Genomic DNA, 114,843 nt, shown 5'->3' with positions numbered 1-114,843 from the left:
CGTGGCAGGCCGAGATGGAGGACGCGTTCGGTTTCACCGAGACCGTCGACCAGCTCACCGCGATCACCGAGGTCAAGGCCGACATGGAAAAGCCGGTGCCGATGGACCGGGTGATCTGCGGCGACGTCGGCTATGGCAAGACGGAGATCGCGGTGCGGGCGGCGTTCAAGGCGGTTCAGGACGGCAAACAGGTCGCCGTGCTGGTGCCCACCACGCTGCTGGCCGACCAGCATCTGCAGACGTTCGGCGAGCGGATGGCCGGGTTCCCGGTGGTCGTCAAGGGCCTGTCCCGGTTCACCGACGCCGCCGAGTCCCGCGTCGTCATCGACGGCCTGGCCGACGGGTCGGTGGACATCGTGATCGGCACGCATCGGCTGCTGCAGACCGGGGTGCGCTGGAAGGACCTGGGCCTGGTCGTGGTCGACGAGGAGCAGCGGTTCGGCGTCGAGCACAAGGAGCACATCAAGTCGTTGCGCACCCACGTCGATGTGCTGACCATGAGCGCCACCCCGATCCCGCGCACCCTGGAGATGAGTCTGGCCGGGATTCGTGAGATGTCGACGATCCTGACGCCGCCCGAAGAGCGCTACCCCGTGCTGACCTACGTCGGCCCGCACGACGACAAGCAGATCGCGGCCGCCTTAAGGCGCGAGCTATTGCGCGACGGGCAGGCGTTCTACGTGCACAACCGGGTTAGCTCCATCGACCGGGCGGCCGCCAGGGTGCGGGGCCTGGTGCCGGAGGCGCGGGTGGTCGTCGCCCACGGACAGATGCCTGAGGACCTGCTGGAACGGACCGTCCAAGGGTTCTGGAACCGTGAATACGACATTCTGGTGTGCACCACGATCGTGGAGACCGGGTTGGACATCTCCAACGCCAACACGCTGGTCGTCGAGCGCGCCGACACCTTCGGGCTGTCCCAGCTGCACCAGCTGCGCGGACGGGTCGGCCGCAGCCGCGAGCGCGGCTACGCCTACTTCCTGTATCCACCGCGCACGCCGCTGACCGAGACGGCCTACGACCGGTTGGCGACCATCGCGCAAAACAACGAGCTGGGCGCCGGCATGGCGGTTGCGCTGAAGGACCTGGAGATCCGCGGTGCCGGCAATGTGCTCGGTGTTGAGCAGTCCGGGCACGTCGCCGGCGTCGGATTCGACCTGTACGTGCGGTTGGTGGGCGAGGCGGTCGAGGCCTACCGAGCCGCCGCTGACGGCAACACGGTGACCACAGCCGAGGAGGCCAAGGACGTGCGGATCGATCTGCCGGTCGACGCGCACCTGCCTCCGGATTACATCTCCAGCGACCGGCTCCGCTTGGAGGCCTACCGGCGGTTGGCCGCGGCCGGCGACGACGCCGCGGTGGCCGCCGTTGTGGAGGAGCTGACCGACCGCTACGGCACGCTGCCCGAACCGGCTCGCCGGCTGATGGCGGTGGCCCGATTGCGGTTGCTGTGCCGAGGCGCTGGCATCACCGAGGTGACGGTGGCGTCGGCGGCGACGGTGCGGCTGTCGCCGCTGACGCTGCCGGATTCGGCTCAGGTGCGCCTGGCGCGGATGTATCCGGGCGCGCGCTACCGCGCCACGACGAACACGGTCCAGGTACCGATTCCGCGAGCCGGCGGGATCGGCGCGCCACGCCTCCGTGACGTCGAGTTGGTCCAGATGGTGGCCGACGTGGTGACGGCGCTGGCAGGCAAACCGCAGCACGATATTGGTATAACCGGTTCGGTACCCGCGACACCTGCAACGACGTCGAGTGAGGAGCGGCAAGCGTGATGATCCGCGCCGGCGACGATGCAGTGGGGGCGCCTCCCCCTCGCGGGGGAGAGCGGCGCTTATGATCGTCGTCCTGGTCGACCCTCGTCGTCCGTCGCTGGTGCCTGTCGAAGCCATCGGGTTGTTGAGCGGCGAGGTGCAATACACCGAGGAGATGCCCGTCGCGGTGCCCTGGACGCTGCCGGCGGCGCATCCGGTGCACACCGGGGACGACGCGCCGGTGTTGCTGTCGTCCGACCCCAACCACCCCGCCGTGGTGGCACGATTGGCCGCCGGCGCCCGGCTGATTTCGGCACCAGACGCCCCGCGTGGGGAACGGTTGGTTGACGCCGTGGCGATGATGGACAAACTGCGCACCGCCGGACCGTGGGAAAGCGAGCAGACCCACGACTCGTTGCGCAGGTATCTGCTGGAGGAAACATACGAGCTGCTGGACGCGGTCCACAGCGGCAACGTCGACCAGCTGCGCGAAGAACTCGGCGATCTGCTGCTGCAGATACTCTTCCACGCCCGCATCGCCGAGGACGCTTCGCAGCTTCCCTTCACCATCGACGATGTCGCCGAGACGCTGATGCGCAAACTGGGTAATCGGGTGCCGGGAGTTCTTGCGGGCGAGACTATTTCGCTCGAAGATCAGTTGGCGCAGTGGGAGGAAGCCAAGGCTGCCGAGAAGTCCCGGAACTCGTTGCTTTGCGACGTGCATACTGGTCAGCCGGCATTAGCGTTGGCGCAGAAGGTGATTCATCGTGTCGACAAAGCTGGGCTGCCGGCCGACCTGATTCCCCCCGAAATCACCTCGATTTCGGTCTCGGCTGATGTCGATGCGGAAAATAAGCTGCGCACAGCGGTTCTGGATTTCGTGAACACCGTTCGCAGTGTCGAGAAGGCAGTTGCCGCCGCGCGCCGTGGAAACAACGTCGCCGCGGAGCTTGACGTAACTCCGCTTGGCGTGATCACCGAGGAGGAGTGGCGCGCGCATTGGCCTTCGGCTGTGTCGACCGCCGAGGCCGAGGAGGAGCCGCAGGACGCTCCGAAAGCCTCGGGCTCCAAACGGCGCAAGGGCCGCCGATAGTGGTTTTGGCCTGCGGCGATGGGGGTTGGCCCCAGACCCATGGGACGATGATCGTGGCCCGCAAGTAAAGGGGCAGGCATGCAGGGGAGTTTTTGTGTCGCCGAGGCGTTGGTTGCGCGCGGTCGCCGTCATAGGTGCGACCTCGATGCTGATGGCGTCCAGCTGCACCTGGCAGCTCAGCCTCTTCATCCCCGAAGGCGTGCCGCCGCCCGCCGGGGATCCGGTACCGCCGGTCGACACGCACGCCAGCGGTCGGCCCGCTGATCAGTTGCGTGACTGGGCGGAGCGGCGCGCCCCGGCGCTGGAAATGCCGGTCATCGCGCTGGAGGCCTACGCCTACGCGGCCCGCGTCGCCGAGGTCGAGAATCCGAAGTGCCATCTGGCATGGACCACGCTTGCGGGCATCGGGCAGGTGGAGAGTCATAACGGTACCTATCGCGGCGCGACGATAGCGCCCAACGGGGATGTGACTCCCCCGATCAGGGGCGTTCGCCTCGACGGCACCGGCGGCACCCTGCGCATCGTGGACAGCGACGCGGGCGGTCTGGACGGTGACGCCGGGGTAGAGCGTGCGATGGGACCGATGCAGTTCATATCCGAGACCTGGCGCCTATACGGGGTCGATGCCAACAACGACGGCATCGTGAGCCCGGACAATATCGACGATGCCGCGCTCTCGGCGGCGGGTTACTTGTGCTGGCGCGGAAAGGATCTCGCGACGCCCAGAGGATGGATGACCGCACTGCGGGCCTACAACAACTCCGGCGTTTACGCCCGGGCCGTCCGGGACTGGGCGACCGCCTACGCGGCGGGTCACCCCTTGTAGCAGGATGGATCGCTGACTGAAGGCTTTACGCTAAAGGGCGGTCCGGGGCACTGTTCAGTTGGCTGCGACGCAAAAGGAGAATCCGGTGCCGATTATCGAGCAGGTTGGGGCCCGCGAGATCCTCGATTCCCGGGGTAACCCGACGGTAGAGGTCGAGGTGGCACTGATCGACGGGACATTCGCCCGCGCTGCCGTGCCGTCCGGCGCGTCCACCGGAGAGCACGAGGCCGTCGAGCTGCGTGACGGCGACGAGCGTTACGGCGGCAAGGGCGTGAAAAAGGCCGTGCGAGCCGTCCTCGATGAGATCGGCCCGGCGGTGATCGGCCTCAACGCCGACGATCAGCGATTGATCGACCAGGCACTGGTCGATCTCGACGGCACTCCCGACAAGTCCCGGCTGGGCGGCAACGCGATCCTGGGTGTCTCGCTGGCCGTGGCCAAGGCGGCCGCCGATTCCGCGGAGCTGCCGCTGTTCCGCTACCTCGGCGGGCCGAACGCGCACATCCTGCCGGTGCCGATGATGAACATCCTCAACGGCGGCGCGCACGCCGACACCGCGGTCGACATCCAGGAGTTCATGGTGGCTCCGATCGGCGCCCCCAGCTTCGTCGAGGCGCTGCGCTGGGGCGCCGAGGTCTACCACGCGCTCAAATCGGTCCTGAAGAAGCATGGGCTGTCCACCGGATTGGGTGACGAGGGCGGCTTCGCCCCGGACGTGGCCGGCACTACCGCCGCGCTGGATCTGATCAGCCGGGCCATCGAGTCGGCGGGGTTGAAGCCCGGCGCCGACGTGGCGTTGGCCCTCGACGCGGCGGCCACCGAGTTCTACACGAATGGCACCGGGTACAGGTTCGAAGGTTCGACCCGCACCGCCGAGCAGATGACCGAGTTCTACGCCGAACTGCTCGGCGCCTATCCGCTGGTGTCCATCGAAGACCCTCTGTCCGAAGACGATTGGGACGGTTGGGCGGCGCTGACGGCGGCGATCGGCGATCGGGTGCAGATCGTCGGCGACGACATCTTCGTCACCAATCCCGAACGCCTCGACGAGGGCATCGAACGAGGCGTCGCAAACGCGTTGCTGGTCAAGGTGAACCAGATCGGCACGCTGACCGAAACGCTGGACGCCGTCGCGCTGGCGCACCACAGCGGATACCGCACGATGATGAGCCACCGCAGCGGGGAGACGGAGGACACCACGATCGCCGATCTGGCCGTGGCCGTCGGCAGCGGGCAGATCAAGACGGGCGCGCCGGCCCGCAGCGAGCGAGTCGCCAAATACAATCAGCTGCTGCGGATCGAGGAGGCGCTCGGCGACGCCGCGCGCTACGCCGGCGACCTGGCATTTCCCCGATACGCGTACGAGGCGAAATAGGTTGACGGCCAAGCCCGATCCGAAGCGCCGTTCCCCGGCATCGCGCCCGGGGAAAGCCGGGGACTCGGCTCGGGGCCGCCGGATTGCCAAACCTTCTGCTGCGCCGCACGCGAACCGCGACAACGCGCGCACGCTGCGCGAGCATGTCGTCGAACCCATCAAACGCTCGATCAGCGAGTCGATCGAGCTGCGGTCCGACCAGCGGCTGGGCTTCACCGCGCGACGGGCGGCGGTGCTGGCCGCGGTTGTCTGCGTGCTGACGCTGACCATCACCGGGCCGGTACGCACCTACTTCGCGCAGCGCACCGAGATGGCGCAGCTGGCCGCGACGGAAGCCGCGCTGCGCCGACAGATCGCCGACCTCGAGCAACAGAAGGGCAGGCTCGCCGACCCGGCGTACATCGCGGCGCAGGCGCGCGAACGCCTCGGTTTCGTGATGCCGGGCGACATTCCGTTTCAGGTCCAGCTTCCGCCGACGGCGACGGCATCCCCGCCACCCGGGTCTGACGCGGCGAAACCGGCCCGAAGCGAGCCCTGGTACACGTCGCTGTGGCACACGATCGCCGACAAACCACACCGACCACCAGCCGCGGGTCCGGCGGCATCGGCGCCCGAGCCGGCACCACCTGGTCCGATGCCGCCCGCCTCGCCGAATCTCACATCGCCCGGTGGTTGATCGTGCCGACCTGGAAGCGGTCGCGCGCCAGCTCGGTCGCGAGCCGCGAGGCGTGCTCGAGATCGCCTACAGATGCCCCAACGGTGAACCCGGCGTGGTGAAGACGGCGCCGAAACTTCCCGACGGGACGCCGTTTCCGACCCTGTATTACCTGACGCATCCCACGCTCACGGCGGCCGCAAGCAGGCTGGAGACCGCCGGACTGATGCGTGAGATGACCGAGCGGCTGCGGCGGGACGCCGAACTGGCCGCCGCGTACCGGCGGGCGCACGAGTCGTATCTGGCCGAGCGTGACGCGATCGAGCCGCTGGGGACCACGGTTTCCGCCGGAGGCATGCCCGACCGGGTCAAGTGTCTGCACGTGCTGATCGCGCATTCGCTGGCCAAGGGCCCCGGGGTGAACCCGCTCGGTGACGAGGCGCTCGCGCGGTTGGCCGCCGAGCCGGCGATGGCTCCAGTGTTGGTCGGTGAGCTGTGGCGTTGACGGCGGCCGGTGTCGACTGTGGTACCAATTCGATTCGCTTGCTGATCGCCGACGTAGCGGGCGACGGCGGGCTTCGCGACGTGCATCGCGAGACGCGCATCGTCCGGCTGGGTCAAGGAGTCGACGCGACGGGTCAGTTTGCGCCGGACGCGATCGCGCGCACCCGGGCCGCACTGGCGGACTATGCCGAACTGCTGAGGATGCACGGCGTCGAGCGAGTTCGAATGGTCGCCACATCGGCGGTCCGCGATGTCGCGAATCGCGATGTGTTCTTTGCGATGACGGCCGACGTGCTGGGCGCGGTGTTGCCGGGAGCGGTTGCCGAGGTGATCAGCGGCACCGAGGAGGCCGAATTGTCTTTCCGCGGCGTCGTCAGCGAATTAGATAGCGCCCGTGGACCTTTCGTTGTTGTCGACTTGGGCGGGGGCTCGACCGAGATAGTGTTGGGTGACGGTGGGGTAGCAGCCAGCTACTCGGCCGACATTGGCTGTGTACGGCTGACCGAACGTTGTTTGCATTCAGACCCGCCGACACCGGAGGAAGTGGCGGCAGCGCGCCGGGTCGTCGTCGAAGGGCTCGATGCCGCGCTGCGTGTGGTTCCCGTCGAAAGCGCCCGGACCTGGATCGGGCTGGCCGGGACGATGATCACGCTGTCCGCACTGGCCCAGAACATGACGACGTATGATGCTGCGGCCATTCATCTTTCGCGGATCGCCAGCAGCGATCTGCTGGCTGTCTGCGACCGGCTGATCGGCATGACACGTGCCCAGCGTGCCGCGCTGCCACCGATGCACGTGGGCAGGGCCGACGTGATCGGCGGTGGTGCGATCGTGGCCGAGGAGTTGGCGCGCGAATTGCGCGCCCGGGCGGGCATCGACGAGCTGATCGTCAGCGAACGCGACATCCTCGACGGCATCGTGCTGTCGATCGCCGGGTGAGTACCACCTGCCACACGCGTCACTGGCTCAGGCGACACCCGTTTTGCCCACCTCACAGCGACAACTCCGGTCGATGTCATACCCGCATGCCACTGTTGGGCCATGAAAAACTCGTTGTGCCTTCACGGAATTGAGGTTCGGTACGTGCTCACAATGCACCTGTCCCAACACGGACCAGCGACTATCGCCGAAATGATCGATGCGCTGCGCTGGCATGGCTTTTGCGTCCGCGGCAGGGCGTCTAAGGCCATATCGGATGCATTGCGTTGGGAGATCGAACGAGGCAGGGTTTACCGGCTCGGGCGAGGTCGATACCGATCGGCGGATATCCCGCGTGCCACCGAATATCGGATCCGCCAGCGAGTGCTGGCTTTGCGTGCTGCGGCCAAGCTGTCGCGATGAGCCGGGCAAAAAGAGTGTCGTCCGAGCCAGTCACGCGTGTGGCAGATGGTGGTTCACGCCTCGAAGCGATAGCCCATACCGGATTCGGTCAACAGGTGTTTGGGATGCGACGGGTCGTCTTCGAGTTTGCGGCGCAGCTGCGCCAAATACACCCGCAGGTAATGGGTTTCGGTCGCATACGCCGGTCCCCATACCTCCTTGAGGAGTTCCTCGCGGCCGACCAACTTGCCCCGATTGCGCACGAGCACCTCGAGCATGCCCCATTCGGTCGGGGTGAGATGCACCTCGACACCGTCCTTGGTGACCTTCTTCGCCGCTAGGTTGACGGTGAAGGCGCCCGTTTCGATGACCGGCTGGTCCGTGTCGGACGCCGCGGCGCTGCGGCGAACCGCGGCGCGCAACCGAGCCAGAAATTCGTCCATCCCAAACGGTTTCGTGACGTAGTCGTCGGCGCCGGCGTCCAGGGCCTCGACTTTGTCCGAGGAATCGGTCCGTGCCGACAAGACGATCACCGGTGCCTTGAGCCAGCCGCGCAGGCCGCCCAGCACCTCGATGCCCGAAATGTCGGGCAGGCCGAGATCGAGGATCACCACGTCGGGCGGGTGCTCGGCGGCGGCGCGCAGGGCGCCGGCACCGGTGGATGCGGTGACGACCTCGTAGCCGCGCACGGACAGGTTGATACGTAACGCGCGCAGGATCTGCGGCTCGTCGTCGATGACCAACACGCGGGTCATACGCAGGCCTCCGGTGCGGCCAGATCCACCACGACGGTGAGTCCGCCTCCAGGCGTATCGCCGGCCGTAATGGTGCCGCCCATCGCCTCGACGAAGCCGCGCGCCACCGACATCCCCAGACCGACACCGGTGGTGTTGTCATGGTCCCCCAGTCGCTGGAAGGGTTCGAAGAGCTGTTCCTCGGTCCCGCGCGGAATACCGGGGCCTTCGTCGATGACGTTGATCAGGACCCGATCGCCGACTTGTCCCGCGTTGACCCGGACCACGCAGTTGGGCGCGTATCGCAGCGCGTTGTCGATCAAATTGGCCAGCACCCGCTCGAGCAGCCCGGCATCGGCCATTGCCACGGCGTCACCGACGTCAACCTTGACGCGGTCGATGGCCGATCGGTAGAACCCGGTGGCGCCCTTGCCGATGCTGACCAGTGCGTGTTGCACCGTCTCCTCCAGATACACCCGGCGCAGGTCCGGGCGAACCACGCCGGCGGCCAGCCGCGACGAGTCGAGCAGGTTACCGACCAGGGCGGTGAGCTGGTCGATCGATTCCTCGATGGTGGCCAGCAATTCGGCGGTGTCCTCCGGGGAGAAGGCGACGTCTTCGGCCCGCAAGCTAGACACCGCGACCTTGGCCGCCGCCAGCGGCGTGCGCAGGTCGTGGCTGACCGCCGAGAGCAGGGAGCGCCGCAGCTCGTCGGCCCGCACGATGGCCTCGGTCCGGCTGGCTTCGTCGGCCAGCTCGCGCTGCCGCACCAGGCCCGCGGCTTGCTTGGCCACCGCGGTCAGCACGCGGCGGTCACGCGCGGCCAGCTTGCGGCCCGCCAGCAGCATCCAGAACTCCGAGAACTCTTGGCCGCCGACCTCGATCGCGGTGTCGGCGGATTCGACGGTGGCACAGGGATCTTTGCCGACCGATGCGATGACATACCCGCTGCCGGCATGTTCTCGCAGCATGCTGACGGCACGCTGTGAGTAGGTCTCCCGCACCCGCTCGAGCAGCATCTCGAGGTCAGCACCGCGCAACACCGATCCGGCGAAAAGCGTTAGCAGTTCCGCCTCTTGCGAGGCGATTCGGGCTTCCCGCGCGCGATTGGCCGCACCGTCGACGAGGACCGCGACCGCGACGGCGACCAGTAGCAGGACCACCTCGGTGACCGCGGCGTCGGGTTCCGCGATGGTGAATGTGTGCCGGGGAGCCGTCAGAAAGTAGTTCAGCAACAGGCTGGACAGCACCGCCGAAAGCACGGCCGGGGCAACGCCTCCGAGGAGGGCCACCACGAGCACCCCGACGAAGAACAATGCGCTTGCGCCGGCGGTGTCGAGATATCGGTCCAGCACCATAACCGTGGCCGCACAGATGAGCGAGGGAATGACGAACGCCGCGAGCCAGGATGCCACCCGTCGTTCGCGGGGCGACATCCGCGTAGCTCGAAGGCCCCGCTTGGATTCCTCATGGGTGACCAGATGTACGTCGATCTTGCCCGACCGCTCCACGATCGTCGGGCCGATACCCTCATCGAAGAGGCGCGCCCACCGAGGCCGGCGCGACGTCCCGATCACCAGCTGGGTCGCGTTCATCTCGCGCGCGAAATCGAGTAACGCGTTGGGCACGTCATCGCCGACCACCGTGTGCAGGGAGGCATCGAGGCTGTTCGCCAGCTCGCGAATCTTGCTCATGCGGGCCTCCGACAGGCCGGCCAGGCCGTCGCCGCGCAGGACGTGCACCACCATGAGTTCCGCGCTGGACTTCGACGCGATCCGCGATGCTCGCCTCACCAAAGTCCCGGATTCCGGACCGCCGGTTACCGCCACGACGACGCGCTCACGGGCCTCCCACACGTCGGTGATCTTGTGCTCCGCGCGGTATTTGGCCAGTGCGGTGTCGACCTGATCGGCCAACCACAGCAACGCCAATTCCCTTAGCGCGGTGAGATTTCCACGGCGGAAGTAGTTGGACAGCGCCGCGTCGATCCTTTCCGGAGCGTAGACATTGCCGTGAGACAACCTGCGGCGCAATGCCTCTGGTGTGATGTCGATGAGCTCGACTTGCGACGCCTCGCGCACGATCGAGTCCGGTAACGTCTCTTTTTGTTCGATGCCGGTGATCTGGGCGACGACGTCGTTGAGGCTCTCGAGATGCTGGATGTTGACGGTCGAGATCACCGTGATTCCGGCCTCGAGTAGTTCCTCGACATCCTGCCACCGTTTTTCGTTCTTGCTGCCCGGCGTATTGGTATGGGCGAGCTCGTCGACCAGGACCACCTGCGGATGCCGGGCGAGCACCGCGGGCACGTCGAGTTCGGCGAAGCTAACGCCGCGATATTCGATGTGGCGCGGCGGAACAACCTCGATGCCGTCAAGCAGCTCAGCGGTTTTCGCGCGTCCGTGGGTCTCGACCACCGCCGCCACGACGTCGGTGCCGCGTCCCAGGCGCCGGTGTGCCTCTCCAAGCATCGCGTACGTCTTGCCGACACCCGGAGCCGCGCCGAGGTAGATGCGAAGCTCTCCCCGCTTGGGATGGTGGTCGGCGATGCTCACGTGATCCATCATCCCCCTTGGTTGCTAGTTCGCGACCGGATACCTGTGGTCCAGGTTCAGGTTGACTTGCAGCACATTCACCCGTGTCTCACCCAAAAACCCAAGGGCGCGGTCGCTTCGGTGCTGCCGCACAACCTGGCGTATCTGGTCCGGTGTGACATGCCGGGCCCTGGCCACCCGGGCCACCTGGATCTCGGCGTAGGCCGGTGAGATATCCGGGTCCAGGCCGCTGGCACTGGCAGTGACTGCGTCGGCGGGGACCTGCGGATCGCTGCGAGCGGCGCCACGGATGGGCACGATCTGGCCGCTGGAGTAGTCCTGGCCGAACGTTGCGCACTCGACCCGAACGCCCTCGTAGAAGTCCAGGAACGGCCGTGGTGTCGTCGAGCATGCCTCGTTGACACTGACCACCCTGGTCGGGTGGACGACATAGCCGCGCGCGTCGCGCGGGCCCATCACCGACAGCACCGACCCGACGCCGCCGCCGGTGCAGAACGGGCGTGATCCGTCGACACCTTCCAGGCTGGCGACGGCCGCGCTGCGCGAACACACCAGGGTCAGCAGGCTTGCCTTGAAACCGGCGTCGGCCGGACTGGAACCGCCAGCCAGCTTGGCCGGATCGGCCGGGGTGTCGACGACGCTTTCGGGTCCCAGGTTGCTGCCGCCGCTCGACGTGGGGTCGTATCCGTTGCCGGCGGCCGACGGCCGGCTCTGGAAGTACTGTGGCAGCGGGTTGCCCGAGGCGTCGGTGAACAGCTGGCCGATGAGCACGCTGGCGACCGGTTTGCCGCCCGCCGTGATGATCGAGCCCTCCGCGTTGTCGTGTAAGCCGGGGACCAGCGCGACCAGCCAGATGAGCAGCGGGTAGCCAATGCCGAGGATCACGGTGAAGACGAGCAGCGCGCGCAGCGCGGCCCAGTGTTGGCGAATGATGTTCCCGAAGTCCATCTCAGCCCATCCCGGGGAGTAGTTGAACCAGCAGGTCGATGAGCTTGATCCCGACGAATGGGGCGACGAGACCACCCACCCCGTACCGGTAAAGGTTGCGGTTGAGCAGTTTCGACGCTCGGCTCGGCGTATATCGAACACCGCGCAGCGCCAACGGAATCAGAGCGACGATGACAACCGCGTTGAAGATCACGGCCGAAAGAATCGCCGATTCCGGGGAGTGCAGCCGCATGACGTTGAGGACGTCCAGGCCGGGGAACAGGGCCACGAACATCGCGGGAATGATCGCGAAGTACTTAGCGATGTCGTTGGCAATGGAGAACGTCGTCAACGCGCCACGGGTGATCAACAGTTGCTTACCGATTTCCACGATCTCGATGAGCTTGGTGGGATCGGAATCCAGGTCGACCATGTTGCCGGCTTCCTTCGCCGCCGCGGTGCCCGTGTTCATCGCCACCCCGACATTGGCCTGGGCCAGCGCCGGGGCATCGTTGGTGCCGTCACCGGTCATCGCCACCAGCCGACCGCCCTGCTGCTCACGCTTGATCAGCATCATCTTGTCCTCGGGAGTGGCCTCGGCGAGGAATTCGTCGACCCCGGCCTCCTCCGCGATCGCCCTGGCGGTCAACGGGTTGTCGCCGGTGATCATTACCGTCCGGATGCCCATCAGGCGCATCGCGTCGAAACGGTCGCGAATGCCGTGCTTGACCACGTCTTTGAGGTGAATGACGCCGAGCGCTTGCGCAGCGCCGGCGGTCCGCTGCCCGACGACGAGCGGGGTTCCGCCGGCCGCAGAGATGCCGTCGACGATCTGGCCAAGTTCGGCGGGAAGGGTGCCCCCGTGACGAAGCACCCAGTCGGCCACCGCGGTAGCCGCGCCCTTGCGCAACTGGCGTCCGTCGAGGTCGACACCCGACATTCGGGTCGTCGCGCTGAATTCGACCCAGGAAGCGTTGGCGAGCTCTCCCGGTGTGCGCGCGCGCAGCCCGTAGGCCTCTTTGGCGTAGACGACGACGGAACGGCCCTCGGGGGTTTCGTCGGCGAGGCTGGACAGCTGAGCGGCGTCAGCCAGCTCTGCGTCGGTCACCCCGTGGACTGGGATGAATTCCGCGGCCACCCGATTGCCCAGCGTGATCGTTCCGGTCTTGTCCAGCAGCAGGGTGTTGACGTCGCCGGCCGCCTCGACCGCGCGGCCGGACATGGCCAGCACGTTGCGTTGGACCAGCCGGTCCATGCCCGCGATGCCGATCGCCGACAGCAGCGCGCCGATGGTGGTGGGGATCAGGCACACCAGCAGCGCCACCAGGACGACGCCGCTGATGCCGTCGGCGTCGAGGGCTTGGGTGTCTGGCACACCGGGGTTGTTGGCCTTGGAGTAGATCGCCAGCGGCTGCAGCGTTGCCACCGCGAACACGAAGATGATTGTCAGCGCCGCCAACAGGATGTTGAGCGCTATCTCGTTGGGGGTCTTCTGCCGGTTCGCGCCCTCGACGAGTGCGATCATCCGGTCCACAAAGCTCTCGCCGGGCCTCTGGGTGATCTTGACCACGATGCGATCCGAGAGCACCGTCGTCCCGCCGGTCACCGCCGAGCGGTCACCGCCGGATTCCCGGATGACCGGTGCCGATTCGCCGGTGATGGCCGATTCATCAACTGATGCAATGCCTTCCACGACGTCACCGTCGCCGGGGATGACCTCGCCCGCCGCGACCACCACGATGTCACCCTGCTGCAGGAGCGGCGCCGGTATGTCCTCGGGTGTGCCGGCGGCGCCCGGTGACCAATCCGTCAAGCGGTGCGCAATGGTGTCGGCTTTCGACCTACGCAGGGTATCGGCCTGTGCCTTGCCGCGCCCTTCGGCGACGGCCTCGGCCAGGTTGGCGAAAACCACTGTCAGCCACAGCCAGAACACGGTGAGCCAGCTGAACCAGGTACCGTCGCCGAATGCGAGCACCGTCGACCACAGCGCGCCGATCTCCACGATGAACATGACCGGGTTGCGCCACAGGGTGCGCGGATCGAGTTTGCGTAGCGCGTCCGGCAGTGACTTCAGCAGCAAGGCGGGGTCGAGCAAGCCATTGCGCGACCGTTTGCCGGGATCTGTTGTGCGCGACACTTTTCAGTGAATCCCTTCGGCGAGGGGCCCGAGCGCCAGCGCGGGCAAGAAGGTGAGGGCCACCAGGATCACCGTCACACCCACCACCAGGACGACGAACTGGGGCCGGTGGGTGGGCAGGGTGCCGCTCGACGCGGGCGTGCTGCCCTGCCGGGCCAGCGAACCGGCCAGCGCGAGCACCAAAATCATCGGCAGGAATCGCCCGAAGATCATCGCCAGGCCCAAAGCGGTGTTGTACCAGACCGTGTTGGCCGAGAGTCCGGCGAAGGCGGAGCCGTTGTTGTTGGCCGCGGAGGTGAATGCGTAGAGCACCTCCGACAAGCCGTGCGGCCCGGTGTTGGTCATGCCGGCGCGCTCGCCCGGCAACGCCATCGCGACCGCGGTGCCGAGCAGCACGATGAGCGGCGTGATAAGGAAATAGCCTGAGGCGAGCTTCATCTCGCGCGGTGTGATCTTCTTGCCGAGGTACTCTGGCGTCCGGCCGACCATCAACCCGGCGACGAACACGGTGATGACTGCCAGGATCAAGATGCCGTAGAGACCCGAGCCGGTGCCGCCCGGCGCGACCTCTCCGAGCTGCATGTTGACCATCGTCATCATGCCGCCCAGGCTGGTGTAGGAATCGTGCACCGAGTCGACCGCGCCGGTGGAGGTCAGCGTCGTCGCATCGGCCCAGACGGCCGAGTCCGCCACCCCGAACCGCTGCTCGGTCCCTTCGGTCGCCGCACCCACCGCCGTCGGGACGGTGCCGTGATGCTGCAACTGGAACAGCATCGTGAAGCTGACGCTGATGGCGGCCATGACCCCGACGATCGCGGCGATCGCATAGCCCTGTTTCTTGCTGTCCACCATGCGGCCAAAGGTGCGGGGTAGCGAAAAACCGATGACCAGGATCAGGAAGATCTCGAACCAGTTGGTCCACGCGGTCGGGTTCTCGAACGGATGTGAGGAGTTGGCGTTGTAGAAGCCACCGCCGTTGGTCCCCAGCTCCTTGATCGCCTCCTGGCTGGCGACCGGACCACCGGGGATGGTCTGCCGGGTACCGGCCAGTGTGGTGACGACCTGATCGTTGAGGTGGAAGTTCTGGATGGCACCACCGGCGATGAGGACGATCGCGCCGACGATGGAGATCGGCAGCAGGATACGCAGCGTACCGCGTGTCAGGTCCACCCAGAAGTTGCCGAGTTCGCCCGTGCGGGTGCGGGCGAACCCGCGGACCAGGGCGACGGCCACCGCCATGCCGACCGCCGCGGACACGAAGTTCTGCACCGCCAGACCGGCCATCTGCACCAGATGGCCCTGGGTCGATTCGCCAGAATAGGCCTGCCAGTTGGTGTTCGTGACGAAGCTGACGGCGGTGTTCCACGCCAACGCCGGGGTCATCCTTGTCGACGGATCGTGCAGATGTAACGGCAGCCGGCCCTGAACGAGTTGCACGACGAACAGGAATATGACGCTGACCGCCGAAAACGCCAGCACGCTACGGGCATACGCTTTCCAGGTCTGGTCGGCCTCCGGGTTGGCGCCGATCAAGCGATAGATGAATCGCTCGGTGCGCGAATGCTTTCGGGAGCTGTAGACCCGGTACATATAGTCGCCCAGCGGCACGTGCACGACCGCCAATGCGAGGACCAGGAGTGCGAGGAACACGAGAACCGGCGCGGCGCCGTTCACTAGAACCGTTCCGGAAAGATCAGGGCGGCCCCAAGCAACAGTGCAATGAGGACGGACAGCGTTAGGCCCACGACGTTAGCGGTGCTCACGATCCCCACCGCAGGGTCAAATCGAGGGCAGCGAATACGGCAATAGTCAGCAGGAGGTATACCACGATGGACATATCTGTCTTTCGTTCACGACGACCTGACCAAGGCTAAGCGCGGTCGCGCCCTCGCGGGCTTTCCTTAACGGATTCTTAGCAGCTGGACCGGCACCGTCGCGCTAAGCGGTCTTGATGGTCGGCTGCTCGATCATCGGCAGCCGCACCCGAAAGACCGTCCGCCCGTCCGCGGATTCGGCGCTGACCGAGCCATGATGCGCCTTGACGATCGAGTTGACGATGGCCAGACCCAATCCGGTGCCCGACTCGCTGGACCGCGACTTGTTGGCGCGGACGAATCGCTCGAAGAGGTGCGGGAGCATGTCGGGATCGATGCCGGGCCCGTCGTCGGCAACCGTTAACTCGACGCACGGTGCATCGGGGCCGCTGCGGTGGCAGGTGATCCCAATGGTCACCGTCACGTCGGCCGGAGTATGCACCCAGGCGTTGGTGAGTAGATTGCTGACGAGTTGGTGCAGCCGGGCGTTGTCCCCGTTGACCCATACCGGGCCCTCGGGCAGGTTCTTGACCCAACGGTGGCTCGGCGCCGCCACCGCGGCGTCGTTCACCGCATTGATGACGAGGTCGGTCAGGTCGAGGTCTTCGGTTTCTAGGTCTTCGCCCTCGCCCAGGCGAGAGAGCAGCAAGAGCTCGTCGACAAGCGACGCCATGCGTCGCGCTTCCGACTCGATGCGGGCCAGCGCGTATTCGGTGGTCGGCGGCAGGTCCGAACTGTCCTGACGGGTGAGTTCGGCGTAGCCCTGGATCGCCGCGAGCGGAGTCCGCAACTCGTGGCTCGCGTCGGTGATGAATTGGCGCATCCGCAGGTCGGAATCGACGCGATGGGCCAGTGCGCTGTCGACGTTGTCCAGCAACAGGTTCAGCGTGTGCCCGACGATTCCGACCTCGTTGCCCGGATCGGTGTCCTGCGCAGGAACTCGCAGACTGATTCTGTGGTCGCCGTCGATGAGCGGCAGCGCCGCGACTTCCGCCGCGGTCGCGGCGACCCGCCGCAGCGGGCGAAGGGCGTACCCGACTACCCAAATCGTGAGCCCCGCCGTGACCACCAACGCGGCCGAGACCAGCGCCGTGGTGGTGATGTACTTGCGGGCGATGATCTGGTTGGCGAGGCTCAACGACACCCCGACCAGCAGGCGGTCGGACCCTTCGGCGTGGCTGGCGACCCGAAAGGAGCCCAGGCTGCCCAGTTTCTCGGTACGTGGCGGGCCGTCGGTCCACGACCGCGCCTCGATGGCGCGGATGACGTCGTCGGGCGCGGGTCGGGGTTCGTCTTCGGAGAAGACCGCCGAGCCGATGACGACACCATCGCGAAGCACCGCGATGAGGTTCCCCGGGGTCTGTCCGGTGAATTCCAGGAGCGCTTGCGACACCGGCGTAGAGCCGGCATGTGCCGAGGTGTGTTCGCCCTCGCGGTATCTCGCGTACGAGTGGCTCAACGCACGCATGGATTCGGCGGCTTCCGCGTTGTTCATCGAGGCGACATAGCCGCGCAGGCTCAGCACCGAGACGGCGCCGACGGCGACCAAGACCAGGCTGACAACCCCCAACACGCCCAGGAGCAACTGCCAGCGCAAGGAACGAGGGAACCACTTCGGAATGTTCCTGGATGGCGCGTGTCGGTGCCCTGTCATTGCAGGGTCATTCCGGTGGTCGCAGCATGTATCCAATCCCGCGAACCGTGTGGATCATCGGCTCCCTGTCGGAGTCGATCTTCTTCCTGAGATAAGAGATGTACAAGTCGACGATGCTCGTGCGCCCCGCGAAGTCGTAGTTCCAGACCCGGTCGAGGATCTCGGTGCGGCTCAGCGCGCGGCGCGGATTGCGCATCAGGAACCGGAGTAGTTCGAACTCGGTGGACGACAGCGACATCGGCGTGCCGCCACGGCTCACTTCACGACTGGCGCCGTCCAGCGTGAGGTCACCGACCTTGAGATATTCGTCGGCCGGCGGCGACAGATGGCTAGACCGGCGCAGCAAGCCACGCAGCCGGGCGACCAGCTCCTCGAGGCTGAACGGCTTTGTCATGTAGTCGTCGGCGCCCGCGGTCAGGCCCGTGACCCGGTCCATCACCGAATCCCGTGCCGTGAGGAACAGGGTCGGCGTGTACGTGTCGGATTCGCGGACCCGCTGCAGGATCTGTAGCCCGTCGACGTCGGGCAGCATGATGTCGAGAACCAGGACGTCGGGGCCGATCTTGTCGAACTTGGCGATGGCCTCGCGCCCGTTGTGCGCGATGTCGACTTTCCAGCCCTCGTAGTGCAGCGCCATCTTGACCAGGTTGGTCAGGGCGGGTTCGTCATCGACCAGCAACACTCGGATCGGCGATCCATCGGCCCGATGAATCCGGGGCAGCTGCCCGAGAATGGCCTGACGTGGGCGTTGAGTACGTACAGATCCTGACATTGCCGTCATGGTGCCCCCATTCTCGCAAGCACATATGGGGTTGTCACGGAGTTCATAGAGATCTCAAATGCAAAGGATCGGTCAGTTTTCACTCCGGTGTGCCCAAATCCGTGTTTGCAAGCGCGCTCCGCACGGCCACTAGATGCGGATCAGACTCCGAAAATATTGTGATGCATAGGCGTTGGTTGGACGGGCCATCGGCGCCGACAGACTGGTCTCGTCAAATTCACCGGCTATATTGCGCAATTTCGGCCAATTGCAAGGCGCGCGGCTTGTTCGGGTTTGAGAAGTTGCGAAATATCAAGCGTGGCCGCACACCTCGCGGTGTGCGGCCACGCGTTAGGCCACGGTTAAAGGCGCGGTGTCAGGCCCAGCTGGAGCCGACGGCGCTGTCGGTGCTGGCCATGTTGCTGCCGGCGGCTTGCACCTTCTGGCCGTGGGCGTTGGCCTGCTCGTAGATCACCTGGAAGTTACGGCCCAACTGGGTGATGAACTCCTGGCACGCCACCGAACCGGCGCCGCCCCAAAAGTCCCCGGCGGCCAACACATCGCGAACGATCGCCTGGTGCTCGGCCTCGAGTGACGCGGCCTGCGCCCGGATGGTGGCGCCGTGCGCGTCCACGTCCCCGAACTGGTAATTGATGGTCATAGGTTTGTCCTCCTGATTCGAGTCTGGTGGGCAGTGGCGGCTTACGGCGTTAGCTGCTGAGGATCTGCTGCGAGGCTTGCTCTTGCTGTTCGTAGTTGTTGGCGTCGCGGATCAGCCCGTCGCGCACCCCGTGCAGCATGTTCACGATGTTGCGGAACGCCTGATTCATCTGGCTCATGGTGTCCAGCGACGTCGCCTCCGCCTGGCCGCTCCAGCCCGCACCCGAGATGTTCTGCGCGGACGCCCACATCCGACGGGCCTCGTCCTCGACCGTCTGGGCGTGCGTTTCAAAGCGACCCGCCATGGCCCGCATTTCGTGCGGGTCGGTCATAAAACGTGAGGTCATTCTCCCTGTCTCCCTAGTGTCTCGAAGTCTTCGATTGATCGCGCAAAGATTACGGCGCGGTGGTTAACGGCTGGCCTCAAACGAGTGACATGTCCCCCTTTTTTTCCGGCATCAGACGACGACCTGTTTCGGCATAACGACGGGCTTGAAGCCGTACCGCGGCCCGGCGTAGGCACCGGCGCCCTTGGCGGCTGCTGCCATTCCCGGCATCCCGGCCATGCCTGCCATCGGCGCGGCTTCCTCCGGGACGGTCCAGCCGCTGCCCTCCAGCGCCGAGGCGCCGACGGTCATCGCTGGGGCGGCCGAGGACCAACTCGCCGGCACCGACAGGCTGCCGACCAAGGACGCCTCGCCCAAGCCGGCGACCGCGCCGCCGGCCGACGACACCTCGCCGGCGAGCCCCGCTGCCACCCCTTCGGCCGCGGCGGCCACACCGGCCGCACCCTCGGCAATGCCCTCGGCTGCGGCGGCCGGCGCGGAGCTGGCGAGGGTGTTGGACAGGAATATCGCGTTGGGAATGGCGGCGAAGACGAACCACGACGCCGTGACGCCTACCTGCTGGATGCCATTGAAAATGAGCGGTGTCCCGAGGAAGCCGTCAAGCGCGGTCAGCAGGTTCTGCACATTGGCGGGCAAAAGGTCCCAGAGACCGGTACCAATGGACGACGTGCCGAGGCTGAGGTTGGCCAGCTCGCTCTGCAGGCCGGAGATGATACCGCCCAGCCCGTCGATGGGCGTGGAGGCTGCGGCCTGGGCGACGGCGGCGGCCTGCAGGCCCGGGCCCGCCGGGTTCGTGGTCTGCGTCGCCGGCGTCAGCGGTTGAAGGACCGCGGCGGCCGCCGAGGAGGCCTGGTAGGTGTACATCGCGATGGCGTCCTGGACCCACATCTCCATGTACTGGGCCTCGGTGGCCATGATCGCGGGCGTGTTGATCCCCAGGAAGTTCGTGGCGACCAGCGCGGCCAGCGTAGCCCGGTTGGCAGCGATCACCGGCGGGGGAACCGTCGCCGCAAACGCCGCCTCATAGGCGGCCGCCGACGCCGTGGCCTGGTCGCCCGCCTGCTCGGCCGCCGCCGCGGTGGTGGTGAGCCAGGCGACGTAAGGCTGGGCTGCGGCTGCTGCCGCCGCCGACCCCGCGCCGGTCCACTGCTCGGTGGTCAGCGCCGTGATGATCGACTCGTACTGGGCGGCGGTGGTGCTGAGCTCGGCGGCCAGGTTGTTCCACGCCGTCGCGGCAGCCATGAGCGGTCCTGCGCCCGCACCGGTGTACATGAGCCCGGAGTTGATCTCAGGGGGTAATGCTGCGAAATCCATTTCGTTCCTACCTTTTTGGCTTACTTACGCTTGATCGACCGCTTTGACGCCGGTGCCTATACGCTGACCGGCTTCGGCATGACGATGGGCTTGACGCCATAGCGCGGCGCGCCGAAGCCGGCGCTGTTGCGCGCGGCCGAGGCCAACCCCGGCATGCCGGGATAGAGCATCCCTGGTGCGGCTTGCGGCGCCGCGGCCGTCCAGCCCGCGCCGTGGAGCGCGCCCGTGGTGGTGCTCGACACCAGCGTCGCCGGCCCGGCCCAGCTGGGCGGCACCGACAAAGCGCCGATCGCGGATGCCTCGCCCAGGCCCGCTAGTGGAGCCCCGCCGAGCGCTGCCTCTGCGCCGAGGACCCCCTCTGCCGCCTCAATCTCTCCCAAGGCGGCTTCCCCGCCAAGCGCCGAGGCCTCCGCGGCGGCCTCTTCGGCGGGGAGGAGGCCGCCGCCGGTCAAACCGAGCAGGTTCGACGACGCGGAGGCCCAGTTGCCAAACTCGTAGCTCATGACGTTGGCCGTGTTGCCCGACAGGCTGAACGGTTGGCCCCCGAAGCTCGTGACGGGTCCGCCGAGCAGCGTGCTCACCGTGTTGATGAGGTCGGGCACACCGCCGGAAGTTAGCGACGCCGCAGTCGCGTTGGACGCCTCGGTGGACGCATAGGTACCGCTGCTCAGCCCCAGGGTGGTCACAAACTGCTCCTGCATCGCCTGAGCTTCGGCGGCGATCTGCTGGTAGAGAGCGCCGTACGCCGTAAAGATTCCGGACTGCAGGATCGATACCTGGTCGGCGGCCGCGGGAGCGATGGCGGTGGTCGGGGCCGCGGCGCCCGCGTTCTGCGCGGTGAGCGCATTGCCGATCGCCCCCAGTTGCGCCGCCGCGGCGGCCAACTCTTCGGGGACTGCTGTCAGAAACGACATCTATTGCCTCCTCGTGTTCGAAACGTGCCGACCTGGAACGGAAGCCCGTTCCTGTGTGTTCACGTACGACCCCCTGTGTGTTGGCGTAAATGTAGCCAGCCACGCCTCCACAGTCCTGATCGAAAGGCGTAGCGTGACTGTCGTTTACGGCTTCTTAACGTCGACGCGGGCAGTTTTAACAAGGTCTTGGCGGTCGACATGGCGGTGTCACTTGACCCCGACGGCAACACGGCTTTGAGGCGCGCGGCGCGCGCATACTACGCGGAAACGGGCCCACGCGCACGTCCGCGTTTCGGGCGGACGGGGGTGTCCCGGGGCCGGCGTTCGCGCTACATTCCAGTACCTGGACGGAGTAGGCGGGTCGGTTGAGGGATTCCGCCCCTTCATCGGGTTCCCGCAGCTCAACCGTGTCTATGAATCGGCCCGGCTGTGGCCGTTCTTCGACCTCCGGGTGATGGACCGCAAGCGACCGGACTATCCCCAATACGTGCGCTGGCTTGGGCTCACAGTCGAGCCCTCCCGGCTCGACATACTCAGCCGCAGCTGCGGAGAGCGAAAGGGCGACAGCGTGTTGCTCGCCGAGTCACCCGCCGTCGCCTCAGATGCGGCCGGTGAAACAAGCGGCTGCGGGACCAGCGTTGGAGATGACCTGCGGGTCTGTGCTCTAGTCGAATGGCCCCGGCCTCGCACCTTGCTTTGAGGCCGGGGTCTCACGAGTTGACGAACCGATTGGGTAGCCCGCTTCCTCTCGATATAGCTGCTTCCTGCGGTGAACCGGCTTCGGAGTGTTCGTGACCCGGCGATTTCGACGTGGTGGCCTGTTGAGTGGCGTCAGGCCGGCGAACCATCCTCGGCGGCGAGGCCGAGGTCGTATGGGGAGTCAGCCCAGTGCTGATCACCCCCTCGTCGTCGCAGACGCTGCACCACCATCGGATCGGCGCGGACGCCTCGGCGCACACGATGGCGATGGTCATCCGCCCGGGGCAGCGTCGATGGGCCGGCCGGCGCCGACACGGCAATGCGGACACCCACGGATCACCGACCTCGCCGGCGGTGCCCGCCCGGATAATGTCGCCCAAGTGCTGCGCGAGGCGCCGCGCGGGCTCCGAAGCGTCGTGCGGCATGTCGAGGAAGTGATGCAGATCAGCAACCAACACGTCGCCACACTGTAGCGGCGCCAAGCCACGGCGTTCTTGCATACCGATCATCGGTGGCTCTGCCTACGATCATGACTCGTGATGCTGCGATGCACCGCCAAGGTGTTGGCGCCGCTGCGGGTGTCTCAGCCGGCCATCGCCGAAGCCAGCCAGCAGGACTGGTATGCCCACCTGATCAGGATCGACCGGCGCAAATGCCTGCTGGTGACCCACGCCAGAACCTTGTTCTCGGTGTTCATGCCGAACGTCACCGCCGCCGGGTTGCGCCCGATCGGCCCGCCCGTCGTCTCGGCGATCCAGGACGCGCTGCAAGCCGAAGGCCTGCCCGTCGATACGCTCGGCGATCTTGATCCCTGCCAGGTGGCCGTGGCCAAGACCGCCGACCGCCGCATCCTGGGCACCATCAACGATTTGGCGTTCACCACCGTACACGTCATCGCCACCGCTGGCGGCCTGGCCCGCTGCGACATCGACGCGCTCCACCACGGCCTGCATCGCACCATCAACAGCATCACCGGCTACATCCCACCGATCGACCTGGTCACGGTAAGCCGTCAAGACCAGCGGTAAGAACTGTCCTCCTGGGGCCGCTTGCATCAACAGTTGGGCGCCCAGGCGGGCAGCTTCTTCGAGGGTCTCCGGCAGCAATTGCTCGGGAAAGTCTTCGATACTCGCGAACGTGCGCGAGGCCGAGTGTCCGGTTGACTTCAAGCTCTCTGGTCACGAGTGGCGAAGCCTGGCAAGCAAATCCGCTGTGGACGAGGACGCGTCTGCATCGCGTCTTCAAGCCGTGGCCCCGAAGCCCCAAGCAAGTCCCGTTGGGGTTGGTGGAGTTCTGTGAAGCTCACGTTTCCTCAAACCCCGACTGGTCGAACTTCAGCGTCTGAGCGTTCTCGGACACGGTGCGGATCTCGCCTTCGCTGAAGCCGGCGGCGTCGGTTGCTTCGATTTCGATCTTCACAACGAGTTTGGCACCGGTGTCTCGGAGATGGGCGATGATCTCCTCGGCGACGTTCTTGAAGTCGAAAGCGATCCTGTCGGCGCTGAGCGTCTTGACTCCGTAGAAGCGGGTCTTCGGTGGGGGGAACGCGATGTCAACCGGTGGCTTTGGCGGCGTGCCCGGGCCGACGACCGGCGTGCCCGTGCCATCGGGGCCCGGCGTGGGTGGGGGAGGTACTTCGGTTTCGCGTTGCTTGACGGCGACGTCGGGCCGCACCAGCAGCAGGGAGTCGGTTGCGGCCGGCGCGGCGCCCTTGTCGTCGGGGGTCCATAGCCCGATGTAGCGGCCGGCCGCCTCGTCGAAACCCGTTGCCAGGGCGAAGGCGTCGGTCTGCCAGATCATCGGCATGTCGACGATGCCCTCATCGAGCACCCGCCGGTCGCGCAGCCTGGGCATGTAGGGGTACTGGCTGTAGAGCCGCCACAGCGCACCCAGCGACACGTGCCCGTCCTTCCAGATCTGCGGCACCTTGCCGATCGCCAGCCGAATCGTCGCGGCGGCTTGGCGGGTCGACAGGTCGCCGTCGCTGCCGAGTCGGCGCGAAACCCGTTCGGCCAGCGAGGTGGACTGGCCCTCGACCTTGGTCTCGCGGATGACGAATGGCGCGCCGGGATTGGGTTGCGTCGGAACGAGTGCCCAGGTGAATGTCTGCAGCAGCCGGGACGTGACGGTCTGGTCGGCCTGGGTCTGGCGCTGCGTCGCCTGGTTCTTCTGGTTCTGCGTCAGGTCCAGGTCTGCCTCGCTGGCCAGGACGTGGGTCCAGCCGAGGTAATCACGTGTGGCGTTGTCGAGTTCTTCAAGCCGGGCGTCGTCGGCGGCCAGGTAGACGAGCATGTTGCGGTTGGTGCGGTTGGCGCTACCACGGTGTTCGGTGGCCTTGTGCGCGAACTCTTTTGCGGGGGAGTCGGCTCCGCGCCTGTGGGCGACTTTCGGGTGCAGGATGACGAGTCGGGCCTCGTCGGTGTCGGGAATGTCGGCGTTGGATTCGGGGCAGATGTGCACGCCGGCGAAGTCGCCCCTGGTTTTGGCTTGGCCCTGCAGCCGGCGGACGATCTCGGCCCATACGTCCTCCTTGTGCAGCCGTTCGGCCTGGTCCTTGGCGGTGCGAGTGATGTTGGCCTGCAGGTCATACCAGTACTTGCCCGAGCCGGAGTAGAAGTAGGTGGCCCGATCGCCGAGCTGGGTGAGTGCCGCGTGGAAGTTGCCCGGCACGTCGCCCGGCACGGCGGTGCCCAAAAACACTCGCTGAGTCTCCAACCCCTTGTGGGCGGAGCCGATGGTCGGCACCGCGCCGAAGAACACCGTGCGGGCCAGACGCTTGGTCAATGATCGCTGCCCGAACAGCGGCTTGGCCTTGTCGATGCGGGCGGGCTCGGAGTTCGCGCCGTCGACGTCGGCGTCGATGATCGCCTTCCACGAATCCTGAAGGTACTGCGTGAGTTCGGCGTTCACACTCGCGGTCGCCAGCGGGATCGAGCCGGGCATGATCAGCGGCGAGGCGTCCTCACCCGCCCACAACGCGTGGATGACGGTGCTCATCAGCCGCAGCACCCCACGGGTGCGCTGGAAGCGCTCCAGCGACGACCATTCCTCGTAGAGCCGGTCGAACAGCTCGGGGTGGATGGGGTAGGTGCGCTTGACCCGATCCTCGTATGCCGTGTCTCGGGACTCTCGGGGAAAGTCGTCGCTGTACTTGCGGTACATATCGACGTAGGCGCGGGCGGTGGCGCCGATCGACGCCAGCGCGGCGGCGTCGGGCTGCTTGAACAGGCGCTGCTTGACGATCTGATACGCCTCGGCCGACGACGCCGGACGCCACTGGTCGGCGACGCGGCGGACGACGTTCTGCAGGCGCTTGAGTGCCTCCAAGCCGTGCGCGCCGCCGACCTCCTCGGCGTTGCCGGCCACGACCTTGTCGGCGTCGTCGCCGCTTTCCGAGGCGGGGATCGAAATCACCAGCAGCACACCGGAGGTGCCCTTGGCGGCCTCGGTGAGCGTCTGCGCGAAGGTGAACTGGTCGTCGAACGTGCCGCCGGCCAGGTCATCACGGCCGACCAGGGAGCGGGCGTAAGCGACCCACTCGTCGATCAGGATGACCGCCGGGGCGTAGGTGGCCAGCAGCTCGTGCAGCGCCTTGCCCGGGTGGGTGCGATCGGCATCGGCCTTGGCCACCAACGCATATCCCTTCGCTCCGCCGAGCTGCCAGGCAAGCTCACCCCACATGGTGTTGACGTGCGTGCCGTCGTCGTGTGTCACGCCGGAGGGGCTGAAGTGGTTGCCGACAATCGCGACCCGGTTGACCGTTGCTCCGGTGTACCCGTTGGCGGTCAGCAGATCCTGGGTCTCCTGCGGGAACTGCCCGACGGGAAGACCCGACGCGACATGCCACAGCGCGAGCAGGGAGTGGGTCTTGCCGCCACCAAAGTTGGTCTGCAGGTTGATCACCGGCGGCGCGTTGTCGTCACCGGACAGCCTGCGCACCGCGCGTCCGATGAGATCGCTGAGGCCTTCGGTCAGGTAGGTCCGGTTGAAGAACTCGACCGCGTCGGCGTAGCCGGCGTCCTGCTCGCCGCCGAAGGCGACCTTGTAGAGATCGGCGGCGAACTCCGACGCGGCGAAGTTGCCGGTGGCGACGTCGTCGTGCGGTTGAAGCACTTCGCGCCACGGCTTCAGGCCGTTGCCTTCGGGGTTGTCGACGGCGGCCTTGAGGACCTTCCTGTCGTCCTTGTCCGCGGTGACCCGGCGCAGGTTGAGCCGAATGTTGCGGACGTCGTCTGCCTCTTGTGCCGCGCCGATGAGCCGCAGCAGCCGCTCGCCGGTGTCGAGGGCACGGTAGGCGTCGTCGTCGGTGAAGGTTCCGTTGTGCGCCCAGGTGTTGCGCACCTCCCTCAGCTCGATGGCGAACGACTCTCCCGCTTTGCCCAAGGCCTGATTGAACGGGTACCAGCCGGGCTTGCAGGCCGCGGTGATGTTGCTCTCGGTCAGCATCCGGAATTGGACCTGCGGGTCGAGCGGATCATACGTCTTACCTGCTGGCGCGCCCTTCTTCAGATCCTTGCCCTGGACCAACTTGGTCCACTCCGCTCCGAGCGCCGGGTTCGCCTGTCCGACAACCGAGGCGATGAAGTCGTCCAGCGCGGGTGCCATCGCCTGGAACATCCGGTCGATACGATCCCTGTTGCTTACTGCCATGTCCGTCGTCCTCCCAATGTGGACAGGTAATGACGCTAGTCGAAGGCGGCGACAATTAAGCGAGGTCGCACCGCTCTTCGTGGCGAAGGCTCCCGCCGACTCACGTGATCAGGGTATGCTGGCATACATGAAGCGGACGACGATCAAGATCTCGGATGCTCTCGACGCCCGTTTGCGGCATGAGGCCAAGCGGCGAAATCTGACCATCTCCGAGATCAGCCGCGCCGCGCTTGAGGCTTACTTTGATCAATCCAGCGGCCGTCGCCGGCTTCACGCTGCGGGAGCCGGCCGCAGCGGCCGCGCCGATGTCTCCGAGCGCATCGAGGAAATTCTCGCCACGGAGGTCGGGCGATAGCCGCGATCGTCGTCGATGCCGGCCCGCTGTATGCCTATGTCGACGCGGACGACGCTCACCATGTTTCGTCGCTGGCGCTGCTCGAAACGCATCCCGGACCGCTGATAGTGCCGACGCTCGTCATCACCGAGGTGGTCTACCTGCTGGGTACCCGCCTCGGCGCGGAACCGGAGGTGCGCTTCCTCGGTGACCTCGCAGACGGCGCATTCAGTGTCGAGCCGGTGGCCGCCTCCGACTGGATTCGAATCGCCGAGCTGGTCGCGCGGTATCGGGACCTGCCGCTGGGCAGTGTCGACGCATCCGTGGTGACCACCGCGGAGCGTTTAGCCATCGGGGAGATTGCGACCTTCGACCGTCGCCACTTCAGCGTCGTACGTCCGCGCCATGCCGACGCCTTCACCCTGCTTCCTTGACGGTGCCGCAATTTGTGGCACTGGCGCTCTGGGACCGCATCAGTCGTCCTGGTCGACGAAGTCGAAGGAGCCTTGTGGTGCCGCCGACACGTTCTCGGCGCGGGCGGCGTCGACGATCTCGGGCCAGCTCGTCACCAGGTTGTTGAAGCTCAGCGCGTCCTTGGTCCACCCGTTGGACTCGGCGATCCTGAACAGGAGGTGAGCCAGCTCCTTGACCAGGTCGGCGTCTACGGCACCATCGGGACGGCTGAGTGCGGCATTCAGAAAGTCACCTGCCGCTGGGATTCCGTCGCGTTCAAGGACTTTGATGAGATGGTGTAGGGCTTCCCAGTTGCTCGTGTGCAAGTCGCGGACGACGTCGTACTGCAAACTCAGATCGGCAGGTTTGATTAGCTGGACGTTCCCCGCGCGTGACGTGACGATGCCGTCGCGGTCCATCGCATCGACGCTGGTGTTCCGGGCGCGGGCAAGATTGTCGGCGTCGCCGAATTTGCCTACGCCGTAGCTATGTTGGCGGTACCAAGCGATAGCGAAGCGACTCGTCGCGTCGAAATCGCCCTCTTGCTCATTGAGCACCTGGTCGAGGATTTCGTTGATGCGAGCCAAAGCTGAGCGGACAGTCATTCTTGAGCCGTCGGTTTCGAGGATGGCGCTGTACCGGCTGAACACCGCCATGCCAGGCCCGATCGCCGCTTGCGGAAGGTCAACGGGCGCAACCTGTCCATGTTGGAGTTGCCGCAATGCGTCCGGAAGTTCGGCCTCCAGCACCGCGATAAACCCACGTCGGTCGGTCGTGGGAGCACTATTATTCCTTGGTCGGAGCGAAAGAACGATCGATGACGCGAGCGCATTTGTGCCCACGCTGATCATTCGGCCACCGCGTTCACTCCGAAGCGGCCAGGTGGACGTGATCTCCCAGCCGGATTGGATCATGCCTTCCAGCAGGGTTTCCCACCCGGTAGACGTCCGGCCGCTCTCGTCTGTCTCACTCTGCTTGAATGCGTAGTAAACGGTGATCGGGTAGTCCTTCGAAGCACCGGTTCGTGCATGGTGGAAGACGCTTTGGAATCCCTCCTCGAAGAAGTCCTCTGCCGCGTCCTTTCCGCCGTGCCGATAGGGGTTCGCGACCAACTCCTCGGCCTTCGGTAGCTGTCAAGGTGTTTGAGACAGCGTCTCACTATGTGGACACTATTTTCGGTTGTGGGGTCGGTGGGTTGATCCATGCCGCGGTCGGTAGTTTCGGGGGCTGTGGTGGGCTGCTAAACCGGTTGGGGTTGGCGGCGTAGGCATCGGCCATGACCCGGGCTCGTTTGGCCTGGATGTCGGCGGCGGTGCCGAAGTACACCGACGCCGGTGTGTGCAGGCCGAGCGCGGAATGGCGGTGCTCGTGGCGCAGGTAGTCGAAGAAGTCTTTGCACCAGGTGCGGGCGTGCTCGATCGAGTCGAACCGTTCGGGAAAATCGTTGCGGTACTTCAGCGTTTTGAACTGGGATTCGCTGAACGGGTTGTCGTTTGACACCCGTGGGCGCGAGTGGCTGCGCGCCACGCCGAGGTCGATTAGCAGCTGGGCGACGTTCTTCGACGTCATCGCCGAACCCCGGTCGGCGTGGATCGCGCCGGGCCGCCCGTGTAGCGCGGTCAGCTCGGCCATCCAGTCCTGGCGATGTCGGCGTCCTCGTGGTACTCGACGCGCCAGCCGACGGGGTAGCGGCTGAAGATGTCCAGCATCACGTAGAGCTGGTAGAACTCGCCGCGCACCGGTCCCGCCAATTTGGTGATGTCCCAGGACCACACGTCGTTGGGTTGGTGGGCGACCAGCTCGGGTTTGACCCGCGGCGGGTGTGTGGCTACCCGCCGCCGTTCGCGGGTCATGTTGTGCGTGCGCAGGATCCGGTACATCGTGGACTGCGAGCACAGGTAGACGCCCTCGTCGAGCAGCTCGGCCCACACTTGGGCGACCGCCTTGTCGGCGAAGCGCGGCTGGCACAACACCGTAAGGATCTGCGTGCGCTCGGCCGCGTCGAGCGCATTGGGCGGCGGTCCGCTCGGCCCGGGTTTGCGGCGTGGACCGGCAGGGCGGTTGCGCTGCCGATACAGGCTCGCGCGCGGCTTGCCCAGCAGCGCGCACGCCTTCGCGGTCGAGGTCAGCCGCTCCACCTCGGGCAGCAACTGTGCGATCACTTCTTCGACCCGGGCCGCGTGCCCGTGCTCTCGGAGAGCGTCTCCAAGAGCGCGTGTGCTTTTCCCACCAGATCCAACGCGGCCCTCGTGCGTTCAAGCTCGGCCTCGGCCCGTTCGGCCCGCTTCCGTAGCCGTTCGATCTCGGCCTGGTCGCGGTCCTTACCACGACCGCCTGACCGGGCCAGCCGTCCAACGCGCCCGCGTCGCGCGCTCGGCGCCACTCCACGATGTGCGATGAGTACAGGCCCTCACGCCGAAGCAGCGCACCCCGCGCACCCGGCTCGGTCAACGCGTCGTACTCGGCCACAATGGCCGCCTTGTACTCCGGGGTGAAGTTGCGCCGCCGGGGACGATCCGCCCGCGGACCCTGGGCCGAATCGGTTCCCACGCCTTCATCATCGGCGCTACCCTTCCGGACCTCAGCCAAAGTCGCCGTCATTGTTCGTTGCAATCCTTACTTGCCCTCAATACCTGGTCAGATATTTTCGAACCCTGCTGTCTCAACTAACCCTGCCAGAGAGGGCTTCGGCACAAGCATCGTTGAGAGCAGTTCGGGATAGACGCGTCGAAGGCTTCTTCGCAGCCATACGTAGAAGTAGTCCGAGAGGTCGGAGTATCCGATGTTGTCGTAGTACGGGGGGTCGGTCGAGATCACGGCGGATCGCTTGACCGCTTCAGAGGCATCCTGTTGGGCGACATCTCCGCTCTTCCCTACCACGAGCGCTTCGAGGACTCGGGTGATCCCGCGGAGCATGAAGCCAAGATTCCCGGAGGCATCACTAAAGGGATTGGCTTCGGCGAAGTCCCATGTCATGGGAATTGCTTGACGAGCAAACGTGTTTCGGATGCCCTCATTCTTCGGGTCAGGCATCCATGTCGAGATCGTCGACCCGTAGTCGGCGAGGCGACTGACTGCAAGACCGAGGTACGTGGCCACGGCGTCCGCGTATTCGACGGAGCCGCCGTCAGACCGAATACGGTCGCGCGCTTCGGCGACCAAGTCGCTGAGCGTCGTGAGTGCCACGAGCTGCCGATTGGTGAAGAGGTCGGCCCACTTGGTCATGCCGTAATTGGGTGTCTTGAAATCTCTCGGATTCTTAGGCAATTCGCCCATCGGGACGTCCCCGGGGCGATCGACATCGCTGGCAGCCTCATGTGTAACGCTCGGCTCGATGTAGACTCGTTGGCGATTGCCCTCCGCGACTATCGCCATCAATTGTGTGTTCATCCGACCGGCTTGCCCCTCGGCACGTATGTAGTTGAGGGGAACCGGGAATTTGCATGCGACGCAATGCGCTCCCGTGCGGCCGACTGTTCCATCGTCGGTCGCAGGCGCCCGCTTCGCGTCGTGCCCGATCTCGAATCGGACCCGCTGACCAGAAGGGTGCGACGAATCGACGACGCTTGGCACGACGTACGCTTCTTTTCCCTTCCTCTTGCCCAACCACCAACTCCTCACAAGCGGCATCTCGATGCCGCAGGCAGGGTTGGGGCATGTCACTGTCCGCGCCCAAATCCACGCGATAACAGTGGCTTTCGATCCATCGGGCAGTGTCGCCTTCGGGTACAGATGCCCGATCCGCTTCTCGGCCTCGTCGCGCATCCACGCCCCGTACGCGCGAACGTCGGCCGCCAACCCCTCGGCGCCCTTCCAGGACCGAATCTCCGACTCCGCCAAGCCCGGGAATACCGGTGGCTGGTCGCGGAACTTGGGTGGAATCTCGATGAGTGCCTTGTTGATCAGCACTGCAACGGGATTCAGGTCCGACGCATGGGCTTCGAGCCCGAGGCGTTGTGCCTCCAGCGGGATCGTGCCGCCGCCCGCGAACGGATCGAGGATGGGCGGCGGTTTGCCGTCCGTCGATTTGAGGATCTCGGCGCGCGCCTCGGCCAGCAGCTTCTCGTCGCGCACGTTCTCCCAGACCACAAGTCGTTCGATGAGTTTATGCAGCCGGTCGCGTTCCTTGCGTTGCAGCTCCTCGGTGGGGAACTCCTCGGGCCGCGCCGACGGGTCGTCGACAAGCTGCGCGAACAGCACCGCACGGGCCGCAGCGAGCGGACGGCGCGCCCACCACAGGTGCAACGTCGACGGGTGACCGTGCCGAATCGACTTCTCCCGCGCCGACTCCCGGTTGATCGCCTCCAGTGGCAGCGCGACCTCGATCAGCTTGCGCTTGTACGGTGGGGTCATCAGAAGGGTTCCGTGCCTTTCCTCCACATCCTGTCCCAGTCGCCGCGGATGCCGGTGGCCTCGAAGCCGCCGAGATCCGTGGCGGCAAATGGGTTATCGAGGTAGCGGACCTCGTCGTGCTGCGCCCCGCGGGGATCGACCCGGACGAGCGCAAGCCGGTAGCGCGGCACGGCGTTCTTGCCGACCATCACCTCGTTGTGGGTGACGAAGAAGTCCTTCGCCCCGTCCAGGCGGGCCTTCACCTCGATGCGGTAGGTGTCGCCATTCGGTGCGGTCGACAGGACGTCGAAACCCTTGTTGGTGAACGCCTGCTCCACCGGTTTGCGGCCGAGCTCGCGCTCGCGCGCCAGCACCAGCTCGACCCCGCGGCGTTCCACCGCCTTGGTTTCCGTCGCATGGATCGGCGCCGCGGCAGGCAGGTCGCCTTCCACCATGGCCACCGGCAGGACCAGAGCCGCGGTGAGGATGCGCGGCGGCTTGGTCGACATCAGCGCCTGCTGGGCGAGCAACTCCAACCGCCTGCGCAACCTGACGTCGAGATCGACCGCCTTGCGGTTGAGGCTTTCCGCGGACTCCTTGGGCTTTTCGCCCGCTTGCTCTTTCTCAGCGGCGACAGCGGCGTCAAGAAAGAGTCGATCCCGTTCGCGTTCAAGCCTTTTGGTCACCAGCTCGCGGGTCTTCGCGAGTTCCGCGGATCGTCGTGGCCGCACCTCGGCGAGGTACTCGGGCAGTCGATTCGCGATGATCCAGCTGGTCGCCTTGTCCTCCGCCTCGGCCAGCCAGGGCAGCTGCCGGGCCGCCGTCACCGGCGGCACGTCCGGGGCAGCCACACAATCCAGGTAGGGCGCCGGCCCGGCCGCAGTGACGGTGCCGAAGCTGTCGACGTAGGCGTAGCCGAAGCGTCGGGAAACCGTCGCGCCGGTGGCATCAGCCACCTCTTCGACCACGCCGACCAGCAAATGCGGCTCCTCCAACGTCGACGACACCAACACCGTGCCACTGTTGAGCACACCGCCGTGCCGGCGGATGGCCTCGGCCATGACCGCGTCGTGCAGCGGGTGACCCGGCGCGAGCAGATCGGCACGGGCCAGCCCGTCCGGCTGAACGTGATTGAGGTCGAAGGTCACTCGGTCATACTTGGTCGCAATCGGCCCGTGCTTGCCGGCACGGACATGTGCTGGCACGTTGGCGATCTCGTATCGTCCCTGCTCGCGCTTGGCGATGCGGCCACCGAGCTGGGTGAACGCCGCCTTGAAAGCCAGCTCGATGTAGTGGGGCTGCAAGCGGCGGGCTCGGGCCTCGTCCATCGCGGCCCGGAGGGCAGCGAGATCGGCCTCGGCAAGGTGCTCGGCCGCCAGCGAGCGCTCTTCGAGTAGCTCCTTGAGCCCGATCGACACCCGGCTATCGATGACCTGGTGCATCTTGGCCTTGACCTCGGGCAGATCCCCATACCGGATCGCCTCCAGCAGCAGATCCCGCAGCGGTGTCTCGGCGAACGCCTCGCCGAGCACGTCAAACACTTTGCCGCCATAGGCTTTACGCTGCTCTTCAACCTTGATCAGCAGCCGGACAAACACCTCGCCCTCACGGGTGTTACTAGCGACGACGTTCCACAGCCGACAGACCTCTTCCTGGCCGATGCGGTGGATACGACCGAACCGCTGCTCGATGCGGTTGGGGTTCCACGGCAGGTCGTAGTTGACCATCAGATGCGCGGCCTGCAGGTTGAGCCCCTCGCCGGCGGCGTCGGTGGCCAGCAGGATTTGGCAATCGCGGTTCTTGGTGAATTCCTCGGTGATCATGCGGCGGTCGCCGCGGCGGACGCCGCCGTGGATGGCCTGCACGGCGTCGGGTCGCCCCAGTAGTGAGCGGATTCTGGCGGTGAGGTAGTCGAGGGTGTCGCGGTGCTCGGTGAAGATGATGAACTTGCGCGGCCGACCGTCCTTGTCGGTGGTCAGCGCGTGGTCCTGCAGGATCGTGCTGAGCTCGGTCCACTTGCGGTCGGTCCCCGAATCGCGCACCCGCTTGGCCACCGTGGTGAGCGCGGCGAGTTCGCGAAGCTCGGCGTCGAGTTCCTCGACGGTCTGGGCCGCGGTGGCGGCGTCGAGCAGTTCCTCCTCGATCTGTTCGATCTCCTCGGCGTTGTACTCGTCGGCGTCCAGGCTCTCCAGGTCGATGCTCGGCTCCTTCTCGACGTACGTGCCGTTGAGGATCTCCTGCTTCTTGCGTTCCAGGCGCTCGGAGCGGCGCACGAGGCTTTTGTAGATCGCCTCGGGACTGGACGCCAGGCGTCGCTGCAGCACGGTCAGCGCGAAGCCGACGGTGTTCTTACGCTTGCCCCCAACACGATCCGCGCGGTTCATGCCCTCCCGCACATAGGCGGTGACTTGCTCGTAGAGGTCGTACTCCAGCTCGGTGAGCTCGTAGGGCACCGTCTCGGCGATCCGCTCCGGAAACAGCCTCCTGCCCTCGAAGGTCAGCAGGTCCTCCTTGACCATGCGCCGCATGATGCCGGTGGTGTCGGCGGACTTCTTGCGCTTGCCCTCGAAGCGGTCACGATCCAGCAGGGTGAGGAACAGTTGAAAGTCCTCCTCCTTGCCCGAGTGTGGCGTCGCCGTCATCAACAGCAGATGCCGGGTGATCTTGCCGAGCAGCTCGCCGAGCAGGAAGCGCTTGGTCTTCTCGAGCTTCGCCCCGAAGTAGTGGGCGCCCATCCGGTGCGCCTCGTCGACGACGACCAGGTCCCACTCGGTCTCCCTGAGCTGGGCTTGCAGCTCGTCGTTGCGCGACAGTTGGTCCATGCGGGCAATGAGCAGCGGGTTGGTCTGAAAGACGTTGAGGTTCACCATGGCGTCGATCAGCTGATTGGTCAGCAGGTCGAAGCGCAGCCCGAACTTAAAGAACAGCTCATCCTGCCACTGCTCGACCAGCCCACCCGGCGCGACGACCAGACACTGCTTCACGTCGTCGCGAAGGATCAGCTCCTTGATATACAGGCCGGCCATGATCGTCTTGCCGGCGCCCGGGTCATCGGCGAGCAGGTAGCGCAGCGGGGTGCGCGGGAGCAGTTCGCCATAGACCGCGCGGATCTGGTGGGGGAGCGGGCGCACGTCGCTGGTGGCCACGGCGAGCATTGGGTCGAACAGGCCCGCGAGGGTGATGCGCTGGGCCTCGGCCACCAGCTTGAAGTCTGCGGCGGGGGCGTCGAACGGGCGGCTGCCGGAGGCGGCGACGTTGAGGCCGTCTTGATCCTTGCGGAAGACGACCTGCTGACCGAGATGACCGGCGGTGGTCTTGTACGTCAGCTCAAGGGCGTCGGTGCCATGCCACTGCGCCGCAATGACGGTCACCGCCTCGGCGGGGATCAGCCCGTCGACACGCAGTCCCGGTTTGAGCTCCTCCAGCAGCACGTTCGCCTCCCGGTTGCTAGCCAAACAACGCTAGTCGAAGGGTCCGACAGGGCGAAGCCCCCGCCGAGCTTGGAGTCGACTCATTCGACTCGATGCTAGAAACTCGATACACTTTCATGTCATGGGTACCGCCACGGCGATGAGTCCGGGAATGGCCCTGGCTAAAGTGCCGCCCGGCAGATTCGTGCATGTAAACGATCTGCCAGGTACGCCTGCTGCGAAAAGCTCAGCAGTATCGCGTGCTCACAAAGCGGGCGATCTCCTGCCCATCCGCAAGGGCCTCTACTACAAGGGCGCCAAGACGCGTTATGGGATGACCCGACCGTCCTCGGAAGAGATCGCTGCCGAGGTGCTTGGCGCCATCGGTGTCGGCCCCTGCGGGTATAGCGCCGCTCGGGCTCTCGGTTTAACTACCCAGGTACCGAGTCAGCCCACACTGACGGTCGCAGGTCCGGTTCCTACATCGGTGCCTGGCGTGAAGGTCTCTAGGCGCAACAATATGCGTCGGCGCAAGCTTCGCTACACGGAGATCGCACTGCTTGAGCTTCTCCGTGGCGATTGGGAAGCAACGGTTGACGATGGTTGGCCGGCGCTCGTATCCGCCTACGACAACGCCGTTCGGGCTCGCAAGATCCGGCCTGCAGCAGTGAGTGATGCGATCGCTTGTGAACGCTCGCCCACCGCGCGAAAGAATTTTGCCAAGCTTATGGGCGAAACGGTGGACAGCGCAGTCGGTCGCGCTTGATGTCCCTGCTACGCGAGCATCGCGACGACCTCAGAGCGCTCGTCGGCCTCACCGCAGATGCACTGGGTATCGGGGCGGTTTTCGTCGAGAAGGATTTCTGGGTTACAGAAGTCCTGCGAGCAGCCACTTCGCCGGTTGAACTCGAGGCCAGGGACGGTTCCCGCCATTTGGTGACCACGATCTTTAAGGGTGGAACCAGTCTCAGCAGGGTACATGGGCTGATCCAACGATTCTCTGAAGACGTCGACCTACTTGTGGGCTTCCCGCCTGTCGACGCAAGTGCCGGCGCAAAAGATCGCGTACTCAAAGGTATTCGCGACGCGGTTACCGTTCACTTGGCGCTCGACGCCGCTAACGTGACGACCGAGGGAGCGCCGACGACGGGCGTGAAACGCAACACTCGTTACACGTACCCGGCAATCGGGTATGAGGCCGCGGGAGTTGTCAGCCCCGGTGTCCTGTTGGAGATGGGCTGTCGCGGCGGAACTTTCCCGAGGGCCACGCACATGCTTCGTTCCATGGTCGCCGACCACGCGGTCGAGGTGCTCGGAGAATCCGCCGACGCCAGGGACGAGTTCGCGCCCGTCCATGGAGGTCCTTGCTCCCGAACGGACTCTGCTGGAAAAGCTCGCGTTGTTGCACGATTCTGCAGCGCGCTCGCACGACGAAAAGGCCCTCGAACGGTTAGTTCGTGGCGGGCGACACCTTTATGACATTCAGCGGCTGCTGAACTCCGAGCAAGTGATCGCGGCGCTTGACGAAATCGGTGCGGAAGGAATCGCGAGGTTGTCCGCCGATATTGACAAACACAGCGCAGATGCTGGGTTCAGCCACACGCCAAGGCCTGTCGGCGGATACGGCGAAAGCCCACTGCTGGATCCTTTGTCGTCGTGTCGCCCCGCATTGGTCAGGGGATACGCGCAAGCAATGGCACTGGTGTACGGCTACCGGCCAAGTTTCGACGAGTGCATCGAAACGATCCGCGCCCATAGCGAGCGGCTCTGAGCATGCTCACGCGCCTTATCAAAGCGCTCTTCGACGACCTCAAGCACACCTTGTTTGAGTACCGGTGGCTGGAGGCATTGCGTGATGCATTGCAGCACAGCGACATTGGCGTGTTCGAATCGAGCTTCAACGTCAGTGTTAGCGCCGATCCCGACGTCAAGATCGACGTGGACCGCGCGTTCATGCCGGAGCCCTCTCTGGCAGGGTTAGTTGAGACAGCAGGGTTCGAAAATATCTGACCAGGTATTGAGGGCAAGTAAGGATTGCAACGAACAATGACGGCGACTTTGGCTGAGGTCCGGAAGGGTAGCGCCGATGATGAAGGCGTGGGAACCGATTCGGCCCAGGGTCCGCGGGCGGATCGTCCCCGGCGGCGCAACTTCACCCCGGAGTACAAGGCGGCCATTGTGGCCGAGTACGACGCGTTGACCGAGCCGGGTGCGCGGGGTGCGCTGCTTCGGCGTGAGGGCCTGTACTCATCGCACATCGTGGAGTGGCGCCGAGCGCGCGACGCGGGCGCGTTGGACGGGCTGGCCCGGTCAGGCGGTCGTGGTAAGGACCGCGACCAGGCCGAGATCGAACGGCTACGGAAGCGGGCCGAACGGGCCGAGGCCGAGCTTGAACGCACGAGGGCCGCGTTGGATCTGGTGGGAAAAGCACACGCGCTCTTGGAGACGCTCTCGAGAGCACGGGCCCGGGTCGAAGAAGTGATCGCACAGTTGCTGCCCGAGGTGGAGCGGCTGACCTCGACCGCGAAGGCGTGCGCGCTGCTGGGCAAGCCGCGCGCGAGCCTGTATCGGCAGCGCAACCGCCCTGCCGGTCCACGCCGCAAACCGGGCCGAGCGGACCGCCGCCCAATGCGCTCGACGCGGCCGAGCGCACGCAGATCCTTACGGTGTTGTGCCAGCCGCGCTTCGCCGACAAGGCGGTCGCCCAAGTGTGGGCCGAGCTGCTCGACGAGGGCGTCTACCTGTGCTCGCAGTCCACGATGTACCGGATCCTGCGCACGCACAACATGACCCGCGAACGGCGGCGGGTAGCCACACCCGCCGCGGGTCAAACCCGAGCTGGTCGCCCACCAACCCAACGACGTGTGGTCCTGGGACATCACCAAATTGGCGGGACCGGTGCGCGGCGAGTTCTACCAGCTCTACGTGATGCTGGACATCTTCAGCCGCTACCCCGTCGGCTGGCGCGTCGAGTACCACGAGGACGCCGACATCGCCCAGGACTGGATGGCCGAGCTGACCGCGCTACACGGGCGGCCCGGCGCGATCCACGCCGACCGGGGTTCGGCGATGACGTCGAAGAACGTCGCCCAGCTGCTAATCGACCTCGGCGTGGCGCGCAGCCACTCGCGCCCACGGGTGTCAAACGACAACCCGTTCAGCGAATCCCAGTTCAAAACGCTGAAGTACCGCAACGATTTTCCCGAACGGTTCGACTCGATCGAGCACGCCCGCACCTGGTGCAAAGACTTCTTCGACTACCTGCGCCACGAGCACCGCCATTCCGCGCTCGGCCTGCACACACCGGCGTCGGTGTACTTCGGCACCGCCGCCGACATCCAGGCCAAACGAGCCCGGGTCATGGCCGATGCCTACGCCGCCAACCCCAACCGGTTTAGCAGCCCACCACAGCCCCCGAAACTACCGACCGCGGCATGGATCAACCCACCGACCCCACAACCGAAAATAGTGTCCACATAGTGAGACGCTGTCTCAAACACCTTGACAGCTACCGGAGTTCATCAAAGACAACCGGAACAATCCCTGGCTCAAGCGTCGCGAGCTACAAGAGCTGGATTGCGATCTCAGCGTTCTAGACATGATCAAGGCGATTCAGCCGCTGATGGATCCGCTGCAGGAAAGGCTGGACAAAGTCTTGTACCCGAGCGTTGCCGAGGACGCTGCAACGGTGCGGGAGCTGATCGGCCGGTTTCAGGGCAGGCGCGGCATGTACTTTCTGCAAACCGGCCCTGGATTCACTCGCCGTATGTTGGCACCGTCGCAGTCACCTCTTGCACCGCGCGTGCTGCACTTCGCCGACACGTACGGGGCCGACGCTGGCTAGCGCTCCTCATCGAGTCACTGCCGGCCTCGCCGCCGTCGTGTTTTGAGCTGCTTGCTGCGATCTCCGCTACCTGGCGGACCGACCACAACTCAAGTTGAAATCAATGGCCTTGCCGAAGCGAACTTGGCCGCTAGCTAGCCGTGGCCGCCGACATGTCACGGAATGTGCCGTCTGATGGTCGCAACTCTGCGAACCCGGGCCACTGCCTTGAGCGCTGGACCCGCCGGTCGGGCACAATGTACACGCGGAGGTGACAGGGGTGCACGAGGTGGTCGAGTCGAGGCGACACCAGATTCAGGCGCTGTGCCGTGAGCTATCCGTGCGCCGCTTGGACGTGTTCGGCTCCGTTGTCAGCGGTTCGTTCGACGTCGACACGAGTGATGTCGACGTGCTCGTGGAGTTCGAGGTGGGACCGGATTTCGACCATTACTTCGCGCTCAAGGAAGGGCTTGAAGAAATCATCGGCCGGCCGGTTGACGTGGTGACACCATCCGGCCTGGCGAACCCCTACTTCAGACAGCGCGTCATGCAGACGCGAGAACTGATCTATGCAGCCTGATCCTCGAAAGTACGTGTGGGACGCGCCGGTAGCTGTCAAGGTGTTTGAGACAGCGTCTCACTATGTGGACACTATTTTCGGTTGTGGGGTCGGTGGGTTGATCCATGCCGCGGTCGGTAGTTTCGGGGGCTGTGGTGGGCTGCTAAACCGGTTGGGGTTGGCGGCGTAGGCATCGGCCATGACCCGGGCTCGTTTGGCCTGGATGTCGGCGGCGGTGCCGAAGTACACCGACGCCGGTGTGTGCAGGCCGAGCGCGGAATGGCGGTGCTCGTGGCGCAGGTAGTCGAAGAAGTCTTTGCACCAGGTGCGGGCGTGCTCGATCGAGTCGAACCGTTCGGGAAAATCGTTGCGGTACTTCAGCGTTTTGAACTGGGATTCGCTGAACGGGTTGTCGTTTGACACCCGTGGGCGCGAGTGGCTGCGCGCCACGCCGAGGTCGATTAGCAGCTGGGCGACGTTCTTCGACGTCATCGCCGAACCCCGGTCGGCGTGGATCGCGCCGGGCCGCCCGTGTAGCGCGGTCAGCTCGGCCATCCAGTCCTGGGCGATGTCGGCGTCCTCGTGGTACTCGACGCGCCAGCCGACGGGGTAGCGGCTGAAGATGTCCAGCATCACGTAGAGCTGGTAGAACTCGCCGCGCACCGGTCCCGCCAATTTGGTGATGTCCCAGGACCACACGTCGTTGGGTTGGTGGGCGACCAGCTCGGGTTTGACCCGCGGCGGGTGTGTGGCTACCCGCCGCCGTTCGCGGGTCATGTTGTGCGTGCGCAGGATCCGGTACATCGTGGACTGCGAGCACAGGTAGACGCCCTCGTCGAGCAGCTCGGCCCACGGGCGACCGCCTTGTCGGCGAAGCGCGGCTGGCACAACACCGTAAGGATCTGCGTGCGCTCGGCCGCGTCGAGCGCATTGGGCGGCGGTCCGCTCGGCCCGGGTTTGCGGCGTGGACCGGCAGGGCGGTTGCGCTGCCGATACAGGCTCGCGCGCGGCTTGCCCAGCAGCGCGCACGCCTTCGCGGTCGAGGTCAGCCGCTCCACCTCGGGCAGCAACTGTGCGATCACTTCTTCGACCCGGGCCGCGTGCCCGTGCTCGGAGAGCGTCTCCAAGAGCGCGTGTGCTTTTCCCACCAGATCCAACGCGGCCCTCGTGCGTTCAAGCTCGGCCTCGGCCCGTTCGGCCCGCTTCCGTAGCCGTTCGATCTCGGCCTGGTCGCGGTCCTACCACGACCGCCTGACCAGCCGCCAACGCGCCCGCGTCGCGCGCTCGGCGCCACTCCACGATGTGCGATGAGTACAGGCCCTCACGCCGAAGCAGCGCACCCCGCGCACCCGGCTCGGTCAACGCGTCGTACTCGGCCACAATGGCCGCCTTGTACTCCGGGGTGAAGTTGCGCCGCCGGGGACGATCCGCCCGCGGACCCTGGGCCGAATCGGTTCCCACGCCTTCATCATCGGCGCTACCCTTCCGGACCTCAGCCAAAGTCGCCGTCATTGTTCGTTGCAATCCTTACTTGCCCTCAATACCTGGTCAGATATTTTCGAACCCTGCTGTCTCAACTAACCCTGCCAGAGAGGGCGCTGCGCGCCGCGGGATTCCTGGGTCAGTTCGCAGCCTGGAAGACATTCGGGGAATAGGCAATTCGAGATCGTCGGTGAGGCGTTGAGTCAACTGGCGAAGAGCAACGTCGACCTGGCGGCGCAGGTTCCGGAGCTGCCGCGGATCGTGGCCTTTCGGAACATTCTGATTCACGGGTATGCGAACGTCGACGACAGCCTTGTATGGCAGGTCCTGACAGACAAACTTGCACAGTTGGCAACCGTGTTGCGGGCGTTGCTGGCCGACTTTGCAGGCGGTCCCGAGTCCATTGACGCACCGTCAACCCGCGAGGAGGCCGGGAGTTGAGTCAGGAATCCGAGCGCGAAGCCGGCCATCGAGGAGGGCTACATCCTCGACGTGCTGACTACTAATGGATTCGCTTCGACTTGGTCCAGTCGGTCGCTTCTCGGTCGCCCGGATCGCCTTCAGGGCGATGCAGCTACCAGCCGCCGGAGTGTTGGGGCCGCGCGGTGCTGCGGCGGTTTTTGACATCCGACGGTGGTAAGTCGTCAAGCCGCGGCCGCGGTGCGGTGCGCCCAGGCGGTGTTTTCGTCGTAGGTTTTGTGGTGGGTCAGGCAGCCGTGCAGGATGCCCACGAGACGGTTGCCCAGGGCGCGGAGCGCTTGATGGTGGGTGTTCCCGGCCGCGCGGCGCTGGTCGTAGTACGCGCGGGCGCCGGGGCTGGTGGATGGGGCGCAAAACGCCCATAGGTCGATGGCGTCATACAGACGGCGGTTTCGCAACGTGGCGTGCCAGTACCGCGCGTTTGTTGCCTGAGGCAATGGTCAACGGTGAAGTGCCGGCGTAGTTTCTGCGAGACGTGGCGTCGGTGTACCGGTTCGGGTCGTCCCCGAACTCACCGAGCACCCGGGCGCCGAGGATGACACCGAGTCCTGGCAGGGAGAGGTAGATGTCGGCGTCCGGGTGTGTCTCAAAATGCTGTGCCAGGGTGGCCTCGAGGTCACTGATCTGGCGGTTGAGTTCGGCGATGATGGCCACGGTGGTACGGGTGGTGGCCGCCAACGCGGCACTGACGGGGGCCGGAGCGGTCAGCTGATCAGGTGCGCAGCGTGGCGTGGATCTCTCTGGCGCGGTCGGCTACGTTACGTTGGCGCCCACCACGTTTGAGCGCTGATTGAATCGCCGCCAAAGACATCCGCGCTGCCTGCTCGGGGCTTGGTGCGCGGTCGAGCACCCCCAACGCATCGCCGTGCGCTAGATCGTCGAAAGTCTCCAGCGCCGCGGGGTAATACTCGCGCAGCGCGTTCCGCAGGGCGTTGGTATGGCGGATGCGGGTCCAGATCAGGCTTTGATGGGCCCGGGCGAGCACCTTGATCGCCTCGGCATCGGCGCTGTCCCCGGCGACGCTGCGATGGTTGTGCCGGTCGGTGCGCACGAGATCGGCCAGCAGTTTGGCGTCGGAGGCATCAGATTTGGCGCCCGAGACGTGGTGGCGGTCGCGGTAGCGGGCCACGGCCAGCGGGTTGACCGCGTATACCTGATATCCGGCGGCGACAAGTGCTGCTACCCACAGCCCGCGATCGGTTTCGATGCCGACCACCACTTGATCGGGTTCCTCGGTGTGTTCGGCGATCAGCGCATGTAGCTGGCTGATTCCGTTGAGTCCTTCAGGTAGTCGGCGCGACGCCAGCTGCCGCCCGGCCTCATCCATCACATGCACGTCGTGATGGTCTTCGGCCCAATCGTCGCCCACGAAGATCATCTGGCTCCCTCCTCGACTTGTCGTGTGGTGCAACCACTGTCGAGCCCGAGGACACCCGGCGACAACCTAATGGATCAGTGCTCCAGTGGCACAACATCCCACCAGTGCTTCAGGCGACCTCACCAACCGGCCGGGGCACGATCTAGAACTCGGAATCTTTTCTCGCTCCCGGATCCGCGAGTGCTCACCGTCCGGCGGCTCGGTGATCAGCTTCACGCGATCACGGGTCCAAACCCGTCAACGGCACGCTGATCGAATCCCAACATGACCGGACGCCGCCAACGTGCTCGTTACCTCGACGGCAACTGCACCGCCGAGCGCATCGCCGCTCACACCGCCGAAATCGCCTGAACCCCATCATGATTGATGATAGCTAAATCAGTGACGTCACGCTGCGCGACGGCATGCGCGCCGTGCGGCACCTCATGACGAGCCGTCTGACGACTCCGGCGATGATGGCGGTTAAAGCCAAACTGTGGAGGGCCTGCGCCGCCTGCGTATACGTCGTCGATTCCGGTGGAGCCATGACCATGCGTGACGTCGCCGAGCGCGTCGGCGCGCTGCGCCAAAGTCTTTTTTTCCGCAACGGAAATCGGCATTCGCGCCCACCACAATCTGGCGCTGGCCAACTCGACTGTCGCTGTCGACCACGGCGCTCACCGAGTCGACGCGTCGCTGACCGGCATGGGCGCCGGCGCCGACAACGCATCGCTCAAACCGGGTTACACTGCCGCTTCCTTCCGCATGCCGACTCCGCCGGAGCTCGGTTTGGTATCGACGCCCGCGCCCTGCTCGAAGAGGCCGGACGCTGTGGGATGGCGCGGGGCCAGGAGGACGACGGCGGTCATCATTGCTAGCAGCGCGTTGACTGCTCCGTTCGGGTACTCGGGTCGGAGGGCGCGGGTGATGGTCGCGCCGATCATGGTGACGATCAGTGCGCTGGCTGCGGCTGGGGTGGGGCTCGGTGCAATGGCGATCAACGGGGGCACGATCGACCCTATGGCGCCGAGCGAGGCCGTCGGGAATGCTCTTGCGAGGCGGTTGAATTCGACCACGTCAGGTGACGCCGAATTGCGGGCCCTTACCGAGGGCTTATCCGAGAATCACCAAATTTTCTCGAGGCGCAAAGTCTGTCTGCAATTGTGTATTAGACGTATTGCATGTGGGTTGCCTAGCGTGGTCACCGTAACCGGGAGCGCGATGAACGCGTAAACCACGAACTCGAAGAATCACACGACGACGTTGTACACCACGCCCCTGGACTTGATCTCGACTATCGAGTTAGGTTGCGTAGACGCCGGATAGCGATACACACGCCTAATTAGGAGGCAGCGATGGCGTATGTGGTGGCGGTCCCAGAGACGTTGGCTTCGGCCGCGGCGGATTTGGAGGGCATTGGCAGGGCGCTGAGCGCCGCTGATGCAGCGACGGGGCCGTCGACTACGGGGTTGGTGGCGGCCGCCGCCGATGAGGTGTCGGTGTCCGTCGCGGCGCTGTTACGCACGTTCGCTCAGGAATATCAAGCCGCGAGCGCCCAGGTGGCGGCGTTCCACGCCCGGCTTGTGCGGACGTTGACCGAGAATGCTTTGGTGTATGCGATCGCGGAGGCTGCCAACGCGTCGCCCTTGCAGAGCGTCGCGAGCGCGGCGATCAGCAATATCAATGCGCCCACCAGCGGTCGCGGCACTGGCGCCGGCACTACGGGCGGCACCACCACCGGCAGCGGCGGCACCACCAGCGCAGCCACTAGCGGCGGCACCACCACCAGCGGCGGCACCACCAGCGCCACCACCAGCGGCGGCACCACCAGCGCAGCCACTAGCGGCGGCACCACCACCAGCGGCGGCACCACCAGCGCAGCCACTAGCGGCACCACCAGCGCAGCCACCAGCGGCGGCACCACCACCAGCGACGCCGTCACCACCAGCGCCGTCAGCACCAGCGCGGTCACGACCACCACCGGCGGCGGTACCGCGGTTGGGGCGACGTACGCGGTGGCGTCGCAATGGGATAGCGGCTTTGTGGCCAATTACACGATCACCAATTCGGGTACGACTTCGCTGAGCAACTGGCAGGTTGAATTCGATCTGCCCGCAGATGAGTCCATCACGAGTGCGTGGAATGGGCAGCTTGCCCAGTCCGGCACGCACTACGTCTTGACCCCGGAGTCTTGGACGCAAACGATTGCACCCGGCGGTTCGGTCACCGTTGGCTTCGAAGCCACACACACCGGCACCTACTCGCCGCCGACCAATTTGGTGGTCAACGGGCAACCAGTGAGCGACGGTGGCGCCACCAGCGGTGGAGGCGGCACCACTGGTGGTGGCACGAGCGGTGGCGGCACCACTGGTGGCGGCACCACCAGCGGCGGCGGAACCACCGGTGGCGACACCACCGGCGGCGGAACCACCGGTGGCGGAACCACCGGTGGCGGAACCACCAGCGGCGGCGACACCACCGGTGGCGGAACCACCAGCGGCGGCACCACTGGTGGCGGCACCACCGGCGGCGGCGACACCACCGGTGGTGGCACCACTGGTGGCGGCACCACCGGTGGGGGCACTAGTGGTGGCAGCGGTACCGCGGTTGGGGCGACGTACGCGGTGGCGTCGCAATGGGATAGCGGCTTCGTGGCCAATTACACGATCACCAATTCGGGTACGACTTCGCTGAGCAACTGGCAGGTTGAATTCGATCTGCCCGCAGATGAGTCCATCACGAGTGCGTGGAATGGGCAGCTTGCCCAGTCCGGCACGCACTACGTCTTGACCCCGGAGTCTTGGACGCAAACGATTGCACCCGGCGGTTCGGTCACCGTTGGCTTCCAAGCCACGCAGACCGGCGCCTACTCGGCGCCGACGAATTTGGTGGTCAATGGGCAACCAGTCAGCGGCGGAACCACCGGCGGTGGAACCACCGGCGGCGGAACCACCGGCGGCGGAACCACCGGCGGTGGAACGACCGGCGGCGGAACCACCGGCGGTGGAACCACCGGCGGCGGAACCACCGGCGGCGGAACCACCGGCGGTGGAACCACCGGCGGTGGAACCACCGGCGGCGGAACCACCGGTGGCGGCACTAGCGGCGGCGGCACCGGCGGGGCGACGTCGGGGGAGTTCTCTCCCTACATAGACATGACGCTCTGGCCCCCGTTGAGCACCGCGAACGCCGCGGACCTGGCCAACGCGGGAGTCAAAGACGCCACGCTGGCTTTTATCGTCAGTGGGGCAGGGAACCAACCGGCCTGGGGCGGCGTGTACTCGCTCACCGACCCGGTCATCACCTCCCAGATCTCGGCCCTGCAAAGCGCAGGCATCGACCCGACCATCTCCTTTGGCGGCGCGAATGGCGTGGATCTCGCCTACAACGCTCCCAGCGCCACCGCGCTGGCCCAGCAGTACCAGTCGGTGGTGAACGCCTTCGGAATTCGCCAGCTCGACTTCGACATCGAAGGTGGGATGCAGGCAAACAACGCAGTCTTGACCAGGCAGGCGCAGGCGATCGCGATGCTACAGGCACAGCAGGCTGCTCTGGGCACCCCGGTCGAGGTCTCCTACACCCTTCCGGTGCTGCCGACCGGTCTGACTCACGACGGGTTGAACGTTCTCCAGATCGCGAAGGCTAATGGCGTGGACATTGGACGGGTGAACATCATGGCCATGGACTACGGCGGACAATTCGACCAGGCTTACCCGGGCGGGCGCCCAGATATGGGTGACTACGCGATCCAGGCCGCGACGGCCGTCCACAGTCAGTTGATGACGCTGGATCCGTCGCTGTCTAGTGAGCAGGCGTGGTCGAAGATCGGGGTGACGCCGATGATCGGAATCAACGACGACATGAACGAGATCTTCTACGTCGAGGATGCCCAACAGCTGACTACCTTCGCCCAGCAGAACCATATCGGCGAGATTGGCATGTGGTCGGTCGCCCGTGACACTTCAGGCCAGTTGGGCGTCGTTGCACCCAACGGCAGCGGAGTGGCACAAACCCCCTACGAGTACTCGAGGACCTTCGCCCAGCTCGACGACTGATCCCAGCCGTCCGCGCCGTCCTGGCCCGCGCAAGCAGACGCAAAAGATCCCCTTTTCGTGTCGAAATGAGATCCTTTGCGTTCCCCCGCAAGCGGCAGATGCCGCCAGCCCGCCGGGGCTACTTCAGCTCGGCCGACGAGAGACCCAGCAACCGGCGGGCGACCACCAGCTGCTGGATCTGCTGGGTGCCCTCGAAGATGTCCAGGATCTTGGAGTCGCGAGCCCACTTCTCCAGCAGGGTCTGCTCGGAATAGCCTGTGGTGCCTGCTAATTCGACGGCCTTACAGGTAACGTCGCTGGCCATCCGACCCGCCTTGGCCTTGCTCATCGACGCCTCTTTGGAGTTGGGGATATTGTTGTCGGCCTGCCACGCCGCGCGCAGCGCTAGCAGGTAGCTGGCCTCCCAGTCGGCCTCCATCCGCAGGAACTCGGCCGCGGCGGCGCTCTGAACATGCGAAGGCTTGTCGTAGGAGATCTCCACTCCGGCCTCGGTGAGGATCTTGCGGATTTCCTCCAGCGCGGCGCGGCCGATCCCAATCGCCATGGCGGCGACAATCGGCCGCGTGTTGTCGAAGGTCTCCATCACCCCGGCAAAGCCCTTGCCGACTTCGATTTCGGGATTGCCCAGCAGGTTGTCCTTGGGGATGCGCACGTTATCGAAACGGATGGCGGCGGTATCCGACCCTTTGATGCCGAGCTTGCGCTCGAGGCGTTCGACCGTGACGCCGGGGTGCTCGCGCGGCACGATGAACGACTTGATCGCCGGGCGACCCAGTGACTTGTCCAGCGTCGCCCACACCACGATGTGGGTGGCGCGCGAACCGGCGGTGACGAAGATCTTCTCGCCGTTGATCACGTACTCGTCGCCGTCCAGCGTCGCCGTTGTCGCCACCGCGGCCGAGTCCGACCCGAATCCCGGTTCGGTGATGGCCATCGCCGCCCACACCTTGCCCAAGCGCTCCAGCTGCTCATCGGTGGCAACCGCGGAGATCGCCGCGTTGCCCAGCCCCTGATACGGGATGGACAGCAACATCGCTACGTCGCCCCAGCTGGCCTCCAAGGTCTGCAGCAGCGCGGCCATGTTGGCACCGTTGTGGTTCTTGTCCCTGTCTTCGTCGTCGTCGCCCAGCGCGTCGGCTCCGGCGAAGGCGAACGATCCGGATGCTCCCTCGAACAGGACGATCAGGGTGTCGAGTTCGACCGGGTAGGCGTGCTCTTTGAGGTCATATTTGCGGGCGATCGGCCGCACCATCTCGGCGACACCTTGATGCGTCTTGTGCGTCACCGCTTGCAGTTTGCGCGGCAGCTCCAGATTGATTGCCATGACTGGTCTTTCAGCTCGTAATCAGATAACGACAACACCCTCGGCGACGCCGATGGCCCGCAGGTCGCGGTACCAGCGTTCGACCGGGTGCTCCTTGGTGTAGCCGTGGCCGCCGAGCAGCTGCACGCCGTCCAGGCCGATCTGCATGCCCTTGTCGGAGCCCAGCCGCTTGGCCAGCGCGGCTTCCCGGGCGAACGGCAGACCCTGCTCGGCTCGGGACGCGCCGCGCCAGGTGATCAGTCGCAGGCCGTCCAGTTCGATGGCGATGTTGGCGCACATGAACGCCACCGCTTGACGACGGGCGATCGGCTCGCCGAATGCCTCGCGCTCTTTCACATACGGCACGACATAGTCGAGCACCGCATGCGAGGTGCCGACCGCCAGCGCCGCCCAGCCCAGCCGGGCCAGCGCGATCGCCTCCGAATAATCGGCGTCGGTGGCTTCGTCCTCGCCCAGCCGGGCACGGAGCGGCACCGATACCGCGGAGAGCTCCACCTGGCCCAGGGCCGCGGCGCGAATCCCCATGCTCGGATCCGCCCTGACGGTCAGTCCCTGGGTCGACGACTCGACGATGAACAGCGCCGGCTTGCCGTTCAACTGGGCTGCGACGATGAACAACTCGGCGTCGGCCGCCGCCGGAACCAATGATTTGACCCCGTCAAGCCGGTATCCGGACGGCGTGCGCACGGCGGTGGTCTTCAGCCGGGTGGGGTCGAACAACGGCTGTGGTTCGGCGATCGCCACGCAGGCCTGCGGGACATCGTTGCCAGCAAACTCGTTCAGGTAGGTAGCCTGCTGATCGGCGCTGCCCCAGTGGGTCAGTGCGGACGCCACGCCGCCGGGGGCCAGAATCGGCAGCGCCAGACCCATATCGCCATACGCCAACGCCTCGGCCACCAGCACGTTGGTCACGCTGGATCGGTGTGCGGCGATGCCGTCGAAATCCTCGGGGATGTTGATCGCCGTGATTCCCAGCTCGGCGGCCTTGGCGATCAGATCGGGCGGGTAGGCCGCCGCCTCGTCGGCGTCGTGAGCCGCGGGCCGCAGTATCTCCTTGGCGAATTCGTCGACGGTCTCGATGATCAGCTTCTGGTCGTCGTCGGGCGTGAGGTCGAAGTAGTCCTTGCCGCTGGACTTCAGCCGGGTGGGCCCGCTGCGGAGGTTCTGCACCCGCTTGAACTGACGGCTGGTGGCCGCGGCCGTGGAGAAAATGGTCTTCGTGCCGTAGCGCAGGGTTCGGTTGAGCGGATCGCGCAGGTGGTATTTGTCCAGGAACTCCTGGCCGACGATCGGCGTAAGCAGCGCCAGTGTGACGTCGATGCCGGTCCGCTTGTGTGGCTGCATGCCAACACCGGTCTTGCGGCCGCGGCGTTTGCGCCGCGATTGGGAAGGTTCGGAAGCAGAGGTGGTGTCGGTCATGTCAGCAGCCTCGGTCGTTGGGGCGATGCGATAACCGTATCTTACTCCGGAGTAAGATAGGTTCAATCTGTTAACTAATTCACACCGTGCGAAAGGTCGGCCAGCAGGGGTAGCCGTCGCCGGCCCCAGTGTCCGGCCGGTCCGTCGTAGCGGCCGGCCAAGTGATGCCCACACACTCGGCAGCGGCCGTCATCGGTCAGGGCATAGTGCCGGATCGTGTACCAGCCACGGACCACCACCGCCGACCCGCACGCCGGGCACAGCGTGCTGCCGCCCGTGGCGTCGTGGACGTTGCCCGTGTAGACGAATCGCAGGCCTTCATCGATACCGATACGGCGGGCCCGCGTCAGCGTTTCGGGCGGTGTCGGCGGCGTGTCCATCATCTTGTAATCGGGGTGGAAGGCGGTGAAATGCAGCGGCACGTCGACGCCGAGGTTTTCGCGGATCCACGCGCATTCGGCGGCGATTTCCCCGTCGCTGTCGTTGCGTCCGGGGATCAGCAGGGTGGTGATCTCCAGCCAGACATTCGTCTGGTGTCTTAGGTAGACCAGGGTGTCCAGGACGTCATTCAGATGCCCGACGCAGACCTTGTGGTAGAAGTCTTCGGTGAACGCCTTCAGGTCGACGTTGGCCGCATCGATGTGCCGGTAGAACTCGGCGCGGGGCGCGGGACACATGTACCCGGCCGTCACCGCGACGGCGTAGATGCCCCGGTCGTGGCAGGCGTCTGCGACATCGGCGGCGTATTCCCAGAAGATGGCCGGGTCATTGTAGGTGAATGCCACACTGCGACAACCCAATTCGTCAGCGGTGCGCGCGATGTCGTCGGGGCCGGCCCGGCTGGCAAGGGTGTCGATCTCGCGGGACTTGGAGATGTCCCAGTTCTGGCAGAACTTGCACGCCAGGTTGCACCCGGCGGTGCCGAACGAGAGCACCGCCGACCCGGGCAGGAAGTGGTTGAGGGGCTTTTTCTCGATCGGATCGACACAGAATCCGCTTGAACGCCCGTAGCTGGTGAGTTTCACCTGGTCGTCGAGCCGGGCGCGGACGAAGCACAGGCCGCGTTGGCCCTCGTGGAGTTTGCACGCGCGCGGGCATACGTCGCACTGGATCCGCCCGTCATCGAGCCGGTGCCAGTGCTTGGTCGCCACGGTGAACGGGTCGTCTTGTGAAAGAAGGTGGGTCATGACGCTGTCGACGATCTTCCGGCTCCACCTCGGGCCGGTCGGCCCGCATCGTCGCCGGAGGCTAAGCGCCAGGTTACGCGGGGTTGAGCCTGGTTAGCACCTGTTTGTGCAGCAGGCCGTTGGTCGCCACGCCGCTGCCACCATGCGGGCCACGGGTGCCGGCCAGGCTGGTGAGCTCCCCGCCCGCCTCGCGCAGCAGGATGTCCAGCGCCGCCAGGTCCCACACCGACACCTCTGGTTCGGCGGCGATGTCGACGGCTCCCTCGGCCACCAGGCAATAGGACAGAAAATCGCCATAGGCGCGGACCCGCCACACCGCATCGGTCAGCTCGAGGAAGCGTTCACGCATACCGAGCTGCGCCCACCCGGACAGGCTGGAGAACGACAGGCTCGCCGAACGCAGTTCGGCCACCGCGGACACCCGCAGCCGGCGGGGCCGGTCGCCGTCGACCGACGCGAACGCGCCCCGCCCGCGCGCCGCCCACCACCGCCGCTGCAGCGCGGGCGCGCTGACGACACCGACGGATGGGACGCCGTCTTCGAGCAACGCGATCAAACTTGCCCACACCGGCACCCCGCGCACGAAGTTCTTGGTGCCGTCGATCGGGTCGATGATCCACTGCCGGCCGCTGAAAGTTGTTGTGCCGCCGAACTCTTCGCCCAGGATGGCGTCGCCGGGCCGGTCGTGTCCGAGCATTTTGCGAAGGTCGGCCTCGACCGCCCGATCGGCGTCGGTCACCGGAGTCAGATCCGGTTTGGTGTCGATGCGCAGATCCAGCGCGCCGAACCGCGCGCTCGTGAGCCTGTCCGCGCGGTCGGCCAGCGTCAGCGCGAGCGTCAGATCGTCGCCGGTGCGGTCCATGCCAGCAGTCCTACCATGGTCCTACCATTGCTGGGGTGTGGGAATTGGGTGTGCTGGTCCTGCTGGTTGCGGTCCTGTTGGTGTTCCTTGCACCACGCTTCATCCCGCGCGGCCCGCGCGGAGCGGTGGCGAGCGGCACGCTACTGGTGACCGGCGTCAGCCCGCGACCGGACGGCGACGGTGAGCAGTACGTCACCATCGCCGGAGTCATGGACGGGCCGACCCTCAATGAGTACGCCGTGTACCGGCGCATGGCCGTCGACGTCGACCAATGGCCGGCCGTCGGCCAATTGCTTCCGGTGCTGTATTCGCCGAAGAATCCGGATAACTGGACGTTGGCGCCTCTCGAGCCGACCGCAGATGAGTAGCGGTGTCAGCCCGCCGCGGGTGGGCGTGGCATCACGGTGAGCCGGACACCGTATCGGGGCACGACGCTGGAGGCTCGCCTTACCGAACCCGCCGGCATTCCGGGAACGCCTGGCATTCCGTGATCGGCTGCGTCCGCCCCGTCTGTTCCCGGAAGCGTGGTCAAGCCGCTGCCCGACATCGCCGACACATGACCGGTCGACGGCGCGGCCCAGGACGCGGGCACCGACATGGGCCCGATCGAACCGGCCCGAGCGGTGCTTACGGTCACCGCGCCGGGTAGGCCTGCACCACCGCCGCTCGTCGCTCCGGAGAGTACGGAGCTGATCCCGAGCGGGCCCGGGGCCAACTCGGCCGCATTTTCGGTGGCAGCCCCCACGAGGCCCAAGTTGTTCTCTGCCCCGATGATTCCGGAAACAATCGACTCGACGTCCTGCGTCACGCCGATCGTCGCATACATGCCGAAGAGGCCGTCGAGAATGGTGAAGTCGTCGGGGAGAATGTTCGGCCATGCCTGCGGCGCCTGGAGTACCTGGGACGCCAACGACGACAACTGCGACAATGTCGTCTGCGCGGTGCCGGCGGAGGTGGCGGCGGCCTGATTGACTGCCGCGTTCTGGGTACTCTCCCCCGCGGGGTTAGTGGTCTGCTCCGGGGGAGAGAACGGCGGCAACCGTGTCGCCGCCGACGAATTGGCGGCATAGTCGTACATCGCGGCGGCGTCCTGGGCCCACATCTCGGCGTACTGCGCCTCGGCGGCTGCGATCGCCGCGGTGTTCTGCCCGAAAAAGTTGGTTGCTATAAGCGATTTCAGTTGTATGCGGTTGGCGACGACTACCGATGGAGGCACCGTCATCGCGTAGGCCTGCTCAAATGCGGCCGCGGCAGCCCGGGCCTGGTTTGCGGTCTGCTTCGTCCGCGCGGCGGCCATGCCCAACCACTCCACGAAGGGGCCCGCCGCGGCCAGCATCGACGCCGACGCCGGGCCCGACCAGTGCATGCTGGTCAGGCCCGAAATCACCGATCCGTAGCCCTCGGCAGCGGAAGCCAATTCGGTGGACAGCTCATCCCAGCTTCCCGCGGCAGCCAGTATGGAGCCAGATCCCGGGCCGCTATACATCAGCGCGGAATTGATCTCCGGCGGCAAGAATGCGTAATCCATTGCTGCGCAGCCCCCTAACTTCGACTGGTTGTGGTGATCGGCAGGTTCAGTGGATGCATGGGAGCCGGCGCTGGCTCACGCCGCGGACAGCGTACAACCAGTGGTCGGGCGCCGCAGCGAATCGCTCACGCGGGGGGCTTGTCTGAGCCGGCGCGGGAAGCGCGGCAGCGCATGTCGCCAATGGCATTGCAGCACAAGCGATATGCGATGGATGACTGCCGCGAGGTGAGGTCGCGACGAAGCCAAGCGAATGCCTGGGATTTTCCTGTGAGTTTTCCGGGCGGGCGGCTGTCCGATGGTTCGGTCATCGCCGGCGGTTGAAATCGCCAGCTATACCCTGCAAGCCCTGCCACATCTCTGGGTGCCGCAGCGAGCGCAGCGTCGTCTGGGTGATCTGCGACGTCGCGACCGCATAGTAGTTCTCCCACCGCAAGGATCGCCTTCAGCGGATCTGTCACCTGGTCCCAAAGCGCCGTGCGGTGGGGCAGGTGATCCGGCGCGTGAATTGACCCGTGCGCCATCGCGCCGCGCGCGGAGGCGTGCGGCGCCATCGAGTCGAAGCTCCATCCGATCGCCAGTGAATACCCGGCAATCAGCCGCACCGGCGTGGCCGGCGGTCACATCGGTCAGCGGCGGCGCCGCGCTGGCAACCGTGGCTTCAGGTTCTGGGGCTTCGGGAACGATAGGGACCTATGGCCCCCATTTGTGGACCTATGCCTCTGGGAAGGGCGGGGTTCGCGCCAATACCGTGGCTATTGACGGACGGACGATCATCTGCGTGCAGCGCAGCCAGAGGAGACCGTGATGCGCGAATTTCGAACTCCGGCGGTCGTCGTTGGTATCGACGGATCGAAACCGGCGATATATGCGGCGTTGTGGGCGGTCGACGAGGCGATCAGCCGCGACATTCCGATGCGCCTGGTGTATGTCATCGATCCGCTGGACCCCGCGGTAGTCGGCGATCACGACGGTCGGCAAGCCGCTGCCGCGACGGCGCTGCACGACGCCCGTGAGGCTGCCGAGAGCACCGGGAAAACGGTCAAGATTGAAACCGAGATCCTCTGGGGAAAGCCGGTTACCAGGTTGATGGAGGAGTCGAGGTCGGCGGCGATGGTCTGTATCGGCTCGATAGGGCTCAATCATGCCGTCCGCGGTGGTGGTTCCGTTGCGGCGACGCTGGGTTCATCGGCGTTGTGCCCGGTGGCGGTCATCAACCGGCCGGCGGACGGGACGGCAACCCCGAAGGTCAGCGGAATTGTCGTGGGAGTGGACAACGGCCTAGTGTTGCGCCACGCGTTCGAGGAAGCGCGGTTGCGGAAGGTTCCGCTGCGCGCGGTCTCGCCGCACCTTCCCGAGGCGCCGGATAGCACTAGCGACGGAAACCGTTTGGCGCGAACGCAACTGAGCCGGCGTATTGCCCGGTGGACACGGTTGTATCCCGATGTGCGCGTCGAGTCGGAGATCATCGGCGGCAGTGTCAAACGGTATCTGGCCGCCAATGCCGGATCCGACCAATTGTTCGTCACCGAGTCGCATGAGTGCCAGGACGTGTGCGGTGCGCCCGACGTGAGGTGTTCGGTGCTCGCAATACGTTGCAGCAACCTGTAGGACTGGGCGGATCTCGGGGAGCGGTGCGTTGGTAAAGGTGTTCTTGGTCGACGATCACGAGGTAGTACGCCGCGGCCTGATCGACTTGCTGGGCGCGGACCCCGAACTCGACGTTGTCGGCGAGGCGAGTTCGGTCGCCGAGGCGATGGCCAGGATTCCCGCCGCGCGCCCTGACGTGGCGGTGCTCGACGTCAGGTTGCCCGACGGCAACGGCATCGAACTGTGCCGCGATCTGTTGTCCCGCATGCCCGAATTGCGCTGCCTGATCCTGACGTCATACACCTCCGACGAGGCGATGCTGGACGCGATCCTGGCCGGGGCCAGCGGGTATGTCGTCAAGGACATCAAGGGAATGGAGCTAGCCCGCGCCGTCAAGGATGTGGGCGCCGGCCGGTCGCTGCTCGACAATCGGGCCGCGGCGGCGCTGATGGCAAAATTGCGGGGCACCACCGAATCGCATGACCCGCTGTCGGGCCTTACCGACCAGGAACGGACGCTGCTGGGATTGCTGAGCGAGGGCCTGACCAACAAGCAGATCGCCGACCGGATGTTCCTGGCCGAAAAGACGGTCAAGAACTACGTATCCCGCCTGCTGGCCAAGCTGGGCATGGAGCGCCGAACGCAAGCCGCCGTATTCGTAACCGAACTCAAGCGTGCGCGGTCTGCCGGCAATGGATAACGGGCCGAACTACGCGGGCGAAGCCATTGCGGGCGCGGGTGACGAGGCTATGCGGCCATTGCGGCACACCCTGTCGCAACTACGCCTGCGCGAACTCCTGGTCGAGGTGCAGGACCGCGTCGAGCAGATCGTCGAGGGCCGCGATCGCCTCGACGGGCTGGTGGAGGCCATGTTGGTGGTCACGTCCGGGTTGGACCTGGACGCCACCCTGCGGTCGATCGTGCACTCGGCGACCAATCTCGTTGACGCCAGGTACGGGGCCCTGGAGGTGCACGACCGGGATAACCGCGTGGTGCAGTTCGTCTACGAGGGTATCGACGAGGACACCGTCCGGCGTATCGGCCACTTTCCCCAAGGTCTCGGTGTCATCGGGTTGCTCATCGACGATCCCAAACCCCTGCGACTAGACGATATTTCGCGGCATCCCGCCTCCGTCGGCTTTCCGGCACACCACCCGCCGATGCGAACCTTCCTCGGGGTGCCGGTTCGGGTGCGCGACGAATCGTTCGGCACTTTGTACCTCACCGACAAGACCAATGGGCAACCGTTCAGCGATGACGACGAGGTGCTGGTCCAGGCACTAGCCGCGGCCGCAGGCATCGCCATCGCCAATGCGCGGCTTTACCAGCAGGCCAAGGCGCGCCAGGCGTGGATCGCGTCTACCCGCGACATCGCCACCGAATTGCTCTCCGGCACGGAACCCACGACGGTGTTCCCGCTTGTCGCCGAGGAGGCACTCAAACTGACCGCGGCTGATGCGGCCCTGGTGGCCATCCCCGTCGACGAGAACATGCCGTCCGCTGACGTGGGCGAGCTGCTGGTGATTGAAACGGTAGGCAGCGCGGTGGCTTCCACCGCGGGGCGAACCATTCCGGTGGGGGGCACAGCCCTCGGGGACGCCTTCGTCAATCGCACTCCGCACCGGGTCGATCGGATCGAGCTGGACGGTGTGGGCGACGCGGGTCCGGCGCTACTGCTCCCGCTGCGGGCCGCCGACACCGTCGCCGGTGTCGTCGTCGTCCTGCGCCAGGACGGTCCGGGCACGTTCACCGACGAACAACTCGAGATGATGGCCGCTTTCGCCGACCAGGCCGCGCTGGCCTGGCAATTGGCCACCTCGCAGCGACGGATGCGAGAACTCGACGTGCTCACCGACCGGGACCGCATTGCGCGTGATCTCCACGACCACGTGATACAGCGGCTTTTCGCGGTCGGCCTGGCGTTGCAAGGTACGGTGCCGCGAGCGCGCGATCCCGAGGTGCGGCAACGACTTTCGGAGGCCGTCGACGATCTGCAGGGCGTCATCCAGGAGATCCGGACCTCCATCTTCGATCTGCACGGGGCGTCGCAAGGCAAGACTCGGCTCCGGCAACGGATCGACGACGCAATAGCTCAATTCAGCGGCCCGGGGTTACGTACCACCACTCAATTCGTCGGGCCGTTGTCGGTGGTCGGCAGCACGCTGGCCGATCATGCCGAGGCGGTGGTGCGGGAGGCGGTCAGCAATGTCGTCCGCCACGCCGAGGCCACCGCGTTGACGGTGCGGGTCAGGGTCGACGACGACTTGTGCATCGAGGTGAGTGACAACGGGCGGGGCATGCCCGACGAGTTGACCAGTAGCGGATTGACGAATCTGCGGCGGCGTGCGGCAGAGGCCGGCGGTGACTTCACCATCGAGACGACGCCCACCACGGGTGGAACACTGCTGCGATGGTCAGCGCCGTTGCTCCAATAGCTCGGGGGGCCACTCGACGACGCGGGAAAGTCTGCGTCGCGGTGTCGCCGGCAACGGATCGGCATTGATCGGTGCCCAGCCCACCCGCAGCAGCATTTGAGGGTAGCCGGTGGTGCCGAACACGTCGGCGCGGACTTCGTCGCGCGTCTCCCGGATCTCCAGCGGTTCGCTGACGGGGCAGCACGCCAAGCCCATCGCCGTCGCGGTCAGCAAAACGACGCTGGTGGCCTCGCCGGCGCGCAGCCGGGCCAATCGGTCATCCTTCTGGGTGCCCAGGGCCAGGATGGCGGCGTTGTCGTCGGCGGGCGCGACGCCGGACGGCTGCGCCAGACCGGGCGCGGCGAACAGGCGGCCCGGGATCGGTGCGGAGTGGTCGGATGGCGGAATGCTGCGGGCCGGAACCCCGGCCACCGACCCGTACCGCCCGGTCCACGTGGTGAGTTCATTAAGGTACTGCGGATTCGTGACATGCTGCCAGACTGCGCGCGCCACAATCGCTCTCAGCCGGTCCACGGCGTCAACCTGACGGAGCATGACCCCGCACCGCGCCGCTCGGGCAGCCATCATGGCGATGTCACCACCCGCGACCGGCCAGGAACTGTAGGCCCGCCGGTCGGTGCGTCGCCGCGGTATCGCCGCCGCCAACGCGATGTCGGCCTGATCGGGAGCGTGCGGCGCTACCTCGATCGTGGCCAGGTGGCGCGGGTCGTCGGGATCGGGAAGGCGATTCACCTTGGCTTTCCAGCCCATCGCCGCCAACGCGACGACGCAGTGATTCAATGCCGCACCGCAGCTGATGATCAACTCGCGCGCGTCCGGGTCGGTGCCGTGCAGCTGCATGTCCGGTTCGGAGTACAGATCGAGGCTCGCAGTTCGCACCCGCCAGCGCCACGGCTGCGTGTTGTGAATGGAAGGAGCCCGGGTGGCCAGGGTGAGGACCGTCCGGAGGGTGTCGACATCCGGGAAATTGGCGTTCATGGCTGCCCTTCTTGTCGGCAAGCCTACTTCTCGCCGATGGTGCTGCTAACGCTAAGCATCGCTTGTTCTCAGCCGCCTCGGCAGGGCCTGAAGCCCTTAGCACCGCAGGACCTTCGGCCATTGGCAAACGGCCAGGCCCCGAGACGGGCGCGCGATTAGTGGGGACTTCTGGCCCTGCCGCCACGCCCCGTTGCCGATGGATAGTGCTACTGGGGTTGCAGATACCTTCGGAGGTCGCTGAACATGAACAACCTCTCGACACTTGATGCCGGGTTCCTCGAGGTTGAAGATGCCGATCGGCGTGTCAGCCTGGCCATCGGCGCCGTCGCAGTCATCGAGGGTCCGCCCCCTAATCAGGAGGCGCTGCTGCCGGCGCTCGATCAGCGAGTCCGTGCCTGCCCCCGGTTCGGGCACCGGTTGCGACTCCACCCGCTCGACCTCGCCGCACCCGAATGGGTGCAAGATCCCCATTTCGATCTGGGCCGCCACGTACGGCGCGTCGCGCTACCGCAGCCGGGCAACGACCGTGAGCTGTTCGGGCTGATCGCCGATGTGATGGCACGGCGTTTGGACCGCGATCGACCGCTGTGGGAGATCTGGGTGATCGAGGGCCTCGCGGGCGGCAAGTGGGCGATTCTGACGAAGCTCCACCACTGCATGGCCGATGGCATCGCGGCCACCCACATACTTACCGCGCTGTTCGATGACGACATTCGCGACAGTTTTGCCGGCAAGATCTGCCCCCATAAGGCTCCGGGGCCCGAACGATTGTCTCCGGATGAATCGGGCGCCAATCCGCTGAACTCGCTAGGAGGGCTCTGGAGCCTGGTGACCGCCCTCACGGCGGGCGTGGCCCGTACCGCACAGGGTGCCGCCGAGATCGTCGCCGGCCTGCTGCACCCGGCCGCGTCGTCGCTCAACGGTCCGATCAGCGACCTGCGTCGCTACAGCGGGGCTCGAGTCGCGCTCGCCGACATCGAACTGGTGTGCCAGAAGTTCGATGTCACCATCAATGATGTCGCGCTAGCGGCGGTTACGGAAAGTTTCCGTGAGCTACTCATCAAGCAGGGTGAGCGACCTCGGCCCGATTCGCTACGTACGTTGGTGCCGGTGTCGGTGCGCTCCGCCGGCGCTCTGGGGGAGACCGATAACCGTGTCTCGCTGATGCTGCCCTATCTTCCCGTTGAGGAGGAGAACCCGGTCCAGCGGCTGCGGACGGTGCACTCGCGGCTGAATCGGACGAAGGCCGGGGGGCAACGTCAGGCGGGACATGCGTTCCTCGCGATAACCAACCGCCTCCCGTTCTCCCTGAGCTCCTGGGCGATCAGGCTGTTGATGCGGCTGCCTCAGCGCGGTGTCGTGACGGTGGCGACAAATGTGCCCGGTCCGCGCCGGCCGCTGCAGTTCATGGGCCGACGGGTGCTAGCGATGTACCCGATTTCGCCGATTGCGCTGCAACTGCGGATCGCCGTTGCGATGCTCAGCTACGCTGACGACCTGTTCTTCGGGATCCTGGCCGACTACGACGTGGTGGCCGATATCGACCAGCTGGCCCGGGGAATCGAAGCCGCCGTCGCGCGCCTGGTCGCGATCAGCAAGGGGCGCAAGACGCCTCGCCGACGCGGAAAACTATCGCTGGTTGTATGAGTGCGACGTCGGCCAGGCGGTCACAACTCTCGTCCGCGGCGCTGCTGATAGTCACCAGATCGGTGTCGTCCTGGGCCGCGTTAGTCACATCTGCCCCACGGATCCCTGGATCGACCCGGCACACGGTTTGCCCACCTCACAGCGACAACGTAGTCACGCAAGGGATTTTGTCGCTGCGAGGCGGGCGCCACGAACACCCCAACCCGCCGAGAACCGCGTGAGTGATGTGACCGGCTCACGTTGCGCCGAACAGCAAGGGGTACTACATCAGCAGCGTTCCAAGGATCGCTAGCGAATCTCTAGGACACTGCGCAGCGGCCGTCGCGGAGTCGGTGCCGGCAGTTCCTCCATTGGAGGCGTTATGCCGACGCGAATCAAAACTTGCGGTTCGCCGCGCCGGCCGATGAGATTACGCACGATGTCGCGACTCTCGCTCGATTCGATCAGATGGGTCAACGTGCAGGTCGCCATGCCGGCCATGGTGCACTCCAGCAAGGCGCTGGACAACGCTTCGCCACAACGCAATACGTCGGCCCGGGTGTCCTCTGGGGTCGACAGCACGAGGATTTGCGACCAATCCTCCCTGATGTCGGCACGCCGATCCGTATGGCTCCTAACCGGGAAATCCCGACCCACGTCGACGCGCTGGCGTTCGGTATCCGATGCCAGGGCGCTCGGCGGCATACCTTGCGCCAGGGCGAACGACGAAGTCCACCATTGGAGTTCAGCCTGATAGGTCACATCGTCACGCCGAATCGCTTCGCTAAGCCGCGACGCCTCGACCAGCAGCGGTCGTGCATCGTCGGAGAGGATGTCAAGCATCGCGACGCTGTCTTCGGTCGTGTCGCGCAGGACGGGTTCGAACAGTTGCCAGTACGTGGGTCGTTGGAACGGAAGCCGATCCGTTCGGCGTTGCAGAATTGCCTGCGCGCGGTTTCGATCGGCCGCAGTGACGCGATCGAGCAGGCGGAATTCGACGGTGGCCAGATGGTCAGGGTGATTCGAGTTGGGGAAGCGGGCGATTTTCGGCTGCCAACCCGCGGCCGTCACGGCGACACGGAAATGATCAAGCACCGCACCACAGCTGACAAGGGCCTCGCGGCCCGAACGGTCCGTGACCGGCACCGTGCGGTGACGATCGACGAACAGGTGAACAGCGCCTTTTTCTGCCACCCAATGCCAGGGCTGGCTGTTGTGTACGGACGGAGCCCGGCAGGCCAGGAAGACCGCCTTCTTGAGAACCTCCATGTCCATGACATCGAGGCTATTGCGAAACAGCTTGGGTCAGTAGGGCCGTTGGTCCTCGCGCATTTCACTGCGTTGTCACGTCCACGATGCCGACCGAAACCCCTTGTGTCACTTTTGTTTCACCGGTTTCAGGGCTCGGCTTTTTGTCGGTGGCTCTTCATAGTATTCGGGGTATGGGTTCGAGCACGCGGGAACAGATTGTGGAGGCCTTTGAGGTCCTGCACACCGCGGTGTCTCGGGTGCTGGAGCTGTCCTTTGATGTGTTGACCACCCCGGAGCGGTTGGGGTTTCTGGAGAAACTCGAAGACGAGGCGCGTCGGCTGCCGGTGGCTCGGCATGGGTTGATCAATCAGCTCGCCGAGCGGGCCGGCGAGGAGGAGTTGGGCGGCAAGCTGGGGTCGGTGTTGGCCAGCCGGTTGGGTGTCACCCGGGGTGAGGCCAGCCGGCGGGTGGCCGAGGCTGCCGATCTGGGCGAGCGGCGGGCGTTGACCGGTCAGCCGTTGGCGCCGCGGCTGACCGCGACCGCGGCGGCGCAGCGGGCGGGCCGGATCGGTGACGGGCATGTTCGGGTGATCCGCGATGTCGTTCGCCGCCTGCCGGTCGGTGTTGATGTGGAGACCCAAGACCAGGCCGAGGCCCATCTGGCCCGGTTGGCCACCCAGTTTCGCCCCGACCAGGTGGCCAGGCTGGCCGCGCGGTTGATGGACTGCCTTAACCCCGACGGCGACTTCTCCGAGGAGGATCGGGCGCGCCGGCGCGCGCTGGTGGTGGGCAAGCACGATGTCGACGGGATGTCACGGATCAGTGGCTATCTGACGCCCGAGGCGCGGGCCACCGTGGAGGCGGTGCTGGCCAGGCTGGCCGCCCCGGGCATGTGCAACCCCACCGATGAGACTCCGGTCATCGACGGCGCGCCGTCGGAACAGGCCGTGCGGCACGACACCCGCAGCACCGCGCAGCGCAACCACGATGGTCTCAACGCCGCGCTGCGCGCGCTGCTGGCCTCCGGAAAGCTGGGCCAGCACAACGGGTTGCCGGCCAGCATCATCGTGACCACCACGCTCAACGACCTCGAGGCCGCCGCCGGCAGGGCGCACCGGCGCCGGCGGCATGCTGCCCATGTCCGATGTGATCCGCCTGGCCCGCCACGCCCACCACTATTTGGCGATCTTCGACCAGGGCAACGCCCTGGCGCTGTATCACACCACACGCCTGGCCTCCTGGGCAACGAATTGTGTTGTACGCCAAGGACCGCGGGTGCACCGCGCCGGGATGCGACGTGTCGGGCTACTGCGAGGTGCACCACTGCACCCCCTACGCCCACTGCCATACCACCGACGTCAACGACCTGACCTTCGCCTGCGGCGGGCATCACCCACTGGCCGAACAAGGCTGGACCACCCGAAAACGCAAAGACGGCACCACCGAATGGATCCCACCGCCGCACCTCGACCACGGCCAGCCGAGGACCAACAGCTACCACCACCCCGAAAAACTTCTGCGCGACGGCGATGAAGACGAAGGGGATTGTCTGGCATCCTGATGGCATGCCAGGCAAGGAAATCGATCGGATCCGGGCGAAGAGCGCGCTCGCGGTGATCAGGCAGCACCCGGTATTGGTGCTCTTCGCGCTGTCGCCGGCGCTCGTGGTATTAGGTGTCATTTGGTGGCTCGCCGGCGCCGGCTGGGCTATCTTTACGGCCCTCGTGCTGCTGCTCGGCGGCGGAGCCCTCATCGTCCTCAAACGCTGACCTCGGCAGCATGCGTTCGTGGTGGGGTTGGGGCACCGTCGAGCAAGCTCTGTCGGAGCGGGAGACACATGCTCTGGTGTCACGGGTAGCGGAGCTGTTGCCCGGGCACGACCTGACGGATCACGAGCCGCCCGACCCGAACGAACTCGGGTTGGCAACGCCGCGGATCGCACCGCCGGTGTCGCTGACCGCGATCTGCTCGACCGACCCTGTCGATCGGGCCGGACACGCGCGCGGCAAGGCGTTTCGCGACGTCGCGCGCAACCTGCAGGGAAACCTCGACCATGTCCCCGACGTCATCGCCCGACCGCAACGCGAACAGGACGTCGTCGATGTGCTGGATTGGTGTGCGCGCGAGGGCATCTCGGTCATCCCGTACGGCGGCGGCAGCTCGGTGGTTGGGGGCGTCGAGCCGCGCTTCGACGCGGCAGCGGTCACCGTAGACGTCACGGCCATGAATGCCGTCCTCGAGGTCGATAGGGTCAGCCGGGCCGCGCGGATCCAGGCGGGCGCGCTGGGCCCGGCGATCGAAGACCAGCTGCGCCCGCACCATCTGACGCTGCGGCACTTCCCGCAGTCCTTCGGGTTTTCCAGCCTCGGCGGCTGGCTGGCCACCCGCGCCGGCGGGCACTTCGCCACGCTCTACACCCACATCGACGACCTGACCGAAGCCCTGCGGGTCGTCACCCCGGCTGGAGTGAGCGAGTCTCGGCGGGTGCCCGGATCCGGCGCCGGGCCCTCCCCGGACCGGCTGTTCCTCGGCTCCGAGGGCACGCTGGGCATCATCACCGAGGCGTGGATGCGGTTGCACGACCGTCCCCGGTGGCAGGTCACGGCGTCGGTGGCGTTCGACGGTTGGCCCGCCGCGGTTGACGCGACCCGGGCGATCGCGCAGGCCGGGCTCTATCCGGCGAACTGCCGGCTGCTGGACCCGGCCGAGGCATTCCTGCACACCGGTACGCCGGTCGGGGGTGGGTTGCTGGTGCTGGCATTCGAATCGGCCGACCACCCCATAGACCCTTGGCTGGGCCGCGCGCTGGAGATCACCGCCGAACACGGCGGCACTGTCACCTCACAGCGAGGCCTCGAAACCGCAAGCGACACAACGCAAGACACCAAAGACGCGTCCGCAAACTGGCGTAAGGCGTTCCTGCGCATGCCCTACCAACGGGATGCCCTCGCGCGCCGGGCCGTCATCGCCGAGACGTTCGAGACCGCCTGCACCTGGGACCGATTCCACACCCTGCATGCCGCGGTGATGCAGGCCGCCCGCACGGCGATCGAGCGAGTCTGCGGCGCCGGCGTGGTCACCTGCCGATTCACCCACGTCTACCCCGATGGCCCGGCGCCGTACTACGGCATCTATGGGGGCGGGCGCTGGGGATCGCTGGACGCGCAATGGGACGAGATCAAGGCCGCCGTGTCCGAGGCGATCAGCACAACCGGCGGCACCATCACCCACCACCACGCGGTCGGTCGCGACCACCGCCCGTGGTATGACCGACAGCGCCCGGACCCCTTCGCGACGGCCCTGCGGGCGACGAAGTCCGCGCTGGACCCGGCCGGGATCCTCAACCCCGGGGTGCTGCTGGGATAGCTGGTGGCGGCCCGCTTCGCTCGGCTCCGCCGCGCTCGCGACCGCCACGGGGATAGCTGATCAGCCGTGCCCGACGCGCAGCAGCTCGGCCAGGTTCGACAGCTTGACGCGGGGACGCCCGTGCGGTTCGCCCGCCGCCCGCTCAAACTTGTCGATGTTTTGCCAGTGCGCCGACGTGATCAGCTTCGGCTGGCGCGAGGCCAGCCAGTCGGCCAGCTTGTCGGCGTGGTCCTGGGGAAAATCCGCGACATCGCCAGAGCTGGCCAGATCCGCCAGCAAGGTGTCGACGGTGTCTTGGGAGTCCTTCTTATTGGTGCCGATCACACCCGTCGGCCCGCGCTTGATCCACCCGACGACGTATTCGTTGCGGCTGCCGTCCACGCGGCCGTCGGTGTTGGGGATGGTTCCGGTCTTCTCGTCGAACGGCAGCCCGGGAGTGGGCACACCGCGATAACCGACCGACCGCACGACCAGCTGGGCCGGGAGCTCCTCGCGCTCGCCGGTGTCCTTGGCCGCCACCCGGCCGTTGTCGTCGGTGACCAGTTCATTGCGGCCGAGCACGATCTTCTCCACGCGGCCGTTGCCCCTGATCTCTATCGGCGAGGTCAGGAACCGGAACACCAGGCGACGGTGTCCCGGGCGGGGTTCGCGGCCCGCATAGTCGCGCAGCACCTTGATGTTCTGCTTGCAGACCTTGCCCACCGCGGCCGCGTCCTCGTCGGTAATGCCTTCCAGCTCTGCCGGGTCGATCACCACGTCGACGCCCTCGAGATCGGCCAGCTCGCGCAACTCCAGCGTGGTGAACGCGGTCTGCAGCGGCCCGCGCCTTCCGATGATCACTACTTCCTCCACCCCGCGTGGGCGCAGCGATTCCAACGCGTGATCGGCGATGTCGGTGACCGCCAGCACGTCCGGGTCGGTGACCAGAATGCGTGCGACATCGAGTGCGACGTTGCCGTTGCCGACGACGACGGCGCGACGGCCCGACAGGTCGGGTGACATCTGCTCGAAGTGCGGATGCGCGTTGTACCAGCCGACGAAATCGACCGCGGCGATGCTGCCCGGCAGCTCCTCACCGGGAATGTTCAGCGCGCGATCGGACTGCGCGCCGACGGCATAGATGACCGCATCATAGTGCTCGGCGAGTTCGGCGGCCCCGACGTGTTCGCCCACGATGACATTGCCGAAAAAGCGGAAGCGGGGGTCTTCGGCGGTCTTTTCGAATTGTTTGCTGATCGACTTGATCTTGGGATGGTCGGGCGCGACGCCGGAGCGCACCAGCCCCCACGGCGTCGGCAGCATCTCCAGCATGTCGACGGCGACGTCGATCTCGTCGGACGTGTCGGCGGTCTTCAGCAAAGATGCCGCGGCGAAGAAGCCCGACGGTCCCGAGCCGACGATGGCAACATGGTATGGACGCATATTGAGCCTTCTGTTTCGTACCCGGCTGCGCCGCAGAGGGGCTGAGCGTCGCAGTCGCGCGGTGCACACGATCGTCACTCGATGCTAGACGCTGCGGCGCCGTCGTGACCTGAGCGTTCGACCCGGGCGGCCTCGCCGGTAACGTGGACGGGTGTGGAACCCGACCGTCAAGCCGACATCGCCGCCCTCGACTCCACCCTGACCACGGTGGAGCGGGTGCTCGACGTTGACGGTCTCAAGAGCCGCATCGAGAAGCTCGAGCACGAGGCGGCCGACCCGAAACTGTGGGAGGACCAGGCCCGCGCGCAGCGGGTGACGAGCGAGTTGTCCCACACGCAGGGGGAGCTGCGGCGGATCCAGGAGCTGCGGCGCCGCCTCGACGACCTGCCGGTGCTCTACGAGCTCGCCGCCGAGGAAGAAGGCTCGGCCGCCGCCGACGCGCTGGCCGAGGCCGACGCCGAGCTCAAGGCGCTGCGCGCCGACATCGAGGCCACCGAGGTACGCACTCTGCTGTCGGGCGAGTACGACGAGCGCGAGGCGTTGGTCACCATCCGATCCGGCGCGGGCGGGGTGGACGCGGCCGACTGGGCCGAAATGCTGATGCGGATGTATATCCGGTGGGCCGAGCAGCACAAGTACCCGGTCGAGGTGTTTGACACCTCCTACGCCGAAGAAGCCGGGATCAAGAGCACGACGTTCGCCGTGCACGCGCCGTTCGCCTACGGCACGCTGTCGGTCGAACAGGGCACCCACCGGCTGGTGCGGATCAGCCCGTTCGACAACCAGAGCCGGCGACAGACGTCGTTTGCTGAGGTCGAGGTGCTCCCGGTGGTCGAGACCACCGATCACATCGACATCCCGGAAGGTGACGTGCGCGTCGACGTCTACCGTTCCAGCGGGCCCGGCGGCCAGTCGGTCAACACCACCGACTCCGCGGTGCGGCTCACCCACATCCCGACCGGCATCGTGGTCACCTGCCAGAACGAGAAGTCGCAGCTGCAGAACAAGGTCGCCGCGATGCGGGTTCTTCAGGCAAAGTTGTTGGAGCGTAAGCGTTTAGAAGAGCGTGCTGAGCTGGACGCATTGAAAGGGGAGGGCGGCAGCTCCTGGGGCAACCAGATGCGGTCTTACGTGCTGCACCCCTATCAGATGGTCAAGGACCTGCGCACCGAGCACGAGGTGGGTAATCCGGCGGCCGTGCTGGACGGGGACATCGACGGATTCCTGGAAGCGGGTATCCGCTGGCGCAACCGAAAAGATGACGACTAGTTCCACCGTTCTCACCACGGCTGGGGTCTTTTTGGGGGCCTCCTGGGCGCAGCGCTGGCATGACTTCTGGCGAGGCGAAATCGGTGAGTGGATCATCACTCGGGGTCTGCGGATCGTCATGCTGCTGATCGCGGCGGTGCTGGCGGCCCGCTTCGTCACCTGGGTGGCGCAACGCGTGACCCGGCAGCTCGACATCGGCTTTGCCGAAAGCGACGCGTTGGTGCGCTCGGAGGCAACCAAACACCGTCAGGCCGTGGCGTCGGTGATCTCCTGGGTGTCGATCGCGATCATCTGCGTCGTCGTTGCCGTTCAGATCACGGACATCATGAGTTTGTCAGTCGGTTCGCTGGTCGCGCCGGCCGCGGTGCTGGGCGCCGCCGTGGGCTTCGGGGCTCAGCGCGTGGTCCAGGACCTGCTCGGCGGCTTTTTCATCATCATCGAGAAGCAGTACGGGTTCGGCGACCTGGTCTCGTTAACGGTCGCGGGGATCGGCGCCGAGGCGCGTGGCACGGTCGAGGACGTCACGCTGCGGGTGACCAGGCTACGGTCCAGCGAGGGCGAGGTGTTCACCATTCCCAACGGCCAGATCGTCAAGTCGGTCAACCTTTCCAAGGACTGGGCCCGCGCGGTCGTCGACATCCCGGTCTCGACCAGCGCCGACCTCAACCGGGTCAACGAGGTCTTGCATCAGGAGTGTGAGCACGCGCGCGACGACGTGGCGCTGGGCGAGCTGCTGCTGGACGCACCCACCGTGATGGGCGTGGAACGCATTGAAATCGACACCGTCACCCTGCGGTTGGTGGCCCGCACCCTGCCCGGCAAGCAGTTCGAGGCGGGCCGGCAACTGCGTGTGCTCGTCATCCGGGCGCTCGCGCGCGCCGGAATCATGACCGCGGCCGACGCGACGGTGGGTGCTGTCGACGAAGGTGCAGGCGAACCCCCGGGTCCGGTGCAGCAGCGATGAAGTTCTCACTGAACGTCCTGGATAAGCGCGCCGACGGCAGGGCGCGGCGCTGGCCGAGCCACCTGTTCGGGGGGCGAGTCCGCACGTCAACCCTGGCGCTGGTCGTCGCGTTCCTGGCGGTGTGGTGGGTGTACGACACCTACCGCCCGCAACCGCCGGCTAAGCCGCCGCCCGCCCAGGTGGTGCCGCCGGGTTTCGTTCCCGACCCCAACTACACCTGGGTGCCGCGCACCAGAGTGAACCAGCCACAACCTACCGTCAAGGCGCCAAGAACACCGACCACCACCGAGACCACGGCACCGAGCCCGACGACCACGACCACGACTGGTCCGCCGCCATGCCTGCTGCCGCCGCCGTTCTGCCCGGCGACAACGAGCCCAACCACATCACCCGCCCAGCTACCGCAGCCCGGGCCGGGTCCGGCACCCGCCTCGGCGCCACCCGCGGGTTGATCTTCGCGTGCCAGCGAAATTCACGGCTACACTGACGTGCCGTGATGATCACCCTGGACCATGTCAGCAAGCAGTACAAATCGTCGGCGCGTCCGGCGTTGGACGACATCAACGTCAAAATCGACAAGGGTGAATTCGTCTTTCTGATCGGCCCGTCGGGTTCGGGTAAGTCGACGTTCATGCGGTTGCTGCTGGGCGCGGAAAACCCCACGACGGGTGATGTCCGGGTGTCGAAATTTCACGTCAACAATCTGCCCGGCCGTCACATCCCGCGGCTGCGCCAGGTGATCGGCTGCGTTTTCCAGGATTTTCGATTGCTGCAGCAAAAGACCGTGTTCGAGAACGTGGCCTTCGCGCTGGAGGTCATCGGCAAACGCTCCGACACGATCAACCGAGTGGTGCCCGACGTGCTCGAGACGGTCGGCCTGTCCGGCAAAGCTAACCGGCTGCCCGACGAGCTCTCGGGCGGCGAGCAGCAGCGGGTCGCGATCGCCCGCGCGTTCGTCAACCGGCCGCTGGTGCTGCTGGCCGACGAGCCCACCGGCAACCTCGACCCGGACACCAGTAAGGACATCATGGATTTGTTGGAGCGGATCAACCGCACCGGGACGACGGTGCTGATGGCAACGCACGACCACCACATCGTCGACTCGATGCGGCAGCGGGTCGTCGAGCTGTCGTTGGGTCGGCTGGTTCGCGACGAACAGCGCGGCGTCTACGGGATGGATCGCTAGGTGCGTTTCGGCTTCCTTCTCAACGAGGTCCTGACCGGCCTCCGTCGCAATGTCACCATGACGATCGCGATGATCCTGACCACGGCGATCTCCATCGGACTCTTCGGCGGCGGCCTGCTGGTGGTCCGGCTGGCCGACCACTCCCGGGAGATCTACCTCGACCGTGTGGAGACGCAGGTCTTCCTCACCGACGACATATCCGCCAACGACGCCGCGTGCGCCACCACTCCGTGCAAGGCGCTGCGGGACAAGATCGAAGGGCGCCAAGACGTCAAGTCGGTGCGATTCGTCAACCGCGAGGACGCTTACTCCGACGCCATCCGCAAGTTCCCGGAGTTCAAGGACGTGGCCGGCAAGGACTCGTTCCCCGCGTCGTTCATCGTCAAGCTCAGTAACCCCGAGCAGCACACGGAATTCGACGCGGCGATGCAGGGACAGCCGGGGGTGCGCAGCATCCTCAACGAGAAGGACCTGATCGACCGGCTGTTCGCCGTGTTGGACGGTCTGAGCAATGCCGCGTTCGCCGTCGCCTTGGTCCAGGCCGTCGGCGCAATCCTGTTGATTGCCAACATGGTTCAAGTAGCGGCCTTTACCCGGCGCACGGAGGTCGGCATCATGCGACTGGTTGGCGCCAGTCGTTGGTACACCCAGCTGCCGTTCCTGGTGGAGGCAACGGTGGCCGCGACCATCGGCGTAGCCATCGCGATCGCCGGCCTGATCCTGGTGCGGGCGCTGTTCTTGGACAACGCGTTAAATCAGTTCTACCAAGCTCATCTGATCGCAAGGGTTGACTACGCCGACATCCTCTACATCTCCCCGATCCTGCTGCTGCTTGGCGTGGCGATGGCTTCGGTGACGGCCTACGCAACGTTGCGCATCTACGTGCGGCGCTAGCCATGGCCGCGGGATCCAGGCGTGGCGGCGGCCGACAGATCATCGCCACCAATCGCAAAGCGCGACACAACTATTCGATCGTCGAGGTGTTCGAGGCCGGTGTGGCCTTGCTGGGCACCGAGGTGAAGAGCCTGCGGGAGGGGCACGCATCGTTGGTCGACGCGTTCGCGACCGTCGACGACGGCGAAATCTGGTTGCGCAACATGCACATTCCGGAGTACCAGCATGGCGGCTGGACCAACCACGATCCGCGGCGAAACCGCAAACTGCTGTTGCATCGTCGGCAAATCGACACCCTGATCGGCAAGATCCGCGACGGCAACCTCGCCCTGGTGCCGTTGTCCCTGTATTTCTCCGACGGCAAGGTCAAGGTCGAGCTCGCGCTGGCACGCGGGAAGCGGGCGTACGACAAACGCCAGGACATGGCCCGCCGCGACGCCCACCGCGAAGTGGTTCGCGAGCTTGGGCGCCGGGCCAAGGGCGTGAACTGACTGGCGCCACACCCGCCCACGCGGGCCGGGCGCTACGGCGGACGTTAACCCGCCTAGTATCCGACCATGGCTGCCCGTTCCCTCACCCACCTCGACAAGTCCGACGTGCTGCCCGGCCTCTTCGCGGTGTGGGACTCCATCGACGCGCTGCTGGAAGGGTTGCCCGAGAGCCAGTGGCAGGCGGCTACGCCGCTACCCGGGTGGGACGTGAAGGCCGTCGTGTCACACGTGATCGGGACCGAGTCATTCCTGGCCGGCATCGCCCCACCGCCACCGGACATCGACGTCAAGGCGCTCGAGCATGTGCGCAACGACATCGGCGCAATGAACGAGTGCTGGGTGCGCCATCTCAGCGGGGAAGCGGGCGCCAGCGTTCTCGAGCGATTCCGTGAGGTAACGGGTGGTCGCCGCGAGGTCCTGCCGGGGATGTCCGACGACGACTGGAGCGCGCCGACACCCACGCCCGCCGGCCAGGACAGCTATGGGCGGTTCATGCGGATCCGGGTTTTCGACTGCTGGATGCACGAGCAGGACATCCGCGAGGCGCTGCAGCGGCCGTCGTCGGACGACGAGCTGGACGCACCGGCGGCGCAGCTAGCGCTCGACGAGATCGCGGCGACCATGGGGTTCGTCGTCGGCAAGCTCGCCGAGGCGCCCGACGGGTCACGTGTCCTGTTCGAATTGACCGGTCCGCTGGCGCGCAGCATCCACGTCCGCGTCGACGGGCGCGCGCAGGTGGTCAACGACTTCGGTGGGCTGGAGCCGACGGCGACGATCCGGCTGGACGGGGTCCAGTTCACCAGGCTCACCGGCGGCCGTCCGATGAGCCCCGACCGCCCCCAGGACATCGAACTCGGGGGCGACAAAGACCTGGCCGGCCATGTCGTGGCACACCTTGCGTTCGTGATCTGAGGGCCTGGTTTCGGGAAGTTAATTTCGTTGCCGCTGGTTGATATGGGCGTACCATTGATGGTCCTGCCGAAGGTCGGCGGGGATGCGAGGGGCTGAAAGGTTTCGACTTCGCGCATCGAATCAAGGGAAGCGTGCCGGTGCAGGCAAGAGACCACCGTAAGCGTCGTTGCAACTAGATAAGCGCCGATTCACATCAGCGCGACTACGCTCTCGCTGCCTAAGCGACGGCTAGTCTGTCAGACCGGGAACGCCCTCGACCCGGACCCTGGCATCAGCTAGAGGGATCCACCGATGAGTTCGGTCGCGGGACTCATCGGGACAACCACAGCGACTGGGATCGTCATCCTGGCTAGTTCGCGTGACCGGGAGATCCGAGCAGAGGCATAGCGAACTGCGCACGGAGAAGCCTTGAGGGAATGCCGTAGGACCCGGGTTCGATTCCCGGCAGCTCCACTGAAGTTTTGTTGCAATTGCAAGGCTGCATGCTCTGCGTCGGCGCGCTCACGTCGGGCCTACGTAACCGTCTTAGCCCTCCATGACCGTACGCGAGATCAAGCGCCACGACATCTTGACTGTGCTCCTGCGCCCTGTTCACGCTGGGGTGACCCCGATCGCCGCCGCACGTCATGGAGAACACAATGCAGTCCGATCAAGCGCCAACACTGTATGACCGCCTCGGTGGCGTCTACAACATCGCCGCCGTGGTGGACGACCTCATCGACCGGGTCATGACCGACGCCCGGCTAAACAAGAACCCGGCCGTGGACGAGGCGCACCACCGGGTTTCGCCCGCCGGCTTCAAGTTTCTGGTCACCGAGATGGTCTGTTGGGCCGCCGGCGGGCCCCAGCGATACTCGGGGCGGTCGATGGACGACTCACACCGGCACCTGGGCATCACCGAGGACGAGTGGACCGCGTTCATGGACGACCTACATCAATGCCTGGTCAAGTTCCGGGTGCCCGGCTCCGAGGCACAGGCTCTCGTGGAGATCGTGGAAAGCACGCACGACGCCATTGTCGTCACCCCTGCATTGCACGGCGGTCAACCGAATCCGTAGCCGCTCCAACCCCGGGGGCACGCAACCGAGGCTTACCGGCAGGCCACCCCGCACGTATGCCCTCCATGTTGACATCAAGGCATGCATTGAAGAGTTTCCAATTCCGCTGTAACTCAGGCAGATTCGTGCGTCCGCCGTAGTGGGTTCACGCGGATTCAGGTCGATGGGAGGGTTTTCTCGTCGCGCAGATCAGCGGGGTACAGGCGCGCACCTGGGTACCGCTGTATGTGCATACCGATCGCGACGTCGAAATCGGCCCCGATAGTGCGTGTGCAACCGGTCGGCGCCTAGAGCAGGCAGACGAGGTCATCCCCGCGAACCGTGCCCGTCGCCTCCGTGACGGCGTAGACGCCGGCGCAGGGGTAGAGCGAACCCGCGACCTCGATCCTGTTGTGCATGAGCGCCTTAAGGACCTTGGGATCCGGGGGAAGATCGCCCTGGGCCAGGCTCGGCATCACGCAACGAGGGTCCGGTATGGCCACTCCGATCCGCACGTCGTCGCCGATCGTGAGCGTGTGGCCGGGCCAGTCGTTTTCCACGAACCCCCGCGCGGGGGTTTCGACGACCACGTTCATGCGGAACCGGCGGGCCTCGAAGCGGCTCTGTGGTGCGAGCTCGTGGAGTCGCTCAAGGGTCGACGACGTGATGACGCTGAGCGGGAACAGGTCGAAAAACGATCCTTCGGAAACCGCGGAGGGGAGCCCGCGGTCGTTGAAGAATGCGGCGCCGAATCGTGCTTCGACGACCTCGTCCCGGTGTCCCTCGGGATCGTAATTCTCCTCAGCGGGGTGATATTGATCGATCGTGTAGCCGTTCTGCGCGGTGCGCGCCAGCTCGACATCGCGCCCGAAGAAGCGCGACAGGACGGCGTCTACATCCGGCGCGTCGCTCAGCACCGAGTCGCCGTCGGCGAGCTCGATCCGCACCGGCGGAAGCTCGTCATCGATGCATGGCGGCTCGACGAAAGCCGCACGGCACGCCAGCAGGCCGGGCCACCGCCTCGGGTACTTCGCGCTCGCGACCTTGCCCGTCGCCCGGTCTCGGACCGCGTAGGCGCGGTCGCCGAGGATCCCGCCGCGACCCACTACAACCGCGGCGAGCTGCTCGCCCAGCATCGACTTAACGGGGAACCGCCACAGAGTTTGCACCCTGCCCACCGGCCCGCTCCAGGTCATTTCTTTCGCCCTCCGGGATCGCGCTTCTTCGCGCACCGCACCAAGCGCGCGGCCGACATCAATATCGTGTCCCCCTTCCCTCGCCAGCGCGACCAATCAACGCACAAACGGGCCCATCCGTGCGCTTGCTACCTGTGCACTCGCCCAAGCCAACACAGCTCGCGGTGGCAGCCAACCGCCCCCGCGCCAGTTATGTGTTCAGCCCCGGCGGCCAGCCGCAGTTGCACCGCGCGCTCTTCATTTAACAGCTGGGTAGGTGTGGGCTGATCGTAGGAAGACACAACTTCTCGCCACGGCGAATGCGACTGTTGACCGGCGCTCAGGATGAGCACGATGGCGGCATTGACGGTGAGGGTGTGCGGTCATGAAATGACCCCGCCGGGAGATGTCCGGCGGGGTCGGTGGTGTTCGGGGTGTCGGGGTGGTGTTCAGTCCGCCGTGACTTCGGCGATGGCCGTGCGGGTGGAGGATTCATCCACGATGGCCTTGTCGGCGGCGAAGGCGGCGACGAGGGCTTGCAGCGCGAGGTTGTTGACGGCGCGCGGATAGCCGCGGCTGGTTTGATGAACGAGCGTGACCGCGTCGTCGGAGAACAGCGTGTCGTCACGCCCGGCCAGCGCCAGGTGGTGACGCAGGTAGCTACCGGTCTCCTTGTCGGTCATCGGCTGCATCGTGTAGCGCAGCCCGATGCGCTGGTCGAGCGCGGCGAGCACGCCGAGTTTCATCCGCCGCCGCAGGGTGGGTTGGCCGACGAGCAGGCAGAACGGGCTCGACGAGTCGAGATCATGATTTGTCAAGAGCCGCAACGCTTCTAATTGGTCATAGCCGAGCAGGTGGGCCTCCTCGACGACCGCTACGGGGGTGCGTCCGCGCTCGGCGTGTTCGGCGGCCAGCGCGTCGGCGGCCTGTGGGGCCAGGGTGGCGTGATGGGTCAGCGGCTGGCCGCCCAGTGAGGCGACGATGCGGTGGTGGATGCCGCGCACCCGACGGTGGGATCGGGCAGGTAGATGACGGTGTGGCGGCTACGGTCCAGGGCGGCCAGCGCGGCGCGCACGGCGACGGTCTTGCCGGCGCCGACCTCGCCGGTGATCACGCCGATACGGCGATCGGCGATGCACCAGCCGATGCGGGCGACCGCTTCGTTGTGGGCGCTGTGGCGATGCAGCATGGAAGGGGCCAGATCGCGGCCGAACGGCATCCGGGAGAAACCGTAGTAGGAGATCAGTTTGTCCATCATTGTGGTCGGGCCTCCTGGCCGGTGAGAAGGTCGAGCTGGCCGGGGATCTGATCGGCAGCCCCGGACAGGGCGGCGTAGTTGACACCGCGGGCGAGCTCGGCCGCGTGCGCGGTCTCGATCAACTTGGCGTAGTCGATGCCACTGGGTTTCGGTGGCGCGGTGGGGGTTTCGGGTTTGGCTTTCGGGTGCGAATGGCGCCCGATGTGGTGCGGGATCGCCAGCCCCATCGGGACGCCGGCCAGACGGACCTCGATGCGGGTCAAATCGAACGGGTCGAAGACCAGCTCGACTTTTCGGCCGACCAATGCCGGGTCGACCTCGTAGCTATTGCCGTGTAGCGCCACGGTGGCGGTCTTGGTCACGCGGCGGTATTCCTCCCACAGGAATGCCTCGGTGAGCGTCTGCGGGGCGGGCAGCGCGATGGGGCCGGTGACTGACCAGCGGGCCAGCGGGGTTTGTCCGGTTTCGGAATGCACCGTGCGGTGATAGACGGTTTCCACCCAGGCTGCGAAGAGCCGATTCAATTCGGCCAGATCGGTCACGTGGTGACGGCCGACGACGTCGGGGTCGCCGGTGATCTCGACCAGGAACTGCTCGCGCACGGTCCTGAAAAACCTCTCTATCTTCCCCCTGCCTTCTGGCCGACCTGGCGTCGAATGAACCAGGCGCACACCGAGCTTCGCGCACGCCCGCAACAACCACGTATCCACATAGGCCGAGCCGTTATCGACATACACCGCAGTCGGCACGCCGCGGGAGGCCAGCGCCGGGCGCAGCGCGGCTGGGCGCACGGTGTCCTCGGCATAGCCCCAGCGGTAGCCGGACAGCAGCCGGGAATGATCGTCTAGAAAAGCGAACAAGTAGGTCTTGCGGGCCTGGATTCGTAAGCCGTGTAACGCATCTCCAACCCACAGGTCGTTCGGGTGCTCGGCCTCGAACCGGCCGAACACCGCCGGGGCAGACCCGCCGGCGGTGGCGCCGGTGAGCCCGAGCCGGTGAAAGTTGCGCTGCAAGGTGCGTTCATCCGGTGCCCAGCCCAGCTGGGTGCGCAGGATCCGGCGGATCGCCGCGGCGGTGCGCTCCGGGTTCTCCCGCCGCAGCGCCACCGCCAGCTCCAGCACCTCGGCCGGGGTGCGCGGCGTGCATTGGCGCGGGCTGGGCACCAGCGCGTCGAACCCGCCGGCCCGCCAGTCCCGGATCCACCGATCGATGGTCTGCCGACTGATACGCACCCGCCGCCCGAACGGGTCGAGGTGCTCGCGCGAGGCCAACTCGCGCACCATCTTTCCCCGCTGCTTGGTGGAATGCGCCGGATCCGCCGCCTCCCGAATCAACTGATACCGAAACAACCCGATCGCCCGGGCCCGCTCCGCGCACCTTCGCCTCATCATCGCCGACCGCCACCGGCCGCTCCTTTCCGTTTGCTGTCCTTGAAACACACACAGCGCACAGAATTACGGCCACACCGACGGCTACGGCAGGGTCGACTCGTGTTGCCCCCGCCGGTCGGGCCAGCCCGGCGCCAACAACCGCCCACCCGACATCGCCACCGCGGCCTCGGCCAGCGACACCGTGGGCAGCGCGAACCGGCGCGCGATCACCCCGACCGCAGCCATCACCGTCACCGCATCGGCGAACACCTGCCGCATCCGGCATCACCGGATCCGGGTCCACCGCACGCAGCCAGACGGTGAACACCGACCGCACCGACTCGGCCCGCTCAGCGAAGCGCCGCCGCCAACCACCGTCTCACCCGGGCGACCCAGAACAGCTGCGATCCGCCGAAACCCCAAGCCACACCGCGCTTTCGCAACCAACGCCGACACGATCACCGCCGCCGCATCGGCACGGCGCAGTAGCGCGCTCACCGGCAACAACACATGCGTCACCCCGCAGCCGGTGCACCGCGACCGGCGCGGACAAAGCTGCGCCGGCCCGTCCGGGCCACGCACCTGCCGCGACCTCGCCCATCCCCAGCCCGCCAGCACGGCGCTGCCACACGTTGGGCACCACAACTCACCCGCCGCCAGCCTGCGCTCGACTCCATCAAGATCGGCCTCTACGGTGACCACTGCGCCTCCAAGCGCGAACAGACGGCCCTCCCGCAGCTCCGGCCAAAGAGACAACGGGAGGGCCGTCACCTCCAATGACCTGATCACCGTGCCGCCCCGACACCACAAACAGCAACCGACACCGACCGACCAAGACCAGCTGCTCAGCCCCAGCGCCGGAACGCTACCCCCACGTGGTCACCCTGGATGCCCCCGAACAATGCGACCGCGGGCAGCTGACACGGAAGACACTGACACAGTTGGCTCCATTAGGAGGACCGCAGCGAGCGGCGCGTTCCTTCAGCGATGAGTCCGATTGCGGCCCAATCTGTTCAGGGCCGCGAGTCCCAAAAAGACGAGGAGGGCACGGTTTAGCCGAATGATGTCGGCATCTGATAACCGGCCGAGGAGGTCAGCAAACGGGGTTTGCCGCCGTAGGCCCGTCGCGCGGCCGCGGTATACGATGTCGCCTCGTGGCACGCTATGCGTCGGCATCCCAGTCGGACGACGCCGCGTCGATGAAGGCTTGGTCATCCTGATCTTGTTCGCTGGCGGCTATGAGTGCTGATTGGCGGTGCGCCTCGCGGACCAACTCGGGGGCGTCTACGTCCTCAAGCCCAGATCTGGATCGGCCGCAAGTTTTGCTGTCGCAGCCGGGCACGGTGCCGCTGGACCCAGTCGCGTGTAGATGCCACGGCTCTGCGTTACGCGTAACGCAATCAGTGTTCGACTCACCTGGTTGGCGACGCAGCCGCCTGCAGGGTGATCTCGGAGATTTCCGTCCGGCTCTCGCCATCGGTGGTGCCCAAGGTGGAGATCCACACCAACACGTTGGAGGTCTTGGCCCGGTCATGCACTGCGATGCGGTTGTGCCCCGGCCGCAGTGACGTGGTTGGGGTCAGCTCGCTGGTGTCCGACAACGTGGCGGGGGTTTCGGTGGGCGACGAGCGGATCTGCACCTGGGTTCCCGTGCTGGACACGTCGATCGTCACGGCGCCCAGGGCGGTCGGTTCGGGCAGGTGCATCAATAGACCCATGCCTTCGATGAATTTCGGGAAGGGGACGGCGTCCTTATAAGTAACGGTGGACCACGCCGTGTTCGGGTTGCCGTCGATCGCCAACCTGGCATCCTGCGGATTGTCGGGGGCGCCGTCGGGGGAAAACACCGTCGCGCTCACCGGCTTGACGATCGGTCCGGGGCGAGTCCAGTGACCGAAGCCGTCGGTGAACCACAAAACCGCCGCCGCGGTCGACGCGATCACACCGATCGCGGCGACGAGGCCAACGAACCGCAGCTTTCTGCCTTTCGGTGCCTTGTCGCGCGGCGATTTGGCGCGGACCTGGGACCGGCGGCGCTTCGGACTGGCCACGGCCGAAAGGTTGACGATTTTGTCGGCATCCAGGGTGGCGCCGTCCCAGAAGCCGCTGACCTCGACCTCGTCCCCGTCGGCGAGCTGACCCGCGACGAGATCGGTGTGTATCTCGACCGGAACGTAGGCACGCCGGTCGTCCAGTGGCTCATAAGGGATCAACTTGAAGGACAAGGCTCCGACCTGATCTTGACCACCAGGAACGTCTTGGCGCACCCCGCGCGCCGTCCCATGAACGACCACACGCTCGAGGCGCTGCGTGGGTGGACGTTCGCCGGAACCGAGGTCCTGCGCAGCGGCATCGCGGCCGGGACCCTGCGTGAGGGCTCGGGCAAAGTCGACGCAAGTCGGGTACCGCTCGCTCGGGTCTTTGGCCAGCGCCCTTGTCAGCACGGCGTCCAGGTGCGCGAGATCGGGTCGGCGCTGCGATATCCGCGGTGGTGGCGTACCGAGATGCTGGCTGACGACGACGGCGCGATTCGAGTCGTGAAAAGGTGGTGCGCCGGTCAGTAGGTGAAAGGTCGTGGCAGCCAACGCATATTGATCCGCTCGACCGTCAAGCGGTTTGCCCAAAAGTTGTTCGGGGGCCACGTAACTGATGGTCCCGATGGCGACGTTGGCCTCAGTGAGGTTGCTGACGTCATCGATTCTGCGAGCGATGCCGAAGTCGGTTAACAACACCCTGCGGCGATGGCCATCGGTCGCGGTCACCAGGATGTTCTCGGGCTTGACGTCACGATGGAGCAGACGACGTTCATGACCGAAGTCGAGCGCGTCAGCGACCGCCGTCACGATTTCCGCGACGTCTGCTTCTGGCATGCCGCGCGGGTGTCGGTCCCGAACCAAGCGACCCGCGTCAGCGCCGTCCACGTACTCCATCGAGATCCACAGCCGGCCGTTGAACTCACCACGATCGAGAACGCCGACGATGTGCGGATGCCATAGCGTCGCCGCCAATTCGGCTTCGCGCTCGAATCTCGCCCGAAACTCCTCGTCGGCCGTCGAGGCCAACGACAAGATCTTCAGCGCGTCGTGACGAGGCAGACGAGGATGCTGGGCGAGGTACACCTCACCCATACCACCCGTGCCCAGCAAGCGCTGAATCACGTAGCCAGCGAAGACCTCACCGCTGTTGAACGGCATGTCCGAAAGCCTACAAACCGGCACGGCCTGGCAGCGAATTCCGCGGACCACACCGGACCGAGACGCAACGAACCGGCAGCTCAGACCAGCTAATGCCAGGCAGGGCGGCAGGTTGTCACTGTGGAATCCTCGCAAACTGCCACGCGACTCCTCGGCGTGGGCATAAGCTCCGGCTACCCGGCGATCAATATCGGTTGGGCAACTTCGGAGTTGCCCTGAGATGGCGGGAGCGACCCGGTGTCGTACGTTGTTGCGTCGCCCGAATTGATGTCTGCCGCGGCCTCGGACGTGGCGTCGATTGGTTCGGCGGTCGCGGCGGCAAACCGGGGCGTGGCGGGTGCCACCACGGCGATCTCAGCCGCCGCCGAGGACGAGGTGTCGGCGGCGATCGCGGCCTTGTTTTGCGGTCACGGCCAGGGCTATCAGGCTCTTAGCGCACAGGCGGCGGCCTTTCATGAGCAGTTTGTGCAGGCATTGACCCGCGCGGGCGGGGCCTATGCCACCGCCGAGGTGGCCAACGCTTCGCCGTTGGCGGCCTTTGAGCAGGCGTTGCTAGGTGTTCAGCAGGAAATTCAGCAGGTCCCCACGACGCTGGCCAATGGATTCACCCGGGTGGCTAACACGATGGTCACCGAAATCAGACTTGAGACGGCTGCGCTGTGGCCGGTGAAACCCCTCCTGGATTTGTTCGGACTCGAAACTCAACTCGCATTGCCGAATAATCCGCTGTTGCAGTTGCTTGCCAGCGACATCCCGCCCCTATCGTGGATTATCGGCAACTCCCCGCCACCTTTCTTGAATTTGCTGCTAGGGGAGACGATCCAGTACACGACATACAACGGGATGAGCGTCGTGCAGATCACGCCGGCCCATCCCACCGGCGAATACGTGGTCGCGATTCATGGTGGCGCGTTTATCTTTCCGCCCTCGATCTTCCACTGGATCAATTACTCGGTGACGGCCTACCAGACCGGCGCGACTTTCGAAGTACCGATTTACCCGTTGCTGCAGCAAGGAGGTACCGCCGACATGGTAGTACCCGCAATGGCCGGCCTTATCTCCTCGCAAATCGCTCAACACGGGACGTCCAACGTCAGCGTGGTCGGCGACTCCGCGGGCGGCAACCTCGCACTGGCGGCCGTCCAGCTCATGGTGAGTCAGGGCGACCCCGTACCGGCGTCCATGGTGTTGCTGTCTCCGTGGCTAGACGTAGGGACTGGGGGGATCGGCAAGGTGTGGGCAGGAAATCTTGCTGTAAACAACTATCTGGTGAGTCCGCTGCATGGGTCACTTGCCGGACTTCCGCCAACGTATGTCTACTCGGGCTCCTGGGATCCACTCGTGGTGCAGGCGTTTGACCTCCAGCAAGCGGCCATAGCCCAAGGGGCCCCGATCAGCTTCGTACTGGCCAACTTCCAGATACACGACTGGGTTCTGCTCACCCCGGGCGGTTTGCTCTACTGGCCGCAGATCAACCAGCAACTCGGTATCGCGGCCTGACGCCCCCGACGGGATTTGGCGCGCGGCCCTGCTACTGGCCCGCCCTGCGGGCCAGATCGATGGCGTACTGACTGACGAAGGTGCCCGCCGGCGGATCACCTTTGGCGCATGTTCCGTCGGATTCACCGGGACGTTTGATCCACAAGTAGGCGTCGGCGTGCGCACCCGCGGTGGCGGCGGTAGGCGGAGTGCCCAGCGCTCGGCCGCTGGGGTTGCACCAGTTGAGCTCGGAGTCGGGCGCCGGTCCGACGCCGTTGCGCGACGTGTCGATCACATAGTGCGAACCATTCGTGAGCGCCGAAATCGCCTCGCCATAACCGATTTCGTCCTCGGTGGTGAAGAAGTTCGCGATGTTGAGGCTGAAACCCCGCGCGCGGGCGACACCGACCTGATTGAGCCTGGCGGCCATGTCCTCGGCGCTATGCCAGCGCAAGTGACCACCGTCGACGTACACGGCCGTGGCGGGATTGCGCGTCAGTATGTCGACGGCGTAGCGAATCAAGTCGTAGCGTTCTTGGCGCTGGTCGGCCGACAGGCAGTCGGCCATGGCGAGTGCATCGGGCTCGAGGATGATCGCCGCCCGCGAAGCACCCACGTCGTTTGCGATGCCGTCGATCCACGCACGGTACTCGGCGGCGGTCGCGAAGCCACCCGCAGCAAAGCTGCCGCAGTCGCGGTGCGGGATGCCATAAATCGTCAGAACCGGGATGGCGCCGCCGGCGGCGGCGTCGGCGGTGTATTTCGCGACCGTGGCTGCCGAAGGGCCCGGGACGATCCAGTACGCCTGCGGCGTGTTGGCGATCGCGGTCAACTCGGGACTCGGCGGATCGGCATGCTGGGCGGCGCGCATGGCCGCTGAATTCGGATTGACGTAGAAGGGCATGCCGGCCAACGGGTTGGCATCACCGGCCAAGCGCACCGCCGGGGCGGCACCGACCTGCACCGGGTCGGCAACAAAACCGATGGCGGCCACGGCCGCAACCGTTAGGGAGGGGGCGATCCACCGCGCGACTGCACCAGCAGCTGAGAACATCACCCCAGGAAATTAGCGTTCCCGAGCGATGAGCGCCAATCGCCGACGGCGGGTCATGGCGCCATCGGCGCTTGGCCCCTAATCGTCCTGCGCCCTTGACAAGCCGCTGGGCCGGATCAAGCATCATGGCGGTAGGACCCACCTGCGGAATTCCGAGAACGCGGCGGCGGGGAATCACGTGAACGTCGACGGCTCGCTGAGCGGCATCGCCCTCCGTAAGCCGATGCTCACGGCCTTACGAAAAGCCATCGCCGTCGGAACGGCCTTGCTTGCATTCGTTGCGGCTTGCTCGCGTGGCGATACGGCGCCCACAGCGGCAACCGGCAGCGGGCACGCAACGGTCTCCAAGCCGCCCGATGCGGCCCCCGCACCTGGCTTCGCAACGGTCTCCAAGCTGATCAACGATGCGATTGCGGCGGACAGGCTGCCCGGCGCCGTGGTTGTGATCGGGCACGGTGGCAACGTCGTCTTCCATCAGGCCTATGGCTTGCGCAAGCTTGCCGGCGAGCCGGGGCTAGACGGATCACCCGCCCCTGCTGAGCCGATGACCGAGGACACCATCTTCGACTTGGCGTCGTTGACGAAGAGCCTCGCAACGGCGACCGTCGTCATGCAGCTCTACGAACAAGGCAAGGTCGCGTTCGACGATCCCGTGCAGAACTATTTGCCGGACTTCAACACGGCGAACGATCCACGGCGTGCAAAGGTGACGGTTCGCATGTTGCTGACCCACACGTCCGGCGAGCCGGGAGATGTCAATCTCGCAGACCCGTGGGGATTAGCGGGAGCCGACAAAGCAGAAGGCATTCATCGTGCGCTTACTACGGCAATGCAGTTGCGCCCGGGTGAGGTTTTCCGCTACTCCGATGTCAACTTCATTCTGCTTGGCGCGCTGATCGAGCAGCTCACCGGCGAGGCGGAAGACGTTTACGTTCAGGAACACGTGTTTGCGCCACTCGGCATGGACGACACCCGATATCTCCCTCCGGCCAAAGCATGTGGTCCGCACGCGATGAGAGGCGCCGCGATTGGGTGGGCTCCCGCGCCCGCAGGGCGCACGCCGGTCGCTTGTCCTGCGGGTACGTGGAACACCGGTCTCCTGTCGCGCATCGCACCGACGGCACGTGACGAGGAGAGCCGAGCCGATCCGAGCAAGAATCCCGATATTGACTACCTGCTTCGGGGCACCGTCCATGACACGACGGCGCGGCGCATGGGTGGAGTCGCCGGGCATGCCGGCGTGTTCTCGACCGCCCATGATGTCAGCGTCTTTGCGCAGGCCCTGCTTGACCGGCTCGCCGGCCGCCCGAGCGAGTTTCCTTTGACGCAACCAACTTTGGAATTGATGACGACTCCGCAGCAGCCGGGGCATACAGCTCAGCAACTCGAAGCAGCGAACGCCGCCGCCCGAGCAGCCGTCGCAAACAGACCAAATAGAACAGATCCGCTGCTCGCTCCGCGCTATCCGGCGATCGCGGGGCAAAACCTGCGTGGCCTTGGCTGGGATATCGATACCGCCCAGTCCACGGCGCGGGGCATGGTCTTCCCCATCGGTAGCTTTGGCCACACCGGCTTCACCGGAACCTCAGTTTGGATGGACCCAGGCTCAGATACCTACGTCGTTCTGCTCGCGAACTCGATCCATACGCGAGGCAGTCCACCGATGTCGAATCTGCGAGGTGAGGTTGCTACGGCGACGGCCCAGGCCCTGGGCCTTTAGGGCCGCTCGAAGTGCTGGTAGTCGGTGGGAGTTGGCCAGTAGCCACCCCATTGCCAGCCACGATCTGTGAAGACGTGCTCGGCTGGGTCGCCGTTGTGCAAGAGTCCGGGGTCGGCGCGGCTGCGGTCCAGGTAGGCCGCCGCGTTCCGCGGTTCGAATGCGCCGCTGGCGTAGATGCACGGGTTGAGGAGCGGATTGAGGTCGATAGCCCGACCGTAAGCGTGAGGAGACCATTGGTCGCTTCCCGGGATGGTTCGGCAGTTGAACGCCGAAGTGTTGTCGTCCTCCATCGATAGCTCATCGTCGGCGGCCGGGTAGTTATCGACCGTGCGGATTTTGTCGACGGGATAGCCCAATCGGTAAAGCTGCTCGAAGATCTCGATGACTTCCCGCACCAGGTCTTCGTGCACGATCAGCTGGCCGCGGTGGGTCTGGCCGTCAAAACCGATGTGCTCGACGGTGACCCGACGCAGCTGCCCGGGTTCGACGGGACAACCGGGCCGCCAGGTCGCGCCGAGTTCGGCGGCGGTGACCGGCGCCACGGTCCCACCGGCAGGCGCAGGCGGGGCGCTGGACGACGACGCGGGGCCTGACGGTGACGGGGCGACAGACGTTGATGCTCTGGCCGCATGAGGTGGCGGGGCGGCGGCGCACTGCACCAGCATGACAACCGCTGCGAGCAATTCCGTCAGCAAGGCACCCCGCCGCTCGAAGGGCGTCAATGGGGATGCGTCCTCACCGCTCGCTTCCATCCCTACGCGGCTCTTCGGTGAGCTCTCCGGCTTGCCTCGAGGTTAGCGTCGCGATCCCTGTGGGCAGGGCCGCAGCCGATCCGTGGTTCAGGGAGGTGTCAGCCTCGGCTTTAGAATCCGTTCTTCTTGCACTTAACATTTCGATTCTGGCAGTACATGCCGATACCACCCCAGTCGCGTTGTGGGCCGCCTTTGATGCCGGGATTGAGCGTGCGCGGGTCCTGCGTCAGGTTCGGGACAAGGATGAGCAAATCGTCGATGATCGCGGGAATTGCGTCATCGTCGGGGTCTGCGCGAGCGACGCCGCTGCTGCCCAGGAGGGCCGTCACCCCTACCAGGACGGCAAACGCTGCGCGCGCCAACCTATGAAGGGTCATTGATCGCCCTCTCTGCTACCTGTCACCAACCCCCGGCTAAGTCTGAAGCTTACCCGCCGAGCGAACATGTGAGCGGTCCACCGCAGTCGAGCGGCGTCGGTCTGGCCAGACTGCCTTGTCTGCATCGCAAACCGGCTACAAACGCGCAACAACTCCGATTTCGCGAACCAGCAAAGCCGTGAGCGAATTGGGCCCGTGCATAGCGTTTAGGCCGTGATGCCGATTTCCGCGGTCGTTCGTCGTGCTGCGGTTCTCGCCGTCTGGCTGGTCGTATCGATGACCGCGCCTTCGGCAGGTGCGCAACCGGACGCCGAACCCCCTCCCGGTGCGGTGCCACCGGCCGACGGGGCCGTACCCCCTGGAGCACCGGTCAGGGTGAACACACCCGACGGCTGGATACTGGCCCTCGGCGCGAAGGACGAGAGACACGTTGCCGTGCCGCCGCTGACCACCGCGACGTCGTCTCGTGAATACCTTTCCAGCGGAATATTCGGCGCTTCGCTAGCCGGGCCGGAATCCCCTCGAGGCTACCTCGAAGCGGGTTACGAGATCGGCTGCGGGATCGACATGAGCACGTCCAACGGCGTCGTCACGGCAAATGGCAGCGGTGTGGCTCCATCTATTGCCTCGGAGCTGCCGCTGGGACCTGGTCAGCCGCCGGTTGTCATACCGCTGATCACCGGGTCGTACAACAACGTGGTCAGCGTGGGGCTCAAGCCCGGGTTCGTCGTCATCGTGCCGGTGGTCAGGAAAGAGTTCCATGGTGCAAATCCTTGGATCATGATCCACGACTTCCACGTCAAGATCGACGGATGCGTCGGCCAGTCGTTCATCCGCTCCTATTCGACCCTGACTCGCATTACCGATGAATCCGACGTGGTGCTGTCCTACGTCGGCACCACCAAGGCCCTCTGACCGCGGTTGCCGAAGTCGATGCCGACTCTGATCCTGGCCAATTCCAGTTCTGCGCTAGAGATTCGGCCGTTTCTGCTTGGCTGGCAGTGGGACCCGGCTTCTTCGGCTTCCCCGCGCGCATACTTCCGCGCCCGCCCGTTGACTTCGACGAGCGACAGAGCGATTGCGCAGGAAACCTCTTCCTCTCGGACGTGGAGGATGTACGTTGCTGCAATGGGCTGCTGAAGGGCTGATCGAGGGGACCGGCAATGAGCTTTTCGGTGTGGCCACCCGAGGTCAATTCGCTGCTGCTGCGTGACGGACCGGGTTCCGGGCCGCTGCTTCAGGCGGCGGCGGCCTGGGACGGGATCGGCAGTGAGTTGAGCTCGGCGGCGAAGGCGTTTGGCTCGATAACCTCGGATCTGGCGGGCCTGGCCTGGCAAGGCCCGGCGTCGGTGTCCATGACGACCGTTGCCGCCCGGTATGTGCACTGGCTGGGAGGGGCGGCCGCTCAAGCCGAGCAGTCAGCGGCCCAAGCGCGGGCGGCCGCGATCGCCTATGAGGCGGCGCTGGCGACGATCGTGGACCCCGGACTGATCGCCGCCAATCGCGGCCAGCTGGTGTCGCTGGCGATCTCCAACCTGTTCGGCCAAAACGCCCCGGCGATCGCGGCCGCCGAGGCTGCGTATGAGCAGATGTGGGCTCAGGATGTCGCCGTCATGAGTGGCTATCACGCCAGCGCGTCGGCGACGGTCGCGCGGCTGGCCTCGTGGGCGCAACCGCTGGAAATTCTGCCTGGACTGCCCGGCGAACTCGCCAGCGCTCTCGACAACGGTTTCGCCCTCATTCAGCAGGAAATTCAGCAGACCACCACGGCGCTGGCCACCGGATTCACTCAGGCGTCCAACACGCTCCTCACCGGAATCTTCGGATCGCCCGCTAATCCGCCCTTCGCGGCAACGCAAACAGGGACCTTCACCGGCACACCGTCATTGGCGACCAGATTTGAAGAAGCTGCGCTGTGGCCGGTGAAACCCCTCCTGAGCTTGTCCGGACTCGAAACTCAACTTGCGGTGCCGGGTAACCCGCTATTGACGCTGATTGCCAGCGACGTCCCACCACTATCGTGGTTTATCGGCAACTCTCCGCCACCGTTGTTGAATTTGCTGCTGGGAGAAACGGTCCAGTACACCACATCCAACGGGATGAGCGTCGTGCAAATCACGCCGGCTCATCCAACCGGCGAATACGTCGTTGCCATTCACGGTGGCGGGTTTGTCCTTCCACCCTCATTCCTGCACTGGATCAATTACTCGGTGATGGCCTACCAGACCGGCGCAACCGTTCAAGTGCCGATTTACCCGTTGGTGCAGGAAGGAGGCACCGCCGGCATTGTGGTACCCCAAATGGCGGGTCTTATCTCCACGCAAATCACTCAACACGGGGCCTCCAACGTCAGCGTGATCGGCGACTCCGCGGGCGGCAACCTCGCACTGGCGGCCGTCCAATACATGGTGGGCCAGGGTGACCCCGTGCCGGCGTCAATGGTTCTGCTGTCCCCGTGGCTGGACGTCGGGATGACCAATCCGAATATTGCGTTCGTCCAAGACCCCCTGCTCCCGCTTGGGCCTGCGCAACAGATCGGCAGGGCGTGGGCAGGCAATCTTGCTGTGAATGACCCCCGGGTGAGTCCGCTGTACGGGTCACTGAACGGACTCCCGCCGACGTATGTGTATTCGGGCAACCTGGACATCCTCGCTCCCGACGTGTTTATCCTGCAGCAAAATGCCGCAGCGCTAGGCGCGCCGATCAGCTTCGTACTGGCCAACGGGCAAATTCACGACTGGATTCTGCTCACCTTGGACGGTTTGCACTACCTCCCGCAGATCAACCAGGAACTCGGTATCGCGGCCTGATTACGGGTCAGGCGAGGCCACCTCGCACATGACTTCCGGCCCATTGGGCCACATGGTGTCCGTCGTCCGTCCTATCCATCGCCGCTGTCGTCGTCATCGGAAACCTCCTCTACGGGGCGGTTTTTGCGCTCCAGCTCGCTACGAAGCTGGGCGGGCGGGTGATCGAATCCTCACCTTCTTCGAAGTGTCCCAGCAGTTCCGAGCCCCGGGTGCCACACTGCGAATGCGCATTCAGGGGAAGAGGAGGCAGACGAGTTTAGCCTTGCTTATCGATTCGCAATAGGTGAGGTTGGGAATCGCTAATGACGTTGTGCCACGGCGCTTACGGCGACGCCAGCTTGTCGCGGAAGCCCGGTCCGGCTTCGGGTGTCACGTTTCGCGCCGTGATCTCGTCGCCGCAACGGGCGCAGATCAGGCGGGGATCGACGAACTCTCCGCACGTGTGGTGCCGCAGCAGAATGGGTGGCCCGCCTGGGTGCGGCAAATGTTCGTCCCCCCACCGCATCAGGACGACTATCGCTCCGAAGAGTTCGCGTCCCGCGTCGGTGAGACGGTACTCGTGACGCTCGGGATCACGCGAGTACGGCACCCGGTTCAGCAGGCCCACATCGACGAGCGTGCGCAACCGCGATGACAGCGTGGGCCGCGGAATGTTGAGGTTGCGAGCGAGCTGACCGTAGCGTTGCACCCCGAAGAACGCCTCGCGCAGGATGAGCAGCGTCCAGCGCTCGCCGACCAACTCAAGTGCGCGGCCGACCGATTCGCCTTCGAAGCGGTGGGACAGGTCGGCGATGGGCATAGTTCAACTACTGTACCTGGTTCAATTGCTGAACCATGGGTGGTAACTTAACTCCGATGGATCAGAGCGACACCGAGATCGAGAACCACGCCGAGAAAATCGCGCTGTCGGCCCGGGAAATGTCCGCGGAGATCGACCGCGACCGCCGACTTCCGGACGAGCTGGTGGTCCGGCTGCGCGAGACCGGGCTGCTGCGCGCCACCATGCCGCAGGAGGTGCAGGCGCTGGAGCTGGCGCCCGGGCCGGCGCTGCGGTGCGCCGAAGCGATGGCGCGTGGTGACGCCTCGGCGGGATGGTGTGTGTCCATCGCTATTACCAGCGCCCTCCTGGTCGCCTACTTGCCGGCGTCCGGCCGCGACGAGATGTTCGGCGGCGGACGGAGTGTCGCGGCGGGGGTGTGGGCGCCGCGCGGTACGGCGCGGTCGGTCGACGGCGGTGTTGTGGTGTCCGGGCGCTGGCCCTTCTGTAGCGGCATCAACCACGCGGACATGATGTTCGCCGGCTGCTTCGTCGACGACAAGCGGGTGCCCTCCGTCGTCGCGCTGCCCAAGGATGACCTGCAGATCCTCGACACGTGGCACACGCTGGGCTTGTGCGGCACCGGCAGCCACGACTGTGTTGCCGACGAGGTCTTTGTGCCGACGGATCGGGTGTTCTCGGTGTTCGACGGGCCGACCATCGATCGGCCGCTGTATCGCTTTCCGGTGTTCGGCTTCTTCGCGCTGTCGATCGGGGCGGCGGCATTGGGCAACGCGCGCGCCGCGATCGACGACCTCGTCGAGCTCGCCGGCGGCAAGAGGGGACTCGGCGCAACGCGCACGTTGGCGCAGCGTCCGGCGACCCAAGCGGCGGTGGCCACGGCCGAGTCGGCGCTGGGCGCCGCCCGCGCGCTGTACTACGAGGCGATCGACGACGCCTGGCAGGCCAGTCACCAACCTGACGCGGTGCCGGTGGCGATGCGCAGCCGCCTGCGTCTGGCGGCCACGCATGCGGTCCGGACCTCGGCCGACGTGGTGCGCATCATGTATGACCTGGCCGGCGGCAGCGCCATCTACGACGGCGCACCCCTGCAGCGCCGATTCCGCGACGCATTCACGGCGACCGCCCATTTCCAGGTCAACGAGGCATCGCGCGAGCTGCCCGGCCGGGTCCTGCTCGATCAGCCTGCCGACGTGTCGATGCTGTGAGCGGTATCGAAGTCGTTCTGCCGTTCTGGCTGGACCGGCCCGACCTCGAGGCAGTGGACGTCGCGCAGGTGGGACTAGCGCTGGGGATCAGTTCGGTCGCCTCGCTCACCGCCAGCCCGGTTGACATCGCCCTTGGAGGCCTCCAGCCGGCGATTGTGGCCGGCTGGCATCACTGTCCATGGGGACCCGGCCGCGCCGCGGCGACCGGCGAAGCCGGCGCCGACTGCGGCGCGGTCGTGCCCGCCACGGCCGAAGACCCGGGCGGCCGGGTGACCCTGGAAGCGCTAACCAGGAGATGTGAATCGTGACCCTTGTCAACACCGTGTGCCGTCTGGCGGCCCGTCCGATCGGCCTGCCGAAGCCCTCGGATTTCGAGGTCGTCGACCAGCCCGCCGGGGATCCGGCGGACGGCGAGTTCCTGGTTCGGGTCGAATACCTATCGGTCGATCCGGCGATGCGGACGTGGATGAACGCGGGGCGGTCGTACGTGCCGCCCGTCGAGATCGGCGAGGTGATGCGCGCCGGCGGCATCGGGCGCGTCATCGACTCGCGTCACCCGGATTTCGCGGCCGGCGACGAGGTGTATGGCGTGTTCGGGGTGCAGCGTTACGCGGTTTCCGACGGGACTGGCGTGACTCCGGTGGACACCTCCGTCGCACCCGCGCCGGTCCATTTGGGCGCTCTCGGAATCGGTGGCTTGACGGCCTACTTCGGACTGCTCGATGTTGGTCGCCCGCAGCCGGGCCAAACCGTCGCCGTCTCCGGTGCCGCCGGTTCGGTGGGCAGCATCGCCGGCCAGATCGCCCGGATCAACGGCTGCCGTACGATCGGCATCGCCGGTGGCGCGGACAAGTGTCGCTGGCTGGTGGACGAGCTCGGATTCGACGCCGCCATCGACTACCAGGCGGTTGATCTGCGGACGCAGCTAAAGATGCACGCCCCCAATGGAATTGACGTCTTCTTCGACAACGTCGGGGGAGCGGTTCTGGAGGCTGCGCTGTCGCGGCTGGCCCGTGGCGCGCGCGTTGTCATCTGTGGGGCCATCTCGCAGTACAACGCCGCCGGCGAGCTACGCGGACCGGCCAACTACATGCAGCTGCTGGTCGCACGGGCATCGATGACCGGCTTCGTCGTCTTCGACTACGCCGACCGATATGCCGAAGCCCTTGCGCAGCTGGCGAATTGGCTGGGCCACGGTGAGTTGCGTTCGCGTGAGCAGGTCGTGCACGGCGGCGTCGGCGACTTTCCTGAGGTTCTGTTGGCGTTGTTTCGCGGTGATAACACCGGCAAGCTGGTCCTCGCGCTCGATGGCCGTTCCTCGCGTCGCCGGGGAGGCCTTGTGGGCCAGTCCGCATAGTCGAGCGATGCAGCGGATACACCGGGCCCCCGTGCATGGATCCCACGCGATGCGGTGTGGCACAGTGCTTCTCGTCGTCGCGATCGCGTTGGGGCTGGTCGCTCGCTCGGAGTCGTCCAGAGCGTCGACCGCCGGGCCGACTCCGGTCGCGACCACTCTCCCGGCGCAGCCACCGCTGGCGTCAGACCCCACGCTGCTCGCCGGCGACTTGGCCGCCGACGAGCACGCGCTGCGCGACCCGTCGTCGTCGGAGGCTGACGTGCTCTTCCCCATCGGTTACGCCGAGACCCAGCCGGTGCCCGTCGCCGACTATTCGGCGGCCCACCCCCAGTGACATTCGGCCAGGCCGGTGCAGCTCATTGGGTCCTCCAACCGGCGCGGGGTGAGGACACAGGTACCCTCCAACGCCATGGCAACGGCGCAATGAGTGCGGGTCTGTTCGGACTCCTAGACGACGTCGCGGCGCTGGCACAGCTGGCCGCCGCAAGCGGTCGCGCGACCGCAAAGGCCGCCGGCGTGGTCATTGACGACACCGCGGTGACCCCGCAATACATCCATGGCATCGCCGCCGAGCGCGAGTTGCCCATCGTCAAACGCATCGCGCTCGGCTCCCTGCGCAACAAGCTGCTGTTCATCCTGCCCGGCGCGTTGCTGCTCAGTCAGTTCGTCCCGTGGCTGCTGACCCCGCTGCTGATGATCGGCGCCACGTATCTGTGCCACGAGGGCGCCGAGAAGGCGTGGGGCACGATCCGCGGTCATGACCGCCGGGCCGCGCCGCTGGCCGCCGAGCATGACGTGGTGACCGGGGCGATCCGAACCGACTTCGTCCTGTCGGCCGAGATCATGGTGATCGCCCTCAACGAGGTGGCCGACCAGGCGTTCGTGCCGCGGCTCATCATCCTCGTGGTCGTCGCCTTGGTCATCACGGTCGGGGTGTACGGCGTCGTGGCCGCGATCGTCAAGATGGACGACGTGGGCCTGCACCTCTCCCAGACCGCAGCACGATTCGGTGGGGCGCTCGGCCGCGGCCTGGTCGCCGGGATGCCCAAGCTGCTCTCGGCGCTCTCAGCGATCGGGACGGTGGTGATGCTCTGGGTCGGCGGCCACATACTGCTGGTCGGCAGCGACCAGCTCGGCTGGCACGCCCCCTACGGCGTGGTGCACCACGCCGTCGAGTCCGTCGGCGCCGTGCTGGCCTGGCTGGTCAACAACGGTATTTCGGCGGTGATTGGATTGGCCGTCGGGGCTGTAGCGGTCGCGGTCATGCACCTGCTGCGCGCCGTTTCGACGCGTAACTCGGCAGGCGAGGTTGGCAGATGACACATCGTCCGGAGATCTCGCTGCACCTGTGCACCTACAGCGAAGATCCGAACCACGACTGGAACGCGACGCTTGACACCGCTCGCGCCATGGATGCCGCTGGCGTGGACCGGGTGATGGTGTCGGACCACATCGCGTTCGGCGAGAACCTCGCCGCCTACGCCAACCCAGCGGTCGGGGGAACCGTCGGTGGCAGGCAACCGACCGGGCCCGACGGTAACTGGCTGGAACCCCTTGTCTTCCTGACCGCGCTGGCTACCACCACGACGCGCATTCGGCTCGGAACCGGAGTCCTGCTCGCGGCGCTGAGACGGCCGGTCGTGCTGGCCAAGCAATTGGCGACCATCGACGTGTTGTCCGGCGGGCGGGTCGACCTCGGCGTGGGCATCGGCTGGCAACGTGAGGAGTACGAAGCCGCGGGCCTGCCGTTCGAGCGCCGAGGACGCCTGCTCGACCACACGCTGGAGGTCTGCCAGGCGCTGTGGACCCAGCAACGCGCCGCCTACCGCTCACCCGAACTGTCCTTCGCCGGCATTCACCAGATGCCGAAGCCGGTGCAATCCGGCGGCATACCGGTCTGGGTCAGCGGCACTGTCAACGCCGCCGTCGCCCGACGGCTGAGCAGATTCGGAAACCGTTGGATCCCTTGGGGCCCCGCGATCAGCGACCTCCAGGGCGCCATCCCGGCCATGAAGCGGGCGATCGCCGACGTCGGAGGGGACCCGAGCGACCTGCACGTCCAGGGCTCCGCCAATTTGGTAAAGGGCCCCGATGGTGCCATCGACGTGCACGCCACAGTTGCCCCGGTGCCGCAGATCCTGGCGGACGGCGGCACCGACATCCGCTTCGCCGGATCGCTACCGACGGATCCCCTCGAAGCGACCGAGCTGCTGTCGGCGCTGGTGCGTGCCTTCCGGGACGTCACTCGGTGAGTCGAATTGATCCGGTTCAGAACCCCGCCACCAGATTGTTGTTTTGCGGGCAGTACGCGCGAACGGAGATGGCCACGAAGTGATCGGCGTTGTCGCTGAACGCGGGACTGCTAGCCCGAAACGCCGCCACGACCTGTTGCACCGTCATCCCTTGGCCGATGTTCTGACACACCGTCTTGCCGTTGTAGATGGCCGCCTCGGGATTGGCGAACGAGATGCCTTGGTCGTTGAGCGCCTGAAGGTACCTGCTGTCCTGGTCCGGTGTGGATGCGATCGACGAGGGGGCGGCGCCCGGCGCCGACGTCGTCGCCGATGCGGACGGCCCAGGCGCCGGCTCCACTGCGTTGGTGGCAGACCGCGGCCTGGTTAACGCCCAAACCCCCAAAACGAGTGCCCCCAACCCGACACCGATCACGAAGATGGTGGCGGCCCTGCTCCAGGTAGCCCGCCATGACTGGTGGGCGGCCGCCGGTTCGTGCTCGACGTCGCCGTGGATTTCGTCGTCGAGGGCGGGCTCGATGGCCGGCTCGATGGCACCGCCATCGTCGCCCGACCACGCGAGCTCGACGGCATCGGTAGGTAAGGGATTGGGCACGCCGACGGTCTCGCCACCGTCGGCTGCGGCTGGTTCGTCGGGGGCCGGGCCCGGCTCGGCCATGGGCGTCATGGTAGCGATCACGTCAGGTGGCGGTTTCGCCACCGCCTGAACCGACCCGTCGGCGCCTGGATCGCGGCCATCACCGAGCTCATCGACGATGCCACCGACTTCGCCCGCACCGCCGGCCCGGCGACCGGCGGGTTGTCGCCCTCCCACCATGTCGGTTCCAACAGCGCCGATGTCACCGGGATCGCCTCGTCGGCACTCTTGTGTCCCCACGCGCACGCGCGATCGATGGCCGCGACCGAGGGCGCCAGGTTGACCGGCGACAGTGTCGGCTCGAATCGAACGAGGTGATCGGCGTACGGCAGATTGCGCACCATCTGCAGCTGGATCGCCTGGGTGATCGGGGCCAGCCACAGGTGCCGGGAGTCCCATTGCGGATGGAAACAGTCGAAGGCCAGATAGCATGCGTTGCGGGTGCCGAGTTTCCCGTCCCGGACCCGCTTCCACGCCAGCTCGATCGGGACGTTGCTCGCCGCGCCGCCATCGACCATCGCGGCGATGTCCTCCTCGGCGCACAGGGCGTCGAGCATCGGCACCATGCGAGGGTCGCTCGTCTCATGGTGCAGCACACCAGGAATGGCCGACGAGAACGACGCCGCGTCGACGACGTCGAAGTCGAGGGCCGGCTCATCGCCACTGACGATGATCGGCTTGACCACCCGCACATCGATGAAGGCGGCCACCTGCCACATGCGCATGCCCACCACCGGGCCGATGCCGATCGGGCGGAACGGAAGCGATCGCAATTGCAGGGCCGCCAGTTCGGGACGGCGGAACCGCGACGGCAGCTTCGCATAGGGTTGCCGTCGCACGCCGGCGACCACGATGTCGAACGGAATTGCCAAGTCCGACATGCGCATCCGTTCGCCATCCGCGCGGCTGAGCATCGCATGGGCGAACTGGTCGAAACGCATCGCGAAGAGGCCCGCGAGGCCATGGCGGCGGCGCAGGCGCTCGGGCCCGAGGATGGCGCGGTACGACACGGTCTTCGCCCACGCGACGTACTCCTCGATCGGCACGGGCAGGGCGCGGCTGACGAGGCTGCCGATGATCGAGCCGAACGACGAGCCGATCATGTAGTCGGGCACCTGGCCGGCCTCCAGCAGCCGCTGCATGCCGCCGATGTAGACGAAACCCGCACCGCCGCCGCCGCCGAGAACCGTGACGAGCTTCTTGTAGCCGACCTCGGCGTCCAGTTCGGCCGGGGAGAAGTCATTCTTGTGGCGCTCGATGAGCACTTGCCGCTGGTCGTCCTGGTCGGCGGCCAGACCCGGCAGCACGTCCCGCGCCGTCTTCAGGGCCGTGATCGGGTCTGGTTCCTCGCGCAGCGGTCCGTACAGGGCGTCGGCGACCCTGGACCGCCAGGGCGCGACTTCGGCACCTATCGAGACGTCTCCGCGCCCGCGCGTTGAGCCCGGACCCGCGGCCCCCGGTTCGAAGTCGGCCAGCCGGGCGAAGTTGAGGATGTAGCGCAGCTTGCGCAGCTGCTCGCTGCTCAACACGTCCGGTGCGGATAGCTGGTGCCGGACGAGCCGGTTTTCCATCCGTTGCAGCAGCAGCGCCGGCTCGGCCGACAGCAGGTCGGTGGCGTCGACGGACTCGATGCTCTCGTCCTCGAGTTCCTCGATGAGGTCAAGTGCGGCCCCGCGGCGCCCGAGGGGGCCGAGCACCGCGTCGGCGAACGGGATCTGCATGAGGATTCAGCGTCCCGGGACGGGAACGGTGGGCAGAGCTGAGCTGCCCGGCCAACAACCGAGCGGGCTGATCCCCTTGTTGATCGCGGCCGTAATGCAGTTCTGCACAACAACATTGGGGTCGTTGCTGATCGAGCGGGACAGGATCTCGTTGGCCTTCGCCTGGGCCTCGGCGGTCCGTTGGGCCTCCACGGCGATCGAGGTCTGGGCGCGTTGCTGGTTGAGCTGGTTGATCTTGTCCTCGGTGCCCTGGTCGTACTGGATCGTGGGCACGTTGACGTCGAAGATGTCGACCTGGCCACTCACGTCCTGGCGCATGATGTCGGCGGCACGCTTGGCCAGTGACGGCAGCGGGGAGACGTCGAGGTTCTGCGGGTCCAGGGGGTTGAACGCGGCGAACACCTCGTTGAGCGCGACCGACAGATTGCGCTCGATGAGATTGACGCGCACGTTGTCGAAGGTCTTGTACTGCTGGAACAGTTCGGGGGCGGCGTGCTGCTTGAGCTGCCAGCGGATGCTGACGTCGGCCAGGGCGGTGGATTGGTTGCCCAGCCGCACCATAATGCGCTCGTCGTGGTTGCCGACTTTGACGTACTTGTCGATCTGAATGGCACCGTCCATCTGGTGGGTCATCTGCCAGGGCCACTTGGCGTGGAAGCCGTTGTTCAGGCTGACTCCGGTCGGGCGGCCGAACGTGGTGACGATCGCGATCTGGCGGGTTCCGACGATGGTGAAGCAGCCCCAGAAGAAGAACAGCACCGCCGCCGCCAGTGCGCCTATCGTGACCGCTTTGGCGCGAGCGCCTTGGCTATTACGTTTGAGCAGCCAGAACAAGCCCGCTACGCCGGCGACGATCAAGCCAATGATCACGAATACGATCTGCCACGTCATCCCTAGACTCCTTCTGCAGGTGGTAGTGGAAGCCTAGGCTGCTGCCATGTCGATCGATCGTGTCGCGCTCGTCGCGGGCAGCATCCGGCTCGCCTCGGGCATCTCGTTTCTCGTCGACCCCGTTCGTGCGAACCGGCTGTGGGGAGCGGATGCGCAGGAGTCGTCGCCGACGGCGCTGCTGCTGTCGCGGTCGATGGGCTATCGCGACGCATTGATCGGCGGCCTACTCGCGACGGCCGCGCTGCGCGGCAAGAACACCGGCGGCTGGTTCCTCGCCTCCGCCGGCGCGGATGCGTCCGACCTGCTCGGCGGGCTGAGCGTGCGTCACGAGCTGAAGCCCGCCCAGCGAATCGTCGGCCTCGGCGGCGCCGTCGTCGGCATCGGTGTCGGGCTCTGGGGCGCGGCGCGCCGGACCCCAGGCGAGGCATCGGACTAGCGGGACGACGCCACTATGCCAGCGCTTGGTCGATCGGCGGCTGTGTTGCCGCATCTGTGTGCCCAGGAAAGCGGCCGGATGATCAACATCGGCTCGGTGTAGGGTTCTGCCGGCGGCGTACGGCGTGTTGCACCCAGCTCCCAAACACGCTGGGCTACCGAAAGTTGTTCGGGTTCTAAGGGTTAGGGGTGAGTGGTGGCTTTTCACTTGACTGTCGATCTTCAGGCGCGGTATGGGCGTTTTGTCGACCGCGTGCGCGCGACGGGCGAGGTCTGGGTGCTTGTAGGCCCAGAGATGCGGGGAGCGTGGGTCGAGTCAAACCACTACGTGGCAGAAGACGACGAGCCCGTCCGGGTCCACCTGATCTTCTCCACGGCCGCCTATGCGCGCCAGCACGCCACGGCGGAGTGGGCGGATTGGGAGGCGGCATCGTTGGACCTCGACGAGTTCATCGCCGGGCCGCTGAAGACCATGCAGGAAAGCGGTGATTTGGTGGGACCCGACTTCAATGCCGACCTTGCCGGTGTTGAGATTGAGCCCATCGATCTGGCCCGTGTCCTCCTCGGCGAGTCCGAGGCGTAAGCCCCGTCTGTGCGGAATCGAGCCCGAATTCACGGTCTTGGAGAAGCCGTCCCTATTCTCTCGTGTCCTGTTCGACAGGGCCGGAGTCTGGCTGTCGGACCCGGTCCCGCAAGTTCGCACGCTGGGATGATCGCGCGACCGAGATCGAGGCCGTCATGGACCAGCTTCGAGGACCGCGGCACGGTTGAGTTCGCCGTCAGAGCCCGACGATGACGATGACCACCCCGACCACGATGGACGCCGCCAGGGACAGCAAGAGAAAGTTGACGAATCCCTCCTTGGCCGCCGACGCCTCGTGGCCGCCGGCCGCGATCGGCGCGAGCTTGCGGCCCGCGCCCCAAGCCGCCGCCAACAGCGTCGCCAGCCAGTTCGCGTAGGCGGCGTACACGACAAGCACGACGACGGCGACCTTCCATGCGCCGGGCAGGTCGATGTGCGGCCAGAGCAGGCCCAGCAGCACGAGGAACATGCCGTTGAGGACCGCCTCGAGGTGGCTCGACAGCGCCATGCGGGGGTTCGTCAGTGCCGGGACGGCGAACCCGGTGAGCAGGCCGAGCAGGAACAGGACCAGTCCAAGGGTGAACAGCAGAGTCTGCATGGCAGAACCCTATCGGCGCGGCCCGACGGCCGGTCTACCGCCGACGCGACCGCCCAAGCGGCCCAACACTCGCCGCGCCCGACCCTTCGACCCGCCGGCGGGCGGCTGTCGGTTCGCGTACGGCCAGGGCCGGTTGCGCTCCGGCACCGACGACGCCCGCTGCTGTTTGAGCTGCATCCGCAGGTGCCGTCGCAGCTCGTGCAGTTCGGGGTCGGTCCACCGGTTCTGGGACTCGATCGGATCGGCGGTCAGGTCGTAGAGCTCCCATTGATCGTCGAGCGGATCGGTGCGATAGGCCTCGCCGCCAACGCCGTTGGTGGCCAGGTGACGCACCCCGGGCTCGGTCCAGGTGGCCGGGTCGTCGAAGGTGCGGACCAGCTTCCATAGATGCCCGGCGCCGCCCCTGGCCTGCGTGTCGTCCACCCGCACGACCAAACCCTCGAAGTTGGCGGCGACGTGCGCCGGCACCCTGATTCGAAGGGGCGCAGGCGGATTCACGGCCCGACCCAATTGCCGGGCGAACGCCGAGGCGCCGGTGTCGCCTTCGAGCACGTTGTCGCGCGTCATCAGGTAGACGGTTCGGCCGTCGTCCGCCGGCCCCCCGTCCACGACCGGCATCAGGTCACGGCCGGGCAGCGGATGCACCTCGGAGAACGACTCGGCGAGCGCGGCGGCCGTCGCCTCCACGTCGATGCCCGCCGCGCCGAGCAGCGTCGGCACCAGGTCGACATGCGACGTCGGCGCCGAGACCGTGCGCGCCTGCGTCGCATTCTCGCCGACGCGGACGATGACGAACGGCACCCTGGTGGCCTCGTCGTACAGGTTGAACCACTTCTGGTGCAGTCCGCCGTGCGCCCCAAGCAGGTCCCCGTGATCGGAGGTGCGCACCAGGACGGCGTTGCCGGAGCCACCGTCGGTGACCGCGCGGCGCACCCGGTCGATCGGCCCGTCGACCTCGGCATGCAGGCGGTAGTAGAGGTCGCGGTAGCGCTGGGCGTTGCGCTCGTAGCTGCGGCTGACCGCGCCCGCCGGACCGTATCCGGAGTAGTACGCCTCGCGGAAAGCGATCTGGGCGGCCGGCTTTGTCGATAGGTCCTCGTTGGCGGTGGGCGCGGCCGGCACGTGCGGCGGATCCAGGGGGGAGCGCTTCACGGGGCTGCGTCGTACCCATGCCGGGAACAGCACGATGTCGTGCGGGTTGACGAAGCTGGCCACCAGGAGGAACGGGCGCATCGCCGCCGCGTCGCCCGCGCGACGCCGCGCGTAGCGGTCGTCCAGCCACGCGACGACACGATCGGCGATGAGCGGGTCGCGGCGAAAACCGCTGTTAGCCAATCCCGCCCCGTGCGGCTCGGGTCCTACCCATCCGGAGAAGCCGTACGGGCCGAGCGGGTCGGCGTCGAGGTAGCGCCGCACCGCGGCCGGGTCGACGACGCCGTCGTCGTCGTTGGTGGCCAGCGATCCGCCAGTTGTCGGGTCGGGCAGGTCGGCGTGCGAGATGTGCCACTTGCCGTCGTAGTGGGTGTCATAGCCCGCCGCGCGAAACCAGTTGCCCAGGGTCGGCACCTCGCCGGCACGCAGCCAGCGCAGCCGGGAGTCGTCGAATCGCTTGCCGATGCCGTCGGTCTGCGTGACGCCATGCAGATCCGGATACTGTCCGGTGAAAATCGTTGGGCGGCTGGGCACGCACGCCAACGAGCCGGTGTAATGCCGCGTGAAACTGACCCCGTGCTCGTCGAACCAACCGCGTCCTCGCAGCGTCCGCTGGCGCCAGGAGAGCACGTCGGCCGACTCGTACGGCGGCGCCGCACGCTCCTCGTCGGTCATCAGGATGACGATGTCGGGACGGTCAGGCATGCGTGTTCTCCCATCGATGCGCCAGCCCGGCGAGCAACACGGCGGACTGCTTGGCGATGACGCGGAGTGCGGCCCACTCCGCCAGGCGAGCCGGCGGGCCGGCGCCAATCTCGACCGAGCTGGTCAGTGTCACCAGGGTCGCGTCACCGGTTGGGCGCAGCGTCCAGCGATTGACGACCTTGCCCAACCGGGTGGGGAGGCCCTCGATGCGATACGCCAGCGTCGCGGGCGGGTCGAACTCGATGACGCGCTCCACCAGCGCGTTGCGACCCATCTGTACGCGGCGGGTGGTGCCCAACGGCGCGCCGCCGGGGCCGCGGTTCATGACGCACGAGTGGTCGACGTTGTCGGCCCACGAACTCACGGCGCCGAGGTCGGCCAGTACGTCCCAGACCGCCTGCCGCGGCGCCGCTATCGTGCGGCGTCGGCTGATGTCTGCCACCCCGCCATCCAACACCATGGCGGGCCAAGCTTTCAGGCTGTTGCGCGCGAGCAGACGCAGAATCGCATCGCGCGGACCTCGCGCGTGCGATTCTGCGTCTGCTCGGCCGGATGGGGTACCGTAACCTTGTTACTCGGCTGTGACAAGGGGCGAACTCGACGATGGTTAGCGCAGAAGTTGTGACCGGCGAGGCGGATCGCCGCCACGACCGCATCCTCGACGTCGTCGTCGACATCCTGGAAACCGAGGGTTACGACGCCGTGCAGCTGCGGGAGGTCGCGCGGCGCGCGCGGACATCCTTGGCCACCATTTACAGGCGCTATCCGACCCGGGATGCGCTGATCGTGGCCGCCCTCGAGTGCTGGATGGACGAGAACCGATACGCCGGACTGGCAACCCAGGCGCCCGACCCGAACGAATCCCTCTATGACGGCCTCATGCGCGTATTCCGGACGATCTTCGAGCCGTGGGAGCGTCACCCGGACATGCTGAGAGCGTATTACCGCGCGCGTTTTGCACCGGGTGGTCAGCGGCTGGTGAGCCGGGGTCTGGACGCCGTCGTCCCCGCCGCCATGGCCGTACTCGCCGAGGCCGAGCCCGATCTCGTGGCGGACCTCCCCCCAATCGTGTCCAACCTCGCCTACGGCCTGGTGGGGCGTTTTGCCGCCGGCGAGATCGCCATCACCGAGATCTTGTCGACGCTGGATCGCGCGCTGTTTCGCCTGACATCGGGCCACGAGCGGCGGGGGTTCGAGGCGAGGCAGCCGTTAGAGGCAGTGCTCCAAACACCGGCCGGAAATCCGTTTGGCGAGGTGGCTACGGTTAGGGAAACACCGACGAACCGAAGAGACGGTAGATCACCCCATGTATGAACAGGTCAACAGCCACGTGGTGGATCCGGCCGACATCGGCTCCCGCATCGATCCGGTCCTGGCCCGGAGTTGGTTATTGGTCAATGGCGCGCACGCCGACCGCTTCGAGGCCGCCGCGCGTTCCCGCGCCGACATCGTCGTGCTCGACATCGAGGACGCCGTCGCGCCCAAAGACAAGAAGGCCGCGCGCGACAACGTCGTGGGTTGGCTCGACCGCGACAACACCGACTGGGTTCGCATCAACGGCTTCGGTACCCCGTGGTGGGCCGACGATATAGCCACGCTGGCCGGTAGCTCGGTGGGCGGGGTGATGCTGGCGATGGTCGAATCGGTGGACCACATCACCGAGACCGCGAAACGACTGCCCAGCGTGCCGATCGTGGCGCTGGTCGAAACGGCCCGCGGACTGGAGCGCATCACCGAGATCGCCGCGGCCAAGGGCACTTTCCGGCTCGCGTTCGGCATCGGCGACTTCCGGCGCGACACCGGTTTCGGGGAGGACCCCAGCACCCTCGCTTACGCCCGGTCACGCTTCACCATCGCGGCCAAGGCGGCCGGCTTGCCCAGCGCGATCGACGGTCCGACCATCGGCTCCAACCCGCTGAAGCTCATCGAGGCGACGGCCGTCTCCGTGGAGTTCGGGATGACCGGCAAGATCTGCCTGTCGCCGGACCAGTGTGTGGTGGTGAACGAGGGATTATCCCCCTCATCGGACGAAATCGGTTGGGCGAAGGAGTTTTTCGCCGAGTTCGAGCGCGACGGGGGAGAGATCCGCAACGGTTCCGACCTGCCGCGCATTGCCCGGGCCACCAAGATCCTCGAGCTGGCCCGGGCCTACGGCATCGAAGTGTCCGACTTCGAGGACGAACCGGTGCACATGCCCGCGCCGTCGGACACGTATCACTACTAGGCGGCGACTGGATGTCGCCCAGCCGGATCCGGACGGCGCGGATCTATGAAGACGTCGACCCCGACGACGGCCAGCGCGTCCTGGTCGATCGCATCTGGCCGCGAGGCATCCGCAAGGACGACCCACGGGTGGGCATCTGGTGCCAGGATGTCGCGCCGTCGAAGGAACTGCGCGAGTGGTATCAGCACCGGCCCGAAAGGTTCGACGAATTCGCGTCGCGCTACGAGCGGGAGCTCTCCGACAGCGCCGCGCTCGAGGAGCTGCGCACGCTGACCCAGCGCGGCGTCGTGACATTGGTGACCGCCGTTCGCGAGGTGGAGATCAGCCATGCGGCCGTCCTCGCGAGGCTGCTCCAAGGCCGCTGATTCCGCAGGCGGTGAGACGATCGTCAGCCCGAAATGCACCGAACAGATCCAGCATCGCATCGGCCAGAAACCCGCGGGTTGGGCCGATCGCGCGTTGGCGCTCACCGAAGTACGCGGTCAACTTCAGGCATTGCTGGTTCATACCTGCTGCGCGACCCATTGCCCGATCAGCGCGGCGGCCAAGCCGAGCACGACGCTGACTCCGATGTTGGCGAACGCCCAAAGCATCTGGCGCTCCTCGCTGAGCCGCTGGGTTTCCAGCATCCAGGTGGAAAAGGTGGTGTAGGCGCCGACGAACGCGGTGCCGGCCAGCAGGGCCGCATCCCTGGACAGCGCCAGGCCGCCGAGAAACCCGAGCAGGGCGGCGCCGCTGATGTTCACCGTCAGCGTGCCGTAGGGAAACGCCCGGGCCATCCCGCGGGCGACCGCGCGATCCACCAGAAAACGCGATACGGACCCGATGCCGCCGACCAGCAGTACGCCGAGCCAGAGGGCGGCCGTCGTCGCCGTCACGAACGTATCCGCACTCGGCGTACCACCACCGTGGCCAGGTGCACCGCCAGAAATCCCAGCACGATGCTGGTGACGGTGTAGCCGGCGGCCAACGCCCAATGGCCGTGTTCGATCATCTTCAGCGTCTCGACCTGCATCGTCGAGAACGTGGTCAGGCCACCGCACAATCCGGTGCCGAGCAGCGGGCGCCGATAACTCGACAACGGCAGCCGTTCCAGCAGCCGGGTGGTGAAGTAGCCCACCAGGAAGGCGCCCACGATGTTGACGGTGAACGTCGGCCAGGGCCACCGCGCCGGGTCGGGGACGGCCAGCATGCCCAGCGCGGCTCGAGCCAGCGCACCCAATCCCCCGCCGGCGAAAATCGCGGCCAACTCGCGATAGTCGTGGTTTGCCACTCGTCGATTCCCTTCGGTGTGCCGGTGATCGCTTCGCAGCGTAGGGCCTGCGGGCAGAATTGGTACCCATGGTGGCCCACCCGCGTGCCGGTCAACCGGCCCAGCCCGAGGACCTCGTCGACCTGCCCCACCTGGTTACCGCGTATTACGCGGTTGAGCCCGATCCCGACGACATCGCTCAGCAGGTGGTGTTCGGTACCTCGGGCCACCGCGGCTCGGCGCTGGCCGGGGCGTTCAACGAAGCCCACATCCTGGCCATCACCCAAGCGATCGTCGAGTACCGCGGCGCCCACGGCACGACCGGGCCGTTGTTCATCGGCCGTGACACGCACGGCCTTTCGGAGCCGGCCTGGGTGTCGGCGCTGGAGGTGCTTGCCGCCAACGAAGTGGTAGCGGTGGTGGACAGCCGCGACCGGTACACGCCGACGCCGGCGATCAGCCACGCCATCCTCGCCTACAACCGCGGCCGCACCGACGCGCACGCCGACGGGATCGTCGTCACCCCCTCGCACAACCCGCCACCGGACGGCGGCTTCAAGTACAACCCGCCCGACGGCGGTCCGGCGGACACCGACGTCACCAACGCAATAGCCAAGCGCGCCAACGAGATTCTGCGTAATGGTTCGGAAGTGAAGCGGGTGCCTTTGGCGCGCGCGCTGCGGAGCGCCCAGCGCCACGATTATTTGGGCAACTACGTCGACGACCTGCCGGACGTGGTCGATGTCGCCGCGATCCGCCGCGCCGGGGTGCGAATCGGCGCCGACCCGCTGGGCGGGGCCAGCGTGGACTACTGGGGCGAGATCGCGTCCCGGCACCGCCTGGAGCTGACCGTGGTCAATCCGCTGGTCGACGCGACGTGGCGGTTCATGACGCTCGACCACGACGGCAAGATCCGGATGGACTGCAGCTCGCCGGACGCGATGGCCTCGCTGATCGCCAACCGCGACCGCTACCAGATCGCCACCGGCAACGACGCCGACGCCGACCGCCACGGCATCGTCACCCCCGACGCGGGGCTGCTGAATCCGAATCACTATCTGGCGGTGGCCATCGACTACCTCTATACCCACCGGCCGTCCTGGCCGTCTGGTGTCGCCGTCGGCAAGACGGCGGTCAGTTCGTCGATCATCGACCGGGTGGTCGCGGGCATCGGGCGTCGGCTGGTTGAGGTGCCGGTCGGGTTCAAGTGGTTCGTCGATCCCCTGATCGGCGGAACGATCGGGTTCGGCGGCGAGGAGTCGGCGGGCGCGTCGTTCCTGCGGCGCGACGGATCGGTGTGGACCACCGACAAGGACGGCATCATCATGGCGCTGCTGGCCGCCGAGATCCTGGCCGTCACCGGCGCCACGCCGTCGCAGCGGTATGCCGAGCTGGCCTGCGAGTACGGCGCGCCGGCCTATGCCCGGGTGGACGTGCCCGCCGACCGCGAGCAGAAGGCCCGGCTGGCCAAGCTGTCGGCCGATCAGGTCAGCGCCACCGAGCTGGCCGGCGAGCCGATCCTCGCAAAGCTGACCGCCGCGCCGGGCAATGGCGCGCCGCTGGGTGGACTGAAGGTGACGACGGCCAACGCATGGTTTGCCGCACGACCGTCGGGCACCGAGGACGTCTACAAGATCTACGCCGAGTCCTTCCGCGGACCCGAGCATCTGGCCGAGGTCGAAAAGATGGCCCGGGAAGTGGTCAATCGGGTCATCGGGTGAGCGGCAGTGACCAGGGACTTTGAACCCATCTTGACAGTGGTGTAGCTTCGATGGGCACAACTTCTCGGGGCTATGGCGCAGCTGGTAGCGCACCACACTGGCAGTGTGGGGGTCAGGGGTTCGAGTCCCCTTAGCTCCACCGAAAAGCGCGGCTTTCGGCGGACGACGGTTGGCGCTTCGAACCTCGCCAGTGTGTGCATCGCCGCGTGGGGATGGGTGGGAAATCCGTTGTTAGGACGCCATTGGTCGGTTGTGCTCGGCGATGAATCGCTCGAGTTCCGCGACGGAGACAACCGCGTCGGCCGGTGGGGTCGTCGCCTTCTCGACGACCCACTGCCGCATGAGCGTCGTTGCGGGGATGCCCAGGGCGCCGGCTTGCCTGCGCACCTTGTCGACCAATGACTGGGGGAGTCGGATCGACGTCGAGACCATGACCTCGCCGGTGGTGTGGGTGTCCATTTCCGCGTCGGCGAATTCGTTCGCGACGTCGGTGTTGTCGTAGTAGTCGCGAAGCTCGTTGAGCTTGTCGTGGTTCATGTCATCGTCCCTTCTCGCGGAACAGGCGCTTTTCGTTTTTGTCATATCCGCGAGCGGTGACGGCGAAGGCCCGACCGTCGGCGGCTTCGGTGACGACCACCAGGAGGTGTCGTCTTGCGCGGCTGGTGCCGAGAATCAGGGTCGTTCGGTCTCGTCCTGCGGTGGTCAACCTTGGTCGGCCGCAGAGCTCTCCTCGCGGCACATCCGACCGATCAGGCACACGTGTGGCTTCGTGACGAGGTCACCACCGCGTACGACGCTGTAGTCGCTGATTATTCGCGTGCCGTCACTGCACAGTCGGCGTGTTCACCACTGGCCGCCGAGGAGACCGGGAGCGCACGCTAATGCGAAGGGCCGGTTGGGCTTTCGGCAACCAGTCTGACGATTGCGTCGGTGAGCGCGGCGGTGCTCAGCGGCGTACCGGTGATGAGCGAGTGCAGCGTGGCGCCGTCGAGAAACACGATGACCGCGTCGGCGGCTCGCCGGCCGATGCGCGGTTCCAGCAGCGCGCATAGACCCTCCTGCCAGAGCCGGGCCAGGCGCTGCAACTCGGGGTGGTGGGTCGCCGCGGCGTAGAGCTCGTTGAGCGCGCGGTGCCGGTCCTGGTCGACCAGGTATTCGGCGGTGAGCCGGGCGAGGGTGCCAGGAAGGTCGTCGTGGTCGTCGAGCTCGCGACGCCACTGCTCGAGCCATTCGGCCGACGCGTTTGCGGCGTGCGCCAGCGCGGCTTCGCGCAGCGCGCCGAGGTCACTGAAGTAGTAGGTCGTCGACCCAACCGGTACGCCGGCCTCCGCGGCGACCCGGCGGTGGGTCAGCTCACCGAGGCCCCGGCGGGCGATCACGCGCCCGGCCGCCTCGACGATCGCCTGCCGGCGACCGGCAGGGTCGCGCGGACGGCGGTCGGGGACAGCGGTCAATGGGCACCGGCCAGGTTCAACGTCACGACGCCGACGATGATCAGCCCGACGCCCACCACCTTCGCCACCGACACCGGCGAGCCGAGGAACAGCACGGCGATCAGCACGATGGCGGCCGTGCCGATTGCCGACCACAACGCATAGGCGACGTCCGTCTGCATGCCGCGCGAGATGGACAGCGCCAGCAGGACGAAAGCAACGGCGTAACCACCCAGGCAGGCCAGGGCGGGCCAGGGTCGGGTAAAACCTTCGGTGCTCTTCAGCAGGCTGGTCGCCACCACCTCCGCGGCGATCGCGCAGAACAGGAGCAGATAGGTCAAGATGCCTCCTTGTGTACGAATGTACATGTACAAACGTACATAACCGAGGCTTGGGCGCAAAATTGGCCGCGACGATCGTCGCCCGCGTCGCGCTCGTCATCCCGAGCGGCCGTCACCCGCCGGCACTCGCGCATGGCCCTGCTCGCCACTTCGGCGGCCGTAACGTTGTGTCGTGAAGGAGAATCTCAACGAGAGCCTCACCCGTTATTCGCCAGCTGTGTTGGGCCTCTTCCGGTTCGTCTACGGCCTGCTCTTCGCCGGGTACGGCTCGATGAACCTCTTTGGCTGGCCGGTAAGTCCGCCGCATGCCGTCGAGTTCGCAGTCTGGCCCGCGTGGTATGCCGGGCTGATCCAATTCGTCGCGGGGTTCCTGATTGCGACCGGCTTGTGGACCCGCGCCGCCGCGTTCATCGCGTCGGGAGAGATGGCGATCGCCTACTTGTGGCAGCATCAACCACACGTACTGTGGCCGATCGGCAATCCCCCGACGGGCAATGGTGGGACTCCGGCGATTCTCTTCTGCTTCGGCTTCTTCCTGCTGGTCTTCACCGGCGCGGGAAGCTACTCGATCGACGCCCTGCGCGCCGCGCGTCCGAGCGCCCGCCCTCGAGCGTGATGCCCGCTTCACCGTCGTCGGAGGCGGGCACGTGGGCCTTCGGGGACTTTGGCCTCTACGCGGGGACCCTCGGCATGGGAGACGATGACGACACCGCCACGAGGAGGCACGGTGATCGAGCTACTGAAGGGCTTTCCGGACAACGTTGCCGCGTTCGCCTGCCATGGGCATGTGACGAAGCACGATTACGACACGGTGCTGATACCAGACTTCGAAGACAGACTGTCTCGCCACCAGAAGGTGCGGATCTACTGCGAGATACCGTCCGATTTCAAGAAGTTCGAGCCGGGCGCGGTTTGGGCGGATACAAAGTTTGGTTTCGGTCATTTCTTCGACTGGGATCGCGCCGCGATGGTCACCGACGTGGAATGGGTGGCGCGTGTGGCGAAATTCAGCGAGTTCTTTCACTTTCTGTGGCCCGGCGAATACCGCACGTTCTCCGACGCTGAAGCCGACAGTGCGCGCGAATGGGTCGCTGAATCCCAACAATAAACCCCCGCCCTTTGGTCATCCGGCTGCTTGAGTCCGTAGTCCGCCGCTGGCTGGGACGACGCAGTGCGGTGGATCAAAGGCCCCGAGCGCCAACCGATCGCGCGGCCGTCGCCGGCAGCTCCTTCCACTGTCTTTGCACCTCCCGCTCCGCGGCGGTGGGAATGAGACCCGACGGCGCGAATCTCATCGACGCCACCGGGTCATCCTCGGTGAGCGGCCTGCCCGCACCACGAATTGCCTTGAACGCCACGATGATTCCCACGGTGAGCACAATGATGACGGCCGTGGCGAAGACCACCGACAGGCTGCCTTGGACGAACGTGTTCCTGATGACGTCGTCGAGCTGGCGGGCGTCGGTCGCCGAACCGAACGCGGTCTTACCCGCGTTTCGCGCCGCCAGATATTGGTAGTGCTGCGTCCAGTAGCCGACCGCGGGATCGCCGGAGAAGATCTTCTGCCAGGACGCGGTGAGCGTGACGGCCAGATCCCACAGCAGCGGAACACCCGGTATCCATGCCCAGTTCAGGCGACCCTTCTTGATGACGACGACGGTGATGACCGTCAGCGCTATCGCCGCCAGCAGCTGGTTGGCGATTCCGAACAGCGGAAACAGGGTGTTGATGCCACCGAGCGGATCGGTGACACCGAGCAGCAGGATGCTGCCCCACGCCGCGACCACCGCCACGCTGCATATCCAGGCGCCGGGGCGCCAGCTCGGGTTGCGCAGCCTGCGCATCGGCCCGCCCAGGTTGCCCAGCGCGTCGGAAACCATGAAACGCGCGGCCCTGGTTCCGGCGTCGACGGTGGTCAAGATGAACAGCGCCTCGAACATGATCGCGAAGTGGTACCAGAACGCTTTGAGGCCGTCGCCGCCGAAAACCCGGTGCAGCATCTCGGACATGCCGAATGCCAGCGTGGGCGCTCCGCCGGTGCGCGACACGATCGACTGCTCGCCCACGCTGGCCGCGGCCTGATCGATCTGTTCGGCGGTCGCCGGGGCTCCCGACAGGCCGAGCCCGTTGACGTAGCGCGCCGCGCCGACCGCGGTGTCGTGGGTCTGGGCCGAGGGCGCGTTGAGCGTGAAATACAGGTGCTGGTCCAGGATCGTCGCGGTGATCAGCGCCACGACGGCGACGAACGACTCGGTGATCATGCCGCCATAGCCGATCAGGCGCATCTGGCCTTCCTTCTCCAGCAGTTTCGGCGTGGTTCCCGACGAGATCAGCGCGTGGAATCCGGACAGCGCGCCGCAGGCCACGGTGATGAACAGGAACGGAAACAGTGAGCCGGCGAATGCCGGCCCGTTGACCTTGGTGGCGAACTGCGAGATCGGGGGCGCGGCGAGGACCGGGCGGGCCACGCACACGCCGATGGCCAGCAGCGCGATGGTGCCGACCTTCATGAAGGTCGACAGGTAGTCACGCGGCGCGAGCAGCAGCCACACCGGCAGCACCGACGCCGCGAAGCCGTAGACGATGAGCAACCACGACAGCGTGACCGGCGAGCGGCTGAACCACGTTGCGCCCCAGGGCGTGTTGGCGACCCAGTTGCCGGCGATGACCGCGACCAGCAGCAGCCCGGCCCCGATCGCCGAGACTTCCGTCACGCGCCCGGGACGCAGGAAGCGCAGGTAGCAGCCCATGAAGAGGGCGATGGGGATCGTCATGGCGATCGAGAACACACCCCACGGGCTCTTTGCCAGTGCCCGCACCACCACCAGTGCCAGCACCGCGATGACGATCGTAATGATGACCGGTACCCCGATCAGTGCGGCCACCCCCGCCGTCGCCCCCAGCTCGTCGCGGACCATCTGGCCCAGCGAACGGCCCCGCCGCCGTGTCGAGATCCACAACACCAGATAGTCCTGCACGCACCCGGCGAACACCGCGCCGACGACGATCCAGATGGCGCTGGGCAAGTATCCCATCTGGGCGGCCAGTACCGGACCAACGAGCGGCCCCGCGCCGGCGATGGCGGCGAAGTGGTGGCCGAATACCACCCGCCGGTCGGTTGGCACGTAGTCGGTGCCGTTGTCGAAGACCTCCGCGGGCGTGGCGTGGTCGTCGCGCGGGCGGACGATCTTCATTTCGATCAACCGCGCATAGAAGCGGAAGGCGATGATGTACGTACAGCCCGCCGCGACCACCAACCAGACGGCGTTCACCGGCTCTGCGCGGACGAACGCGATGATCGCCCAAGCGATGGCGCCGATCACGGCGATCACGCCGAAGACGATCCGGTGCCCGACGGTGATAGGGGAGCGGTCGACGATCGCGACCGGCGGCAGGTCAGGGTCGGTGCGAATGTAGTGGACTGCCACGGCGAAAACCCTACGCGAATGTGAATCTGCCGACGCCGCAACGGCGTGTCGCGTCGTGAGGTTCACAATCGACGTGCGGCCGGTTGTCCGGACGCAGCGCGATCGCCTCTCCGTCGGCCACCAGGGTGTCCACCGGCAGCGCCAGTGCAACCTCCACCACCTCGGGCAGCCGGGCGGTGACGTCGTCAAGGCTGCGGGTGTAGACCGTGACCTGGTCGCCTGCCCGGTGGATCTGTACCCGGGCGCCGTCCAACTTCGCCTCGAAAATTGTTGTGCCGCCGTGACGTTCGAGCGCATCGGCGACGCTCGTCGCGGTCTGCGCCAACATCGCGCCGACCGGCCGGCCCACCCGCAGCGTGAACGCGTGCAGCGCCGCCGCCCCGCCGGACGGGCCCGCCTTCAGACCGCCGCCGCTCGCCGCCGAGCAGTCGCAGCAACGGCGCACCGACAAACGCGCGGAGCGGACACGCTAGCGTTACAGATTGCAGGGATTCTGACAAGCCACGCAACGGAGGTCCGGATGGAGATCAGCGGAAAGAAGGTGGTCGTCATCGGCGGCGCATCGGGGATGGGTCGTGCCAGCGCCGAACTACTGACCGAACGGGGCGCACGGGTGGCCGTGCTCGATCGCGAGGGTTCCGACGGCAAGGCCGTCGCCGAGGGCGTGGGCGGAGCGTTCTATCCGGTCGACGTCACCGACTTCGCCGGCACCGAGGAAGCGTTGCAGGCGGCGGTCGACAACCTGGGCGGCCTGCACGTAACCGTGACCACCGCCGGTGGCGGCATCGCCAAGCGGACGTTGACCAAGTCCGGACCCCATGATCTCGAATCCTTCCGCGCGGTGGTGGATCTCAACCTCATCGCCACCTTCAACATCAGCCGGCTGGCCGCCGCGCACATGGCCAAGAACGAGCCGGAGGATGAGGAGCGGGGCGTCATCATCAACACCGCATCGATCGCGGCCTTCGAGGGCCAGATCGGGCAGGTCGCCTACACCGCCGCGAAGGCGGGAATCGCGGGCATGTGCCTGACGATGGCGCGCGACCTGGGCTCGTTGGGGATCCGGGTGCTCGCGATCGCGCCGAGCCTGTTTCTGACGGGGTTGACCGCCATGGTTCCCGACGAGATGGCGGCCACGCTGGTCAAAGACGCGGCCTTCCCCAAGCGGTTGGGCCGCCCGATCGAGTACGCCAAGCTGGTCGCCGCGATCGTGGACAACCCGATGCTCAACGGCCAATGCCTGCGACTGGACGCGGGACAACGGTTCGCGCCCAAATAGCGGGCTCCGGCGGCCAGCTGGTCACGCTCGCACATTAAGTACACTCTTTAGGCGAACCGGACCGACGACGATGCGGGCCGGGTAGCCGCGCGAGGAGGGCCCGAATGGGTATTGCGCTGACCGACGACCATCGCGAACTTGCCGAGGTGGCGCGGGCGTTCCTGACCTCACAGAAGGCGCGCGCGGAGGCGCGCGCCCTGCTCGACGCCACCGACGAGGCCCGACCGCCCTTCTGGCCGAACCTGGTCGAGCTCGGCTGGCTCGGTCTACACATCGACGCGGAGCACGGCGGCTCCGGCTACGGATTGCCCGAACTCGTGGTGGTGGTCGAAGAACTCGGCCGCGCGGTGGCGCCCGGACCGTTCGTGCCGACGGTGATCGCCTCGGCGGTGATCGCGAAAGAGGGCGGCGCCGATCAAAAGGCGCGGCTGCTCCCGGGACTGATCGACGGAACCGTCACCGCGGGCGTCGGCCTGGACGGCCAAGTGCGGGTCAAAGACGGGGTCGCCGACGGCGAGGCCGGGGTCGTGCTCGGCGCGGGACTCGCGGAACTGCTGCTGATCGCGGCCGGCGACGACGTGCTGCTGTTGGAGCGCGGGCGCGCAGGCGTCTCCGTGGACGTGCCGGACAACTTCGACCCGACCCGGCGCTCCGGACGTGTCCGCCTGGAAGGCGTGAGTGTGGCCGCCGACGACATCCTGCCGGGGGCGCGGGAATCGGCCTTGGCCCGCGCGCGGACACTGCTAGCGGCCGAGGCGGTAGGTGGGGCGGCCGACTGTGTCGATGCCGCCGTCGGCTATGCCAAGGTGCGCCAGCAATTCGGCCGCGCCATCGCCACTTTCCAAGCGGTGAAGCATCATTGCGCCAACATGCTGGTCGCGACCGAGTCGGCGGTCGCGGCGGTGTGGGACGCGTCCCGCGCGGCGGGCGAGGACCCATCGGAGGACGAAGCCGAATTCCGGCTGGCCGCCGCGGTGGCGGCGGCGCTGGCGTTTCCTGCCTACGCGCGCAATGCCGAACTCAACATTCAGGTGCACGGCGGCATCGGATTCACCTGGGAGCACGACGCGCATCTGCATCTGCGCCGGGCGCTGGTGATCGCGGGGTTGTTCGGCGGTGACGCGCCGGCCGCGGATGTCTTCGCGCGCACCGCGGCGGGCGCTACCCGGCAAAACAGCCTGGACCTGCCGCCCGAGGCCGAAGAACTACGCACCCGGATCCGTGCCGACGCCGCCGAGATCGCCGCCCTGGACAAGCGGGCGCAGCGCGACAAGCTGATCGAGACGGGCTACGTGATGCCGCACTGGCCCAGGCCGTGGGGTCGCGCCGCCGACGCCGTGGAGCAGTTGGTGATCGAGGAGGAGTTTCGCGCGGCGGGCATCAAGCGACCGGACTACTCAATCACGGGATGGGTGATCCTTACCCTGATCCAGCACGGAACCGAATGGCAAATCGAAAGATTCGTCGAGAAGGCGCTGCGCCAGGAGGAGATCTGGTGCCAGCTGTTCTCCGAGCCCGACGCCGGGTCGGACGCGGCGTCGGTCAAAACCCGTGCGACCCGGGTGGATGGCGGCTGGAAGATCAACGGGCAGAAGGTGTGGACCAGTGGCGCGCAATACTGCGCGCGTGGTCTGGCCACCGTGCGCACCGACCCGAATGCGCCCAAGCACGCCGGCATCACCACCGTGATCGTCGACATGAAGGCACCCGAAGTCGAGGTGCGGCCGCTGCGCCAGATCACCGGCGGCTCGGAATTCAACGAGGTGTTCTTCAACGACCTGTTCGTCCCCGACGAGGACGTCGTCGGCGCGCCCAACGCCGGGTGGACGGTGGCGCGCGCAACGCTGGGCAACGAGCGAGTCAGCATCGGCGGCAGCGGATCTTTTTATGAGGGTCTGGCGATGAAGCTGGTGCAGCTGGTGCAGCAGAGGCCAGGCCGGTTGGCGGGTGCGGAAATTCGGGTCGGATCCTTCCTCGCTCAGGATCACGCGCTGCGGCTGCTGAACCTGCGCCGCGCCGCCCGCAGCGTGGAGGGAGCGGGCCCGGGCCCGGAAGGCAACGTCACCAAACTCATGCTCGCGGAGCACATGATCGAGGGCGCGGCGATTTCGGCGGCGCTGCTGGGGCCCGAGATCGCGTTGGTCGACGGACCGGGCGCGGTCGTCGGTCGGATGGTGATGGGCGCCCGCGGCATGGCGATCGCCGGCGGCACCTCGGAGGTGACCCGCAACCAAATCGCCGAGCGGATTTTGGGCATGCCCCGCGACCCGCTGATCAACTAGGTGGCGCGAGCAGACGTAAAAGCGCCCCAAAAGGGCGCTTTTGGGGTGCTTTTACGTCTGCTCGCGCCACTAAGCCGGGGCGAACAACGGCGCGCCACCGGCGCCCCGTTCGGGCCGGATGTTGACGGGCATCCCGCACGTCACCGTTTCCGGTTCGCAGCCAACGATATTGGCGGCCACCCGCAGCCCGCTCTGCTCGGCGAGCTCCACGATGGCGATCACGTACGGCACGGGAATGTCGGGATTGTACGGGTGGTAGTTGATCGTGTAGGTGAACACCGTGCCGCGCCCGGACACCGGTCGCGCCACGAGCGGGCCGCCGCAGTCGCGGCATTCGCCGGTCGCCGGATGCACCCAGCGTGCGCACGCGTCGCAGTGCTCGATGAGCATCGGCGTGGGCGGCTCGGCTGGCACGGCCAATACAGTACACTCTATTTGTTACCGCTGTAAGCAGCGGGTTTGGCCTTACGGGCGGTACGGATGAGGTACTTCGAGAAGGACGCGATCCTGTCCGGCATCGGCATCTCGCGCATCGGCCGTCGCACCGGCATCCCGGGTCTGGAGCTGACGATGGAGGCGGTGCGAGCCGCCATCGCGGACGCCGGCTTGGTCGCGGCCGACATCGACGGCGTCGCGACCCTGGGCGACACTCCCTCCGAACA

Annotated in this window: 100 protein-coding genes, 1 tRNA gene, 1 other RNA gene and 16 pseudogenes (2 of these 118 cut by a window edge); 63 read left to right on the top strand and 55 right to left on the bottom strand. The window is 66.2% G+C overall.

All coding sequences use genetic code 11. The features are described 5' to 3' along the window. The 8 genes from mfd to G6N24_RS24800 all read left to right on the top strand — a co-directional run. A protein-coding gene (gene mfd, locus G6N24_RS15320) for a transcription-repair coupling factor (RefSeq protein ID WP_085162575.1) crosses the window boundary here: on the top strand, positions 1-1,775 show its 3' portion. 1,897 nt of this gene lie to the left of the window's left edge; 1,775 of the gene's 3,672 nt are visible here — the last part of the coding sequence; its start codon lies off the left edge, out of view; it ends in the stop codon at positions 1,773-1,775. A 61-nt stretch (positions 1,776-1,836) separates the two neighbouring features. Beyond that, a complete protein-coding gene (locus G6N24_RS15315; RefSeq protein ID WP_085162574.1) occupies positions 1,837-2,847 on the top strand; it encodes a nucleoside triphosphate pyrophosphohydrolase in 1,011 nt (336 codons plus the stop codon). A gap of 94 nt (positions 2,848-2,941) precedes the next feature. Continuing rightward, on the top strand, positions 2,942-3,673 hold the full coding sequence (locus tag G6N24_RS15310) for a lytic transglycosylase domain-containing protein (RefSeq protein ID WP_085162573.1): 732 nt from the start codon (positions 2,942-2,944) through the stop codon (positions 3,671-3,673). A gap of 85 nt (positions 3,674-3,758) precedes the next feature. Further along, on the top strand, positions 3,759-5,048 hold the full coding sequence (gene eno / locus G6N24_RS15305) for a phosphopyruvate hydratase (RefSeq protein ID WP_085162572.1): 1,290 nt from the start codon (positions 3,759-3,761) through the stop codon (positions 5,046-5,048). Position 5,049: 1 nt separating this feature from the next. After that, positions 5,050-5,724, top strand: coding sequence for an FtsB family cell division protein (locus G6N24_RS15300; protein WP_085162571.1), 675 nt, complete (start codon positions 5,050-5,052; stop codon positions 5,722-5,724). Beyond that, positions 5,717-6,208, top strand: coding sequence for a DUF501 domain-containing protein (locus G6N24_RS15295; RefSeq protein ID WP_085162570.1), 492 nt, complete (start codon positions 5,717-5,719; stop codon positions 6,206-6,208). The genes G6N24_RS15300 and G6N24_RS15295 overlap by 8 nt, the downstream gene beginning before the upstream one ends. Next, complete coding sequence (locus G6N24_RS15290; protein ID WP_085162569.1) at positions 6,199-7,146, top strand: Ppx/GppA phosphatase family protein; 948 nt, start codon at positions 6,199-6,201, stop codon at positions 7,144-7,146. Before G6N24_RS15295 ends, G6N24_RS15290 begins: the two co-directional genes overlap by 10 nt. A 102-nt stretch (positions 7,147-7,248) precedes the next feature. After that, entirely contained in the window at positions 7,249-7,548 is a 300-nt protein-coding gene (locus tag G6N24_RS24800; protein WP_085162568.1) for a hypothetical protein, read from the top strand. 53 nt (positions 7,549-7,601) lie between these two features. On the opposite strand, the gene G6N24_RS15280 is transcribed toward G6N24_RS24800, so the two are convergent. From G6N24_RS15280 to G6N24_RS15225, 12 genes are all read right to left on the bottom strand, one after another. After that, the gene (locus tag G6N24_RS15280) at positions 7,602-8,282 is read right to left on the bottom strand and encodes a response regulator (protein WP_085162567.1); all 681 of its coding nucleotides are present in this window, start codon (positions 8,280-8,282) and stop codon (positions 7,602-7,604) included. After that, positions 8,279-10,828 (bottom strand): sensor histidine kinase, encoded by a 2,550-nt coding sequence (locus tag G6N24_RS15275; RefSeq protein WP_085162566.1) that lies wholly within the window; start codon positions 10,826-10,828, stop codon positions 8,279-8,281. Before G6N24_RS15275 ends, G6N24_RS15280 begins: the two co-directional genes overlap by 4 nt. 12 nt (positions 10,829-10,840) lie before the next feature. Continuing rightward, entirely contained in the window at positions 10,841-11,764 is a 924-nt protein-coding gene (locus G6N24_RS15270; RefSeq protein WP_085162565.1) for a potassium-transporting ATPase subunit C, read from the bottom strand. 1 nt (position 11,765) lies between these two features. Next, positions 11,766-13,880 (bottom strand): potassium-transporting ATPase subunit KdpB, encoded by a 2,115-nt coding sequence (gene kdpB / locus G6N24_RS15265; RefSeq protein ID WP_085162564.1) that lies wholly within the window; start codon positions 13,878-13,880, stop codon positions 11,766-11,768. Between the two features lie 3 nt (positions 13,881-13,883). Beyond that, a complete protein-coding gene (gene kdpA, locus G6N24_RS15260; RefSeq protein WP_085162563.1) occupies positions 13,884-15,554 on the bottom strand; it encodes a potassium-transporting ATPase subunit KdpA in 1,671 nt (556 codons plus the stop codon). Next, the gene (locus G6N24_RS15255) at positions 15,554-15,643 is read right to left on the bottom strand and encodes a potassium-transporting ATPase subunit F (RefSeq protein WP_139822587.1); all 90 of its coding nucleotides are present in this window, start codon (positions 15,641-15,643) and stop codon (positions 15,554-15,556) included. Before G6N24_RS15255 ends, kdpA begins: the two co-directional genes overlap by 1 nt. Positions 15,644-15,818: 175 nt before the next feature. After that, positions 15,819-17,348, bottom strand: a complete 1,530-nt coding sequence (locus tag G6N24_RS15250) for a sensor histidine kinase (protein WP_085162561.1) — start codon at positions 17,346-17,348, stop codon at positions 15,819-15,821. Positions 17,349-17,355: 7 nt separating this feature from the next. Further along, positions 17,356-18,129, bottom strand: coding sequence for a response regulator transcription factor (locus G6N24_RS15245; protein WP_085162560.1), 774 nt, complete (start codon positions 18,127-18,129; stop codon positions 17,356-17,358). 355 nt (positions 18,130-18,484) lie between these two features. After that, complete coding sequence (locus tag G6N24_RS15240; RefSeq protein ID WP_085161053.1) at positions 18,485-18,769, bottom strand: WXG100 family type VII secretion target; 285 nt, start codon at positions 18,767-18,769, stop codon at positions 18,485-18,487. A 49-nt stretch (positions 18,770-18,818) separates the two neighbouring features. Beyond that, the gene (locus G6N24_RS15235; protein ID WP_163745460.1) at positions 18,819-19,115 is read right to left on the bottom strand and encodes a WXG100 family type VII secretion target; all 297 of its coding nucleotides are present in this window, start codon (positions 19,113-19,115) and stop codon (positions 18,819-18,821) included. A 111-nt stretch (positions 19,116-19,226) separates the two neighbouring features. Beyond that, the gene (locus G6N24_RS15230; RefSeq protein WP_085161767.1) at positions 19,227-20,429 is read right to left on the bottom strand and encodes a PPE family protein; all 1,203 of its coding nucleotides are present in this window, start codon (positions 20,427-20,429) and stop codon (positions 19,227-19,229) included. 56 nt (positions 20,430-20,485) lie between these two features. After that, positions 20,486-21,343 (bottom strand): PPE family protein, SVP subgroup, encoded by an 858-nt coding sequence (locus G6N24_RS15225; protein WP_085161768.1) that lies wholly within the window; start codon positions 21,341-21,343, stop codon positions 20,486-20,488. 1,238 nt (positions 21,344-22,581) lie between these two features. Between G6N24_RS15225 and G6N24_RS15220 the strand changes: the two genes are divergently transcribed. Next, a complete protein-coding gene (locus G6N24_RS15220; RefSeq protein WP_085161769.1) occupies positions 22,582-23,070 on the top strand; it encodes a DUF6933 domain-containing protein in 489 nt (162 codons plus the stop codon). Positions 23,071-23,344: 274 nt separating this feature from the next. Here the strand turns inward: G6N24_RS15220 and G6N24_RS15215 are convergent, their stop codons facing one another. After that, positions 23,345-26,692, bottom strand: a complete 3,348-nt coding sequence (locus tag G6N24_RS15215) for a Swt1 family HEPN domain-containing protein (RefSeq protein WP_085161770.1) — start codon at positions 26,690-26,692, stop codon at positions 23,345-23,347. A gap of 127 nt (positions 26,693-26,819) precedes the next feature. Here G6N24_RS15215 and G6N24_RS15210 point away from each other — a divergent pair, with 127 nt between their 5' ends. Together G6N24_RS15210 and G6N24_RS15205 are read left to right on the top strand one after the other, a co-directional pair. Then, positions 26,820-27,047, top strand: a complete 228-nt coding sequence (locus tag G6N24_RS15210) for a ribbon-helix-helix domain-containing protein (protein WP_232070581.1) — start codon at positions 26,820-26,822, stop codon at positions 27,045-27,047. Beyond that, positions 26,942-27,460, top strand: coding sequence for a type II toxin-antitoxin system VapC family toxin (locus G6N24_RS15205; protein ID WP_331253231.1), 519 nt, complete (start codon positions 26,942-26,944; stop codon positions 27,458-27,460). Before G6N24_RS15210 ends, G6N24_RS15205 begins: the two co-directional genes overlap by 106 nt. 39 nt (positions 27,461-27,499) lie before the next feature. Here G6N24_RS15205 and G6N24_RS15200 read toward each other — a convergent pair. From G6N24_RS15200 to G6N24_RS15180, 5 genes and pseudogenes are all read right to left on the bottom strand, one after another. Next, positions 27,500-28,609: pseudogene (locus G6N24_RS15200) on the bottom strand (hypothetical protein); the annotation flags it as partial. Positions 28,610-28,637: 28 nt separating this feature from the next. Next, positions 28,638-28,979, bottom strand: coding sequence for an integrase core domain-containing protein (locus G6N24_RS24795; protein WP_163745447.1), 342 nt, complete (start codon positions 28,977-28,979; stop codon positions 28,638-28,640). 119 nt (positions 28,980-29,098) lie between these two features. Beyond that, on the bottom strand, positions 29,099-29,641 hold the full coding sequence (locus tag G6N24_RS24790) for a DDE-type integrase/transposase/recombinase (protein WP_232070580.1): 543 nt from the start codon (positions 29,639-29,641) through the stop codon (positions 29,099-29,101). A 523-nt stretch (positions 29,642-30,164) separates the two neighbouring features. Next, a pseudogene (locus G6N24_RS15185) lies at positions 30,165-31,832 on the bottom strand (DUF1156 domain-containing protein); the annotation flags it as partial. Next, a complete protein-coding gene (locus tag G6N24_RS15180; protein ID WP_085160028.1) occupies positions 31,832-35,242 on the bottom strand; it encodes a helicase-related protein in 3,411 nt (1,136 codons plus the stop codon). The gene G6N24_RS15180 and the pseudogene G6N24_RS15185, both read right to left, overlap by 1 nt. 121 nt (positions 35,243-35,363) lie before the next feature. Between G6N24_RS15180 and G6N24_RS15175 the strand changes: the two genes are divergently transcribed. From G6N24_RS15175 to G6N24_RS15140, 9 genes and pseudogenes are all read left to right on the top strand, one after another. Next, positions 35,364-35,987, top strand: a complete 624-nt coding sequence (locus G6N24_RS15175; protein WP_139822371.1) for a hypothetical protein — start codon at positions 35,364-35,366, stop codon at positions 35,985-35,987. Then, positions 35,987-36,472: pseudogene (locus G6N24_RS25885) on the top strand (nucleotidyl transferase AbiEii/AbiGii toxin family protein); the annotation flags it as partial. The gene G6N24_RS15175 and the pseudogene G6N24_RS25885, both read left to right, overlap by 1 nt. Before the next feature lie 103 nt (positions 36,473-36,575). After that, positions 36,576-36,992, top strand: coding sequence for a nucleotidyl transferase AbiEii/AbiGii toxin family protein (locus G6N24_RS24785; protein WP_085160032.1), 417 nt, complete (start codon positions 36,576-36,578; stop codon positions 36,990-36,992). Positions 36,993-36,994: 2 nt separating this feature from the next. After that, positions 36,995-37,231 (top strand): hypothetical protein, encoded by a 237-nt coding sequence (locus G6N24_RS15160; RefSeq protein ID WP_085160034.1) that lies wholly within the window; start codon positions 36,995-36,997, stop codon positions 37,229-37,231. Positions 37,232-37,267: 36 nt separating this feature from the next. Further along, positions 37,268-38,011: a hypothetical protein gene (locus G6N24_RS24780; RefSeq protein ID WP_232070579.1), complete on the top strand. Its 744-nt coding sequence runs from the start codon at positions 37,268-37,270 to the stop codon at positions 38,009-38,011. Positions 38,012-38,083: 72 nt separating this feature from the next. Further along, positions 38,084-38,299: pseudogene (locus G6N24_RS24775) on the top strand (DDE-type integrase/transposase/recombinase); the annotation flags it as partial. Positions 38,300-38,359: 60 nt separating this feature from the next. After that, complete coding sequence (locus G6N24_RS24770; RefSeq protein ID WP_163745447.1) at positions 38,360-38,701, top strand: integrase core domain-containing protein; 342 nt, start codon at positions 38,360-38,362, stop codon at positions 38,699-38,701. A 118-nt stretch (positions 38,702-38,819) separates the two neighbouring features. Further along, a complete protein-coding gene (locus G6N24_RS15145) occupies positions 38,820-39,065 on the top strand; it encodes a hypothetical protein (RefSeq protein ID WP_232070578.1) in 246 nt (81 codons plus the stop codon). A 259-nt stretch (positions 39,066-39,324) separates the two neighbouring features. Continuing rightward, positions 39,325-39,624 (top strand): nucleotidyltransferase family protein, encoded by a 300-nt coding sequence (locus G6N24_RS15140; RefSeq protein ID WP_085155925.1) that lies wholly within the window; start codon positions 39,325-39,327, stop codon positions 39,622-39,624. Between the two features lie 60 nt (positions 39,625-39,684). Here G6N24_RS15140 and G6N24_RS24765 read toward each other — a convergent pair whose 3' ends face one another. From G6N24_RS24765 to G6N24_RS15130, 3 genes and pseudogenes are all read right to left on the bottom strand, one after another. Next, positions 39,685-40,026, bottom strand: a complete 342-nt coding sequence (locus G6N24_RS24765; RefSeq protein ID WP_163745447.1) for an integrase core domain-containing protein — start codon at positions 40,024-40,026, stop codon at positions 39,685-39,687. Between the two features lie 60 nt (positions 40,027-40,086). Continuing rightward, positions 40,087-40,380, bottom strand: a pseudogene (locus tag G6N24_RS24760) (DDE-type integrase/transposase/recombinase); the annotation flags it as partial. 396 nt (positions 40,381-40,776) lie between these two features. Further along, positions 40,777-41,115: a hypothetical protein gene (locus tag G6N24_RS15130; RefSeq protein ID WP_179963434.1), complete on the bottom strand. Its 339-nt coding sequence runs from the start codon at positions 41,113-41,115 to the stop codon at positions 40,777-40,779. A 168-nt stretch (positions 41,116-41,283) separates the two neighbouring features. On the opposite strand from G6N24_RS15130, the gene G6N24_RS15125 reads away from it, so the two are divergent. Beyond that, positions 41,284-41,526, top strand: coding sequence for a HepT-like ribonuclease domain-containing protein (locus G6N24_RS15125; protein ID WP_232070577.1), 243 nt, complete (start codon positions 41,284-41,286; stop codon positions 41,524-41,526). Positions 41,527-41,729: 203 nt separating this feature from the next. On the opposite strand, the pseudogene G6N24_RS15120 reads toward G6N24_RS15125, so the two are convergent. Then, positions 41,730-42,943: pseudogene (locus G6N24_RS15120) on the bottom strand (IS110 family RNA-guided transposase). 401 nt (positions 42,944-43,344) lie between these two features. Between G6N24_RS15120 and G6N24_RS15115 the strand changes: the two are divergent. Continuing rightward, positions 43,345-43,779, top strand: a pseudogene (locus G6N24_RS15115) (4-hydroxy-2-oxovalerate aldolase); the annotation flags it as partial. On the opposite strand, the gene G6N24_RS24755 reads toward G6N24_RS15115, so the two are convergent. Further along, a complete protein-coding gene (locus tag G6N24_RS24755; RefSeq protein ID WP_163745529.1) occupies positions 43,666-43,932 on the bottom strand; it encodes a hypothetical protein in 267 nt (88 codons plus the stop codon). The pseudogene G6N24_RS15115 and the gene G6N24_RS24755 sit on opposite strands and share 114 nt — an antisense overlap. 345 nt (positions 43,933-44,277) lie before the next feature. On the opposite strand from G6N24_RS24755, the gene G6N24_RS15105 reads away from it, so the two are divergent. Then, positions 44,278-46,977, top strand: a complete 2,700-nt coding sequence (locus tag G6N24_RS15105) for a cellulose binding domain-containing protein (RefSeq protein ID WP_163745528.1) — start codon at positions 44,278-44,280, stop codon at positions 46,975-46,977. A gap of 118 nt (positions 46,978-47,095) precedes the next feature. On the opposite strand, the gene G6N24_RS15100 is transcribed toward G6N24_RS15105, so the two are convergent. From G6N24_RS15100 to hisN, 4 genes are all read right to left on the bottom strand, one after another. Continuing rightward, positions 47,096-48,301, bottom strand: coding sequence for an acyl-CoA dehydrogenase family protein (locus G6N24_RS15100; protein ID WP_085159127.1), 1,206 nt, complete (start codon positions 48,299-48,301; stop codon positions 47,096-47,098). A 21-nt stretch (positions 48,302-48,322) separates the two neighbouring features. Beyond that, entirely contained in the window at positions 48,323-49,720 is a 1,398-nt protein-coding gene (locus tag G6N24_RS15095) for an acyl-CoA dehydrogenase family protein (RefSeq protein ID WP_085159125.1), read from the bottom strand. Between the two features lie 74 nt (positions 49,721-49,794). Further along, positions 49,795-50,907, bottom strand: a complete 1,113-nt coding sequence (gene amrS, locus G6N24_RS15090) for an AmmeMemoRadiSam system radical SAM enzyme (protein WP_085159123.1) — start codon at positions 50,905-50,907, stop codon at positions 49,795-49,797. A gap of 73 nt (positions 50,908-50,980) precedes the next feature. Next, positions 50,981-51,769 (bottom strand): histidinol-phosphatase, encoded by a 789-nt coding sequence (hisN, locus tag G6N24_RS15085; protein WP_085159121.1) that lies wholly within the window; start codon positions 51,767-51,769, stop codon positions 50,981-50,983. A gap of 35 nt (positions 51,770-51,804) precedes the next feature. On the opposite strand from hisN, the gene G6N24_RS15080 reads away from it, so the two are divergent. After that, positions 51,805-52,137 (top strand): hypothetical protein, encoded by a 333-nt coding sequence (locus tag G6N24_RS15080; RefSeq protein WP_085159119.1) that lies wholly within the window; start codon positions 51,805-51,807, stop codon positions 52,135-52,137. A 5-nt stretch (positions 52,138-52,142) separates the two neighbouring features. Here G6N24_RS15080 and G6N24_RS15075 read toward each other — a convergent pair whose 3' ends face one another. Next, positions 52,143-53,297 (bottom strand): PPE family protein, encoded by a 1,155-nt coding sequence (locus G6N24_RS15075; protein ID WP_085159117.1) that lies wholly within the window; start codon positions 53,295-53,297, stop codon positions 52,143-52,145. A gap of 804 nt (positions 53,298-54,101) precedes the next feature. Here G6N24_RS15075 and G6N24_RS15070 point away from each other — a divergent pair. From G6N24_RS15070 to dosS, 3 genes are read left to right on the top strand one after another with little or no spacing between them, the layout of a single operon-like run. Beyond that, on the top strand, positions 54,102-54,905 hold the full coding sequence (locus G6N24_RS15070; protein WP_085159115.1) for a universal stress protein: 804 nt from the start codon (positions 54,102-54,104) through the stop codon (positions 54,903-54,905). Positions 54,906-54,933: 28 nt separating this feature from the next. After that, positions 54,934-55,584: a hypoxia response regulator transcription factor DosR/DevR gene (dosR, locus tag G6N24_RS15065; protein WP_085159113.1), complete on the top strand. Its 651-nt coding sequence runs from the start codon at positions 54,934-54,936 to the stop codon at positions 55,582-55,584. Beyond that, the gene (gene dosS, locus G6N24_RS15060) at positions 55,577-57,319 is read left to right on the top strand and encodes a hypoxia sensor histidine kinase DosS/DevS (RefSeq protein WP_085159111.1); all 1,743 of its coding nucleotides are present in this window, start codon (positions 55,577-55,579) and stop codon (positions 57,317-57,319) included. Before dosR ends, dosS begins: the two co-directional genes overlap by 8 nt. On the opposite strand, the gene G6N24_RS15055 is transcribed toward dosS, so the two are convergent. After that, positions 57,299-58,297 (bottom strand): Acg family FMN-binding oxidoreductase, encoded by a 999-nt coding sequence (locus G6N24_RS15055; RefSeq protein ID WP_085159109.1) that lies wholly within the window; start codon positions 58,295-58,297, stop codon positions 57,299-57,301. The genes dosS and G6N24_RS15055 overlap by 21 nt on opposite strands. A 243-nt stretch (positions 58,298-58,540) precedes the next feature. Here G6N24_RS15055 and G6N24_RS15050 point away from each other — a divergent pair, with 243 nt between their 5' ends. Further along, positions 58,541-59,944, top strand: coding sequence for a WS/DGAT/MGAT family O-acyltransferase (locus G6N24_RS15050; RefSeq protein WP_085159107.1), 1,404 nt, complete (start codon positions 58,541-58,543; stop codon positions 59,942-59,944). A 288-nt stretch (positions 59,945-60,232) separates the two neighbouring features. On the opposite strand, the gene G6N24_RS15045 is transcribed toward G6N24_RS15050, so the two are convergent. After that, positions 60,233-61,192 (bottom strand): Acg family FMN-binding oxidoreductase, encoded by a 960-nt coding sequence (locus G6N24_RS15045; protein ID WP_085159133.1) that lies wholly within the window; start codon positions 61,190-61,192, stop codon positions 60,233-60,235. 173 nt (positions 61,193-61,365) lie between these two features. Here G6N24_RS15045 and G6N24_RS15040 point away from each other — a divergent pair. From G6N24_RS15040 to G6N24_RS15030, 3 genes and pseudogenes are all read left to right on the top strand, one after another. Continuing rightward, positions 61,366-62,735, top strand: a pseudogene (locus G6N24_RS15040) (13E12 repeat family protein). 4 nt (positions 62,736-62,739) lie between these two features. Next, complete coding sequence (locus tag G6N24_RS23930; protein ID WP_085159540.1) at positions 62,740-62,943, top strand: hypothetical protein; 204 nt, start codon at positions 62,740-62,742, stop codon at positions 62,941-62,943. 10 nt (positions 62,944-62,953) lie between these two features. Then, positions 62,954-64,540, top strand: coding sequence for an FAD-binding oxidoreductase (locus G6N24_RS15030; protein ID WP_085159538.1), 1,587 nt, complete (start codon positions 62,954-62,956; stop codon positions 64,538-64,540). Positions 64,541-64,600: 60 nt separating this feature from the next. Here the strand turns inward: G6N24_RS15030 and G6N24_RS15025 are convergent, their stop codons facing one another. Then, a complete protein-coding gene (locus G6N24_RS15025; RefSeq protein WP_085159537.1) occupies positions 64,601-65,962 on the bottom strand; it encodes an FAD-dependent oxidoreductase in 1,362 nt (453 codons plus the stop codon). Between the two features lie 153 nt (positions 65,963-66,115). Between G6N24_RS15025 and prfB the strand changes: the two genes are divergently transcribed. The 9 genes from prfB (at position 66,116) to G6N24_RS14980 (ending at position 72,736) form a co-directional block, all read left to right on the top strand. Continuing rightward, a complete protein-coding gene (gene prfB / locus G6N24_RS15020; RefSeq protein ID WP_085159535.1) occupies positions 66,116-67,231 on the top strand; it encodes a peptide chain release factor 2 in 1,116 nt (371 codons plus the stop codon). Next, positions 67,221-68,195: a mechanosensitive ion channel family protein gene (locus tag G6N24_RS15015; protein WP_085159533.1), complete on the top strand. Its 975-nt coding sequence runs from the start codon at positions 67,221-67,223 to the stop codon at positions 68,193-68,195. The genes prfB and G6N24_RS15015 overlap by 11 nt, the downstream gene beginning before the upstream one ends. Further along, the gene (locus G6N24_RS15010) at positions 68,192-68,647 is read left to right on the top strand and encodes a hypothetical protein (RefSeq protein ID WP_085159531.1); all 456 of its coding nucleotides are present in this window, start codon (positions 68,192-68,194) and stop codon (positions 68,645-68,647) included. Before G6N24_RS15015 ends, G6N24_RS15010 begins: the two co-directional genes overlap by 4 nt. 44 nt (positions 68,648-68,691) lie before the next feature. After that, entirely contained in the window at positions 68,692-69,381 is a 690-nt protein-coding gene (gene ftsE / locus G6N24_RS15005; protein WP_085159528.1) for a cell division ATP-binding protein FtsE, read from the top strand. After that, positions 69,382-70,275, top strand: a complete 894-nt coding sequence (gene ftsX / locus G6N24_RS15000; RefSeq protein ID WP_085159526.1) for a permease-like cell division protein FtsX — start codon at positions 69,382-69,384, stop codon at positions 70,273-70,275. A gap of 2 nt (positions 70,276-70,277) precedes the next feature. After that, positions 70,278-70,766 (top strand): SsrA-binding protein SmpB, encoded by a 489-nt coding sequence (gene smpB / locus G6N24_RS14995; RefSeq protein WP_085159524.1) that lies wholly within the window; start codon positions 70,278-70,280, stop codon positions 70,764-70,766. Positions 70,767-70,832: 66 nt separating this feature from the next. Next, positions 70,833-71,678, top strand: a complete 846-nt coding sequence (locus G6N24_RS14990) for a maleylpyruvate isomerase family mycothiol-dependent enzyme (protein ID WP_085159522.1) — start codon at positions 70,833-70,835, stop codon at positions 71,676-71,678. Positions 71,679-71,766: 88 nt separating this feature from the next. After that, positions 71,767-72,134: a transfer-messenger RNA gene (ssrA, locus tag G6N24_RS14985) on the top strand. A 182-nt stretch (positions 72,135-72,316) separates the two neighbouring features. Beyond that, a complete protein-coding gene (locus tag G6N24_RS14980) occupies positions 72,317-72,736 on the top strand; it encodes a group I truncated hemoglobin (protein WP_085159542.1) in 420 nt (139 codons plus the stop codon). Between the two features lie 287 nt (positions 72,737-73,023). Here G6N24_RS14980 and G6N24_RS14975 read toward each other — a convergent pair whose 3' ends face one another. The 6 genes and pseudogenes from G6N24_RS14975 to G6N24_RS14950 all read right to left on the bottom strand — a co-directional run bounded on the left by G6N24_RS14975 (position 73,024) and on the right by G6N24_RS14950 (position 79,712). After that, on the bottom strand, positions 73,024-74,007 hold the full coding sequence (locus G6N24_RS14975) for an MOSC domain-containing protein (protein ID WP_163745527.1): 984 nt from the start codon (positions 74,005-74,007) through the stop codon (positions 73,024-73,026). A 332-nt stretch (positions 74,008-74,339) separates the two neighbouring features. Then, positions 74,340-75,148 (bottom strand): annotated as a pseudogene (locus G6N24_RS14970) (ExeA family protein). Then, a pseudogene (locus tag G6N24_RS14965) lies at positions 75,145-76,552 on the bottom strand (DDE-type integrase/transposase/recombinase). The pseudogenes G6N24_RS14970 and G6N24_RS14965 overlap by 4 nt, the downstream one beginning before the upstream one ends. 68 nt (positions 76,553-76,620) lie before the next feature. Continuing rightward, positions 76,621-76,974, bottom strand: a pseudogene (locus G6N24_RS24745) (hypothetical protein). 706 nt (positions 76,975-77,680) lie between these two features. Continuing rightward, positions 77,681-77,894 (bottom strand): annotated as a pseudogene (locus G6N24_RS14955) (antitoxin MazE family protein). A gap of 36 nt (positions 77,895-77,930) precedes the next feature. Next, positions 77,931-79,712: a serine/threonine-protein kinase gene (locus G6N24_RS14950; protein ID WP_085160642.1), complete on the bottom strand. Its 1,782-nt coding sequence runs from the start codon at positions 79,710-79,712 to the stop codon at positions 77,931-77,933. A 267-nt stretch (positions 79,713-79,979) separates the two neighbouring features. Here G6N24_RS14950 and lipY (G6N24_RS14945) point away from each other — a divergent pair, with 267 nt between their 5' ends. After that, positions 79,980-81,212 carry a triacylglycerol lipase LipY gene (gene lipY, locus G6N24_RS14945; RefSeq protein ID WP_232070809.1) on the top strand — a complete coding sequence of 411 codons (1,233 nt, stop codon included), beginning with the start codon at positions 79,980-79,982 and terminating at the stop codon, positions 81,210-81,212. Between the two features lie 31 nt (positions 81,213-81,243). Here lipY (G6N24_RS14945) and G6N24_RS14940 read toward each other — a convergent pair whose 3' ends face one another. After that, entirely contained in the window at positions 81,244-82,248 is a 1,005-nt protein-coding gene (locus G6N24_RS14940; protein ID WP_085160638.1) for a glycoside hydrolase family 6 protein, read from the bottom strand. Between the two features lie 220 nt (positions 82,249-82,468). Here G6N24_RS14940 and G6N24_RS14935 point away from each other — a divergent pair, with 220 nt between their 5' ends. Then, complete coding sequence (locus G6N24_RS14935; protein ID WP_085160664.1) at positions 82,469-83,965, top strand: serine hydrolase domain-containing protein; 1,497 nt, start codon at positions 82,469-82,471, stop codon at positions 83,963-83,965. On the opposite strand, the gene G6N24_RS14930 is transcribed toward G6N24_RS14935, so the two are convergent. Together G6N24_RS14930 and G6N24_RS14925 are read right to left on the bottom strand one after the other, a co-directional pair. Next, on the bottom strand, positions 83,962-84,630 hold the full coding sequence (locus G6N24_RS14930; RefSeq protein WP_085160666.1) for a M15 family metallopeptidase: 669 nt from the start codon (positions 84,628-84,630) through the stop codon (positions 83,962-83,964). The genes G6N24_RS14935 and G6N24_RS14930 overlap by 4 nt on opposite strands. 197 nt (positions 84,631-84,827) lie before the next feature. After that, complete coding sequence (locus G6N24_RS14925; protein ID WP_232070576.1) at positions 84,828-85,079, bottom strand: hypothetical protein; 252 nt, start codon at positions 85,077-85,079, stop codon at positions 84,828-84,830. A gap of 231 nt (positions 85,080-85,310) precedes the next feature. On the opposite strand from G6N24_RS14925, the gene G6N24_RS14920 reads away from it, so the two are divergent. The 3 genes and pseudogenes from G6N24_RS14920 to G6N24_RS24740 all read left to right on the top strand — a co-directional run. Then, a complete protein-coding gene (locus G6N24_RS14920; protein WP_085160634.1) occupies positions 85,311-86,009 on the top strand; it encodes an MspA family porin in 699 nt (232 codons plus the stop codon). Between the two features lie 248 nt (positions 86,010-86,257). Continuing rightward, entirely contained in the window at positions 86,258-87,904 is a 1,647-nt protein-coding gene (lipY, locus tag G6N24_RS14915) for a triacylglycerol lipase LipY (protein ID WP_169716079.1), read from the top strand. 62 nt (positions 87,905-87,966) lie between these two features. After that, positions 87,967-88,164 (top strand): annotated as a pseudogene (locus tag G6N24_RS24740) (hypothetical protein); the annotation flags it as partial. A 62-nt stretch (positions 88,165-88,226) separates the two neighbouring features. Here G6N24_RS24740 and G6N24_RS14905 read toward each other — a convergent pair. Further along, the gene (locus tag G6N24_RS14905; RefSeq protein WP_085160632.1) at positions 88,227-88,703 is read right to left on the bottom strand and encodes a winged helix-turn-helix transcriptional regulator; all 477 of its coding nucleotides are present in this window, start codon (positions 88,701-88,703) and stop codon (positions 88,227-88,229) included. 56 nt (positions 88,704-88,759) lie between these two features. On the opposite strand from G6N24_RS14905, the gene G6N24_RS14900 reads away from it, so the two are divergent. From G6N24_RS14900 to G6N24_RS14870, 6 genes and pseudogenes are all read left to right on the top strand, one after another. Then, on the top strand, positions 88,760-89,890 hold the full coding sequence (locus G6N24_RS14900; RefSeq protein ID WP_139822404.1) for an acyl-CoA dehydrogenase family protein: 1,131 nt from the start codon (positions 88,760-88,762) through the stop codon (positions 89,888-89,890). Further along, positions 89,887-90,072, top strand: a pseudogene (locus G6N24_RS25880) (LLM class F420-dependent oxidoreductase); the annotation flags it as partial. The gene G6N24_RS14900 and the pseudogene G6N24_RS25880, both read left to right, overlap by 4 nt. Before the next feature lie 122 nt (positions 90,073-90,194). Further along, positions 90,195-91,247, top strand: coding sequence for an NADP-dependent oxidoreductase (locus G6N24_RS14885; RefSeq protein WP_085160628.1), 1,053 nt, complete (start codon positions 90,195-90,197; stop codon positions 91,245-91,247). Positions 91,248-91,296: 49 nt separating this feature from the next. After that, positions 91,297-91,581, top strand: coding sequence for a hypothetical protein (locus G6N24_RS25875; RefSeq protein WP_372514508.1), 285 nt, complete (start codon positions 91,297-91,299; stop codon positions 91,579-91,581). Positions 91,582-91,670: 89 nt separating this feature from the next. Then, positions 91,671-92,567 (top strand): DUF808 domain-containing protein, encoded by an 897-nt coding sequence (locus G6N24_RS14875; RefSeq protein WP_085160659.1) that lies wholly within the window; start codon positions 91,671-91,673, stop codon positions 92,565-92,567. Further along, positions 92,564-93,499 (top strand): TIGR03619 family F420-dependent LLM class oxidoreductase, encoded by a 936-nt coding sequence (locus G6N24_RS14870; protein WP_085160624.1) that lies wholly within the window; start codon positions 92,564-92,566, stop codon positions 93,497-93,499. The genes G6N24_RS14875 and G6N24_RS14870 overlap by 4 nt, the downstream gene beginning before the upstream one ends. Positions 93,500-93,515: 16 nt before the next feature. Here the strand turns inward: G6N24_RS14870 and G6N24_RS14865 are convergent, their stop codons facing one another. From G6N24_RS14865 to G6N24_RS14855, 3 genes are read right to left on the bottom strand one after another with little or no spacing between them, the layout of a single operon-like run. After that, positions 93,516-94,157 (bottom strand): DUF732 domain-containing protein, encoded by a 642-nt coding sequence (locus G6N24_RS14865; protein WP_232070574.1) that lies wholly within the window; start codon positions 94,155-94,157, stop codon positions 93,516-93,518. 17 nt (positions 94,158-94,174) lie between these two features. Continuing rightward, entirely contained in the window at positions 94,175-95,857 is a 1,683-nt protein-coding gene (locus G6N24_RS14860) for a patatin-like phospholipase family protein (protein WP_085160622.1), read from the bottom strand. Positions 95,858-95,863: 6 nt separating this feature from the next. Further along, entirely contained in the window at positions 95,864-96,748 is an 885-nt protein-coding gene (locus G6N24_RS14855) for an Rv3090 family protease (protein ID WP_085160620.1), read from the bottom strand. 46 nt (positions 96,749-96,794) lie between these two features. Between G6N24_RS14855 and G6N24_RS14850 the strand changes: the two genes are divergently transcribed. Beyond that, the gene (locus tag G6N24_RS14850) at positions 96,795-97,184 is read left to right on the top strand and encodes a DUF4267 domain-containing protein (RefSeq protein ID WP_085160618.1); all 390 of its coding nucleotides are present in this window, start codon (positions 96,795-96,797) and stop codon (positions 97,182-97,184) included. Between the two features lie 195 nt (positions 97,185-97,379). Then, positions 97,380-97,766 carry a DUF2750 domain-containing protein gene (locus tag G6N24_RS14845; RefSeq protein WP_085160656.1) on the top strand — a complete coding sequence of 129 codons (387 nt, stop codon included), beginning with the start codon at positions 97,380-97,382 and terminating at the stop codon, positions 97,764-97,766. Positions 97,767-97,962: 196 nt separating this feature from the next. Here the strand turns inward: G6N24_RS14845 and G6N24_RS14840 are convergent, their stop codons facing one another. Genes G6N24_RS14840 through G6N24_RS14830 form a run of 3 tightly spaced genes read right to left on the bottom strand, consistent with a single transcriptional unit; the run spans position 97,963 to position 100,681 of the window. After that, positions 97,963-98,364: a hydrogenase gene (locus G6N24_RS14840; RefSeq protein ID WP_085160616.1), complete on the bottom strand. Its 402-nt coding sequence runs from the start codon at positions 98,362-98,364 to the stop codon at positions 97,963-97,965. Between the two features lie 9 nt (positions 98,365-98,373). After that, complete coding sequence (locus G6N24_RS14835) at positions 98,374-100,221, bottom strand: sulfatase-like hydrolase/transferase (RefSeq protein WP_085160614.1); 1,848 nt, start codon at positions 100,219-100,221, stop codon at positions 98,374-98,376. Continuing rightward, the gene (locus tag G6N24_RS14830; protein WP_085160612.1) at positions 100,214-100,681 is read right to left on the bottom strand and encodes an SRPBCC family protein; all 468 of its coding nucleotides are present in this window, start codon (positions 100,679-100,681) and stop codon (positions 100,214-100,216) included. The genes G6N24_RS14835 and G6N24_RS14830 overlap by 8 nt, the downstream gene beginning before the upstream one ends. 143 nt (positions 100,682-100,824) lie before the next feature. Between G6N24_RS14830 and G6N24_RS14825 the strand changes: the two are divergent. The 3 genes and pseudogenes from G6N24_RS14825 to G6N24_RS14815 form a co-directional block, all read left to right on the top strand. Beyond that, positions 100,825-101,403: pseudogene (locus G6N24_RS14825) on the top strand (TetR family transcriptional regulator); the annotation flags it as partial. 124 nt (positions 101,404-101,527) lie between these two features. After that, complete coding sequence (locus G6N24_RS14820) at positions 101,528-102,445, top strand: HpcH/HpaI aldolase/citrate lyase family protein (protein WP_085160608.1); 918 nt, start codon at positions 101,528-101,530, stop codon at positions 102,443-102,445. A gap of 11 nt (positions 102,446-102,456) precedes the next feature. Beyond that, positions 102,457-102,810 (top strand): DUF488 domain-containing protein, encoded by a 354-nt coding sequence (locus G6N24_RS14815; protein WP_085160606.1) that lies wholly within the window; start codon positions 102,457-102,459, stop codon positions 102,808-102,810. A 138-nt stretch (positions 102,811-102,948) separates the two neighbouring features. On the opposite strand, the gene crcB (G6N24_RS14810) is transcribed toward G6N24_RS14815, so the two are convergent. Continuing rightward, positions 102,949-103,323, bottom strand: coding sequence for a fluoride efflux transporter CrcB (gene crcB / locus G6N24_RS14810; protein WP_085160602.1), 375 nt, complete (start codon positions 103,321-103,323; stop codon positions 102,949-102,951). Beyond that, positions 103,320-103,718, bottom strand: coding sequence for a fluoride efflux transporter CrcB (crcB, locus tag G6N24_RS14805; protein ID WP_085160600.1), 399 nt, complete (start codon positions 103,716-103,718; stop codon positions 103,320-103,322). Before crcB (G6N24_RS14805) ends, crcB (G6N24_RS14810) begins: the two co-directional genes overlap by 4 nt. A gap of 68 nt (positions 103,719-103,786) precedes the next feature. Between crcB (G6N24_RS14805) and pgm the strand changes: the two genes are divergently transcribed. Then, positions 103,787-105,418 carry a phosphoglucomutase (alpha-D-glucose-1,6-bisphosphate-dependent) gene (pgm, locus tag G6N24_RS14800; protein ID WP_085160598.1) on the top strand — a complete coding sequence of 544 codons (1,632 nt, stop codon included), beginning with the start codon at positions 103,787-103,789 and terminating at the stop codon, positions 105,416-105,418. A gap of 66 nt (positions 105,419-105,484) precedes the next feature. Beyond that, positions 105,485-105,557 (top strand) — tRNA-Ala (locus G6N24_RS14795). A gap of 92 nt (positions 105,558-105,649) precedes the next feature. On the opposite strand, the gene G6N24_RS14790 is transcribed toward G6N24_RS14795, so the two are convergent. The 3 genes from G6N24_RS14790 to G6N24_RS14780 all read right to left on the bottom strand — a co-directional run bounded on the left by G6N24_RS14790 (position 105,650) and on the right by G6N24_RS14780 (position 107,192). Further along, positions 105,650-105,955, bottom strand: coding sequence for a hypothetical protein (locus G6N24_RS14790; protein WP_085160596.1), 306 nt, complete (start codon positions 105,953-105,955; stop codon positions 105,650-105,652). A gap of 341 nt (positions 105,956-106,296) precedes the next feature. Then, positions 106,297-106,872, bottom strand: coding sequence for a TetR/AcrR family transcriptional regulator (locus G6N24_RS14785; RefSeq protein ID WP_085160594.1), 576 nt, complete (start codon positions 106,870-106,872; stop codon positions 106,297-106,299). Next, positions 106,869-107,192 (bottom strand): DMT family transporter, encoded by a 324-nt coding sequence (locus G6N24_RS14780; RefSeq protein ID WP_085160654.1) that lies wholly within the window; start codon positions 107,190-107,192, stop codon positions 106,869-106,871. Before G6N24_RS14780 ends, G6N24_RS14785 begins: the two co-directional genes overlap by 4 nt. 172 nt (positions 107,193-107,364) lie before the next feature. Between G6N24_RS14780 and G6N24_RS14775 the strand changes: the two genes are divergently transcribed. Together G6N24_RS14775 and G6N24_RS14770 are read left to right on the top strand one after the other, a co-directional pair. Then, positions 107,365-107,808 (top strand): DoxX family protein, encoded by a 444-nt coding sequence (locus G6N24_RS14775; RefSeq protein ID WP_085160592.1) that lies wholly within the window; start codon positions 107,365-107,367, stop codon positions 107,806-107,808. Positions 107,809-107,919: 111 nt separating this feature from the next. After that, a complete protein-coding gene (locus G6N24_RS14770) occupies positions 107,920-108,300 on the top strand; it encodes a SpoIIAA family protein (protein WP_085160652.1) in 381 nt (126 codons plus the stop codon). Between the two features lie 73 nt (positions 108,301-108,373). Here the strand turns inward: G6N24_RS14770 and G6N24_RS14765 are convergent, their stop codons facing one another. Together G6N24_RS14765 and G6N24_RS14760 are read right to left on the bottom strand one after the other, a co-directional pair. Continuing rightward, on the bottom strand, positions 108,374-110,620 hold the full coding sequence (locus tag G6N24_RS14765) for a carbon starvation CstA family protein (RefSeq protein ID WP_163745526.1): 2,247 nt from the start codon (positions 110,618-110,620) through the stop codon (positions 108,374-108,376). Between the two features lie 76 nt (positions 110,621-110,696). Beyond that, a pseudogene (locus G6N24_RS14760) lies at positions 110,697-111,044 on the bottom strand (ATP-dependent DNA ligase); the annotation flags it as partial. Positions 111,045-111,140: 96 nt separating this feature from the next. On the opposite strand from G6N24_RS14760, the gene G6N24_RS14755 reads away from it, so the two are divergent. Then, a complete protein-coding gene (locus G6N24_RS14755; protein ID WP_085160588.1) occupies positions 111,141-111,899 on the top strand; it encodes an SDR family NAD(P)-dependent oxidoreductase in 759 nt (252 codons plus the stop codon). A gap of 104 nt (positions 111,900-112,003) precedes the next feature. Then, entirely contained in the window at positions 112,004-114,181 is a 2,178-nt protein-coding gene (locus G6N24_RS14750) for an acyl-CoA dehydrogenase (protein WP_085160586.1), read from the top strand. A 69-nt stretch (positions 114,182-114,250) separates the two neighbouring features. Here G6N24_RS14750 and G6N24_RS14745 read toward each other — a convergent pair whose 3' ends face one another. Further along, the gene (locus G6N24_RS14745) at positions 114,251-114,571 is read right to left on the bottom strand and encodes a Zn-ribbon domain-containing OB-fold protein (protein WP_085160584.1); all 321 of its coding nucleotides are present in this window, start codon (positions 114,569-114,571) and stop codon (positions 114,251-114,253) included. 90 nt (positions 114,572-114,661) lie between these two features. On the opposite strand from G6N24_RS14745, the gene G6N24_RS14740 reads away from it, so the two are divergent. After that, a protein-coding gene (locus G6N24_RS14740; RefSeq protein WP_085160582.1) for a thiolase family protein crosses the window boundary here: on the top strand, positions 114,662-114,843 show its 5' portion. 1,012 nt of this gene lie beyond the right edge of the window; the window shows 182 of its 1,194 coding nt (coding positions 1-182); it begins with the start codon at positions 114,662-114,664; the stop codon falls past the right edge of the window.

The sequence above is a fragment of the Mycobacterium lacus genome (assembly GCF_010731535.1).
Taxonomy (GTDB): domain Bacteria; phylum Actinomycetota; class Actinomycetes; order Mycobacteriales; family Mycobacteriaceae; genus Mycobacterium; species Mycobacterium lacus.
The sequence above is the reverse complement of the archived record's forward strand: the minus strand, read 5'-3'. Positions and strand labels throughout refer to the sequence as shown.

Excerpts from the sequence above, each read along its gene's own strand:
- G6N24_RS15315 (WP_085162574.1), top strand. The coding sequence starts at position 1,837 with ATGATCGTCGTCCTGGTCGACCCTCGTCGTCCGTCGCTGGTGCCTGTC.
- G6N24_RS24800 (WP_085162568.1), top strand. The coding sequence starts at position 7,249 with ATGAAAAACTCGTTGTGCCTTCACGGAATTGAGGTTCGGTACGTGCTC.
- G6N24_RS15280 (WP_085162567.1), bottom strand. The coding sequence starts at position 8,282 with ATGACCCGCGTGTTGGTCATCGACGACGAGCCGCAGATCCTGCGCGCG.
- G6N24_RS15275 (WP_085162566.1), bottom strand. The coding sequence starts at position 10,828 with ATGATGGATCACGTGAGCATCGCCGACCACCATCCCAAGCGGGGAGAG.
- G6N24_RS15270 (WP_085162565.1), bottom strand. The coding sequence starts at position 11,764 with ATGGACTTCGGGAACATCATTCGCCAACACTGGGCCGCGCTGCGCGCG.
- G6N24_RS15250 (WP_085162561.1), bottom strand. The coding sequence starts at position 17,348 with ATGACAGGGCACCGACACGCGCCATCCAGGAACATTCCGAAGTGGTTC.
- G6N24_RS15245 (WP_085162560.1), bottom strand. The coding sequence starts at position 18,129 with ATGACGGCAATGTCAGGATCTGTACGTACTCAACGCCCACGTCAGGCC.
- G6N24_RS15240 (WP_085161053.1), bottom strand. The coding sequence starts at position 18,769 with ATGACCATCAATTACCAGTTCGGGGACGTGGACGCGCACGGCGCCACC.
- G6N24_RS15235 (WP_163745460.1), bottom strand. The coding sequence starts at position 19,115 with ATGACCTCACGTTTTATGACCGACCCGCACGAAATGCGGGCCATGGCG.
- G6N24_RS15230 (WP_085161767.1), bottom strand. The coding sequence starts at position 20,429 with ATGGATTTCGCAGCATTACCCCCTGAGATCAACTCCGGGCTCATGTAC.
- G6N24_RS15225 (WP_085161768.1), bottom strand. The coding sequence starts at position 21,343 with ATGTCGTTTCTGACAGCAGTCCCCGAAGAGTTGGCCGCCGCGGCGGCG.
- G6N24_RS15220 (WP_085161769.1), top strand. The coding sequence starts at position 22,582 with ATGCTGCGATGCACCGCCAAGGTGTTGGCGCCGCTGCGGGTGTCTCAG.
- G6N24_RS15215 (WP_085161770.1), bottom strand. The coding sequence starts at position 26,692 with ATGGCAGTAAGCAACAGGGATCGTATCGACCGGATGTTCCAGGCGATG.
- G6N24_RS15210 (WP_232070581.1), top strand. The coding sequence starts at position 26,820 with ATGAAGCGGACGACGATCAAGATCTCGGATGCTCTCGACGCCCGTTTG.
- G6N24_RS15175 (WP_139822371.1), top strand. The coding sequence starts at position 35,364 with ATGGGTACCGCCACGGCGATGAGTCCGGGAATGGCCCTGGCTAAAGTG.
- G6N24_RS24785 (WP_085160032.1), top strand. The coding sequence starts at position 36,576 with ATGGAGGTCCTTGCTCCCGAACGGACTCTGCTGGAAAAGCTCGCGTTG.
- G6N24_RS15160 (WP_085160034.1), top strand. The coding sequence starts at position 36,995 with ATGCTCACGCGCCTTATCAAAGCGCTCTTCGACGACCTCAAGCACACC.
- G6N24_RS24780 (WP_232070579.1), top strand. The coding sequence starts at position 37,268 with ATGACGGCGACTTTGGCTGAGGTCCGGAAGGGTAGCGCCGATGATGAA.
- G6N24_RS15145 (WP_232070578.1), top strand. The coding sequence starts at position 38,820 with ATGATCAAGGCGATTCAGCCGCTGATGGATCCGCTGCAGGAAAGGCTG.
- G6N24_RS15130 (WP_179963434.1), bottom strand. The coding sequence starts at position 41,115 with ATGACGGCGACTTTGGCTGAGGTCCGGAAGGGTAGCGCCGATGATGAA.
- G6N24_RS15105 (WP_163745528.1), top strand. The coding sequence starts at position 44,278 with ATGGCGTATGTGGTGGCGGTCCCAGAGACGTTGGCTTCGGCCGCGGCG.
- G6N24_RS15100 (WP_085159127.1), bottom strand. The coding sequence starts at position 48,301 with ATGGCAATCAATCTGGAGCTGCCGCGCAAACTGCAAGCGGTGACGCAC.
- G6N24_RS15095 (WP_085159125.1), bottom strand. The coding sequence starts at position 49,720 with ATGACCGACACCACCTCTGCTTCCGAACCTTCCCAATCGCGGCGCAAA.
- amrS (WP_085159123.1), bottom strand. The coding sequence starts at position 50,907 with ATGACCCACCTTCTTTCACAAGACGACCCGTTCACCGTGGCGACCAAG.
- hisN (WP_085159121.1), bottom strand. The coding sequence starts at position 51,769 with ATGGACCGCACCGGCGACGATCTGACGCTCGCGCTGACGCTGGCCGAC.
- G6N24_RS15075 (WP_085159117.1), bottom strand. The coding sequence starts at position 53,297 with ATGGATTACGCATTCTTGCCGCCGGAGATCAATTCCGCGCTGATGTAT.
- G6N24_RS15070 (WP_085159115.1), top strand. The coding sequence starts at position 54,102 with ATGCGCGAATTTCGAACTCCGGCGGTCGTCGTTGGTATCGACGGATCG.
- dosS (WP_085159111.1), top strand. The coding sequence starts at position 55,577 with ATGGATAACGGGCCGAACTACGCGGGCGAAGCCATTGCGGGCGCGGGT.
- G6N24_RS15055 (WP_085159109.1), bottom strand. The coding sequence starts at position 58,297 with ATGAACGCCAATTTCCCGGATGTCGACACCCTCCGGACGGTCCTCACC.
- G6N24_RS15050 (WP_085159107.1), top strand. The coding sequence starts at position 58,541 with ATGAACAACCTCTCGACACTTGATGCCGGGTTCCTCGAGGTTGAAGAT.
- G6N24_RS15045 (WP_085159133.1), bottom strand. The coding sequence starts at position 61,192 with ATGGAGGTTCTCAAGAAGGCGGTCTTCCTGGCCTGCCGGGCTCCGTCC.
- G6N24_RS23930 (WP_085159540.1), top strand. The coding sequence starts at position 62,740 with ATGCCAGGCAAGGAAATCGATCGGATCCGGGCGAAGAGCGCGCTCGCG.
- G6N24_RS15030 (WP_085159538.1), top strand. The coding sequence starts at position 62,954 with ATGCGTTCGTGGTGGGGTTGGGGCACCGTCGAGCAAGCTCTGTCGGAG.
- G6N24_RS15025 (WP_085159537.1), bottom strand. The coding sequence starts at position 65,962 with ATGCGTCCATACCATGTTGCCATCGTCGGCTCGGGACCGTCGGGCTTC.
- G6N24_RS15015 (WP_085159533.1), top strand. The coding sequence starts at position 67,221 with ATGACGACTAGTTCCACCGTTCTCACCACGGCTGGGGTCTTTTTGGGG.
- G6N24_RS15010 (WP_085159531.1), top strand. The coding sequence starts at position 68,192 with ATGAAGTTCTCACTGAACGTCCTGGATAAGCGCGCCGACGGCAGGGCG.
- ftsE (WP_085159528.1), top strand. The coding sequence starts at position 68,692 with ATGATCACCCTGGACCATGTCAGCAAGCAGTACAAATCGTCGGCGCGT.
- smpB (WP_085159524.1), top strand. The coding sequence starts at position 70,278 with ATGGCCGCGGGATCCAGGCGTGGCGGCGGCCGACAGATCATCGCCACC.
- G6N24_RS14990 (WP_085159522.1), top strand. The coding sequence starts at position 70,833 with ATGGCTGCCCGTTCCCTCACCCACCTCGACAAGTCCGACGTGCTGCCC.
- G6N24_RS14980 (WP_085159542.1), top strand. The coding sequence starts at position 72,317 with ATGCAGTCCGATCAAGCGCCAACACTGTATGACCGCCTCGGTGGCGTC.
- G6N24_RS14950 (WP_085160642.1), bottom strand. The coding sequence starts at position 79,712 with ATGCCGTTCAACAGCGGTGAGGTCTTCGCTGGCTACGTGATTCAGCGC.
- lipY (WP_232070809.1), top strand. The coding sequence starts at position 79,980 with ATGTCTGCCGCGGCCTCGGACGTGGCGTCGATTGGTTCGGCGGTCGCG.
- G6N24_RS14935 (WP_085160664.1), top strand. The coding sequence starts at position 82,469 with ATGCTCACGGCCTTACGAAAAGCCATCGCCGTCGGAACGGCCTTGCTT.
- G6N24_RS14930 (WP_085160666.1), bottom strand. The coding sequence starts at position 84,630 with ATGCTGGTGCAGTGCGCCGCCGCCCCGCCACCTCATGCGGCCAGAGCA.
- G6N24_RS14920 (WP_085160634.1), top strand. The coding sequence starts at position 85,311 with ATGCCGATTTCCGCGGTCGTTCGTCGTGCTGCGGTTCTCGCCGTCTGG.
- lipY (WP_169716079.1), top strand. The coding sequence starts at position 86,258 with ATGAGCTTTTCGGTGTGGCCACCCGAGGTCAATTCGCTGCTGCTGCGT.
- G6N24_RS14905 (WP_085160632.1), bottom strand. The coding sequence starts at position 88,703 with ATGCCCATCGCCGACCTGTCCCACCGCTTCGAAGGCGAATCGGTCGGC.
- G6N24_RS14900 (WP_139822404.1), top strand. The coding sequence starts at position 88,760 with ATGGATCAGAGCGACACCGAGATCGAGAACCACGCCGAGAAAATCGCG.
- G6N24_RS25875 (WP_372514508.1), top strand. The coding sequence starts at position 91,297 with ATGCGGTGTGGCACAGTGCTTCTCGTCGTCGCGATCGCGTTGGGGCTG.
- G6N24_RS14875 (WP_085160659.1), top strand. The coding sequence starts at position 91,671 with ATGAGTGCGGGTCTGTTCGGACTCCTAGACGACGTCGCGGCGCTGGCA.
- G6N24_RS14870 (WP_085160624.1), top strand. The coding sequence starts at position 92,564 with ATGACACATCGTCCGGAGATCTCGCTGCACCTGTGCACCTACAGCGAA.
- G6N24_RS14865 (WP_232070574.1), bottom strand. The coding sequence starts at position 94,157 with ATGGCCGAGCCGGGCCCGGCCCCCGACGAACCAGCCGCAGCCGACGGT.
- G6N24_RS14860 (WP_085160622.1), bottom strand. The coding sequence starts at position 95,857 with ATGCAGATCCCGTTCGCCGACGCGGTGCTCGGCCCCCTCGGGCGCCGC.
- G6N24_RS14855 (WP_085160620.1), bottom strand. The coding sequence starts at position 96,748 with ATGACGTGGCAGATCGTATTCGTGATCATTGGCTTGATCGTCGCCGGC.
- G6N24_RS14850 (WP_085160618.1), top strand. The coding sequence starts at position 96,795 with ATGTCGATCGATCGTGTCGCGCTCGTCGCGGGCAGCATCCGGCTCGCC.
- G6N24_RS14840 (WP_085160616.1), bottom strand. The coding sequence starts at position 98,364 with ATGCAGACTCTGCTGTTCACCCTTGGACTGGTCCTGTTCCTGCTCGGC.
- G6N24_RS14835 (WP_085160614.1), bottom strand. The coding sequence starts at position 100,221 with ATGCCTGACCGTCCCGACATCGTCATCCTGATGACCGACGAGGAGCGT.
- G6N24_RS14830 (WP_085160612.1), bottom strand. The coding sequence starts at position 100,681 with ATGGTGTTGGATGGCGGGGTGGCAGACATCAGCCGACGCCGCACGATA.
- G6N24_RS14820 (WP_085160608.1), top strand. The coding sequence starts at position 101,528 with ATGTATGAACAGGTCAACAGCCACGTGGTGGATCCGGCCGACATCGGC.
- G6N24_RS14815 (WP_085160606.1), top strand. The coding sequence starts at position 102,457 with ATGTCGCCCAGCCGGATCCGGACGGCGCGGATCTATGAAGACGTCGAC.
- pgm (WP_085160598.1), top strand. The coding sequence starts at position 103,787 with ATGGTGGCCCACCCGCGTGCCGGTCAACCGGCCCAGCCCGAGGACCTC.
- G6N24_RS14790 (WP_085160596.1), bottom strand. The coding sequence starts at position 105,955 with ATGAACCACGACAAGCTCAACGAGCTTCGCGACTACTACGACAACACC.
- G6N24_RS14755 (WP_085160588.1), top strand. The coding sequence starts at position 111,141 with ATGGAGATCAGCGGAAAGAAGGTGGTCGTCATCGGCGGCGCATCGGGG.
- G6N24_RS14750 (WP_085160586.1), top strand. The coding sequence starts at position 112,004 with ATGGGTATTGCGCTGACCGACGACCATCGCGAACTTGCCGAGGTGGCG.
- G6N24_RS14745 (WP_085160584.1), bottom strand. The coding sequence starts at position 114,571 with ATGCTCATCGAGCACTGCGACGCGTGCGCACGCTGGGTGCATCCGGCG.